General features: G+C 63.4%; 95 protein-coding genes, 5 tRNA genes and 1 riboswitch (2 of these 101 running past the window's edge). Of the genes, 58 read left to right on the top strand and 42 right to left on the bottom strand.

Annotation, left to right across the window (positions count from 1 at the left end; all coding sequences use genetic code 11):
• Window positions 1-402: the 3' portion of an alkyl hydroperoxide reductase subunit F gene (gene ahpF, locus G486_RS0101170; protein WP_027013878.1), read on the top strand. 1,155 nt of this gene lie to the left of the window's left edge; 402 of the gene's 1,557 nt are visible here — the last part of the coding sequence; its start codon lies off the left edge, out of view; it ends in the stop codon at window positions 400-402.
• A 247-nt stretch (window positions 403-649) separates the two neighbouring features.
• On the opposite strand, the gene G486_RS0101165 is transcribed toward ahpF, so the two are convergent.
• The 3 genes from G486_RS0101165 to G486_RS0101155 form a co-directional block, all read right to left on the bottom strand.
• Window positions 650-2,164, bottom strand: coding sequence for a tripartite tricarboxylate transporter permease (locus G486_RS0101165; RefSeq protein WP_027013877.1), 1,515 nt, complete (start codon window positions 2,162-2,164; stop codon window positions 650-652).
• Entirely contained in the window at window positions 2,164-2,730 is a 567-nt protein-coding gene (locus G486_RS0101160) for a tripartite tricarboxylate transporter TctB family protein (RefSeq protein WP_034386230.1), read from the bottom strand. Before G486_RS0101160 ends, G486_RS0101165 begins: the two co-directional genes overlap by 1 nt.
• A gap of 188 nt (window positions 2,731-2,918) precedes the next feature.
• The gene (locus G486_RS0101155; protein ID WP_027013875.1) at window positions 2,919-3,878 is read right to left on the bottom strand and encodes a Bug family tripartite tricarboxylate transporter substrate binding protein; all 960 of its coding nucleotides are present in this window, start codon (window positions 3,876-3,878) and stop codon (window positions 2,919-2,921) included.
• Between the two features lie 136 nt (window positions 3,879-4,014).
• Here G486_RS0101155 and G486_RS0101150 point away from each other — a divergent pair, with 136 nt between their 5' ends.
• The 3 genes from G486_RS0101150 to G486_RS0101140 are packed head-to-tail and all read left to right on the top strand — an operon-like array spanning window position 4,015 to window position 6,663.
• Window positions 4,015-4,701 carry a response regulator transcription factor gene (locus tag G486_RS0101150; RefSeq protein ID WP_027013874.1) on the top strand — a complete coding sequence of 229 codons (687 nt, stop codon included), beginning with the start codon at window positions 4,015-4,017 and terminating at the stop codon, window positions 4,699-4,701.
• A gap of 7 nt (window positions 4,702-4,708) precedes the next feature.
• Window positions 4,709-6,178, top strand: a complete 1,470-nt coding sequence (locus G486_RS0101145; protein WP_027013873.1) for a sensor histidine kinase — start codon at window positions 4,709-4,711, stop codon at window positions 6,176-6,178.
• Window positions 6,179-6,216: 38 nt separating this feature from the next.
• Entirely contained in the window at window positions 6,217-6,663 is a 447-nt protein-coding gene (locus G486_RS0101140) for an RNA-binding S4 domain-containing protein (protein WP_027013872.1), read from the top strand.
• A gap of 98 nt (window positions 6,664-6,761) precedes the next feature.
• Here the strand turns inward: G486_RS0101140 and G486_RS0101135 are convergent, their stop codons facing one another.
• The 7 genes from G486_RS0101135 to G486_RS0101105 all read right to left on the bottom strand — a co-directional run bounded on the left by G486_RS0101135 (window position 6,762) and on the right by G486_RS0101105 (window position 10,770).
• The gene (locus tag G486_RS0101135; protein WP_027013871.1) at window positions 6,762-7,508 is read right to left on the bottom strand and encodes a 16S rRNA pseudouridine(516) synthase; all 747 of its coding nucleotides are present in this window, start codon (window positions 7,506-7,508) and stop codon (window positions 6,762-6,764) included.
• 132 nt (window positions 7,509-7,640) lie between these two features.
• Complete coding sequence (locus tag G486_RS0101130) at window positions 7,641-8,402, bottom strand: ABC transporter ATP-binding protein (RefSeq protein WP_407059778.1); 762 nt, start codon at window positions 8,400-8,402, stop codon at window positions 7,641-7,643.
• Window positions 8,399-9,178: an ABC transporter ATP-binding protein gene (locus G486_RS0101125; RefSeq protein WP_027013869.1), complete on the bottom strand. Its 780-nt coding sequence runs from the start codon at window positions 9,176-9,178 to the stop codon at window positions 8,399-8,401. The genes G486_RS0101130 and G486_RS0101125 overlap by 4 nt, the downstream gene beginning before the upstream one ends.
• A 268-nt stretch (window positions 9,179-9,446) precedes the next feature.
• Window positions 9,447-9,632 (bottom strand): hypothetical protein, encoded by a 186-nt coding sequence (locus tag G486_RS0101120; RefSeq protein ID WP_027013868.1) that lies wholly within the window; start codon window positions 9,630-9,632, stop codon window positions 9,447-9,449.
• A 299-nt stretch (window positions 9,633-9,931) separates the two neighbouring features.
• On the bottom strand, window positions 9,932-10,183 hold the full coding sequence (locus G486_RS0101115; RefSeq protein WP_027013867.1) for an RNA recognition motif domain-containing protein: 252 nt from the start codon (window positions 10,181-10,183) through the stop codon (window positions 9,932-9,934).
• A gap of 60 nt (window positions 10,184-10,243) precedes the next feature.
• Window positions 10,244-10,513 (bottom strand): translation initiation factor IF-1, encoded by a 270-nt coding sequence (gene infA / locus G486_RS0101110; RefSeq protein WP_027013866.1) that lies wholly within the window; start codon window positions 10,511-10,513, stop codon window positions 10,244-10,246.
• A 38-nt stretch (window positions 10,514-10,551) separates the two neighbouring features.
• Window positions 10,552-10,770, bottom strand: coding sequence for a hypothetical protein (locus G486_RS0101105; protein WP_027013865.1), 219 nt, complete (start codon window positions 10,768-10,770; stop codon window positions 10,552-10,554).
• A gap of 742 nt (window positions 10,771-11,512) precedes the next feature.
• Here G486_RS0101105 and mutS point away from each other — a divergent pair.
• Both mutS and G486_RS0101095 read left to right on the top strand, forming a co-directional pair.
• Window positions 11,513-14,104 carry a DNA mismatch repair protein MutS gene (mutS, locus tag G486_RS0101100; protein WP_027013864.1) on the top strand — a complete coding sequence of 864 codons (2,592 nt, stop codon included), beginning with the start codon at window positions 11,513-11,515 and terminating at the stop codon, window positions 14,102-14,104.
• A gap of 54 nt (window positions 14,105-14,158) precedes the next feature.
• Entirely contained in the window at window positions 14,159-14,989 is an 831-nt protein-coding gene (locus G486_RS0101095; protein WP_027013863.1) for a proteasome-type protease, read from the top strand.
• Window positions 14,990-15,205: 216 nt separating this feature from the next.
• Here the strand turns inward: G486_RS0101095 and G486_RS0101090 are convergent, their stop codons facing one another.
• On the bottom strand, window positions 15,206-17,098 hold the full coding sequence (locus G486_RS0101090; RefSeq protein ID WP_027013862.1) for a methyl-accepting chemotaxis protein: 1,893 nt from the start codon (window positions 17,096-17,098) through the stop codon (window positions 15,206-15,208).
• Between the two features lie 650 nt (window positions 17,099-17,748).
• On the opposite strand from G486_RS0101090, the gene G486_RS21265 reads away from it, so the two are divergent.
• Window positions 17,749-18,642 (top strand): alpha/beta fold hydrolase, encoded by an 894-nt coding sequence (locus tag G486_RS21265; RefSeq protein WP_084454949.1) that lies wholly within the window; start codon window positions 17,749-17,751, stop codon window positions 18,640-18,642.
• Entirely contained in the window at window positions 18,642-19,229 is a 588-nt protein-coding gene (locus tag G486_RS0101080) for a P-loop NTPase family protein (RefSeq protein WP_027013861.1), read from the top strand. Before G486_RS21265 ends, G486_RS0101080 begins: the two co-directional genes overlap by 1 nt.
• A gap of 102 nt (window positions 19,230-19,331) precedes the next feature.
• Here G486_RS0101080 and G486_RS0101075 read toward each other — a convergent pair whose 3' ends face one another.
• Window positions 19,332-20,159: an undecaprenyl-diphosphate phosphatase gene (locus tag G486_RS0101075; RefSeq protein ID WP_027013860.1), complete on the bottom strand. Its 828-nt coding sequence runs from the start codon at window positions 20,157-20,159 to the stop codon at window positions 19,332-19,334.
• A gap of 161 nt (window positions 20,160-20,320) precedes the next feature.
• Here G486_RS0101075 and G486_RS0101070 point away from each other — a divergent pair, with 161 nt between their 5' ends.
• The 3 genes from G486_RS0101070 (at window position 20,321) to G486_RS0101060 (ending at window position 23,940) form a co-directional block, all read left to right on the top strand.
• Complete coding sequence (locus tag G486_RS0101070) at window positions 20,321-20,611, top strand: PsiF family protein (protein ID WP_027013859.1); 291 nt, start codon at window positions 20,321-20,323, stop codon at window positions 20,609-20,611.
• A gap of 530 nt (window positions 20,612-21,141) precedes the next feature.
• The gene (locus G486_RS0101065) at window positions 21,142-23,304 is read left to right on the top strand and encodes a c-type cytochrome (protein ID WP_027013858.1); all 2,163 of its coding nucleotides are present in this window, start codon (window positions 21,142-21,144) and stop codon (window positions 23,302-23,304) included.
• A 315-nt stretch (window positions 23,305-23,619) separates the two neighbouring features.
• Window positions 23,620-23,940, top strand: coding sequence for an ArsR/SmtB family transcription factor (locus G486_RS0101060; protein ID WP_034386225.1), 321 nt, complete (start codon window positions 23,620-23,622; stop codon window positions 23,938-23,940).
• A 160-nt stretch (window positions 23,941-24,100) separates the two neighbouring features.
• Here the strand turns inward: G486_RS0101060 and G486_RS0101055 are convergent, their stop codons facing one another.
• From G486_RS0101055 to G486_RS0101045, 3 genes are read right to left on the bottom strand one after another with little or no spacing between them, the layout of a single operon-like run.
• Window positions 24,101-24,742: a HupE/UreJ family protein gene (locus G486_RS0101055; protein WP_027013856.1), complete on the bottom strand. Its 642-nt coding sequence runs from the start codon at window positions 24,740-24,742 to the stop codon at window positions 24,101-24,103.
• A 47-nt stretch (window positions 24,743-24,789) separates the two neighbouring features.
• Window positions 24,790-26,877, bottom strand: a complete 2,088-nt coding sequence (locus G486_RS0101050) for a TonB-dependent siderophore receptor (protein ID WP_027013855.1) — start codon at window positions 26,875-26,877, stop codon at window positions 24,790-24,792.
• Window positions 26,878-26,893: 16 nt separating this feature from the next.
• The gene (locus G486_RS0101045) at window positions 26,894-28,462 is read right to left on the bottom strand and encodes a PepSY-associated TM helix domain-containing protein (RefSeq protein WP_027013854.1); all 1,569 of its coding nucleotides are present in this window, start codon (window positions 28,460-28,462) and stop codon (window positions 26,894-26,896) included.
• Between the two features lie 118 nt (window positions 28,463-28,580).
• Window positions 28,581-28,821: riboswitch (cobalamin riboswitch) on the bottom strand.
• Window positions 28,822-29,440: 619 nt separating this feature from the next.
• Here G486_RS0101045 and G486_RS21260 point away from each other — a divergent pair.
• Window positions 29,441-30,196: an acyl-CoA desaturase gene (locus tag G486_RS21260; protein WP_211233740.1), complete on the top strand. Its 756-nt coding sequence runs from the start codon at window positions 29,441-29,443 to the stop codon at window positions 30,194-30,196.
• Window positions 30,197-30,277: 81 nt separating this feature from the next.
• Here G486_RS21260 and G486_RS0101035 read toward each other — a convergent pair whose 3' ends face one another.
• Both G486_RS0101035 and G486_RS0101030 read right to left on the bottom strand, forming a co-directional pair.
• Window positions 30,278-31,069, bottom strand: coding sequence for an alpha/beta fold hydrolase (locus G486_RS0101035; RefSeq protein ID WP_027013853.1), 792 nt, complete (start codon window positions 31,067-31,069; stop codon window positions 30,278-30,280).
• 125 nt (window positions 31,070-31,194) lie between these two features.
• Window positions 31,195-32,385 carry an isochorismate synthase gene (locus G486_RS0101030; RefSeq protein WP_027013852.1) on the bottom strand — a complete coding sequence of 397 codons (1,191 nt, stop codon included), beginning with the start codon at window positions 32,383-32,385 and terminating at the stop codon, window positions 31,195-31,197.
• A gap of 364 nt (window positions 32,386-32,749) precedes the next feature.
• Here G486_RS0101030 and G486_RS0101025 point away from each other — a divergent pair, with 364 nt between their 5' ends.
• From G486_RS0101025 to G486_RS0101015, 3 genes are all read left to right on the top strand, one after another.
• Window positions 32,750-33,733, top strand: a complete 984-nt coding sequence (locus tag G486_RS0101025) for a Bug family tripartite tricarboxylate transporter substrate binding protein (protein ID WP_027013851.1) — start codon at window positions 32,750-32,752, stop codon at window positions 33,731-33,733.
• A gap of 121 nt (window positions 33,734-33,854) precedes the next feature.
• Window positions 33,855-35,705 carry an acyl-CoA dehydrogenase gene (locus G486_RS0101020; protein WP_027013850.1) on the top strand — a complete coding sequence of 617 codons (1,851 nt, stop codon included), beginning with the start codon at window positions 33,855-33,857 and terminating at the stop codon, window positions 35,703-35,705.
• A gap of 115 nt (window positions 35,706-35,820) precedes the next feature.
• Window positions 35,821-38,304, top strand: coding sequence for a YgiQ family radical SAM protein (locus G486_RS0101015; RefSeq protein WP_027013849.1), 2,484 nt, complete (start codon window positions 35,821-35,823; stop codon window positions 38,302-38,304).
• Window positions 38,305-38,322: 18 nt separating this feature from the next.
• Here the strand turns inward: G486_RS0101015 and G486_RS21255 are convergent, their stop codons facing one another.
• The 3 genes from G486_RS21255 to G486_RS0101000 all read right to left on the bottom strand — a co-directional run bounded on the left by G486_RS21255 (window position 38,323) and on the right by G486_RS0101000 (window position 41,436).
• Window positions 38,323-39,048, bottom strand: a complete 726-nt coding sequence (locus G486_RS21255; protein ID WP_034386221.1) for a cold shock and DUF1294 domain-containing protein — start codon at window positions 39,046-39,048, stop codon at window positions 38,323-38,325.
• Window positions 39,049-39,050: 2 nt separating this feature from the next.
• Window positions 39,051-39,944 (bottom strand): CoA transferase, encoded by an 894-nt coding sequence (locus G486_RS0101005; protein WP_027013848.1) that lies wholly within the window; start codon window positions 39,942-39,944, stop codon window positions 39,051-39,053.
• 295 nt (window positions 39,945-40,239) lie between these two features.
• Window positions 40,240-41,436: an amino acid aminotransferase gene (locus tag G486_RS0101000; protein WP_027013847.1), complete on the bottom strand. Its 1,197-nt coding sequence runs from the start codon at window positions 41,434-41,436 to the stop codon at window positions 40,240-40,242.
• Window positions 41,437-41,552: 116 nt separating this feature from the next.
• Here G486_RS0101000 and uvrB point away from each other — a divergent pair, with 116 nt between their 5' ends.
• The 11 genes from uvrB to G486_RS0100945 all read left to right on the top strand — a co-directional run bounded on the left by uvrB (window position 41,553) and on the right by G486_RS0100945 (window position 50,406).
• Window positions 41,553-43,610, top strand: a complete 2,058-nt coding sequence (gene uvrB / locus G486_RS0100995; protein WP_027013846.1) for an excinuclease ABC subunit UvrB — start codon at window positions 41,553-41,555, stop codon at window positions 43,608-43,610.
• 235 nt (window positions 43,611-43,845) lie between these two features.
• Complete coding sequence (gene iscR / locus G486_RS0100990; protein WP_027013845.1) at window positions 43,846-44,382, top strand: Fe-S cluster assembly transcriptional regulator IscR; 537 nt, start codon at window positions 43,846-43,848, stop codon at window positions 44,380-44,382.
• 124 nt (window positions 44,383-44,506) lie between these two features.
• Entirely contained in the window at window positions 44,507-45,727 is a 1,221-nt protein-coding gene (locus tag G486_RS0100985; protein WP_027013844.1) for an IscS subfamily cysteine desulfurase, read from the top strand.
• 50 nt (window positions 45,728-45,777) lie between these two features.
• Window positions 45,778-46,176, top strand: coding sequence for a Fe-S cluster assembly scaffold IscU (iscU, locus tag G486_RS0100980; RefSeq protein ID WP_027013843.1), 399 nt, complete (start codon window positions 45,778-45,780; stop codon window positions 46,174-46,176).
• 1 nt (window position 46,177) lies between these two features.
• Window positions 46,178-46,501, top strand: a complete 324-nt coding sequence (gene iscA, locus G486_RS0100975; RefSeq protein ID WP_027013842.1) for an iron-sulfur cluster assembly protein IscA — start codon at window positions 46,178-46,180, stop codon at window positions 46,499-46,501.
• Window positions 46,502-46,624: 123 nt separating this feature from the next.
• Complete coding sequence (gene hscB / locus G486_RS0100970; RefSeq protein WP_027013841.1) at window positions 46,625-47,143, top strand: Fe-S protein assembly co-chaperone HscB; 519 nt, start codon at window positions 46,625-46,627, stop codon at window positions 47,141-47,143.
• Window positions 47,144-47,222: 79 nt separating this feature from the next.
• Window positions 47,223-49,091 carry a Fe-S protein assembly chaperone HscA gene (hscA, locus tag G486_RS0100965; protein ID WP_027013840.1) on the top strand — a complete coding sequence of 623 codons (1,869 nt, stop codon included), beginning with the start codon at window positions 47,223-47,225 and terminating at the stop codon, window positions 49,089-49,091.
• A 23-nt stretch (window positions 49,092-49,114) separates the two neighbouring features.
• Window positions 49,115-49,453, top strand: a complete 339-nt coding sequence (gene fdx, locus G486_RS0100960; RefSeq protein ID WP_027013839.1) for an ISC system 2Fe-2S type ferredoxin — start codon at window positions 49,115-49,117, stop codon at window positions 49,451-49,453.
• A gap of 10 nt (window positions 49,454-49,463) precedes the next feature.
• Window positions 49,464-50,192, top strand: coding sequence for a DNA polymerase III subunit epsilon (gene dnaQ / locus G486_RS0100955; RefSeq protein ID WP_027013838.1), 729 nt, complete (start codon window positions 49,464-49,466; stop codon window positions 50,190-50,192).
• 33 nt (window positions 50,193-50,225) lie between these two features.
• Window positions 50,226-50,300 (top strand) — tRNA-Val (locus G486_RS0100950).
• 31 nt (window positions 50,301-50,331) lie between these two features.
• A tRNA-Val gene (locus G486_RS0100945) sits at window positions 50,332-50,406 on the top strand.
• 43 nt (window positions 50,407-50,449) lie between these two features.
• Here G486_RS0100945 and G486_RS0100940 read toward each other — a convergent pair.
• Window positions 50,450-51,472, bottom strand: a complete 1,023-nt coding sequence (locus G486_RS0100940; RefSeq protein WP_027013837.1) for a P1 family peptidase — start codon at window positions 51,470-51,472, stop codon at window positions 50,450-50,452.
• Between the two features lie 161 nt (window positions 51,473-51,633).
• Here G486_RS0100940 and G486_RS0100935 point away from each other — a divergent pair, with 161 nt between their 5' ends.
• Window positions 51,634-52,470, top strand: a complete 837-nt coding sequence (locus tag G486_RS0100935) for a MetQ/NlpA family ABC transporter substrate-binding protein (RefSeq protein WP_027013836.1) — start codon at window positions 51,634-51,636, stop codon at window positions 52,468-52,470.
• A gap of 521 nt (window positions 52,471-52,991) precedes the next feature.
• Here G486_RS0100935 and G486_RS0100925 read toward each other — a convergent pair.
• Window positions 52,992-53,825, bottom strand: coding sequence for an META and DUF4377 domain-containing protein (locus G486_RS0100925; RefSeq protein ID WP_027013835.1), 834 nt, complete (start codon window positions 53,823-53,825; stop codon window positions 52,992-52,994).
• 320 nt (window positions 53,826-54,145) lie between these two features.
• Here G486_RS0100925 and G486_RS0100920 point away from each other — a divergent pair, with 320 nt between their 5' ends.
• Window positions 54,146-54,643: a DUF2242 domain-containing protein gene (locus G486_RS0100920; protein WP_051303004.1), complete on the top strand. Its 498-nt coding sequence runs from the start codon at window positions 54,146-54,148 to the stop codon at window positions 54,641-54,643.
• 11 nt (window positions 54,644-54,654) lie between these two features.
• Here the strand turns inward: G486_RS0100920 and G486_RS0100915 are convergent, their stop codons facing one another.
• The 4 genes from G486_RS0100915 to G486_RS0100900 all read right to left on the bottom strand — a co-directional run bounded on the left by G486_RS0100915 (window position 54,655) and on the right by G486_RS0100900 (window position 60,145).
• Entirely contained in the window at window positions 54,655-55,533 is an 879-nt protein-coding gene (locus tag G486_RS0100915; protein ID WP_027013833.1) for a peptidoglycan DD-metalloendopeptidase family protein, read from the bottom strand.
• Window positions 55,534-55,607: 74 nt separating this feature from the next.
• On the bottom strand, window positions 55,608-57,113 hold the full coding sequence (locus G486_RS0100910; RefSeq protein ID WP_027013832.1) for a DASS family sodium-coupled anion symporter: 1,506 nt from the start codon (window positions 57,111-57,113) through the stop codon (window positions 55,608-55,610).
• A 387-nt stretch (window positions 57,114-57,500) separates the two neighbouring features.
• Window positions 57,501-58,136 (bottom strand): FMN-binding negative transcriptional regulator, encoded by a 636-nt coding sequence (locus G486_RS0100905; RefSeq protein ID WP_027013831.1) that lies wholly within the window; start codon window positions 58,134-58,136, stop codon window positions 57,501-57,503.
• 203 nt (window positions 58,137-58,339) lie between these two features.
• Window positions 58,340-60,145 (bottom strand): glutamine--tRNA ligase/YqeY domain fusion protein, encoded by a 1,806-nt coding sequence (locus G486_RS0100900; RefSeq protein WP_027013830.1) that lies wholly within the window; start codon window positions 60,143-60,145, stop codon window positions 58,340-58,342.
• Window positions 60,146-60,313: 168 nt separating this feature from the next.
• Here G486_RS0100900 and G486_RS23300 point away from each other — a divergent pair, with 168 nt between their 5' ends.
• The 6 genes from G486_RS23300 to G486_RS0100870 all read left to right on the top strand — a co-directional run bounded on the left by G486_RS23300 (window position 60,314) and on the right by G486_RS0100870 (window position 64,270).
• Window positions 60,314-60,658 carry a hypothetical protein gene (locus tag G486_RS23300; RefSeq protein ID WP_084454947.1) on the top strand — a complete coding sequence of 115 codons (345 nt, stop codon included), beginning with the start codon at window positions 60,314-60,316 and terminating at the stop codon, window positions 60,656-60,658.
• Between the two features lie 137 nt (window positions 60,659-60,795).
• A complete protein-coding gene (gene aroQ / locus G486_RS0100890) occupies window positions 60,796-61,239 on the top strand; it encodes a type II 3-dehydroquinate dehydratase (RefSeq protein WP_027013829.1) in 444 nt (147 codons plus the stop codon).
• Entirely contained in the window at window positions 61,233-62,150 is a 918-nt protein-coding gene (locus G486_RS0100885; protein ID WP_407059777.1) for an alpha/beta fold hydrolase, read from the top strand. Before aroQ ends, G486_RS0100885 begins: the two co-directional genes overlap by 7 nt.
• The gene (gene arfB / locus G486_RS0100880) at window positions 62,147-62,560 is read left to right on the top strand and encodes an alternative ribosome rescue aminoacyl-tRNA hydrolase ArfB (protein ID WP_034386217.1); all 414 of its coding nucleotides are present in this window, start codon (window positions 62,147-62,149) and stop codon (window positions 62,558-62,560) included. The genes G486_RS0100885 and arfB overlap by 4 nt, the downstream gene beginning before the upstream one ends.
• Before the next feature lie 97 nt (window positions 62,561-62,657).
• Window positions 62,658-63,587, top strand: a complete 930-nt coding sequence (locus tag G486_RS0100875) for a dioxygenase family protein (RefSeq protein WP_027013826.1) — start codon at window positions 62,658-62,660, stop codon at window positions 63,585-63,587.
• A gap of 17 nt (window positions 63,588-63,604) precedes the next feature.
• On the top strand, window positions 63,605-64,270 hold the full coding sequence (locus tag G486_RS0100870; protein ID WP_027013825.1) for an alpha/beta hydrolase: 666 nt from the start codon (window positions 63,605-63,607) through the stop codon (window positions 64,268-64,270).
• Between the two features lie 95 nt (window positions 64,271-64,365).
• On the opposite strand, the gene G486_RS0100865 is transcribed toward G486_RS0100870, so the two are convergent.
• The 3 genes from G486_RS0100865 to aat form a co-directional block, all read right to left on the bottom strand.
• The gene (locus G486_RS0100865) at window positions 64,366-65,172 is read right to left on the bottom strand and encodes an IclR family transcriptional regulator (RefSeq protein ID WP_027013824.1); all 807 of its coding nucleotides are present in this window, start codon (window positions 65,170-65,172) and stop codon (window positions 64,366-64,368) included.
• Between the two features lie 105 nt (window positions 65,173-65,277).
• Entirely contained in the window at window positions 65,278-66,021 is a 744-nt protein-coding gene (locus tag G486_RS0100860) for an arginyltransferase (protein ID WP_027013823.1), read from the bottom strand.
• A 63-nt stretch (window positions 66,022-66,084) separates the two neighbouring features.
• The gene (gene aat, locus G486_RS0100855) at window positions 66,085-66,828 is read right to left on the bottom strand and encodes a leucyl/phenylalanyl-tRNA--protein transferase (protein ID WP_027013822.1); all 744 of its coding nucleotides are present in this window, start codon (window positions 66,826-66,828) and stop codon (window positions 66,085-66,087) included.
• A 217-nt stretch (window positions 66,829-67,045) separates the two neighbouring features.
• Between aat and G486_RS0100850 the strand changes: the two genes are divergently transcribed.
• Window positions 67,046-67,360, top strand: coding sequence for a hypothetical protein (locus G486_RS0100850; protein WP_027013821.1), 315 nt, complete (start codon window positions 67,046-67,048; stop codon window positions 67,358-67,360).
• Between the two features lie 108 nt (window positions 67,361-67,468).
• Here the strand turns inward: G486_RS0100850 and G486_RS0100845 are convergent, their stop codons facing one another.
• The 5 genes from G486_RS0100845 to purL form a co-directional block, all read right to left on the bottom strand.
• Window positions 67,469-68,467, bottom strand: a complete 999-nt coding sequence (locus G486_RS0100845; RefSeq protein ID WP_027013820.1) for a DUF5655 domain-containing protein — start codon at window positions 68,465-68,467, stop codon at window positions 67,469-67,471.
• The gene (locus G486_RS21250) at window positions 68,464-69,855 is read right to left on the bottom strand and encodes a restriction endonuclease subunit S (protein ID WP_084454946.1); all 1,392 of its coding nucleotides are present in this window, start codon (window positions 69,853-69,855) and stop codon (window positions 68,464-68,466) included. Before G486_RS21250 ends, G486_RS0100845 begins: the two co-directional genes overlap by 4 nt.
• Window positions 69,852-71,294, bottom strand: a complete 1,443-nt coding sequence (locus G486_RS0100835; protein WP_027013819.1) for a class I SAM-dependent DNA methyltransferase — start codon at window positions 71,292-71,294, stop codon at window positions 69,852-69,854. The genes G486_RS21250 and G486_RS0100835 overlap by 4 nt, the downstream gene beginning before the upstream one ends.
• A gap of 164 nt (window positions 71,295-71,458) precedes the next feature.
• Window positions 71,459-74,947 carry a type I restriction-modification system endonuclease gene (gene hsdR / locus G486_RS0100830; protein WP_027013818.1) on the bottom strand — a complete coding sequence of 1,163 codons (3,489 nt, stop codon included), beginning with the start codon at window positions 74,945-74,947 and terminating at the stop codon, window positions 71,459-71,461.
• A gap of 198 nt (window positions 74,948-75,145) precedes the next feature.
• The gene (purL, locus tag G486_RS0100825; protein WP_027013817.1) at window positions 75,146-79,159 is read right to left on the bottom strand and encodes a phosphoribosylformylglycinamidine synthase; all 4,014 of its coding nucleotides are present in this window, start codon (window positions 79,157-79,159) and stop codon (window positions 75,146-75,148) included.
• A 172-nt stretch (window positions 79,160-79,331) separates the two neighbouring features.
• Between purL and map the strand changes: the two genes are divergently transcribed.
• From map to G486_RS0100810, 3 genes are all read left to right on the top strand, one after another.
• Window positions 79,332-80,147: a type I methionyl aminopeptidase gene (map, locus tag G486_RS0100820; RefSeq protein WP_027013816.1), complete on the top strand. Its 816-nt coding sequence runs from the start codon at window positions 79,332-79,334 to the stop codon at window positions 80,145-80,147.
• Between the two features lie 111 nt (window positions 80,148-80,258).
• Entirely contained in the window at window positions 80,259-80,441 is a 183-nt protein-coding gene (locus G486_RS0100815) for a hypothetical protein (RefSeq protein WP_027013815.1), read from the top strand.
• Between the two features lie 18 nt (window positions 80,442-80,459).
• Window positions 80,460-83,084, top strand: coding sequence for a [protein-PII] uridylyltransferase (locus tag G486_RS0100810; RefSeq protein ID WP_027013814.1), 2,625 nt, complete (start codon window positions 80,460-80,462; stop codon window positions 83,082-83,084).
• A gap of 48 nt (window positions 83,085-83,132) precedes the next feature.
• On the opposite strand, the gene def is transcribed toward G486_RS0100810, so the two are convergent.
• A complete protein-coding gene (gene def, locus G486_RS0100805; RefSeq protein WP_027013813.1) occupies window positions 83,133-83,672 on the bottom strand; it encodes a peptide deformylase in 540 nt (179 codons plus the stop codon).
• Window positions 83,673-83,791: 119 nt separating this feature from the next.
• Between def and G486_RS21245 the strand changes: the two genes are divergently transcribed.
• From G486_RS21245 to G486_RS0100785, 4 genes are all read left to right on the top strand, one after another.
• Entirely contained in the window at window positions 83,792-84,265 is a 474-nt protein-coding gene (locus G486_RS21245; protein ID WP_084454962.1) for a YbaN family protein, read from the top strand.
• Window positions 84,266-84,328: 63 nt separating this feature from the next.
• Window positions 84,329-84,404 (top strand) — tRNA-Asn (locus G486_RS0100795).
• A 54-nt stretch (window positions 84,405-84,458) separates the two neighbouring features.
• Window positions 84,459-84,534, top strand: a tRNA-Asn gene (locus G486_RS0100790).
• A gap of 53 nt (window positions 84,535-84,587) precedes the next feature.
• A tRNA-Asn gene (locus G486_RS0100785) sits at window positions 84,588-84,663 on the top strand.
• Between the two features lie 118 nt (window positions 84,664-84,781).
• On the opposite strand, the gene G486_RS0100780 is transcribed toward G486_RS0100785, so the two are convergent.
• Window positions 84,782-86,206, bottom strand: coding sequence for a sigma-54-dependent transcriptional regulator (locus G486_RS0100780; RefSeq protein WP_245587214.1), 1,425 nt, complete (start codon window positions 86,204-86,206; stop codon window positions 84,782-84,784).
• Window positions 86,203-88,020, bottom strand: a complete 1,818-nt coding sequence (locus tag G486_RS0100775) for a sensor histidine kinase (RefSeq protein ID WP_027013810.1) — start codon at window positions 88,018-88,020, stop codon at window positions 86,203-86,205. The genes G486_RS0100780 and G486_RS0100775 overlap by 4 nt, the downstream gene beginning before the upstream one ends.
• Before the next feature lie 125 nt (window positions 88,021-88,145).
• Between G486_RS0100775 and G486_RS0100770 the strand changes: the two genes are divergently transcribed.
• From G486_RS0100770 to G486_RS0100755, 4 genes are all read left to right on the top strand, one after another.
• A complete protein-coding gene (locus tag G486_RS0100770) occupies window positions 88,146-88,784 on the top strand; it encodes a DUF4166 domain-containing protein (RefSeq protein WP_027013809.1) in 639 nt (212 codons plus the stop codon).
• Between the two features lies 1 nt (window position 88,785).
• On the top strand, window positions 88,786-90,297 hold the full coding sequence (locus G486_RS21240) for a TIGR01777 family oxidoreductase (protein ID WP_051302971.1): 1,512 nt from the start codon (window positions 88,786-88,788) through the stop codon (window positions 90,295-90,297).
• A gap of 185 nt (window positions 90,298-90,482) precedes the next feature.
• Window positions 90,483-90,662 (top strand): CsbD family protein, encoded by a 180-nt coding sequence (locus G486_RS0100760; RefSeq protein WP_027013808.1) that lies wholly within the window; start codon window positions 90,483-90,485, stop codon window positions 90,660-90,662.
• A gap of 356 nt (window positions 90,663-91,018) precedes the next feature.
• Complete coding sequence (locus G486_RS0100755) at window positions 91,019-93,889, top strand: aconitate hydratase (RefSeq protein WP_027013807.1); 2,871 nt, start codon at window positions 91,019-91,021, stop codon at window positions 93,887-93,889.
• Between the two features lie 116 nt (window positions 93,890-94,005).
• Here G486_RS0100755 and G486_RS0100750 read toward each other — a convergent pair whose 3' ends face one another.
• A complete protein-coding gene (locus G486_RS0100750) occupies window positions 94,006-94,923 on the bottom strand; it encodes a LysR family transcriptional regulator (RefSeq protein WP_027013806.1) in 918 nt (305 codons plus the stop codon).
• A 134-nt stretch (window positions 94,924-95,057) separates the two neighbouring features.
• On the opposite strand from G486_RS0100750, the gene G486_RS0100745 reads away from it, so the two are divergent.
• The 6 genes from G486_RS0100745 to G486_RS0100720 all read left to right on the top strand — a co-directional run bounded on the left by G486_RS0100745 (window position 95,058) and on the right by G486_RS0100720 (window position 102,407).
• The gene (locus G486_RS0100745) at window positions 95,058-96,752 is read left to right on the top strand and encodes an acyl-CoA dehydrogenase family protein (protein ID WP_027013805.1); all 1,695 of its coding nucleotides are present in this window, start codon (window positions 95,058-95,060) and stop codon (window positions 96,750-96,752) included.
• A 111-nt stretch (window positions 96,753-96,863) separates the two neighbouring features.
• Window positions 96,864-97,844 (top strand): Bug family tripartite tricarboxylate transporter substrate binding protein, encoded by a 981-nt coding sequence (locus G486_RS0100740; protein WP_027013804.1) that lies wholly within the window; start codon window positions 96,864-96,866, stop codon window positions 97,842-97,844.
• A gap of 151 nt (window positions 97,845-97,995) precedes the next feature.
• Entirely contained in the window at window positions 97,996-99,174 is a 1,179-nt protein-coding gene (locus G486_RS0100735; RefSeq protein WP_027013803.1) for a M20 aminoacylase family protein, read from the top strand.
• Window positions 99,175-99,302: 128 nt separating this feature from the next.
• On the top strand, window positions 99,303-100,235 hold the full coding sequence (locus G486_RS0100730; protein ID WP_245587217.1) for a tripartite tricarboxylate transporter substrate binding protein: 933 nt from the start codon (window positions 99,303-99,305) through the stop codon (window positions 100,233-100,235).
• A 69-nt stretch (window positions 100,236-100,304) separates the two neighbouring features.
• Entirely contained in the window at window positions 100,305-101,441 is a 1,137-nt protein-coding gene (locus G486_RS0100725; RefSeq protein WP_027013801.1) for a CaiB/BaiF CoA transferase family protein, read from the top strand.
• 180 nt (window positions 101,442-101,621) lie between these two features.
• On the top strand, window positions 101,622-102,407 hold the full coding sequence (locus G486_RS0100720; protein WP_245587213.1) for a nucleotidyltransferase domain-containing protein: 786 nt from the start codon (window positions 101,622-101,624) through the stop codon (window positions 102,405-102,407).
• Window positions 102,408-102,449: 42 nt separating this feature from the next.
• On the opposite strand, the gene pmbA is transcribed toward G486_RS0100720, so the two are convergent.
• Entirely contained in the window at window positions 102,450-103,859 is a 1,410-nt protein-coding gene (pmbA, locus tag G486_RS0100715; protein WP_027013799.1) for a metalloprotease PmbA, read from the bottom strand.
• Window positions 103,860-104,064: 205 nt separating this feature from the next.
• On the opposite strand from pmbA, the gene yjgA reads away from it, so the two are divergent.
• The 3 genes from yjgA to G486_RS0100700 all read left to right on the top strand — a co-directional run bounded on the left by yjgA (window position 104,065) and on the right by G486_RS0100700 (window position 107,169).
• The gene (gene yjgA / locus G486_RS0100710; RefSeq protein WP_027013798.1) at window positions 104,065-104,736 is read left to right on the top strand and encodes a ribosome biogenesis factor YjgA; all 672 of its coding nucleotides are present in this window, start codon (window positions 104,065-104,067) and stop codon (window positions 104,734-104,736) included.
• Entirely contained in the window at window positions 104,729-105,331 is a 603-nt protein-coding gene (gene mog / locus G486_RS0100705) for a molybdopterin adenylyltransferase (RefSeq protein WP_027013797.1), read from the top strand. The genes yjgA and mog overlap by 8 nt, the downstream gene beginning before the upstream one ends.
• A 632-nt stretch (window positions 105,332-105,963) precedes the next feature.
• A complete protein-coding gene (locus G486_RS0100700) occupies window positions 105,964-107,169 on the top strand; it encodes an ABC transporter substrate-binding protein (protein WP_027013796.1) in 1,206 nt (401 codons plus the stop codon).
• 111 nt (window positions 107,170-107,280) lie between these two features.
• On the opposite strand, the gene G486_RS0100695 is transcribed toward G486_RS0100700, so the two are convergent.
• Window positions 107,281-108,327, bottom strand: a complete 1,047-nt coding sequence (locus G486_RS0100695) for a porin (RefSeq protein ID WP_027013795.1) — start codon at window positions 108,325-108,327, stop codon at window positions 107,281-107,283.
• A gap of 813 nt (window positions 108,328-109,140) precedes the next feature.
• Here G486_RS0100695 and cobT point away from each other — a divergent pair.
• Together cobT and G486_RS24225 are read left to right on the top strand one after the other, a co-directional pair.
• Complete coding sequence (cobT, locus tag G486_RS0100690; RefSeq protein WP_034386204.1) at window positions 109,141-110,214, top strand: nicotinate-nucleotide--dimethylbenzimidazole phosphoribosyltransferase; 1,074 nt, start codon at window positions 109,141-109,143, stop codon at window positions 110,212-110,214.
• Between the two features lie 111 nt (window positions 110,215-110,325).
• Window positions 110,326-110,487 (top strand): hypothetical protein, encoded by a 162-nt coding sequence (locus G486_RS24225; protein ID WP_169728563.1) that lies wholly within the window; start codon window positions 110,326-110,328, stop codon window positions 110,485-110,487.
• Window positions 110,488-110,613: 126 nt separating this feature from the next.
• Here G486_RS24225 and G486_RS0100680 read toward each other — a convergent pair whose 3' ends face one another.
• Both G486_RS0100680 and G486_RS0100675 read right to left on the bottom strand, forming a co-directional pair.
• Window positions 110,614-111,669 carry a DUF72 domain-containing protein gene (locus G486_RS0100680; protein WP_027013793.1) on the bottom strand — a complete coding sequence of 352 codons (1,056 nt, stop codon included), beginning with the start codon at window positions 111,667-111,669 and terminating at the stop codon, window positions 110,614-110,616.
• A gap of 30 nt (window positions 111,670-111,699) precedes the next feature.
• Complete coding sequence (locus tag G486_RS0100675) at window positions 111,700-112,128, bottom strand: hypothetical protein (protein WP_051302969.1); 429 nt, start codon at window positions 112,126-112,128, stop codon at window positions 111,700-111,702.
• Between the two features lie 137 nt (window positions 112,129-112,265).
• Between G486_RS0100675 and G486_RS0100670 the strand changes: the two genes are divergently transcribed.
• Window positions 112,266-114,528, top strand: the 5' portion of a protein-coding gene (locus G486_RS0100670) for a Tex family protein (RefSeq protein ID WP_027013791.1). It continues 107 nt past the right edge of the window; 2,263 of the gene's 2,370 nt are visible here — the first part of the coding sequence; it begins with the start codon at window positions 112,266-112,268; the stop codon falls past the right edge of the window.

Raw genomic sequence — 114,528 nt, 5'->3', positions numbered from 1 at the left:
TTCGCAGCCGAACTCAAGGCCGATGCCGTGCTGCAGAAAAAGCTGCGCAGCCTGCCGAACGTGAGCGTCATCCTCAATGCCCAGACCACCGAGGTCAACGGCGATGGCAAGAAGGTGACGGGCCTGACCTACAAGGACCGCACGAACGATGAGACCAAGACCGTGGCGCTCGAAGGCATCTTCGTGCAGATCGGCCTGCTGCCCAATACCGACTGGCTCAAGGGCACGGTGGAGCTTTCGCGCTTTGGCGAGATCGTGATCGATGCCAAGGGCCATACCAATGTGCCCGGCGTGTTTGCGGCAGGCGACTGCACGAATGTGCCCTACAAGCAGATCATCATCGCCGCAGGCGCAGGCGCCACGGCTGCGCTGTCGGCGTTCGATCACCTGATCAGGCATTGAGCCAGTCCCCGCAGGGTGGACTATGGATTGGTGTTGTCCGCTTGCGTGTGACTGCTGCCCCCAAAGGGGGCAGTTTTTTGTCTTGGGGTGCAGCCGGGGCAGCAAAAAAGCCCCTGTCTTTCGACAGGGGCCGTAAGAACGTGTTCACGATCTCTACGCTGCCGCGTTGGAGCGCAATCGTGAACACGCTTTAAGCGCCCGGGAACACCATGTTTTGCATCCGTCGGGCAGGCTAGCAAACGTCATATCAGGCAGGGGCCGAGCCGGGTGATGCTTTCGACGACATGCGCTTGAGCACACGCGGCACGATCAGCACCGCCAGCACGATGACGACCAGGGTCAACGACATGGGACGCTGCAAGAAGATCATCCAGCTGCCCTCGCCTATGGCCACGGCATTGCGCATCTGCGCTTCTGCGAGCGGGCCGAGAATCATGCCGACCACCACGGGAGCCGTGGGAAAGTCAAAGCGCCGCATGATCACGCCCAGCACGCCTATGCCATAGAGCAGGAACAGATCGAACGCACTCTGCCGCATTCCGTAAGCGCCCACCGTGGCAAAGATCAAGATACCGGCATAAAGCTGGGGGCGAGGAATCTTGAGCAGCTTGACCCACAGGCCGACCATGGGCAGGTTGAGCACCAGCAGCATGAGATTGCCGATGTAGAGCGAGGCAATCAAGGCCCAGACCAGTGCTGCGGACGAGCTGAACAATTGAGGGCCGGGGTTGATGCCATAGTTTTGAAAAGCCCCGAGCAGCACGGCCGTGGTGTTGCTCGTGGGTATGCCCAGGGTCAGAAGAGGAATCAGCGCAGCCGTCACTGTGGCATTGTTTGCGGCTTCGGGGCCTGCCACGCCTTCGATGGCGCCCCGGGTGCCGAACTCGGCCCTGTCCTCTCCCTTGGCCAGCTTTTTCTCGGTGGCATAGCTCAGAAAGGTCGGGATTTCGGTGCCGCCTGCAGGAATGCAGCCGAACGGTGCACCTATGGCCGTGCCGCGCAACCAGGCTGGCCACGAGCGCCTCCAGTCGCGAGCCGTCATGTGCACGCGGCCCATCCTGTTTTGCGTCTCCGAGACACGGCCTTCATACAGCGCTGCGTGCAACACTTCGGCCACGGCAAACAGGCCCACGGCCACCAGCACGATGTCTATGCCGTCGAGCAATTCCATCCGGCCCATGCTGTAGCGCGCCGCTCCCGAGATCTGGTCCATGCCCACGCAGCCCAGGGCCAGGCCCAGGAACAGCGCCGTCATGCCGCGCAATGCGCTTTGCCCCAGCACCGCGCTCACGGTGGTGAAGGCCAGCACCATGAGCATGAAGTATTCGGGCGGACCGAGCTTGACCGCAAACTCGGCCACCGACGGCGCAAACAGCGTGACCACGACGGTGGCCACGGTGCCGGCGACAAACGAGCCTATGGCCGAGGTGGCCAGCGCCGCGCCGGCCCGGCCGCTCTTGGCCATCTTGTTGCCCTCCATGGCCGTGACCATGGAGGCCGTCTCGCCAGGGGTGTTGAGCAAGATGGAGGTTGTCGATCCGCCATACATGGCGCCGTAATAAATGCCGGCGAAGAAGATCATGGAGGCCGTGACCTCGACCTTGGCCGTGATCGGCAGCAGCATGGCCACGGCCACGGCCGGACCAATACCGGGAAGCACGCCCACGGCGGTTCCCAAAGCGCAGCCGACCAGGGCCCACAGCAGGTTGCTGACGGTCAAGGCCGTCGCAAAGCCCGCGAGCAAGGCGTCAAAGATTTCCATTACAGCCACCCTGTTTCGGTAAGGCCTGGCAGATTGATCGCCAGAAATTGCGTGAAGGTCCAGAACACGGGGGCCGAGATGACGAGGCCGGTGATCACATCCTTGAGCCAGGTGACGGGCGAACCTGCCTGGGGTTGATGGGCCGCGCGGCGCAGTCCTTGCACGGCCAGCACATAGCACAGCGTGCAGCTCAGGATGAAGCCCAGCGTGCCTATGAGGGCGGCATTGCTCAGCAGGCCTGCGGAGACCCAGACACCGGCGCCCAGATCCGCACGTGGCTGGCCGCCCGGGTCGGCCGCTTCGCGAAACCCGCCGGACCTTGCCTCCCATACCAGCCAGGCGCCGCACAGCGCCAGCACCACGGTGCACAGCCAGGGCAGAAAGTTGGGGCCGACACCGCCGTAACCGGCATCGGCCGAGATCTGCAGCGCACCGGCCCCCAGGCCCAGGGCCACGAGCAGCACGCCTGCTCCCACAATGGTCTGGGCGCGCGCCGAAGGCACGCAGCTGGGTATCTGCGAGGCAGCGTCAGCTGCAGGAATGGAAGATGCACAGGGTTCGGGCATAAATGGCTCCTGACGGAATGCCCGGGCTGGACGCCCGGGCCTTTGCAGGCATCAGAAAAGGGAAGGACGGTGCGGCGTAAAAGCCGGGCGGCTCTTGCGCGAAAGCCCTCGCGGGCATCCACCTGAAAGCCGCTGGGAGCGGGGCAAGGCGCGCGCAAGGCCTTCCCCCGCAAGCTCCGGCGACAGAATCAGACCATGCCGGACTTGACCATGGTGGCGCGCAGGCTCGCGAACTCCTGGTCCACAAAGCTCGCAAACGCGTCGCCGGCGAGCCAGGCCGGAGTCCAGCCGTTCTTGTCCAGGGCTTCGGCCCAGGCCTTGCTCTTGGTGGCCTTTTCAATCATGGCAATCAAGGCATCGCGCTGGGGCTTGCTCAGGCCCGGTGCGCCGTACACACCACGCCAGTTGCCGATTTCCACGTTGATGCCCTGCTCCTTGAGCGTGGGCGTGTCCAGGCCCTTGAGGCGCTGGGCCGAAGTCACGCCAATGGGCTTCATCTTGCCGGTGGCGATGTATTCGGCGAACTCGCTATAGCCGCTGCCGCCGATGGTGACATTGCCCCCGAGAATGGCCGAGATCGCCTCTCCGCCCCCCCGGAAGGCCACATAGTTGATCTTGCCGGGGTCGACGCCGACCTCGCGTGCAATCATGGCCGCCGCAATATGCTCGGTGGAGCCGCGCGAGCCGCCACCCCACTTGATCGAGCCCGGATCCTTCTTGAGTTGGGCGATGACCTCGGCCATGTTCTTGTAAGGCGAGTTCGCGGGCAGCACGAAGACGTTGTACTCGCTGGTCAGGCGCGTGAGCGGCGTGGCCTGGCTCAGGCTCACAGGCGGCTTGCCCGTGATGATGCCGCCCAGCATGACGGCCCCCATGACCATCATGGCATTCGCATCGCCCTTGCTGCCGTTGACGAACTGCGCAAGCCCTATGGCGCCGGCCGCGCCGCCCTTGTTCTCGTAGGTCACGGAAGAGGCCTGGGCTGCATCCTGCAAGGCCTTGCCCAGGGCGCGGCCCGTGGTGTCCCAACCGCCGCCGGGGTTGGCCGGCAGCATCATCTTCACAGCGGCGGCGGCCTGGGCCGAGAGCGGCAGCGATCCCGCTGCCGCGAGGGCGGCCAGCGATTTCAAAAAGGTATCACGGCGCATGCTTGTCGTCCTTGTGTTGTTAGGCTTTTGATCATCGACAGCCCAGCTGTCAAACAGCTGTCCAGGAGTCTAGGGATATCCCTAGAGCTTCGCTCCCCGGGCCCGGCCCTGGCTTGCCGGTGATAACGTACGCGCCATGCAATTGCTGCTTGTTGAAGACGACTCTGCGATGCGCACCACCTTGCAGCGCACGCTGATGCGGCGTGGCATACAGGTGAGCACGGCGGCCGACGGCCCCGAGGCCCTGAGCCAGTGGCTGGCGCGCGAGCCCGATGCCGTGGTGCTGGATCTGAGCCTGCCCGGCCTCGACGGCCTGCAGGTGCTGGAGCAGGCGCGCAGCCACGGCCTGCGCACCCCGGTGCTGATCCTCACGGCGCGCGGCACCGTGGGCGACCGCGTGCTCGGCCTGAACGCGGGCGCGGATGACTATCTGGCCAAGCCCTTTGACCTTGACGAGCTCGAAGCCCGGCTGCGTGCCCTGCAGCGCAGAAGCCTGGACAGCTTCACCACCAGGCCCGATGCCGAGAGCATGAGCCTGGGCCCTTTGCGACTGGACAAGCAAAGCGGCGCCTTTTATCTGCACGACAGCGTGCTGGAGCTGACTCCGCGCGAGCAGGCCTTGCTGCGCGCTCTTCTGGCCCGCCCCGGACATGCGGTGGCCAAGGAAAGGCTGTTTTCGCTGGTCTTTCCCGGCGAATCCGATGTGCAGTACGAGGCCGTGGAGGTCGTGGTCTACCGCCTGCGCAAAAAGCTCGCAGGCACGGGCGTGGAGCTGGTCACGCTGCGCGGCCTCGGCTATCTGATCAAGACCGCAAGCGCATGACGAGTGCATGAAGCCACGCACCGCTTCGCCCCGACGCAAGCCCTGGTCTTTGCGACGCCAGTTGCTGCTGGGCATTTTGCTGCCCGTGATGCTCTTCATCGGCTTCAATACCTGGAGCCAGCACCAGCAAACCCTGGCATCGCTGCACACGGCTTATGACCGCACGCTGCTGGCCTCGGCCAAGAGCATCAGCGAGCAGCTCGATGTGCAGGGCTTCGATGAAGCGGCCAAGCTGCGTGCCATCGTTCCTTATTCGGCGCTGGAAATCTTCGAGGCCGACAACCAAAGCCGCATGTACTACCGCGTCTCCGCGATGAGCGGAGCGCTGATCTCGGGCTTTGCCGAGCTGCCCATGTGGCATGGCCGCATTCCCCAGCGCCCACCCTACGCCGCCCTGGTGGATTTCTATGATGACGAGTTTCGCGGCCTGCCGGTGCGTGTGGCCGTGCTGCTGCAGCCGGTGTCCAGCGCCCATGGGCGGGGCATGGCCGTGATCCAGGTCGCGGAGACCCTGGAGCTGCGCGAGACCCTGGCCCTGCAGATTCTGCGCAATACGCTGGCACGCCAGGCCTTGCTGCTGGCGGCCATCGCCCTCATCGTGGTTGCGGCCGTGCAGCGCTCCACCCAGCCCGTGCGCCAGCTCAGCGCCGATTTGCGCGCACGCCCCCAAGGCGATCTCAATCCCTTGTCTGCACCGGCTGCGCCCAGCGAAATTCAGCCCCTGCTCGAGGCCACCAATCAGCACATGCAGCGCCTGCGCCAGTTGCTGTCCGACCAGAAGCGCTTTGTGCGTGACGCTTCGCATCAACTGCGCACACCGCTGGCCGTGCTCAAGGCCCAGCTGCAATCGGCCCAGCGCGGCGACCTGCCGCCCCAGCAGGCGTTCGAGGAGATCGGCAGCACCGTCGAGAGGGCTGCGCGCCTGGCCAACCAGATGCTGGCCCTGGCCAAGGTCGAGCAGTTGCGCCAGGAGGGCAGTGTCCAGAGCGCGCCTGCGGCACTCAACGCCCTTGACGACATCGTGCGCGACATTGCCATCGAGCTCTCTCCCCTGATCGGCGAACGCGGCATGGATTTTTCCATCAGCACCGACCCCTGTCTCGTTCCTGCCCATGAGTGGATGCTGCGAGAGCTGGCGCGCAATCTGCTGCACAACGCCATACGCCACACGCCCAGGGGAGGGCGCTTGCACATAGGCGTGCACCGCGCAGGCAGCCAGGCCCTGCTCAGCATTCAGGACAGCGGCCCGGGCATCGATGGCGAGCTCGCCCAGCGGCTGTTCCAGCCGTTTTCGGCCGGCAACGAGCGCAGCGGCTCCGGCCTGGGTCTGGCCATCTGTCAGGAGATCGTGCAGGCCCTGGGCGGCAGCATCGAGCTGCGCAACCTCCACGAGCAAGGCCAGATCTGCGGGCTGGACGCCCAGGTCATCCTGCCCCTGCCGTCCGCGCACGGCGGGGCGCATGACCAACCCTCGTGACGATCTCCACCCCTTGCGCCCAGGAGCACAATCTACCCATGAGCGAAATCGAATCCATGCGACTGGACAAATGGCTGTGGTGCGCACGCTTTTACAAGACGCGCAGCCTGGCCGTGGAGGAAATCGGCAAGGGCCGCGTGAGCGTCAATGGCCAGCCCGTCAAGCCTGCGCGCGAGGTGCGCTGCGGCGACACCGTGGCGCTGCGCCAGGGCCAGATGCCGCGCACCGTGGTCATACGCGGCCTTTGCGGCATGCGCGGCCCCGCACCCATGGCCCAGGCGCTGTATGAGGAAACCGCCGAGAGCCTGGCCCAGCGCGCCCTGCTCAGCGAGCAGCGCCGCCTGGCCCCCGAGCCCGCCCAGACGATTGCGCGTGCGCACGAAGGCCGGCCCACCAAGCGCGACCGTCGCCAGATCGACGAGGCGCGCCAAAGCGGCTGGGGCGATCGCTGGAGCGCCTCCATCGACAAGCCCGGCAAACGCTGAGATCATATTTTGATAGCTGCTAGCACTTGCCAGTAGCCAATTTCAGCACTGAATCCAGCTGAAATGCAGGAGCAGCAAGCGCTACCAGCTCCTATATTTCATTTCGAAGGCTTGAGCTTGAGCAAGTCCCCGGCCGAAAGCCAGCGCCATTCACCGGGGGCGAGATCGGCGGGTAGCTCCAGCTCCCCGATCTTCCAGCGGTGCAGGCCCTCGACGCGATTGCTCACCGCTGCCAGCATGCGCTTGACCTGGTGGTACTTGCCCTCGGTCAGCGTCAGATCCAGCACATGGCTGTCCACGATCTCGCAGGCCGCAGCCTTGACCGGCTTGGGGTCATCATCGAGGACCACGCCAGCCAGCAGGCGCTGGAGCTGCTTTTCGTCCAGCGCGTGCTTGGTCGTCACGCGGTAGACCTTGGCCACATGCTTCTTGGGCGAGGTCATGCGGTGTATGAACTGGCCGTCGTCGCTGAGCAGCAGCAGGCCCGTCGTATCCTGGTCCAGCCGGCCCACGGCCTGCAGCCCCTGGATCGCGCCCTTGTTGGGCCGCTGACGCAGCGGTGCGGGCAGCAAGGTGTAGATGCTGGGATGGGCGGACGGCTTTTGCGAGCATTCCGTGCCCGCCGGCTTGTGCAGCATCACATAGCCCAGGGCCTGGTATTGCCACTCCTGGCCCTGCACGCGAAAACGCAGCCCCTCGGGCTGGACATCCAGCATCGAGTCCTGCACCTTGTCCCAGTCCTGGGCCTCTTCATTCCACAGTTCCACCCAGCCCTGCTGGACCAGGCCCGAGCAGACCCGGCGAATCCCGAAGCCCTGGGAGAACAACATATCCTGTAATTGCATAAGCCGCTTCAACGTATCCTGCCCGCGCGGCCACAGCGCGCGGCGCGTCTGCAATGTAGCCCAGAACCATTGCCTTCATGCCCAGGCCAGGAATCCTGCCAGCGCCCATGAGGCGGTGGCCGCGCTTGCGGCTCAGACGCTCAGATAGGCCCGGCGCACGGCTTCGTCGGCGGCCAGCCCGGCCATGCTCCCTGCAAAGCGGATCTGGCCCTTTTCCAGTACATAGGCGCGGTCCGACACCAGCTCGGCAAAGTGCATGTTCTGCTCGGACAGCAAAATGCTCACGCCCTGGGTCTTGAGCTCCAGGATCATCTGGGCCATCTGCTCCACGATCACCGGCGCCACGCCTTCGGAGGGCTCGTCCAGCAGCACCAGATAGGGATTGCCCATGAGGGTTCTGGCCACGCTCAGCATCTGCTGCTCGCCGCCGCTCATGGCCCCGCCCCGGCGGTCGGGCATTTCGCCGAGGTTGGGAAACAGCCGGTACAGGCGCTCGGGCGTCCAGCAGGGCGCAGCGCTGCCGTCCGGCCATTGGCGCGCAGCCTGGCGCCCGACCTCGAGGTTCTCGGCCACGCTCAGATCGGTGAACACGCGCCTGTCCTCGGGCACAAAGCCCAGGCCCAGGGCGGCGATCTCATGCGGTGCGCGCCGCGACAGATCGCGTCCCATGAAGTCCAGGCCTGCGCTGCGCCGCTGCAGCAAACCCATGATGGCCTTGAGGGTCGTCGATTTGCCTGCGCCATTGCGCCCCATGAGGGCCACGACCTCGCCGCGCCCCACATGCAGATCGACCTCGTAGAGAATCTGGGCCGCGCCATACCAGGCGCACAGCCCGCGCACATCCAGCAGCCGCGTCCCGGCTGCGCTGTCTGCCTTTGCTGCCGATGGGCTCACAGGGTCTCCTCTGCCGGTTTGCGGACCCCGAAGGTCTTGCCGCTGCCGAAATACACCTGCTGTACCTGGGGATGCTCGCGGATCATCTCGGGGCTGCCGCCGGCGATCAGGCGCCCGCGCGCGAGCACGATGATGCGATCGGCATAGGCAAAGACCACGTCCATGCTGTGCTCGGTGAACAGCACGGCCATGCGGCGCTCGACGACCAGCCTCTTGGTCAGCGCCATGAGCTCGTGGCGCTCGCCCGGGGCCATGCCGGCCGTGGGCTCATCCATGAGCAGCAGCCTGGGCTGGTTGGCCATGGCGACGGCCAGCTCCACGCGCTTGACGTCCCCATAGGCAAGCTCGCTGCAGGGCCGGCCGGCCTGGGCGGCCATGCCCACGCTGTCCAGCAGACCCAGCGCCTCGTCGCGCCTGTAGTCTGCGGCCCGGCGAGCAAAGCTGAAGGCGCGGCCATCCGCAGACAGCAAGGCCATTTGCACGTTCTCCAGCACCGACAGCGAGGCAAAGGTCTGGGCGATCTGGAAGGTGCGGCCCACGCCCAGCCTCCAGATCTCGCGCGGCTGCAGCCCCACGAGCTCCACACCGCCAAGCCGGATCGAGCCCGCATCGGCCTTGAGCTGGCCGTTGAGCATGTTGAAGGTCGTGGACTTGCCCGCGCCATTCGGGCCGATCAAGGCCAGCAACTCCCCCGCCTCAAGCTCGAAGTCGATGCCATCCACGGCCCTGACCCCGCCAAAGGACTTGCCCAGCCCCGACACCTTCAAAAGACCCACGCCCGACCTCCCGCCAACTGCGACCCGCCCTCAGCCCGGCTGACACTTGGGACGGATTGAACATCCGGGAGCAACCCGGTCGAAGATGCCCGAGGCACTGCATCGGGCGCCTGCATTTTCGGCGATGCCGCAGGCGGCACGATCCTGCCCCGGAAAAAACAGTGCTTGTGCGGTGCTTCAGCTTCAATTCAATACACGTGAGTCAGGCGCAGCTGAAGAGGAGCGCGCGGTCGTACCGCATGCGTTTGCCGAGCGCGGCAGGGGCGGTTCACCCGAGCTTGGCGCGCCCCCGGTAATCCAGGTCTTTGCCGCAATAGGTCTCCCGGGCTCGCCAGTCCATCTGAATCGGACCCGCATGCTCCGGCGGGTAGGTGATGCGTTCTTGCGCACGTTTGAGCTCCCACTGCTTCGGTGCCACGATGCGATGGACGGTGCTTTCTTTGGTTTTACTCATGAAGGTGTCACTTTCGATCAGGATTAGAGGCCGCTCCAGACGGTACCCTCATACAGCCGGACAGTCCAGGCATATGCTTTGCGGAGCAGTGCTTGCCTGTGGCACAGCCGCCGAAGCGCGCTGGGCTGCTGCGCCCGATGCCCCAGTTTCCTGGAGTCCGCACGTGCCTTGTCCGATCCTCAAATCAAAAAGGCTCCCATTGCTTGCGCGATGCGAACCTTTGGTGCGTGCTGACGATCTCTGCACTGGCGCAGCGCGCCGAACAGATCACCTACACGTTCTTGAAAAAGGGAGCCGAATTACTTGCGGGCGCGGGCAAATGCCACACCCAGCGAGCGGCCATCCAATGGCTGGTCATGGAGCTTCTGGATTGCCTCTTGGGCTGCCGATTCGGAGCCCATTTCAACGAAGCCGAAGCCGCGCGAACGGCCGGTGTCACGCTCCAGGATGACCTGTGCAGAGGTGACATGTCCGCAGCTCTCGAAGTGATTGCGCAGCGAGTCGTCGGTGACGGAATAGCCAAGATTGGTGATGTAGAGATTGGTTTGCATATTGCTCTTTCAATGTGAGGCCTGCCAGAAAGGGCAGGCCAGTGGAGGTTCGACAGGAATCTATCGACGGCGTCTTTGGGGAGGACGAGGGCCTGTGGAGCCTGAGCGTGTCTCGATATGGCGAAACGTCACCCGGCCCTTGTTCAGGTCATAGGGAGACATTTCCAGCGTTACCTTGTCGCCGGCCAGGACACGGATGCGGAACTTGCGCATCTTCCCGCCGCTGTAGGCAATGAGTTGATGACCGTTTTCCAACGTGACACGGAAGCGCGCGTCGGGTAGCACTTCTTCTACCCGGCCCTGCATTTCGATCAGTTCTTCCTTGGCCATGCGTCTCCTTTGAGTGTGATGTGGCGGACAGTCCAGCCCTAGCTCAACTGCTGGCTCAGCACCATGCTCCGGCCTTCGGACAGCGCATAGTTGGAGGCCAGCAATTCAGTGGCGAACCTGGGGATGAAGCGGAAAACACGGTCGTATTTACCGCGGCGTATGGAAACAGCGGCGACAAATCCACCGCAGTCGTTGGCAAAGGGGAGAGGGGTGACCAGGTAGCGGCCAATCTGCTCTTTGGTATTTTTTTGCAGCATGTAGGTGATGGCGCGCGAACGAGCGCATGCCATCGATCAGAAAGGGAAGCGGCCCAGAGTAGGGCGAGAGAGACAAACCCCAAACAAGGGGCGGAATCTGCCAGGGATTCGCCAGGGGGAGAGTGACAACCGCAGGGCTTCGTCAGGGAAGGTGCGGATACCGGCGGCCAATGGGCGGCGTGGGTGTCAGACAAGCGCTGTCGGGGCGAACGACGGAACAGCGAGTCCGGCTAATGTACATGGGTGCGGAATAACCTTTGTTTGGCACTGTTATCGAGCCCTGCATGGCAAGCTCGCTCGCACTGAGATGGCCCCTTGCCTTCCCGGATGCGCTCCATGGCTTATCTTTCACCTGGGCGTGGGCATTTGACGGGACGTGCAAGATCATCGACGTCGTCATTGCCCGAGACCCGTGCGGGCGGCGCTGGCATGCCGCTCCATCGACAATAATGTGCGTCCCGGCAAGTGCCAGCGATTGCCTGGCCTGCCGTGCATTGAAGCCCATATCGCCTCCCGGACGGCGCAGGTTTCTGATCGCCGGCCAGAAGGCCGGCATAGATTTTTCTTTCAAGCCACTCGATCTCCTGCGTCAACACCGCCAGCGCTGCTGGAGCGGGATGCGCAGGGGCAGAAAGCAGAGGCGGGCGACAGCGCCCCCAATACATTGATTTCAAACGATATGGGTCAGGCAACTCCAAGCAATCTCCAACCTGAACAAGCACCGTTGGCTGCACACACACCGATGATGCAGCAGTACCTGGGCGTCAAGGCGGACTACCCGGACACCCTGGTCTTCTACCGCATGGGCGACTTTTACGAGCTGTTCTTCGGCGATGCCGAGAAGGTCTCCCATCTGCTCGACATCACGCTGACCACGCGCGGGCAGTCGGCCGGGATTCCGATTCCCATGGCAGGCGTGCCTTTCCATGCGCTGGAGAACTACCTGGGCCGGCTCATCAAGCTCGGCGAGTCGGTGGCGATCTGCGAGCAGGTGGGCGAGGTCGGTGCCTCCAAGGGCCCGGTGGAGCGCAAGGTGGTGCGCGTGGTCACGCCAGGCACGCTGACCGACAGCGAACTGCTGTCCGACAAGAGCGAGGCCATCTTGCTGTCCCTGCATACGGCCGGGCGCCAGCGCTGCGGCCTGGCCTGGATGAGCGTGACCCAGGGCCGCATTCACATGGCCGAATGCGCGCAGGACGAGCTCTCGGGCTGGATCTCGCGCATCGCGCCCAGTGAGCTCATCTACAGCGCAGGCGTGACCGAGCGTTTCGAGCAGGCCTTGTTCGATCTCAAAAGCGGCGGCTCCATTGCCTGTCCCTTGTCGCCGCGCCCCGACTGGCAGTTCGACTCCGGCCTGGGCGAGCGCAAGCTGCTTGAGCTTTTGGGCGCGGCCAGCCTCAAGGCCTGGGAGGCCGAGGACCTGGCCCTGGCCCATGCGGCCGGCGCGGCCCTGCTGTCCTATGCCGAGCACACGCAAGGGCGCAGCCTCTCGCACATCCACGCCGTGCAGGTGCAGCGCGACGATGAGCTGATCGCCCTGCCGCTGACCACGCGCCGCAATCTGGAGCTGGTCAAGACCCTGCGCGGCGAGGATTCGCCCACGCTGTTCTCGTTGCTCGACACCTGCATGACGGGCATGGGCAGCCGCCTGCTCAAGACCTGGCTGCTGGAGCCGCGCCGCGACCGCAGCCAGGCCCGGGCCCGGCTGGAGGCGACCCAGGTCCTGCGCGGCGCCGAGGGCCGGGGCGGCATGGCCGCGCCCTGGCAACAGTTGCGCGAGCAGCTCAAGGGCGTGAGCGATGTGGAGCGCATCACCGCACGCACGGCCTTGCGCCAGGTGCGCCCGCGTGAGCTTGTGGGCCTGGGCAAGACGCTACAAAAAGCGCAGCTGCTGGCGCAATCCGGGCAAGCGCCTGCGGCCTATCTGAACCAGATCTTCAGCGACCTGCAGCCACCCCAGGGCTGTGCCGAGCTGCTGATGGCGGCGATTCTGGAGGAGCCTGCGGCCCTGGTGCGCGATGGCGGCGTGATCGCCAATGGCTTCGATGCCGAGCTCGACGAGCTGCGCGCCATCCAGAACAACTGCGACGACTTTCTGCTGGAGCTGGAAGCCAAGGAAAAGCTGCTCACCGGCATTCCCAATCTGCGCGTGCAGTTCAACAAGGTCCACGGCTTCTACATCGAGATCACCAACAGCTACAAGGACGCCGTGCCCGAGCGCTACCGCCGGCGCCAGACGCTCAAGAATGCCGAGCGCTACATCACACCCGAGCTCAAGGCCTTCGAGGACAAGGCCTTGTCGGCCCAGGAGCGCGCGCTGCAGCGCGAAAAATTCCTCTACGAGCAGCTGCTCGACCAACTGCAGCCGCATGTGCCCGCGCTCACGCGTGTGGCCCAGGCGATTGCGTCTCTGGACGTGCTGTGCACGCTGGCCGAGCGCTCGCTCACGCTCAACTGGTGCGCGCCCGAATTCGTGGGCCAGCCTTGCATAGAGATCGAGGCCGGCCGCCACCCCGTGGTCGAGGCGCGCATGGCCGAGACCTCCAGCGGCAGCTTCATCGCCAACCACACGCGCATGAACGCCAACACGCGCATGCAAATCATCACCGGCCCCAACATGGGCGGCAAATCGACCTATATGCGCCAGGTGGCCTTGATCGTCCTGCTGGCCAGCATGGGTGCGCATGTGCCGGCCGCCAGCTGCCGCCTCGGCCCCATAGATGCCATCCACACGCGCATCGGTGCGGCCGACGACCTGGCCAATGCCCAGTCCACCTTCATGATGGAGATGACCGAGGCCGCGCAGATCCTGCACTCGGCCACGCCGCATTCGCTCGTGCTCATGGACGAGATTGGCCGGGGTACCAGCACCTTCGACGGCCTGGCCCTGGCCAGCGGCATTGCCAGCCAGTTGCATGACAAGACCCGCGCCTTCACGCTGTTCGCCACGCACTACTTCGAACTCACCGAGCTGCCGGCCAAGGCTCGCGCCGCCGTCAACATGCATGTGAGCGCGGCCGAGTCGGGCAACGACATCGTGTTCCTGCACGAGATACAGCCCGGCCCCGCAAGCCGCAGCTACGGCATACAGGTGGCCAAGCTCGCGGGCATGCCCGCCGGCGTGCTCCACCATGCGCGCCATGCGCTGGCCGCGCTCGAAGCCCAGGCCGACGAGGGCCGGCTGCAGGTGGACTTGTTCGAGGCACCCGAGATGCCCGAGCCCGCCGCCGCCCACAGCCCGCTGGCCGAGGCCCTGGCCGCGCTCAACCCCGATGCGCTGAGCCCGCGCGAGGCGCTGGAGGAACTCTACCGGCTCAAGCGGCTTGCGGCCTGAGCCCGGCAAAAGCCTGGAACTACACTTGCAGCTTCGCTGTCCTCAAGGCGCTCCATGACTTATTGCGTAGCCATCAAACTCCATGCGGGCCTGGTCTTTCTGTCGGACTCGCGCACCAATGCGGGGCTCGACCAGATCGGCTCCTCTCGCAAGATGATGGTCTATGAGAACCCTGGCGAGCGTTTCATGGTGCTGCTGTCGGCGGGCAATCTGTCCATCACCCAGTCGGTGCGCGAGCTGCTGGAGAGCCAGCAGCTGCGCGACGAGGCCACGGGCGAGCTGCTGACCATCTGGAATGTGCGCAGCATGTTCGATGCGGCCCGTGTGCTGGGCGCGGCCGTGCGCCATGTGTACGAGCGCGACGGCGCGGCCCTGTCGCGCTCGGGCGTGGACTTCAACATCTCGCTGCTGCTGGGCGGCCAGATCCAGGGCGAGAGCATGCGCTTGTTCCAGGTCTATTCAGCCGGCAATTTCATAGAGGCAACCAATGAGACGCCTTATTTCCAAATCGGCGAACTCAAATACGGCAAGCCCGTGCTGGACCGCGTGATCACGCCTTGCACACCGTTGGGTGAGGCCACCAAGTGCGCGCTGCTCTCCATGGACAGCACGCTCAAGTCCAACCTGTCCGTCGGCCTGCCCCTGGATCTGGCAGTCTATGAAAACAACAGCTTCACCTCCGACAAGGTGATCTGCATAGACACGAGCAATCCCTATTTCCGCATGCTGCACGATAGCTGGGACGAAAAGCTGCGCCAGGTATTCGACAGCATAGAAGACCCCGACTGGAGCGGCGCTAACTCCATGGCCTCCATCCTGGTCCAGCCGGGCCAGGCCCAGGCATTAAGAGTGTGTTCACGACCTCCTCGCGGCACGCCTGTGTAGAGATCGTGAACACGTTCTAAGCAAGGTCGGCGCTCCCGAGAGCGCATCCCATGCTGGCCAGGCAATGGGCCAGCGGCCGCCCGTAGCCAGCACTGCCCCTGAAAAGCACTGATCATGAGTGCCGTTGGCACGGTTCTTGGCGCTCTTTCACGCCAGCAGCCTGGCCTTGCGCCCCGCGTGGGGGCCTCTGCGACCCATGTCTGATGTACGGCTGGCTTAAACCGACAGGTGCAAGGACTTGTCCCCGAGCTTGAAGGCCGCCACCTCGCTGATCAGGCGCTCGGCCTGTTCACGCAAGCTGGCGGCGGCGGCGGCCGACTGCTCGACCAGGGCCGAGTTTTGCTGGGTGGCGGCGTCCAGCCCAGCGACCGATTGATTGATGCCCGAAATGCCGTGCCCCTGGGTCTGGGAGGAATCTCTGATCTCCTCGATGATCTGAGCCACCTTGGCCACGGCGTCCAGCAACTCCTGCATGGTGGCGCCTGCGTGCTCTACCTGCTGCGAGCCGCTACCCACCTGAGCCACGGAGTCGGTGATCAGCAGGCGGACCTCCTTGGCGGCCTCGGCCGAGCGCTGCGCGAGACTGCGTACCTCGGCGGCCACCACGGCAAAGCCACGCCCTTGCTCACCCGCGCGCGCGGCCTCCACGGCTGCGTTGAGCGCCAGGATATTGGTCTGGAATGCAATGCCATCGATCACGCCAATGATGTCAGCGATCTTGCGCGATGCGCTGTTGATGCCATCCATCGTCACCACGACCTGCTGAAACGCCGTTCCGCCACGCGCGGCCACCCCGCGCGCCGTCTGCGCCAGCTCGCCTGCGCTACTGGTTGCCTGGGTATTGGCCTGCACGCTGTCCGTCAATACGGACAGCGATGAGGCCGTCTGCTGCAACGCGCTGGCCGCTTGCTCGGTGCGCTGGCTCAGGTCCAGATTACCCTGGGCCACTTGGGAGCTCGCAACGGAAATCGAATCGGCCGCCTGACGCACCGCCCCCACCATTCGTTCGAGCGAGGAGACAAAGCGGTTGAACGCCGTGGCCAATGCGCCCACCTCGTCGCCGGTCTCCACGGGCATGCGTCGGCTCAGATCACCATGTCCATCTGCAATCTCCTCCAACATACGCGATGCGCGTCCCACGGGACCTGCGATGGCGCGGCTCACCCACCAGATCACGAGCAGGCCTATGCCTCCACCGATCACGCCTGCCACGATCGAGGTCAAGGCAATGGTTTGCCGCACGCCACCCAGCACCTGGGTCTCGGGCAGCTCCGCGATCACGTACACGTCCAACTCAGGCACATAGGACGATGCAATGATCTGGCGGCCAGACGGTGCGTCATACATCGCGTGGGCGAACCTCTCACTACCCAGCAAGGAGGCGCTCAGCTCGGCATTAAAGCCCGGGCGATCCTTGAGCAAGTGCTTTCCGTCCACCAGGCTCGGATCGCGGTGCACAAGAATGCTGCCGTTGCCCCGCACCAGATAGACCGAGCCGGACTGCCCGATCTTGTGCGAGCGCACGGTCTCCGCCAAATCATCCACCGAAAGGCCCAGGCCGGCCACGCCCAGCTTGCCCTGACCCGCGTCGAACCTGGCGTTGATATACAGCATATAAACGCTTGAGCTCGGATCCTTGTCGATCACCACGACTTGCGACTGCCCGCTGGCCAGCAGGTCATAAAACCACTTATCGCCCTGGCTGTCGGCGGCCAGCCTGCGAACCAGGCCCTGTTCGCCAAAATACTGCCCGGTCGTGCCGGACACCCAAAATACGGAAGAAGCCCCCGCCTGCTGCTTGACTGCCTGGGCATATTTAATCCAGGCGTCATTGCCCTCCTGCGGCTCTCCGGCGGCTTCCCAGTCCAGTAGAAAGCTATTGCCAGCCACGGACTTCGCCATGGCCAAAGGCCTGCCTATCTGGCGCAGGATATCGTTGCGAATCTCGCCCACCACGGCAGGAAGCTCCTGCCCAACCACGCGCTCACGCAGGCTGGCGCCCGTCAACACAAAGCCCAATACAGTGGAAATAGCCACAAACAGCAACAAGCACGCCATCATGCTGGACATGAGCTTGTGCCGTATTGACAAATTGCGAAACACGTGCATGAAGGCTCCCGATTGTTAATAAGCGTGTCTCATACAAGACACAAGATGCAAAACACACAGATAAAAACATATTCGCACGCCTGCGAGAAGCCAATCTCTCGAAATACACCAAAGCAAGCGCTTTTCTGTGCCTTTTCGAAGGAAGACTTCGTCAAGACAGTCAAAAAATATCCAGCGAAGAAATAAGCCTCAAGGAAAAATAATCACTGCATTTCATCAAAATCAATTCATGCTGCTTGGGTATTTTTAGCAACCAATATAAAGACCATCATCCAAAATATAAGAATCCATAAAAGCCCATATACAGCATGCATTTATCCAGATAATTGATTGGAAAATCATTTATTTTTATTTATAAAATATAAATTTCTCATGCTGGCACCATGAATTACCTCACTGCTTCCCTCCTCAAGCCATCGGCCCTCTTTACCGGCTTGGTAAACGACTTGCGGCAAGGGTCATCGCAGCTCTCATAGCAGTGCGAATATTTATCAACAACAATCACCGGCTCACGGCATGCCCACCATCCGTCCGGTACACATACTTGCCCAAGAGTTACCGCTACTGCATGACAGCGCCCGGCGACAGCTTCTCACTGTCGCCATGCTGGCGGCAGCGTCTCTTACAAGTCTCGCGAAACCTTCACCACCATGACCATTTCCCACGCCAGCGCGCTACCCCGCCGTACTCAGGCACCCGGCCCACACCAGCAAGACGGACCTCTGTCCCTGGTGTTTTCCCATGCCAACAGCTTTGCCTTGCCCACCTACAAGCTGTTGATGGAGCTTCTCGATCAGCGCGGCATAGAGGCGCGGGGCGTGGAGCGCTTTGGCCACGATCCGCGCTTTCCCGTGACCAATAACTGGCCACATCTGGTGGAGCAGCTCGCCGAGTTCACGCGGGCCGAGGTCGCACGCCAAGGCATGCCGGTCTTTCTGGTCGGCCACTCACTGGGGGGCCTGCTGAGCATCATGGTCGCCTCCCAGCACCCCGAGCTTGCGCGCGGCGTGCTGCTCATCGACTCGCCCCTGGTCAGCGGCTGGCGTGCCAACGCCTTGCACGTGGCCAAGCGCACCCAGCTCGTGGGCTCGGTCTCGCCGGGCAAGATCAGCCAGCGCCGGCGCAACCACTGGCCCAGCAATGCAGAGGCCCTGGCTCACTTCAGTGCCAAGAAGGCCTTTGCCCAGTGGCATCCGCAGGTGCTGAGCGACTACGTGCAAAGCGGCCTGGTCGATGCCAACGGCCGGCGTGAGCTGTTCTTCACGCGTGAGGTGGAGACCGCCATCTACAACAGCCTGCCCCACAACCTGCAGACCATGCTGCGCCGTCAGCCGCTGCGCTGCCCTGCGGCCTTCATCGGCGGACGCGCTTCGGTGGAGATGCGCCAGGTCGGCATGGACTTCACCCAGCACCTCACGCGCGGGCGCGTGACCATGCTGGACGGCGGCCACCTGTTTCCCATGGAGCGCCCCCATGCGACGGCTGCGGCCATCGAGGCCAGCCTGCTGAACCTGCTGGCCACGGAAAGCAGCCAGGCCCGCTGATGGCGAGTGCGCCGCCCGCCACCACACCGGCTGTACGCGCCCTGGTCATAGGCACCAGCGGATCCGGAAAGACCCGCCTGGCGCAAGATCTGGCCGCTGGCCTGGGCTGCACGCACATCGAGCTTGATGCACACCACTGGGGGCCCGATTGGGCGATGGTGCCGACCGAGCAGTTTCGCGCTTCGGTGGCCCGGGCCCTGGAAGAAGAGGGCGGCAAGAGCTGGGTGGCCGATGGCAATTACAGCGCCGTGCGCGATCTGCTGTGGCCCCAGGCCAGCCACGTCATCTGGCTCAACTACGGCCGCGCCACCATCTTCCCGCGCGTGCTGTGGCGCACCGTGAGCCGGGCCTTTCTGGACACCACACTCTGGCATGGCAACCGCGAATCGCTGCGCATGGCCTTTTTCTCCAGGGACTCGATACTCCTGTGGTCCTGGAACAGCTTTCAACGCAACCGCAGCCGCTATGCGGCCCTGCGCGAATCAGGCGAATACCCCCATCTGCAGTGGCTGGAGCTCACGCATCCAAGCCAGGCCAAGGCTTTGATCCAGGCCCTGACCACGGGCTCAAGCATTCAAAAAATATAGCTGCAAGCACTTGCCAGAAGGCGATTTCAATCAAAAAACCATTTGAAACCGCCACCTGGCAAGCGCTAGGCGCTATGAACATTTATTCAGAATCTGCAGGGCTCATGCCTCGTTCCAGCTCACGATCCCGGTGCCGGCCGTGACCAGCACCACGATGCCAAAGGCAATGCGATACCAGGCAAAAGGCACGAAGCTGTTGCTGGAGATATAGCGCAGCAGCCAGCGCACGCAGAACCAGGCGCTGATGAAGGAAAACAGCAGGCCCACGGCAAACAGCGGAATATCGGCGGCCGACAGCAGGGCGCGTTCCTTATAGAGGCTGTAGACGCCCGCACCTATGAGCGTGGGAATCGCAAGAAAGAACGAAAAATCCGTGGCCGCCTTGCGCGACAGGCCCATGAGCATGCCGCCGATGATGGTCGAGCCGCTGCGGCTGGTGCCCGGCACCATGGCCAGGCATTGCACCAGGCCGACCTTGAGCGCGTCCATGGGCGTCATCTCGTCCACGGTCTGCACGCGCGTGGCCGCAGCGGGCCGGCGCTCGGCCCACAAAATGATGAAGCCGCCCAGGATGAAGGTCGTGGCGACCACGGTGGGCGTGAACAAATGCGCCTTGATGAGCTTGCCGAAGATCAGCGCCAGCACCACGGCCGGCAGAAAGCCGATGATCACGTTGAGCGCGAACTTCTGTGCCTGACGGCTGGACGGCAGCTCCACCAGGGTGCTGCGGATCTTTTGCCAGTAGACCAGTACCACTGCAAAGATGGCTCCGGTCTGGATGGCGATATCGAAGACCTTGGCCTTTTCATCATGAAAGCCCAGCAGAGAGCCCGCGAGGATCAAATGGCCCGTGGAGGAAATGGGCAAGAACTCGGTAAGTCCTTCGACAATGCCCATGATGGCAGCCTTGAGCAGCAAAAGAGTGTCCACGCGAATGTCCTGTTGAGTCCCAAAACCGTCCATTATCGACCCGGGCCGAGCCTGCCCGGACGAGAAATCCTGCGTTGCCAGCCTGGGACATTGCGTGTGCTGCGGCACTGTGCTGCAATCCGCTGGCGCTGGCTATCGGCGTGCTCTCCATCAATAGCATCATGAAAAAACTCATTGTTCTGGCGGCTGCTTCCCTGGCTTGCAGCATGGCCTTCGCTGCCGAAGGCCAGAAAGAAGGCAAAGCCCCCACGGCCCAGCAAAAGCTCATGGGCACCTGCAATACAGAAGCCACAGGCAAGAAAGGCGATGAGCGCAAGGAGTTCATGAAGGCCTGCCTGTCCGATGGCAAAAAGCGCCAGCAGGAACGCATGAAGAGCTGCAACGCCGAAGCCACGGGCAAAAAGGGCGATGAGCGCAAGGCCTTCATGAGCGAATGCCTGCGAAAGAACTAACGATCTAAGCCCTGGACCGTCCTGTGCGGGCCGCGCATTGCAAGACGCGGCCTGCTGCCCCTGCGCAACCGCTGCACCAGCTGCCAGGGAGCCGGCCCATGCCGGACAGAAAATCCCGTGGGAGCTGGTGAAAATCAGTCATTCATGCATGCATCACAATAATTAAGCTCGCATTAAATAAAAAATTAATACACCAAATCCATCGGAAAAGTATTCATCCGGTTTTTGAAAAAATCTAGAATTTTTCGCGTCCCATTTCAGACCTGCCGAAATCATGCATTTCACGGTTCGGAATTACATGGGTGAAAATCATGAAAATATTTAAAAACAACAGCTTGCATGAAAAATACCCCGGGCTTGTCTCCGGCCGGTACGCTCTCGGGCCATCTCCCGTATACATCGTCTGGTGGTAAATAAACCCGGCGGCATGATTGCTGATGAATATCAAAATCGATATGCATATCAGAATATAGCGAAGTAAAAAACGTATTATTGGGCACCCTACATAACAAGCATTTGGGGGAAAGCCCATGAAAACCATTTGGAAATACAGCGTCCTGCCTTTGGCGGCAGCGGCGCTGGCCGCTGGCTGGCACCTGGCCGGCGCAACCGACAACATTCCCCAGGTCATTGACGACCTGCCCGCCAACTACGCCGCCGATCTGCCGGCCGATCAGCGCGCCCTGATCGAGCGCGGCCGCTATGTGGCCCGTCTGGGCGACTGCGTGGCCTGCCATACCGGCACCAAGAGCCAGCCCATGGCCGGCGGCCTGGCGCTGGAGACACCTTTCGGCAAGCTCTACTCCACCAACATCACGCCCGACAAGGGCACCGGCATGGGTGGCTACAGCTTCGAGCAATTCGACCGCGCCATGCGCAAGGGCGTGGCCGCAGACGGCCGCAACCTCTACCCGGCCATGCCCTATCCGTCCTACGCCAAGATGACCGAGGACGATATGCAGGCGCTGTACGCCTATCTGATGCAGGGCGTGGAGCCGGTGCAGGCCGACAACAAGCCCTCGGAGATGGGCTTTCCCTTCAACCAGCGCTGGGGCCTGTCGCTGTGGAACTGGATGTTCCTGGACAGCACCCCCTTCCAGCCCCAGGCCAGCCAAAGTGCCGAATGGAACCGCGGCGCCTACCTGGTGCAAGGCCTGGGTCACTGCGGCGCTTGCCACACCCCGCGTGGCGTGGCTTTCCAGGAAAAGACCATGACCGGCGAAGGCAAGAATGGCGTGCACTTCCTGGCCGGCGAAATCGTCGAAGGCTGGCGCGCCCTGAGCCTGCGCAATCTGTGGACCCCCGAGGAAACCGCCGAGCTGCTGAAGACCGGGCGCAACCGCCACGGCACCGTCTCCGGCAATATGGTGGACGTGGTGCAGCACAGCACCCAGTACATGACGGACAGCGATCTGCTGGCCATTGGCACCTACCTCAAGGCCCTGCCGGCCGGCAAGGCCGACCTGCCCATGCAAGTGGCCCAAGGCCCTGCACCGCAAATCGCCATTCCGGCACGCGCCGTGGGCAGCACCGAGGCCCTGGTGGCCGCCAATGCCGCCCACTACAACGTGCCTGCCGACCTCTACACCACCCGTGGCGGCCTGGGCTATCTGCAGTTCTGCGCCGACTGCCACCGTGCAGATGGCGGCGGCGTGAAGGACGTGTTCCCGCCCCTGCAAGGCAATCGCTCGCTGCGCGGCGGTGACCCCAGCACCCTGGTGCACATCATGCTGACCGGCTGGACCACACCCGTGACCCAGACCCACTCGCACCCGCTGACCATGCCCTCCTTCGCCCAATTGGGTGACCAGGAAATTGCCGACATCCTGAACTTTGCGCGCCGCAGCTGGGGCAGCAAGGAAGCCGCCGAAATCAAGGCCAAGGACATTGCCAGCCAGCGCAAGCAACTCAATGCCCAGCCCGACAACTCGCGCCCCTTCGAGACGCCTCGCCTGGCCAACATGCTCAAGGAAGAGAATGCCGAGCAACTGGTCTACGGTGCACGTCTGAACATCGAAACCCGTGACCTGCTACCCAAGAACGTGGGCAATGCGCTGAACTGCGCCAGCTGCCACTTGAACGCAGGTACCGTGGCCGATGGCTCGCCCTATATCGGCGTCTCGGCTTTCTTCCCCAGCTACGCGCCGCGCGCCGGCCGCACCATCACGCTGGAAGACCGCATCAACGGCTGCTTCCTGCGTTCCATGAACGGCAAGCCCCTGCCGCTGGATTCGGAAGAGATGAAGTCCATGGTCGCGCTGTTCGACTGGATGCGCAACGAAACCAAGCCCGAAGACAAGGTCGAGGGCCGTGGCGTGGGCAAGATCAGCCAGGACATCATCCCCAACCCCGAAAACGGCCAGAAGATCTACACCGCCCAATGCGCCATCTGCCACGGCAGCGACGGCGAAGGCATCAAGAATGCCAAGGGCCAGTGGGTCTACCCACCGCTGTGGGGCGATGAGTCCTTCAACCTGGGCGCAGGCCTGGCCCGTACCTACACGGCTGCGGCCTTCGTCAAGCGCAATATGCCGATTGCCATGCACAACAAGTTCCCGCTGGGACAAGGTGGCCTCAGCGACCAGGAAGCCGTGGACGTGGCCGAATACTTCAGCCACAAGCCGCGTCCGGACTTTGCCAACAAGCACAAGGACTGGCCGAATGGCAAGAAGCCTGCCGATGCGAGGTATTGACCCCGCCTGAGGCGCTCACGCACCTGCGTAGAGATCGTGAACACGTTCTTATGGGGTTCGTGTGGCTCGCAAAAAAGGGGATTGCAGATGCCGTCCCCTTTTTCGCGTCCGGGCCACCCCAAGGGAAAAGCGGCTCCCTTGGGGAGCGTGGGGGCCTCGTTTATTTTTCGCAGCCAAAGACCTGATGCATGTTCTTTGCAATACGCCCAGTCGGGGATTGGCCCGAACGTTAAGGGACGGTTATAAACTATCGGTTTCGACGTATGAAGCTGTTTGCGATTTAAAATCGTCGTATACGAAGGTGAATAACGTACTATGAGTAGCAGCATTGATGATCTGGAACTCGGCGATGACAGCGTTTTCGAGAGCGCCGCTGAGCTGTTCCGTGCCATGGCAGCGCCCATGCGTCTCAAGATCATCAGTGCGTTATGCAATGGGGAGAAGAACGTATCGGAGTTGCTGGGAACGATTGTGACCACCCAGCCGAATATGTCCCAGCACCTCAACACCTTGTATCAGGCCGGTGTTCTCGGCCGCAGGCGTGAAGGTGTGAGCATTTATTACTTCATCGCCAACGACAAGGTCGTGCAAATGTGCCGCAGCATCTGCACGCAAATCGCCATAGAGCAGGGCTAGTAATTCACCCTGGGGCTGAGGCAGTCCGGCCATGGCATTTGGCTTCATCTGCAGTCAGTCCGGACGGGGCCTCCGATGCATTCGGCAGCGAGTGCGCCAGGCCAGTGCCCTGGCGTTTCGCGCGGACCCGCTTGGCGGGTCCCCGAAATGGCTTCTCGCCTCAAGCCAGCAGGCCCATGGTCTGGTCGATGCTGAACCACAGGCCCACGATCGTGATCAGTGCCCCCGACAGCAGGGCCGCTCGCGCGAAGCGCGGGGCTTCGAGCTTGTTCAGCATGCAGGCAATGCCGAACATCACACCCCACTGGATGAGTACAAAGCCCAGCAGGTAGGCGGTGAGCACCGAGGTCTGTGCGCCCACAATGGACTCCCCATAGGCATAGCCATGGAGCAGGCCGGCAATGGGCAGGGCCACCCAGAGCAACTGGCTGGGCGCGAGTCTGCGCGACCATACCAGGGCGCCGGCCGCGAGCACGGACAGGGCGATCAGCAGCTCCGATCCGGGCAAGTCCACGCTTTGAAGATGCACCACGGTGCCGAGCACCGAGGCCAGCACGAATGCGGCGCACAGGCCGGCGCGCAAAGTGGCTCCAAACCTTGCAATCAGGCAGGCTGCCGCGACGATGAAGGCCAGATGATCGAGGCCGATGACGGGATGAGCGAGTCCCGAGATCAGGCCTTGGGCAAAGGTGTTGGGCAACTGTCCCTCCATGCCGTGATGGGCATGGGCGCTGATCGAGGACGTGGCCAGGACAAGAGCAGTGATCGAGGTGAGCGCGCGTTGCGCATGGGGGTAGGCCATGAGGACTCCTTGGGGTGATGAAACGGGTGGGCGACCGGGGCGCTCCATTACAGGCGCAGCTCCAGCCCCATGAACAGCTGCCTGGGCGCGCCCACGCCAATCGTGGTGGCGTTGATGGCTCCGGTGTAGTAGCGGCGGTCCAGGGCGTTGCGCAGGCTGGCGGAGACGATCAGGCTGTCTGTGGCACGGTAGCGCAGACCGAGATCGACCAGCGTATAGGCTGGTAACTGAAAGCTGTTGTTGTCCGTACCCTGGCGCTCGCCCACATGGCTGGCGCCTGCGCTGGCGCTCCAGCGCGACCACTCGCCGGGGAAGTTGTAGTCGGCAAACAGGCCCAGCGCATGCTTGGGTGCATTTGGAATGCTGTTGCCGCTGTACTTGTTGTCGATCACGAACTTGGCCTCGGCCAGATAGGCGTAGTTCAGGGCCAGGTTCAGGCCCTTGAGCGGGCGGCTGTGGATGGCCAGCTCCAGACCCTTGCTGCGCTGCAGGCCCGACAGGCGCGAGTAGGAGGGATCCTCCGAATCGATGACTTTGAGGTTTTGCTTGTCCAGCTTGAAGGCGGCGGCCGTCACAAAGCTCTTGGCCTCGGGCAGGTCGATCTTGATGCCGGCCTCCCATTGCCTGGATTTTTGAGGGTCGAAGCGGTTGCCGAAGCGGTCGGTGCCGTCCTGGGGCATGAAGCTGCGGCTGTGGCTGAGGTAGGGCGACAGCCATGGCGTGGGGTGGAACACGATGCCCAGTTGCGGGGTCATGCCGCTGGCATGGTCTCCGGGCTTGCCGGAGTCGGGATTCTTGGAGTCCACCTTGTCCCAGCGCAGGCCTGCGAGCAGCGTCAGGCTGTCGCGCCACTTGATCATGTCCTGCAGGTAAAAGCCCTGGCTGTCATCGCGGTTCGCGTAAAGGGAGTTGAGTGTCTGCTTGCCGTTGGCCGGGCGCGTCGGCGCGTAGACGGGCTGGTAGATGTTGATCGGGTCTGCGGCCCAGCGCAGATTGGTGCGCCGATTGGTGAACCTCTCGAACTCGGCTCCCATGAGCAGGCGGTGGCTGAGATCCCAGGTCCTGAAGCTGCCTACGGCCTCGATCCGTCCGAGGTTGCCGTTCAGGCTGGCATCCCAGTCCCCGACCTGGCGGTTGAGCAGGCCATCGAGTCCCACGGGCGAGTTGTCCGCGAGGAACCACATATAGGTGCGCTCTTCCTTCTGCTTGGAGTGCACCAGGTCGGCGCGCACCTGCCAATTCGCATTCAACTGATGGCGCAGGCCGATGGACATCTGCGTGTCGCGGAAATTGAACTCGGCCCAGGGCTCGCCCAGAAAGCGCGAGCGCGGCACATCGGCAAAGCCGATCTCGCCGTCGGGCCGCTTTGCGAGTACGGTGCCGCGGTCGCCCGTGCGCCGGTCCGAGTAGGTGCTGGCCCGCAGCGTGAGCAAGGTATCGCGGCCGGCATCGACCTCAAGCTGGGCCGACAGGCCTTTGGAGCGCCCGGAGACCTGGTCGCGAAAGCTGTTGCCCTCGCCGTGCAAGGCCTGTACGCGATAGCGCACGCTGTCGCTGATGGGGCCGGTGATGTCCAGCGTGGCCTGGCGCTGCTGGTTTTCGCCGAGCCTGAGCTTGGCCGAGGCTCCGAAGCTGGCCTGGGGCTTGCGGCTCACGATGTTGACCACGCCGCCTGGCTGCAGCGCGCCATACAGCACGGATGCGGGGCCGCGCAGAAACTCTATGCGCTCAATGTCGTACAGCGGGACCTGGCCGTATTTGCGGTAGCGCAGGCCATCCCGAAAGTAGTTGCTGCCAGCCGCCAGCTGAAAGCCCCGCGAGCTGAAGAACTCGCCCGAGTTGCCGAAGTTGTCCGTGCCGCCCACGGTGGCTGCATAGCGCAGAACGTCCGACAGGCTGGTGGCGCTGCTGTGTTCGATCACCGATTCATCCACCGAGGTCACGGTGAACGGGGTTTCCATGGCGCTGGCCGGTAGGCGCGTGGCCACGCTGCTGGAGATCGCATCGGCCGTTGCACGGACCGTCACATCCTCCATGACGGGCTGGGCATCCGTTGCCGGCTGGGCCTGTGCCCAGGCCGTCTGGCCCAGGGTCCACAAAGCGGCCGCAGCCAGGGGGTGGCGGCAAGATTTCATTGATGGGTCCTTGAAATTAATGGAAGTTGCGTTTTTTGTGCTGCTGCCAGGCAGCCATGAAGCAGGTTGCGGCCAGTGCCCAGCAGGACAGGGCGATCCACCGGGCCTGCTGCTGCCCGCGCTGCCAGTCCGGCGCAAAGCCGCCGCTGGCGGCCGCCGAAGTCAGGGGCAGGGCCAGCAGGAGCAGGGCCGTGAGGGCCCAGCCTGCGGACCAGGCCCGGCGTGTGGACTTGTCCAGGCTCAGGCACAGCGCCACAAGACCCCAGATCAGCAGAAAGGCGATCAGCTCCACCGCCACAGGGGCGCTCCCCAGCAGATCGTGCGAACCCACGAAGCGCAGCCAGTCGAGGCCGTGCGGCAAAGCGCTGCCCCAGGCGGTCCAGCGCAACTGGCTGGCGTGTGCGGACAGCAGCAGGGTGATGAAAAGGCCCAGGCTCATGCCGGCGTTGACACGCGCCATCCAGGGCGCTGCGGTTTGGGCGGGCGTGCGCCTGGCTTGCGCATCGGCCTTGCGAAAGCTCCAGACCGCGAGGCCCGAGAAAACCAGGGCGCTACAGACAGCACCCATGAGGAAATAGGCCAGCAGCATCCATTTGCCGCCAAAGTAGCCGTAGTGCAGCGGCCGCATCATGGCCAGAAGCCGGGCGCCCAGGCCTTGCTCGCGCCGGTCGACGACATCGATGGCGAGTGCGTCCTCGGCCTGCATCACGACCATGCTTTGCCCGCGCTGCACCAGCGCCAGGCCCGGCAGGTCGCCTTGCACGCGCACCGAGGATGCGGCTTGTCCATAGGCGGAAAAGTTCATGTGCGTGGGCCGCAATTGCGCAAAGCTCGCCCGGGCCTGCTCCAGAAAAGCGCTCGGTGGCAGTGGTTGTGCCAGGGCCTGCAAAGTGCCGGGCATCAGCGTCCTGGGAGGCGGGTTGCGCAGCCCGAACAAGGACTCCAGCCCCAGCCAGGCCCCGGTGAGCGCAATCAGCAAATGAAACCAGAGCAGCCACACCGCCCCGGCCTTGTGCAGGTCGGCCCAGGCCTTGCGCGGGCTTGCACGCAGGCGCAGCTTGAAGAGATCGCGGCCCAGGCGCCGCCAGTGAAAGATGAGGCCGGAGAGCAGCGAGATCAGCATCAGCAGGCCGAGTGCACCCACGATCCAGCGTCCGACGCCTCCCATCCACAGGCCTGCATGCAGGCGCTGCACGAAATCGGCAAAGTCCGAGGGCAGGCCTGCATGCACCTCGCCGGTATGCGGGTTCAGCCAGGCCCGGCCCGAGGCCAGGCCTTGTCCGGGAAGACTGAACGAGTAACTGTGGATGGAGTAGGCGTCGGCAGGAAATGCCAGAAGCCTGGGAGTCGCTCCGGGATAGTGCTGCTGGAAATGCGCGAGGGCTTGATCGGGTGACAGGCCGGGCAGGCTTGCGGGGTGGCTGACCAGGGTGGGGTTGGCCCAGGCCTTGATCGCATGCTTGTAGACGACCAGGGTGCCGGTCAGGCAGATGACGAGCAGCAGCCAGCCGGCCACTGCTCCAGCCCATCGGTGGGCCGCGTAGACCCAGACCATGGGCGATACCACGCCATGCGTGCGCGCCATGCAATACCCAGTTTCCAATAATGGCCTGCAACCCGAGACCGTTTGTACAAACAGAGGGCGCAAAGCCTGCCGGGCACGCGCTGCGCAGCCCCGCCAGACCCAGCCTTCCCGCTGAACCTTCGTGGAGTGTTCGCAGGCCGGTATCCGGGCTTACAGATTTCCGGCGCCGTGCGCCAGAGGCTTGACACACCTTCCCGCTTGCGCAGTGGTTGCTCCGGCCCCGGGCCGAAAGCGCGTGTCTTGCATGTCTGTTGACCGTTGCGGGAGCAGCACAGGCTTTGTGAGGTCGTCACGTACCTGTTTCCCGTTTAACTGCTGATCCATATCAATCAGCCAGCACCTGAGGACGCGCGATTGTAACTACTTGTGCATGCTTTGCCGGCGCCCGAGCCAGAACATATCGAGTGCTGAGCTCAAAGGTTTGTGAGGCCCGGGCGGCCGCTGCGCCTGTGGCCACATAAATGGCTGGTTGCTCCTTATTCGATAGCTTGTGGCGCTTGTTGGTCAAGCGCTTGAGGCTGATTTTGCTCGAAGGTTAAAGACCGTGAGCCGGGGCGATGAAGCATGGTGTAGCGCATGTTCTATTGCTAAGCTGCGCCGCAGTCGTAGTTCCTGCCCTTTGAGTTGCGGTCGCAGGCGGGCTCATATGCCGGCTTCCAGTGAAAGCCCTGGCCAGGCCTCTTGCTGCGATCAACCGATTTCATGGATTTTGCGTGTGGCATGCACTCAGCCGGCCCGTGCGTTGTCGTATCCAGGGAGCGCCATGCAGACGAAGACGGAACTGGCCCGCATTCGGGCGGTGAATTCAAAGACGAATCCGGTCAAGGGGCGGGTTCATTGGTCGCCTGTGAAGTCACTGTGGTTGCTGGCTCACTTCGCAGTGGCAAGCGTTGGGGGCGTGCTGACAGTCTCCGTTGATGTGGTCGCAGTGTTTCTGGTTACAACGGCCCTTACGCTTTGCCTCGGACACTCCCTGGAATGCATAGGAAGCTCATTCACAACAGCTATGCATGTCCTAAATGGCTTGAGTATTTCTTGATTCACCTGGGGGTCTTGGTTGGCATGGCTGGCCCCTTGGGAATGGTGCGAACGCACGACCTGCGAGACTGGGCGCAGCGTCAACCGGACTGCCACTCTTACCTGCGCCATGGGCGGGGGCTGTGGGTTGACGGCTGGTGGCAGTTGCACTGTGAGCTGCGCTTGGAGCATCCGCCCGTGTTTCGCCTGGAGCCCGGCTTGCTCCATGATCGGGTGCTGCTTTTCATGGAGCGGACATGGATGCTTCAGCAACTTCCCCTGGCCGTCGTGCTTGCGGCCTTGGGCGGGTGGCCATGGGTGATATGGGGTATTTCGGTGCGTGTGCTCGTCTCTGTGGTTGGGCATTGGCTGATTGGCTATTTCGCACACAACCGGGGCGCCATGGAGCATGAGGTCGTCGCTGCGGTGGTCCAGGGGCGGAATGTGAAGTGGATGTCCTACATCACCATGGGCGAGTCCTGGCACAACAACCATCATGCGTTTCCAGGCTCGGCGATCCTGGGCATCTATGACGATCAGCCTGATCCGGGGTGGTGGGTGCTGAACGCCTTGCACCGTCTTGGGTTGGCCTGGGACATTGTCTTGCCGGGCGATCTTTCGCCACGAAAAAACCTGCGGCCGCTGACATCGCGGGCCAGTTTGGGCACTGGTGGGAAAAGACCTGGCAACTGCCCTGTTCCGAGATCGCGAAGATGAGGTCGTACTTGCCTGGTCGAGTAGCGCTTGCAGGGCGCAGCGCGGCCCTGCAAGCGATCGCAGGTCGTTGCAGGCAGATCGTCAATCCGGCAGTTGCGCAAGAAACTGCCGCAGGGCAGCGTTCACGGGCTCCGGGTGCGTGAGGTTGGCCGCATGGCCTGCGCCGGGTATGGTCACCATCTGCGCCTGGGGCAGTGTTCGGGCCATGGCCTGGGCGCGGGGCAGGTCTATGGCCTGGTCCTGGTCGCCATGAAGGACCAGGGCGGGAACCTTGATGCCTGCGATGTCGGCGCTGATGTCGTCGCGCGTGCCGAGTGTGGTGAAGCAGGCCAGCAGGTCGCCCGGCTGCATGCTCTTCCATTTGGCGCGCCATGCGGCAGCGCCTTCCCATCCCTGGCCGAGGATGATGTGCTCAATGGTGTGCGCTCGCTCGTCGCTGAGGCCGCTCTCCATCCATTCCTGCACGATGAGCTGATGGCCGGCCATCTGGGCCGGATCTTCGGGCAGGGCCTGCGTGTCGATCAGCACCAGCGCGCGCACGGCCTGTGGGTGGCGCAGTGCGGCGCGCAGCGATAGATAGCCGCCCTGGGACATGCCGGCAAACACGGCCCGCTGCACGCCCAGGTGGGCGAGCAGTGCCACCACATCGTCGGCCGAGTCGTAGTAGCTGAAGGGCGCGCAATGGCCTGTGGCCGTCTTTCCATGGCCGCGCTCGTCCCAGGTGATGCAGCGCCAGTGGCTGCGCAGCGCCTGCACCTGGGGCGCGAACATGCTGCCGTCCATGAGCAGGCCGTGGGAGAAAACGATGACCGGGCCGTCGCCGCCCGTGTCTTCGTAGTGCAGAGCTTGTCCGTTCACATGTGCCACTGGCATGGTGCTGTCTCCTGTTATCTGTGCAATGGAGTGCACATGCTCGATCCCATGCGTGGGGTGCTGCAGTCGCATGGGGGACATGAAGGCGGCGTGGCAGGGGGCAGCCCCGCAACGTGTTCAGGCTTTCAGGCAATGGCCCGCATAAAGGTTTCCATCTTGGTTGCGGTTTCGCGGATTTCGCTGTCCGGATCCGACCCTGCCACCGTGCCCGCGCCCGCATAAAGGCGCAGGCGGCGATCGCCGTCGTATTTGGCGCAGCGCAGCGTCAGCGCCCATTCGCCGTCGCCGTTCTCGCGCTGCCAGCCCACGAGGCCGGCGAAGTATTCGCGATCGAAGGGCTCCAGCTCCTGGATATGGCCAAAGGCCGTGGCCGTGGGAAAGCCGCAGATGGCCGGCGTGGGGTGCAGGGCGCAGGACAGCTCCAGCGCCGACATCTCGAGGTGCCTGATGCGTCCCGTGATGAAGGTCGACAGATGCCACAGCGCATCGGTGCCGATCACGCTCGGGCCGTCGGGCACTTCGAGATCCTCGCAATGCTCGCGCAGTATGCGCACGATGTCGCTGACCACATAGCTGTGCTCGCGCAGGTCTTTTTCCGAGACCTGCAGGCCTTCGCGCCGGGCCTGATCGATGGCGGGATCGGCATGGCGCGGAATGGAGCCGGCCAGAGGGTTGATGAAGACGCGGTCGCCTTCGCGTCGCACCAGCAGCTCGGGGCTGGCGCCCAGCATGATGGCTGGCGGGCTTGGGTCATCCTCGCCGGACCAGGCGGGTATGGCAAAGGTATAGCCGTGGCGGTTGCGGCGCAGCAGGTCCTGCAGCACGGTGGCGTAGTCGATGGGGGCGTCGAGCTCCACATCCATGGCGCGCGAGAGCACGATCTTGCTGACACCGCCTTCGGCATACAGGTCCAGGGCCTTGCGCACCATGTCGCCATAGACCTCGGGGGCTGGCACGGGCTGGCGGGCCTGCACGGCAGGGCGGTGGGTGGATGCGCTCTGGGCCTGGTTTTCGGGGATGGCCGCCTGGACCAGCCGTGCGGGAATGGTCAGGCTTGCGGGCCGGCGTGTGTCGAACGGGATGAGGCCGAACATCACGGCGTCTTCCTGGCCCTGGCTGCGTGCCTTGGCAAACATGCGCTGCACGCTGGCGGCGCTCACAGCTTCGTGCATGCGCACGGCGCCGGCTGTTCCGTAGGAGCGCTGCTGCAGGCTGGGCGAGGCAAAGAAGATCTCGCCATTGCTCATGCCTTCCACCATCCACTCATTGCCGCCTGCTGCGCTGGCGCTGTTGGCCGCGCTTTGCTGGTCACTCATCTGCATTGTCATCCCGACGTTCACTTTTCTTTCTGTGGCCTGGGCAAACAAGGGGGCGGGACTGGCCTCGCAGGGCTGTCCGGCCTCGGCCGCATTTGCTCCAGTCGTTCTTTCCTGTGCGGGCTGCACCCTGCAGTCCGCCACGGCCCGGTGATGGCCTGTCTTTCGCCAGGCTCCGGGCCGGGCGCAAAAGTAACAGAAATCAGGCACTGCCGCTGCCTGCATGCCCATTCGCGGGCTTGTCAGGGGTGCTCTCAATCCCGGAATGACGCAGGAATATTGCGAATCCATGCTCTGAAGGGGGTTTGCACGCAGGCTAGAATCGAAATTTACATATCGTGACCAGAGTGTTGGGAGACTTTTGATGAAGAAGATAGCGCGGCTGGCCTTGGCAGCGGTTGTTTCTGCAGCGTTGATGCCGCTGTCGTTTGCTGCACCGGGTGCGGCCTGGCCTGCCAAGCAGCCCATCACCTTGCTGGTGCCGTCCGGCGCGGGGTCGAGTCCGGACACCATGGCGCGCGTGATCGCCGAGGAGGCCGGCCGGCTGCTGCAGCAGACCATCGTGGTGCAGAACCGCCCGGGTGCCAGCGGCAACCTGGGCACGAACCTGGTGGCCAAGGCGGCAGCCGATGGCTATACCTTTGGCGTGTCGTTCACGGGGCCGCTGGTGAACAACCACGTGATCGCCAAGAACCTGCCCTACAACCCCTTCGAAGACCTGACGCCGCTGACCCTGGCCGTGCACCAGTACAACGTGCTGGTGGTGCCGGCCTCGTCGCCCATCAAGTCGCTGGCCGATCTGGTGGCCGCCGCCAAGCGGCCGGATGCCAAGCTCAATTACCCGACCACGGGTGCGGGCACGGTGTCCCACCTGGCCGTGGAGCTGCTGCTGGACCGCGTGGGCGGCAAGGCCTTGCATGTGCCTTATCAGTCCTCGCCGGCGGCCGTGACCTCGCTGGTCAGCGGCGATACCAATTTCGCGGCCCTGCCGCCGGTGGCCGTCATGCCCATGATCCAGGATGGCAGGCTGCGCCCGATCGCGGCGGTCTCGGCCAAGCGCCTGAGTTTTCTGCCCGATCTGCCGACGGCGGCCGAGCTCGGCTACCCCGGCGTCGAGGGTTCGGGCTGGATCGGCTTCATCGCCCCGGTCGGCCTGCCTGCCGACGTTCAGGCCCGGCTGCATGCGGCGCTGGTGCAGGCGCTCAAATCCCCGCAGGTGGATCAGCGTCTCAAGACCATGTACATGGAGGCCGCGCCGCAAAGCTCCAAGGCCTTTGCCCAGTACATGCAGGAAGAGCTGCAGCGCTGGGCGCCGCTGATCAAGCGCCTGGATCTGGTGGAGAAATAAGCGCCGGTCCGCGCCCGGTCGCGAGCCGGCAGGTGCGCGGCAGGACAGGCCCTGGCGCAAGCCCGGGGCCTGGTCACAAACCGGACAAGTGTCAGGCCCGTGGCCGCCCATAATTTGCGGCATGACCACCTTGCGCTCCACCCTCGAATTCCTGCTCTACGACTGGCTGCAAGCCGATGCGCTGACCACGCGCGAGCGCTTTGCCGACCACTCGCGCGAAACCTTTGATGCCGTGCTCGATACCAGCGAGCGCATTGCACGCGAGAAATACGCGCCCTTCAACCGGCTGGTGGATATCGAGGAGCCGCGCACGCAGATAGCGCCCGATGGCTCGCTGCGCGTGATCCTGCCCCAGGCCACGCATGAGGCGCGCGATGCCTATGCGCAATCGGGTCTGCTGTCGGCCGCCCAGGATTACGACATCGGCGGCATGCAGCTGCCCTATACGCTGGAGGCCGCAGCCAACAGCTTTTTTGCCGCAGCCTCGATCAGCATAGGCTCGAACATGCTCACCTCGGGCAATGCCAACGCCATCATGGCCCATGGCTCGCCGATGCAAAAACAGGTGTTCGCAGCCAACGAGTTCAACGGCCGCTGGGCCGGCACCATGTGCCTGTCCGAGCCCCAGGCCGGCTCCAGCCTCAGCGACATCGCCACGCGTGCCGAGCCCGATGGTGAGGGATTTGACGGCGATGCGCTGGGGCCGCGCTACCGGCTCAAGGGCAACAAGATGTGGATCAGCGCGGGCGAGCACGACCTCACGGAGAACATCGTCCACCTGGTGCTGGCCAAGATTCCCGGGCCCGATGGCAAGACCGTGGCCGGAGTCAGGGGCATCTCGCTGTTCATCGTGCCCAAGCAACTCGTGGACGAGCAGGGTCAGCTGACCGGCGAGCGCAATGACGTGGCCCTGGCGGGCCTCAATCACAAGCTCGGCTGGCGTGGCACCACGAACACCTTGCTCAATTTTGGCGAAGGCAAGTTCCCCGTGCGCGGCGGCTCCGGCGCGATCGGCTATCTCGTGGGCAAGCCTGGCGAAGGCCTCAAGTGCATGTTCCACATGATGAACGAGGCCCGCATCAGCATCGGCATGGCCGCGACCATGCTGGGTCTGGCCGGTTATTACGCCAGCCTCGAATATGCGCAAAACAGGCCCCAGGGCAGGGCTGTGGGCGTGGGTGGCAAGGATGCGAGCAAGCCCCAGGCGCTGATCATCGAGCATGCGGACATCAAGCGCATGCTGCTGGCGCAGAAGTCCTATGGCGAGGGCGCGCTGGCGCTGAACCTGTTCTGCGCGCGTCTGGTGGACGAGCAGTACACGGCCGAGCCCGAGGCCGCTGCGCGCGCCAAGCTGCTGCTGGAAGTGCTCACGCCGATTGCCAAGAGCTGGCCCAGCGAGTTCTGCCTGGAAGCAAATTCGCTGGCGATCCAGATCCACGGCGGCTATGGCTATACGCGCGACTTCGCGGTGGAGCAGTACTGGCGCGACAACCGCCTGAACATGATCCATGAGGGCACGCACGGCATACAGGCCATGGACCTGCTGGGCCGCAAGGTGCTCATGGAGGACGGGCGTGGCCTGCAACTGCTGGCCGAGCGCATCAATGCCACGATCCAGAAGGCCATTGCCCAGCCGCAGCTGGCCGGCTATGCAAACCAGCTGGCCGCGGCCCTGCAGGAAATAGGCGCGGCCACCAAGGCAGCCTGGGCCACGGGCAATCCGCAGGAGGCTCTGGCCAATGCCGTGCCCTACATGCAGGCCTTTGGCCATACGGTGCTGGCCTGGACCTGGCTGGATCTGGCCCTGACCGTGCTTGCCAGCGACCCGGAGGCAGCAGCACCTGCGCACCAGGGGCGCATGGCGGCCATGCGCTACTTCTTCCACTACGAGCTGCCCAAGATCGGTGCCTGGCTCAACGTGGTCAGGCAGCGCGACATGACCTGCGCGGATTTGCCGGCCGAGGCGTTCTGAGAGCGTAGGCACGTCTTGAATCCAAAGTCCCCAGGCCTGCAACGAGTGCAGGCCGGGCGTACACTAGCCGGCCACTGATGCCCAGGCCCACCATGATGCGGCCGCCCAGCCCGCCATGAATGCCCCGATCGATGTTTCCTTCTTTGACCGTGCGGCCAAGCCGCTGACCAGCTACAGGCCCTACTGGGCCAAGCGCTTTGGCGTGGCGCCGTTCCTGCCCATGAGCCGGGCCGAGATGGAGCAGCTGGGCTGGGACAGTTGCGACATCATCCTGGTCACAGGCGATGCCTATGTGGACCACCCGAGCTTCGGCATGGCCGTGATCGGCCGTGTGCTCGAAGCTCAGGGCTTTCGCGTGGGCATCATCGCCCAGCCCGACTGGCACAGCGCCGAGGCTTTCAAGGCCCTGGGCCGGCCGAACCTGTTCTGGGGCGTGACTGCGGGCAACATGGACTCCATGATCAACCGCTATACGGCCGATCGCAAGATTCGCACCGATGACGCCTATACGCCCGGCGACGTGGGCGGCAAGCGCCCCGACCGCGCGGCCATCGTCTACAGCCAGCGCTGCCGCGAGGCCTACAAGGATGTGCCCATCGTGCTCGGCGGCATCGAGGGCAGCCTGCGCCGCATTGCGCATTACGACTACTGGAGCGACAAGGTGCGCCGCTCCATCGTGGTGGACAGCAAGTGCGACATCCTGCTCTACGGCAATGCAGAGCGCGCGCTGATCGAGGTTGCCCACCGCATCGCCGCACGCGAGGCCGTCGAGGACATCACCGATGTGCGCGGCACGGCATTCTTTCGCCGTCATTCGGACGAGGGCTGGTTCGAGATCGATTCGACCTCGGTGGACGAGCCCGGCCTGGTCGAGCCCCAGATCAATCCCTATATGACGACCAGCGAGCAGGCCCAGGCTCAGGGCCAGAGCTGCTCCAAGGAAGATGCTGCGGATTCAGGAGCTGCAAGCGCAATGCAGGCGGGCGCTACAGCCCAAAAAGAGCAGAAAATCGAATTCATGCCTAACCTGTCGCTGCGCGCCAAGAGCAAGCTGCCGCCGCGCGACAAGAGCGTGATCCGCCTGCCCAGCTACGAGCAGGTCAAGAGCGACCCCGTGCTCTACGCGCATGCGAACCGCGTGCTCCACCTGGAGACCAATCCCGGCAATGCACGCGCCCTGGTCCAGGCCCATGGCGAGGGCGCAACTGCGCGCGACGTGTGGATGAACCCGCCGCCGATTCCGCTGACCACGGCCGAGATGGACTGGGTGTTCGGCCTGCCCTATGCGCGCAACCCCCATCCCAGCTACGCCGATGCCAGTGGCAGCCATGACGGCGAGACCAAGATTCCGGCCTGGGAGATGATCCGCACCTCGGTGAACATCATGCGCGGCTGCTTTGGCGGCTGCACCTTTTGCTCCATCACCGAGCACGAGGGACGCATCATCCAGAGCCGCTCCGAAGACTCCATCATCCAGGAGGTCGAGGACATCCGCGACAAGGTCCAGGGCTTCACGGGCACGATCTCCGACCTGGGCGGGCCCACGGCCAACATGTATCGCCTGGGCTGCAAGAGCCCCGAGGTCGAGGCTGCCTGCCGCAAGCCCAGCTGCGTGTTCCCCGGCATCTGCCCGAACCTGCATACCGACCACGGACCACTGATCAAGATCTACCGCCGCGCGCGTGCGCTGAAGGGCATCAAGAAGATTCTGATCGGCTCGGGCCTGCGCTACGACCTGGCCGTGAAGTCGCCAGAGTACGTGAAGGAGCTGGTCCAGCACCATGTGGGCGGCTACCTCAAGATCGCACCCGAGCATACCGAGGCCGGGCCGCTGAACAAGATGATGAAGCCCGGTATTGGCAGCTATGACCGCTTCAAGCAGATGTTCGAGCAGTTCAGCGAAGAGGCCGGCAAGAAGCAGTTCCTGATTCCCTACTTCATCGCCGCCCACCCGGGCACCAGCGATGAGGACATGATGAATCTGGCGGTCTGGCTCAAGAAGCACGGCTTTCGCGCCGACCAGGTACAGACCTTCTACCCCAGCCCCATGGCCACGGCCACGGCCATGTACCACAGCGGCCGCAACACCCTCACCAAGGTGCGCCGCAAGATGCGCGATGAGGCCGAGGAGCGCGTGGACATCGTGCGCGGCGAAAAGCGCCGCCGCCTGCACAAGGCCTTTTTGCGCTACCACGACCCGAACAACTGGCCGCTGCTGCGCGAGGCGCTCAAGTCCATGGGGCGTGCCGATCTGATCGGCAATGGCAAGCACCATTTGATACCCACCTTCCAGCCTCTGGTGGACGGGGGCTACCAGAGCGCGCGCAAGAAGAACAGCACCTCCTCCTCGGGCAGCTCCGGTCCCGGCTATGCGATCAACAAGGACGGCAAGGCCGTGGCCCTGCGCCGCCGTCCCCAGGAGCTGCAGGAGCCCAAGGGTGATGTGCGCTTTCGCAATGCCCAGCCTCAGCCCGGCCGCATTCTGACCCAGCACACGGGCCTGCCGCCGCGCGCGGGTGTGACGGGCAAGCCTGGAAAGAAGCCGGGCAAGCCCGGTGGCCCTGGTGCTGCAGGCGGCAAGCCCCAGGGACGCCGGTAAAGCGCTTGCAGCCTGCGCTCAGGCGAAGTGGATCAGGTCCGGACGCAGCACCGCCAGCCCCAGGCCTGCGCAGTTGAGCAGCACCGTGGCCCAGTAGGTCACGCGAAACGCGTGCTTGCTGGACTTGTGGCGCAGCCACTGCTGGGCCCACCAGGCGGCGGGCCAGCCACCGGCCAGGGACAGCAGGTGCAGATGTTTTTCGCTGATGCGCCAGGCGCCACGCTGTGCGGCGCTCTTGTCCAGGGCATAGGCCGCAAAGCTCAGCAGGTTCAGTCCCAGGGCAGCGGCCCAGATCCAGCCGGGCAGGCTGTGTGCCAAGACGCCCCAGACCAGAAAAACCAGCCAGACCAGCATCAGGGCATAGGCCAGTGCGGCACCGGCCGGGGCAGGGTGGTGGTTGCGGGCGCGGGCGGCTTCACCTTGTCGTGGTGAGGGGGCTTCCCGTCTGGCGGGCGAGTGGTTGTGGTTCGTTCTGCGCCCGGCCTGCGGGCCGGCCTTTGTGCGGGGGGGCGCAGAAGCTGCGGCGGACGCTGGCGTGGAACTGTGCAGCGGGCGCACGGCCATGGCGCGCGGGCCTTTGCCGCCCACATGTATTTCCTCGTATGCGACAGTCATGCCCGGCGATGGCGGGTGTGTGCCCTGGTAGTCGCGGATGTGAAAGAAGACATTGCTGTTGTCCTGGCTCTGAATGAAGCCGAAGCCCTTGTCCGCGTTCCAGCGCAGCACCTTGCCTTGGGTGTGCATACTCAGTTGCCACTCAGGGTGTGCAGCGGAATATCGCGGGCCAGCGCCAGGTCCTGCAGTTGGGCCCGGTTCTGGCCGCCGATGAAGGCGGCAATCGCCTGATGCGTGGCTGTCGAGCGTGGGTCGGCATCGGAGGCTAGGCCTGCGGCCTCGCTGAGCCTGGTCATGAAGTGCGGCTCCAGCGCGGCCACGGCCACGCGTCCGTCGGCGCAGGCATAGACACGGTAGCCTGCATGGGCGCCGCCCACATCGCCTGTGGGCCGGGTCAGCCCCCACTGCAGGGGCTGGGCCAGCCAGGCCGCGCCATCGGCAAGCGCAATCTCAAGGCATTGCCCCCGGCCGCTTGCCGCACGCAGCAACTGCGCCTGGAGCACGGCTTCGCTGGCCATGAGTGCGCCGGCCATGTCGGCATAGAGGCTGGGCGGCAGGTCCGTGCCCTGGATCAGGCCGGCCTCGGCCTGATAGGTGAGATCGTGTCCGGGCAGCTCGGCCTGCTCGCCCGCTGCGCCAACGATGCGCACCAGGGACAGCTGTGGATGGCGGCCATGCAGGCCTGGCCAGTCGAGCCCGAGCTTGGCCAGGGCCGAGGGGCGAAACGAGGTCAGCAGTACATCGGTCTGCGCAAGCTCCTGCTCCAGCAGCTCGCGGCCCGCTTGGGCCTTCAGATCGGCCTGCAGCAGGCGCACATCCTGGTGCATGACGGCATAGCTTGCGGGGCTGTAGATGGCCATGGGGTCGGCGCTGTCATGGCCTGAGCGTGGCGGAGGTTCGAGCTTCACGCACTGCGCGCCCATGGCGGCGCAGCGCATGAGGGCCGCTGGCCCGGGCAGGTTGAGTGCGAGGCTGAGTACGCGGGTGCCGTGCAAGGCGAGGGGAGTGACGCTGGACTGAGGCATGGAGCTGGGCAAGGTGGTAAATCAGGATGCCAGGCCCGTCGCAGGCCCGGAATGCTTGAGTATCCCTGCTCCAGAGGCAGGAACTTTGTCGCCCTGGCGCGCATGCTATGAAAACGAAAGCTGCTACCGCTTACCCCATCTCAAAATATGATGGTTTTAGCAAGAATTTGAGGCGGGATGTGCGCATGCAGCTATGAAAATGCCGTCAGCGCATGGCGCGCGGACGGCATCGAGGGACTTGCCGGTCCAGGCTCTCTCGCCTGGGTCCGGCCTGTGGAAGGCTTAGAACACGTTCTTAGATGACCTTGGCTATGGCCTGGCAGACGTAGTCGATGTTCTTGCTGTTGAGCGCGGCCACGCACATGCGGCCCGTGTCCGTGCCGTAGATGCCGAACTCGCTGCGCAGGCGCACCATCTGCTCCTTGGACAGGCCCGAGTAGCTGAACATGCCGATCTGGGTGGTGATGAAGCCCATGTCCTGCTGGACGCCGGCAGCCTTGAGGCCGTCGACCAGCTTCTGGCGCATGGCCTTGATGCGCACGCGCATCTCGCCCAGCTCCTTCTCCCACAGCGCACGCAGCTCGGGGTTGCCCAGTACGGCAGCGACCACGGCGCCGCCATGGATGGGCGGGTTGGAGTAGTTGGTGCGGATCGCGATCTTGAGCTGGGAGAGCACGCGGGCGGCCTCTTCCTGGTCATTGGCGACCACGGACAGCGCACCCACGCGCTCGCCGTAGAGGCTGAAGCTCTTGGAGAACGAGGTCGACACAAAGATGTTCAGGCCGGCGGCCACGAATTTGCCGATCACGGCGCCATCTTCGGCGATGCCGTGGCCAAAGCCCTGGTAGGCCATGTCGAGAAAGGCCACCAGCCCCTTGGCCTTGACGGCGGCAATGACCTGATCCCACTGTGCGGGCGTGATGTCATAGCCCGTGGGGTTGTGGCAGCAGGCGTGCAGCACGACGACGGTGCCGGGCGCGGCCGCATTCAGGTCGGCCAGCATGCCCTCGAAGTTGACCTTGCGGTTGGCTGCGTCGTAGTAGGTATAGGTGCCGACTTCAAAGCCTGCATTGGTGAAGATGGCGCGGTGGTTTTCCCAGCTGGGGTCGGAGATCAGGATTTTGGCGCCGGGGTTGAGTTTCTTGAGAAAGTCCGCACCGATCTTGAGGCCGCCCGTGCCGCCGATGGCCTGCACCGTGGCCACGCGGCCGCTCTTGACCACATCGGAGTCGGCGCCGAAGACCAGGCCCTTGACGGCGCTGTCATAGGCGGCAATGCCATCTATGGGCAGATAGCCGCGTGCCGTCGGCTTGTCCATCATGGCCTTCTCCGCTGCCTGGACGCAGGCGAGCAGGGGGAGTTTGCCGTTGTCGTCGAAATAAACACCTACACCCAGGTTGACCTTGCTGGGATTGCTGTCGGCAGCAAATTGTTCGTTCAAACCCAGGATGGGATCGCGGGGAGCCATTTCGACGGCGGTAAACAGAGACATGAAACGTCCTTGATGGATGGAATTTAAGCGGGAGCACCCTCAGTTGTTGCGTTAGTCTTGAGAGTTGCCGCGGCATTCTACCCCTGAGCAGGGTCATGCGTTAAAAACATAGGTCTATGCAAGAAATAAATGTGAATGCGCCCCAGGGCGAGTTCGTGCACTTCCCCGATTCGCCATTCGAGCTGTTTCAGCCCTACCCGCCTGCAGGGGACCAGCCTGCAGCCATTGATGCTCTTGTGGAGGGAGTGAACGATGGGGAGGCGTTTCAGACCCTGCTGGGCGTCACGGGCTCGGGCAAGACCTTCACCATGGCCAATGTGATTGCGCGCCTGGGCCGGCCGGCCATCGTGTTCGCGCCCAACAAGACGCTGGCTGCCCAGCTCTACAGCGAGTTTCGCGAGTTCTTCCCGAAGAATGCCGTCGAATACTTCGTGAGCTATTACGACTACTACCAGCCCGAGGCCTATGTGCCGCAGCGTGACCTGTTCATCGAAAAGGACAGCGCCATCAACGAGCACATAGAGCAGATGCGTCTGTCGTGCACCAAGAGCCTGATGGAGCGGCGTGACGTGGTCATCGTCGCCACGGTCTCCGCGATCTACGGCATCGGCGAGCCCGAGAGCTATCACCGCATGATCATGACGCTGCGCACGGGCGACCGCATCAACCAGCGCGATGTCATTGCCCAGCTCATACGCATGCAGTACCAGCGCAACGACCAGGACTTCAGCCGTGGCAAGTTCCGCGTGCGCGGCGACACCATTGACGTGTTCCCGGCCGAGCACTCGGAGCTCGCGATCCGCATCGAATTGTTCGACGACGAGGTCGAGAGTCTGCAACTGTTCGATCCGCTCACGGGCCGTGTGCGCCAGAGCATTCCGCGCTTCACGGTCTACCCCAGCAGCCACTATGTGACGCCGCGCGACAAGGTGCTGGCAGCCGTGGAGACCATCAAGCTCGAACTCGGCGAGCGTCTCAAGCAGCTCGTGGCCGACGGCAAGCTGGTCGAAGCCCAGCGCCTGGAGCAGCGCACACGCTTCGATCTGGAAATGCTCAGCGAAGTCGGGCACTGCAAGGGCATTGAGAACTACACGCGCCATCTGTCGGGATCGGCACCGGGGGAGCCACCCAGCACGCTGACCGACTATCTGCCCGGAGACTCCATCATGTTTCTTGACGAGAGTCATCAGATGATCGGCCAGCTCAACGCCATGTACAGCGGTGACCGTTCGCGCAAGACCACGCTGGTCGAGTATGGGTTTCGCCTGCCCTCGGCGCTCGACAACCGGCCGCTCAAGTTCGAGGAGTTCGAGCAGCGCATGCGTCAGGTGGTATTTGTCTCGGCCACACCCGCCGACTATGAGAAGCAGCATGCAGGCCAGGTCGTGGAGCAGGTCGTGCGGCCCACAGGCCTGGTCGATCCCGAGATCGAAGTGCGGCCGGCCATCCACCAGGTGGACGACGTATTGCAGGAAATACGGCTGCGCGTGGAGCTGCAAGAGCGCGTGCTCATCACCACGCTGACCAAGCGCATGGCCGAGCAGCTGACCGAATACCTGGCCGACAACGGCGTCAAGGTGCGCTATCTGCACTCCGATGTGGACACCGTGGAGCGCGTGGAAATCATCCGCGATCTGCGCCTTGGTGCCTTCGACGTGCTCGTGGGGATTAATTTGTTGCGTGAAGGGCTGGACATCCCCGAGGTGTCGCTGGTAGCCATTCTCGATGCGGACAAGGAGGGTTTTTTGCGTGCCGAGCGCAGCCTGATCCAGACCATAGGCCGGGCGGCGCGCAACCTGCATGGCAAGGCGATCTTGTATGCGGACCGCATTACAGACTCCATGCGCAAGGCCATGGATGAGACCGAAAGGCGCAGGGCCAAACAAGTTCGTTTCAATCAGGAAAACGGAATTGAGCCAAAGCAAATTGTCAAGAGGGTGAAAGACCTGATTGATGGCGTCTATAGCGAAAAAAGTGGTCAAGAAGCCAAGCGTATCGAAGCCCAGGCGCTGGAGCGCGCACGTGTCGAAGACCTTTCGGAAAAGGATGTGGCCAAAGAGATCAAGCGCCTGGAAAAGCAGATGCTGGAACACGCTCGCAGTCTGGAGTTCGAGCAGGCGGCGCGCGTGCGGGACCAGTTGGCCTTGCTCAGGCAGCAGTTGTTCGGCGCATGAAACTAAAGAAGGATTGCGTGGCCGCTGCAGGCGAGTGAAGGGCGAAAACAGTAGTTACCCGACCAAATTGATGGGGAATGTGTTATACTTGCTCGGAACACTCAACAAAAAAACCTCGATGAAGAAGGGCTCTGAACCTGAGAAGGGCGGAGTAAGGGCGGAGACTGTGCCCGGCTAGGCCGCAAGCCTGAACGGGTGTTTCTGTAACGTACAAGCCTGACTGAAGGAGCTCGTAATGCGTCTCACCACGAAAGGCCGCTTTGCGGTCACCGCCATGATCGACCTGGCACTGCGCCAGAACAATGGCCCCGTCACGCTGGCAGCCATCAGCCAGCGGCAACAAATTTCCCTGTCATATCTTGAGCAGCTGTTCGGCAAGCTGCGTCGCCATGAACTGGTTGAGTCCACGCGTGGACCTGGTGGCGGCTATACCCTTGCTCGCAAGGCTGCTGATATTACCGTAGCCGACATCATCGTCTCGGTAGATGAACCCATTGACGCCACCCAGTGTGGTGGCAAGGAAAACTGCCTCGGTGAGGCCGGCCGCTGTATGACCCACGAGCTGTGGTCTGCGCTCAATCAACGCATGGTCGAGTTTCTTGACTCCGTGACGTTGCAGAAGCTGGTCGATGAGCAACTTGCCAAGGGTATACAGATTGAAGACAAGCCTGTGGTTCGCCGTGCGATTTCCACAGCGCCCGTGGTCAAGCCCATACGCGTGAATGCACCGAACTCGGTGTTTGCGTTGGGCAACGCGTTTGCCAAGTCGTAATTGCCGTGATCGCGGCAGAGCCTGCTGTGCTCTGTCCAGGTGTATGGAGTGACTGAGCCTCAGGGCGCAGCGCTGCTGATCGCCCAAGATGTTTTGCAAGCCATAAAACCGAGATAAGCCAGTCATGGACATGACCCCACACTTCCCCATTTATCTAGACTACGGCGCAACCACCCCTGTCGACCCACGTGTCGTGGATGCCATGATCCCCTGGTTGCGCGAGCACTTTGGCAATGCGGCCTCACGCAGCCATGCCTGGGGCTGGGAGGCCGAAGAAGCTATTGAGAATGCACGCAAGCAGGTGGCCGATCTGATCGGCGCGGATTCGCGTGAAATCGTCTGGACCAGCGGTGCGACCGAGTCCATCAACCTAGCCATCAAGGGTGCAGCTCACTTCTATCAAGGCAAGGGCAAGCACCTGATCACGCTCAAGACCGAGCACAAGGCTGTGCTGGACACCATGCGTGAGCTGGAGCGTCAAGGCTTTGAGGTCACCTATATGGATGTCAAGGAAGACGGCTTGCTGGACCTTGATGCATTCAAGGCTGCTCTGCGTTCGGACACGATCTTGGTGAGCGTGCTGTTCGTGAACAACGAGATCGGCGTGATTCAGGATATTCCTGCCATTGGTGCCATTTGCCGCGAAAAGGGCATCTTGTTCCATGTGGATGCAGCTCAGGCTACAGGCCGTGTCGAGATCGATATGGAGAGCATGCCTGTTGACTTGATGAGCATGACGGCACACAAGACCTACGGCCCCAAAGGGGTCGGTGCCTTGTACGTGCGCAGAAAGCCGCGTGTCCGTCTGGAAGCACAGATGCATGGCGGTGGTCATGAGCGTGGCATGCGTTCCGGCACGTTGCCTACGCACCAGATCGTTGGTATGGGTGAGGCTTTTCGCATTGCCAAAGAAGACATGGGCAAGGATCTGGCGCATGCCAAGCACCTGCAGCAGCGCTTGCTGGACGGCCTCAAGGACATTGAACAGGTGTTTGTGAACGGCAGCCTGGAGCGTCGCGTGCCTCAGAACCTGAACATGAGCTTCAACTTCGTTGAGGGCGAGTCTCTGATCATGGGCATCAAGGGGCTAGCGGTTTCTTCGGGATCGGCGTGTACTTCGGCCAGCCTGGAGCCCAGCTATGTGCTGCGAGCTCTGGGGCGCAGCGACGAGTTGGCTCACAGCAGTCTGCGCATGACCATAGGTCGTTTCACGACAGAGGAAGAGATTGACTACGCGATCAGCACCATACGTGTGAATGTGGCCAAGCTACGTGAGCTCAGTCCCCTGTGGGAGATGTATCAGGACGGGATAGATCTGAGCACCATCCAATGGGCCGCGCATTAAAGACTGCGCATTGAAGTTCGCACGAATCGAGAATTGAAGAGGTAGACACCATGGCTTATTCTGACAAAGTGGTTGACCACTACGAGAACCCCCGCAACGTAGGCTCCTTCGACAAGAATGACGCGTTCGTTGGTACGGGCATGGTCGGCGCGCCAGCCTGTGGCGACGTGATGAAGCTTCAAATCAAGGTCAATCCAGAAACTGGAGTGATCGAGGATGCGCGTTTCAAGACTTACGGCTGTGGTTCGGCCATCGCTTCATCTTCTTTGGTGACCGAATGGGTCAAGGGCAAGACACTGGATGAAGCTGCTGCACTTAAGAATAGTGAAATCGCTGAGGAACTGGCACTGCCTCCGGTGAAGGTGCATTGTTCCATCTTGGCTGAAGATGCCATCAAGGCTGCTGTCAATGACTATCGCGCCAAGCGCGAACCCGGCGCGGCTGCCTGATATGTCTATTTCCCTGACCGAAGCTGCTGCCCGCCATGTGAGTCGTTACCTCACGCGTCGTGGTCATGGCATAGGCGTGCGTTTGGGGGTTAAGACCACAGGTTGTTCGGGCCTGGCTTACAAGCTTGAATATGTGGATGAGCTTGCGCCCGAGGATGTGGTGTTCGAAGACCGTGGCGTGAAGGTCATGGTCGACCCCAAGAGTCTTGCTTATATAGATGGCACGCAACTGGACTTTGTGCGTGAGGGCTTGAATGAAGGCTTCAAGTTTCTGAATCCTAACGAGCGCGATCGCTGCGGCTGCGGCGAGAGCTTTCGCATCTGACAACTGGCGTTGTACCGTGAGGCTCAGGCTTGGCGCGTGAAAGCGCTTTGCGGGGCTTGCGCGGGTTATGACTTTCTTTTGAGAAAACCGCCAGCGCTTCGGTGCTGGCGGTTTTTTGTTCCTATGAACTTGCAAGCTGACGATTTCGAATTGTTTGGGCTACCGCGCCAATTCACCCAGGAGCGCAATGTCCTGGATGCGCGCTGGAAGCAGTTGCAGCGTGAGGCCCATCCCGACCGCTTTGCCTCCCAGGGCGCTGCGGCACAGCGTGTTGCCATGCAATGGTCAGTGCGTATCAATGAGGCCTATCAACGGCTTAAAAATCCGCTCAAACGCGCAGCCTATTTGTGTGAGCTTATGGGGGCTCCCGTCCAGGCTGAAGACAACACCGCCATGCCTGCAGCCTTTTTGATGCAGCAGATGCAATGGCGTGAAGCGCTGGAGGAAGTTGTTGAAGAGCGCGATCTGGACAAGATCGAAGCTGAGGTCGGACAGGAGCAAAAGCGCTTGCTGACTGAATGTGCTCATTTACTGGATGAGACTCAGAATGCAACGGCTGCCGTGCAGAACGTGAGAGCCCTCATGTTTGTTGAGCGCTTTGTCCAGGACCTAGAGCGGCAGCGCGACCAACTGGGACAATAAGCCAAACCCTGGTACATCTTTTCCATGACTTTACAAGGCTGTTTATGCGATCAGTCTTGCGCATTTTTTGAATATTTCCATGGCGCTATTGCAGATTTCCGAGCCTGGTCAGTCGCCGGATCCCCATCAGCGAAGAATCGCCGTTGGCATAGATCTGGGTACTACCCATTCCCTGGTTGCGGCCGTGCGTAACGGCGTGGCCGAGTGCCTTCCTGACGAGGATGGTGCTGTGCTTTTGCCCTCCGTGGTTCACTACCTGCCTGGTGGGCGGCGTGAGATCGGGCGGGCTGCTCTGGCCGCTCAGACTCAGGATGCGGCCAACACCCTGGTTTCGGCCAAGCGCTTCATGGGGCGGACCCTGGCCGATTTGGCGGCGCCCGGGCATCTTCCCTATCGCTTCGTGCATCAGCAGGAACAGGGCGGCTCTATCGCCATCGAGACCGTGGATGGAGTCAAAACCCCGGTGGAGGTCAGTGCTGAAATCCTGGCCACGCTGCGCTTTCGCGCCGAGGATAGTTTTGATGAGGACCTTTATGGTGCAGTCATTACCGTGCCGGCCTACTTCGATGATGCTCAGCGTCAGGCGACCAAGGATGCGGCCAAGCTGGCTGGTATCCATTTGCTGCGTTTGATCAACGAGCCTACGGCAGCAGCCATTGCCTACGGACTGGACAATGCCGCTGAAGGCGTTTATGCGGTGTATGACCTTGGGGGCGGTACTTTTGACATCTCCATATTGCGCTTGACCCAAGGTGTCTTCGAGGTTGTAGCCACAGGCGGTGATTCAGCTCTGGGTGGCGATGATTACGATGCTGCTCTCGGACTGTGGGTTGCACGCAGAACGGAAATTACGCCTCAGACGGCTGAAGACAAGGCCCGCTGGCGCTTGGCTGCGCGGGCCTGCAAGCAGGCCTTGACGGATATGCCTAACGCGTTGTTCGAGGCCGAACTCGGTGGTGGGAAGGTGGTCCTGGACATTACAAGGACGGATTTTGATGCTGCCAGTGAGCACCTGACGACTCGTTCGCTGGCTGCTGTGCGTCGGGTGCTCAAGGACGCGGGCCTGGGTCGTGATGAGGTTCAGGGCGTGGTTTTGGTTGGTGGCTCCACGCGCATGCCTCAGGTACGCGAGGCCGTGGCAAGGTTCTTCGGGCGTGAGCCTTTGATCAACCTTAACCCCGATGAGGTCGTAGCCTTGGGTGCTGCTGTTCAGGCCAACCAATTGGCCGGCAACAGCACCAGTGGCGACATGCTGCTGCTGGATGTCATTCCCCTGTCCTTGGGGGTGGAAACCATGGGTGGCTTGGTGGAACGCATCATCACACGCAACGAAACCATACCTACAGCCAAAGCCCAGGACTTCACCACCTACAAGGATGGTCAGACAGCGCTGGCCATTCATGTGCTTCAGGGCGAGCGCGACCTCGTAGCTGACTGCCGCAGTTTGGCTCGCTTCGAGTTACGTGGCATTCCGCCCATGGCTGCAGGTGCGGCGCGCATACGCGTGACCTTTACGGTTGATGCGGACGGCCTGCTTTCGGTCAGTGCGCAGGAGCAGCTAAGCGGGGTCGAGGCTCATATCGATGTCAAGCCTTCCTATGGCCTGTCTGATGACGAGGTTGCGCGCATGCTGCAAGAAGGCTTTGCCACGGCCCAGCAGGATATGCAGGCCAGGGCCCTGGTCGAAGCGCGCGTCGATGCCGATCGCATGCTGCTTGCCACGCAAAGCGCACTGGAGGCCGATGGCGATGTGCTGGAGCCCGGACCGCGTGTGGCAATCGATGCTCTTATGCAGGGCCTGCGTGCCAGCATGGGGGCTGAGGATGCCGCCGTGATTGAGGCCGCGACCCAGGCATTGGCCAAAGGCACGGAGGCCTTTGCTGCCGAACGTATGAATCGCAGCATACAGCGGGCCCTGGCCGGCAAAAATGTGCAATCCCTTTCTTGAATCTAGGTTTGAACGCAGAAGTCATGCCCGTCATCAAAATTCTCCCCCACGCCGAATATTGTCCAGAGGGCGCAGAAATCCAGGCCCCAGTTGGTACCTCGATCTGCGAGGCCTTGCTGGACAACAATATCAAGATAGAGCACGCCTGTGACATGAGCCGGGCCTGCACGACTTGCCACGTTGTCGTGAGAAAAGGCTTTGGCTCGCTCAACGAGGCCGAGGAGGAAGAGGAGGATCTGCTAGACCGTGCCTGGGGGCTGGAGCCTCAGTCCCGCCTGTCCTGCCAGGCCATTTTGGCGCGCGAGGACGTGACGGTGGAGATTCCCAAGTACTCCATCAATCACGCCAAGGAAAATCACTGAAAGGCAGAGCATGTCGCGTCAAATCGTTCTCGATACTGAAACCACAGGCCTGTCCGCCGAGAACGGCGATCGCTTGATCGAGCTGGGCTGCGTGGAGATGATCAACCGCAAGCTCACGGGGAACAATCTGCATCTGTACTTCAATGCAGGGCGCGACAGCCACCCCGATGCCTTGCGTGTTCACGGCATCACCACTGAGTTTCTTAGGGACAAGCCGCGCTTTGAAGAGAAAGTGGATGAAATCTGGACTTATCTACAAGGTGCCGAGCTCATCATCCACAACGCACCTTTTGACATAGGCTTTCTCAACAAGGAGCTGGAGAGATCCAGTCGGCCACCTCTGCTCCAGTGTGTAAGCAGTGTCATCGATACCTTGGTCATGGCCAAGGAGATGTATCCCGGCAAGCGAAACTCGCTGGACTCTCTGTGTGACCGCCTGGGCGTGGATAACTCGGGGCGAACACTGCATGGCGCCTTGCTGGACTCGGAGTTGCTGGCCGATGTCTATATCAACCTCACGCGTGGTCAGGAGGCTCTGATCATGGCTGATGAGCCTGCTGAAGAGGTTAGTAGTGACTTACTGCTGCCGCAGGTCGACCTCAGCGGAATCAGGCTGCATGTGCTGAAAGCCAATGCCGAAGAGCTGGCAGCCCATGAAGAGGTGTTGGTACAACTGGATAAATCCAGTGGCGGCAAGACAATGTGGCGCAATTTTGAGAAGCAGGGCTCAAACTTGTGACATAATCTATGTCTTGCCGCAATGCGGTGAATTGGGTGATTAGCTCAGCGGTAGAGCACTGCCTTCACACGGCAGGGGTCACATGTTCGATCCATGTATCACCCACCAGATTTTTTGGATAGGTTACGCGCCTTTCTTAGGGTGATTAGCTCAGCGGTAGAGCACTGCCTTCACACGGCAGGGGTCACATGTTCGATCCATGTATCACCCACCATACTTAAACCCTCTTGGATTAGTTCCAAGAGGGTTTTTTATGTTCAGACGGTCTGAAAATCCTCCCAGCTCGGCAGCCTTGGCTGATTTTCCGTGTTCACTGAAGTGGCAAGCAGGATTGCGCGCGCTGTGGCCACGGCCACGGCTTCGGCGGCGAGGGTGAACAGTGTCATGAGGCCCAGACTCTTGCCTGCTTGACCTGTACCCAGTGCGAACATGGTGTCGCCATCGCTCATGGTGTGCACGGGGTTGATGCTGCGTGCCAGGCCGTCATGGGCAATCACGGCCAGACGCTGTGCCTGGGCTTTGGTGATCTGGGCGTCGGTGGCAACAATGCCGATCGTGGTGTTGCTACCGGCAAGAACAGGATGTGGGGATTCGCCGCTTAGCAAGGCATTGCGCGCGTTGAACAAATGCCCGCCATCCGCCGTGCGTGCACCAGCCAGCAGTGTGCCGTCATAGGGGTTGTAGACATCGCCAAGTGCATTGCAAGCCACGATGGCTCCGACAGTCACACCCTCGACCGTAAAGCTGGCTGTACCCAGGCCGCCTTTCATGGCGCGCTCATGCCCGAAGATTTTTCCGACCACAGCACCCGCGCCAGCGCCTACGGAACCTTCGGCAGGTCTTTGGGTACTCGCGGCCTTGCAAGCGGCATGGCCGGCCGCTGCGTCAGGGCGTATGCGCATATCGCCCATCATCACGTCAAACAACACGGCTGCGGGCACCAGCGGGATTCTGCCCACGCCTATATCCAGGCCATGGCCTTGCTCCTCAAGCCAGCGCACGACACCCGTGGCGGCATCCAGGCCCCAGGCGCTGCCACCCGAAAGCACGACACCATGAACCTGCTGCACGAGATTGCTGGGGTGCAGCAAATCGGTTTCACGAGTGCCAGGAGCGGCGCCGCGTACATCGACACCGCCCACGGAGCCCTGAGGCGTGAGTACGGCCGTACAGCCTGTTGGGCGGCGGCTGTCGGTGTAGTGGCCGACAAGCAGGCCCTGAACTCGGGCGATATGGCCGCTGTGAGCTAGAAGAGCTGAAAGAGACGTTGGAGTGATCAAGGCAATGCTCCTTGGAGTTTCTTATATTAAATATGAATAAATAGATATTTTTTTATTCTTAAGAGTCAAGTTTTAGAGCATGCATACTCGTTGCATTCCGTCAGTTTTGTGAGCATGTGAATCACGATGGCGGCACGATACTTAATTGAAAGGAGTTCCTCATGTTTGCACGCATCTCTTTTGTCTCGGGCCGTCGCACATTGCTGGCCACAGTTGCCCTGGCTGCAGCCGCCACACTGGGTACATCGGCCATGGCGCAGGATGGCGGCAAGAAGAGTCTGCTTATCGGGGCTACTGCAGGCTCCAACTATGACCTGCTGCAAAAAGGCATAGTGCCCCAGTTACAGAAAAAGGGCTACAAGGTCAAGCTTGTGGAGTTCAATGACTATGTGCAGCCGAACCTGGCGCTCAGCGATGGCTCGCTGGATGCCAACTTCTTTCAGCACCGCGCCTATTTCGACCAGTTCACCGCAGATCGCAAGCTGGCATTGGCTGCCATTGTGCAAGGGCCCGTCGCACCCATGGGCATATACAGCAAAAAGCACAAGACGCTCACAGGTGTGAAGACCGGAGCCAAGGTGGCCTTGCCTAATGACCCCAGCAATCTTGCGCGTGCTCTGCTGGTGCTTGAGCAGGCTGGCCTAGTCAAGGTTCGGCCGGGCGTGAATCCGGCCCGTATCTCGGAGTTGGACCTGGCTGAAAATCAGCACAAGCTCAAATTCCTGGCTTTGGATGCGGCTCAACTGCCGCGCGTGCTCGAAGATGCTGACTATGTGGTCGTCAACGGCAACTTCGCAGTCTCTTCAGGTCTCAGGCTCAACGAGGCCGTAGTCCTCGAGAAGACTCCCGATCAGTATCTGAATGTGGTCGCAGTCAAGAGTGGAAATGACGCTACTCAATGGGCCAAGGACTTGGCTGCAGCCTATCGCTCGGCTGAATTCAAGGCCGTGGTGGATAGCCAGTTTCCTGGCTACGCCAAACCAGGATTCCTGCAGTGAGTGGTCAGTAATGCGGGCCAATGCACGCTTCGCGCCCACGGGGAAAGCATTGGTGTTTTTTCTGTGCGCGTCAAGGATTGGGCAATGGCAAACAGCTGATCCTTTCTTGTGGACGCGTGAAATATCAGTCTGAGCCAGGCGTTGCCTGTTTTTTGAGCGCGTTGCGCAAACCCAGGTCTGGCGCGGCTTGGCCCTAGTTATCCTGAGCGTTGTCCACAGGTGCGCCCACAGTCGCTGGGCATAAGCTGAGACGCTTGAAAAGAGCTTGCAGAAAGTCTTTGACCGGCGGCCCGATGCTTTTGAGGCCTGTTATTGCCACCCCAAGCTATTGGGGATTCGGTGGAGCCTGAGTTGCGCGATCTGCTCGAGGGGCGTGAAACGTCTGAAGAGCGGCAGATGATTCATGCACCTTTGTCCAGGTGCTGCAAATGCATGGGCGTGCATGGTCGCAAGCAAAAAGGCCTGCATTGCAGGCCTTGGCGGGTCAGGTCTTGCTTGTGCAAGACTTGTTGGGTATCGGGTTAACGCTTTTCCTGATACGACTCGACCACCATGTCCAGCACGTAGGCTAGGCTGGAGGCATCCGCAGGCGGGTTCTTCACCTTATAGCGCATGATGCGCAGCACCTTGCCCGTGCCTGCCTGGTGCTCATAGCCCTGGATCTGCTGATAGAAGTTTTCCCATTCGCCCGTGTAGTTCTTAACGCCATTGTCTGCATAGCGAATTTCGCGCACGCGCATGCACTTGAAATTGGGCATCAGGGGGTGGCTGCAGGCCTCAAGCTGAGGGGCAACTTCAAGAAAAATGCGTTCACCCGCATTGCCGTATTTGGTTTGGGCCGTCGGCTCGCCCTGGAGTTGCCAGCGTGTACCGTCTATGAATTGCAGGCTCAGGGTGGCTGGCTTTTCTCCTTGTTCCTGGCCCAGGAGAACCGACCATTGCTTTGCCTGGGGAAGGATGCGGGCGACGCGCTGCTCAAGCGCCATGAGCTCGCTGTCTGGGCAGGCCATCAAGGTGCTGGCTGCACGCTGCACGGCAATGCGCTGGCCGTTGATGCTATAGCCTGCGGTAACAACATTGCAGAGGTTTTTGACAACCAGGCGTTGTTCGGCAAAGTCCAGTTGTATGGGCTGGCGGCTGGGGCTCAGAAACCAGCTTTGATCTTCATTCCCCTGAGGGGTAAAGGCTTGGCGCAATTGCCAGTGATAGGCGGCCAGGGATTGGGCATCGCCGGCGATGCCGGTTGAAGCCGCTTGAGTGCCGGTCTTGTTGCCGCCAGCGCTGCTTGTAGTGTCGCAGGCGCTCAGTCCCATAGTCGCTATCAGGGGCAGACACCAGATCCAATTGGGTTTCATAGATTTCCTCGGGTTGCAGGGGTAGGGGGCAAGTCTTTGACCCAAGGACTGGGCCAGACAGTCTTGTGCGCCACTCGTGAATGTGTGCACCGTAACTTACTGTGGCGGCTTTTTATGTCAGTGGAGGGCGCAATTTATACATGTATTTACTTGCTCGTGCTGAAATTCATGGCGGCCTTTTGAGTGAGACTGGCACAAGCGAAAATATGAGCCCAACAAGATGTCTTGCAAGAGCATTCACCCAAGGAGTTTTTTCTGTGAATAGGCATGGGAACGCACAATTCGGAACACGCCATCTGCGGGCTTTGTCGGTTCTGCTCATGGTCGCTATGGCTGGTTGCAGCTCTATTCCAAGAGAGGTTCCGGTGCAGGAGAGCTTTGGGTCCATGGAGACTTTCTCACGCATGTTCGATGCCACCCCGGCTCAGACCTGTGAAGCCGCGCGACGAGCCTTGTTGAGCCAGGGTTATGTGGCCATGGCGCGCTCCAATGAGCTCATAGAAGGCAGCAAGAGCTTTCAGCCCGACCCCGAACTCAATCTGCAAATGAACATACGCGTGGTCTGTGTACCTGAAACCAGCGATGGCAGCGTGAGCATAGGCTTTGTGACGGCCCAGCAGGACCGCTACATGCTCAAGAAAAGCGCAAACTCTGCGAGCTTGGGCGTGGGGGCGCTGGGCTCGGTCTCACTGCCTTTCTCTTCCAACAACGACTCCTTGGTCAAGGTTGGTGGAGAAACCATTGCCACCAGCGGCTTTTATGACAGCTTTTTTGACCTAGTGAACCGCTACCTGAACATGGAGCGTGAGTTGCCCTGAGGGCGGGCAATTCAGCGTACGAGAAACAGAGCCGGGTCGACCATGGACCGGTTGAGCATCACACCCCAATGCAGATGCGGCCCGGTAACACGGCCTGTCGCGCCGACCTTGCAAAATGCATCCCCTGTGCCCAGTACATCGCCGACCTTGCACTGCATGGAGCTCAAGTGGCAGTACATGGAAAGCAAGCCACCTCCATGGTCCAGCCAGACCGTGCCGCCGTTGAAGAAATAGTCGCCCACATCGACAACCTTGCCAGGCAGGGGGGCTTTCACGGCTGTGCCCGTTGGGGCTGCAATGTCCATGCCGCTATGCGGATTGCGCGGTTGGCCATTGAAGACGCGGCGCAGGCCAAAACTGCTGCTGCGCCGGCCGTTCACCGGCGCCTGCATGGGCAGGTTCGATGCCTTGGGAAGAGGCTGGGTGAACAGCTCGATGATGCTCTGCTGATGCGCGCGCTCGCGCTCGTAGCGTGCCTGATCCTCGGCGGAAAGATCCACCGTCTTGGGCGAGACCTTGAGGCGCTGCTCGGTGTATTTCTTGTCGATGACTTGATAGGCCAGTGTCTTGCGGCCGGATTCGGTGTGGATCAAGGCCTCGTGCTGTCCCACCGTGGCTGACAAGGGGATGCCGATCAAGGCCGTCCACTCGATCATGTCCCCCAGCACCAGAGACGGTATGCCGTCTGCAGACACCTGAGGGCGCTGAGGTGCAGGGCCCAGGGAAAGCCTGGCTACGCCACCGGGCACGCGGCTGTCGCGTGGCCAGACGGTGTCAGCAGAGTCTGGCGCGGCAAAAGAGCTTTGAGGCAGAGTCAGACCTGCACCCAGAGCGAGAAGGGAGTGAACCAGTTGGCGGCGCGAAGGCGGGGCGGTGGCGGGGATAGGCATGCAGGCAATGGAGCGGTGATGAAGCAAACCACCCCATTGTCGGCCAGAGCCGAAGCTGCATGGGATGACTGGGTTCACCACAAGCCCAGGAACTTCCACCACATGCTGCCCAGCACCGCAAAGATCGCAAGCTCCAGCACGCACATCACAAAGCCGACTTGCCACCATTTGCCAAGGCTGACGTAGCCGCTGCCAAAGATGATGGGCGAGGTGCCCGTGGCGTAATGGGTCAGCGTCATCATGATGGCCGAGCCTGCAGTCATCATCAGCATGAAAGGAACTACGTATTCGGCTGGAATGAGCAGGGCGCCCACGCCCAGGAAGGCCAGCATCATGGCGCTGATATGGGCCGTGGTACTGGCAAACAGATAGTGCGAGAAAACGAAGACCAGTACGAGGACCACGGCCACGGCTTCCCAGCCCATGCCGCTGCTGGCGATGGCGGTTTTCATGGCATCGGAAAACCAGGTGATCACGCCCAGCTTGTTGAGCTGCTCGGCCATCATCACCAGAGCTCCGAACCAGACCAAGGTGTCCCAGGCGCTTTTCTCGGACAGCACATCGTCCCAGTCCAGCGTGCCTGTGATGATGAGCACGAACAGGCCCACAAAGGCCACGACCGTGGGGTCGAGAGTCAGGGCCGGCCCGAAGATCATGGCCGGCACATTGGCCCAGAGCAGCAAAAGCAAAGCGAACGTGCCCATCATGATTTTTTCGCGAATGTTCAGGCGGCCCATTCTTGCAAGTTCGGTGCGCGCGTAGTCCACGGCATTGGGTGTGACCTTGAGCTCGGGCGGCGCCATCAGATAGATCACCAGCGGCATCAGGGCAAGGCATATTAGGCCGGGCAGCAGCATGCATAAAGCCCAGGTAGTCCAGCTCAGGTGCAGGCTCTGGTTTGTGGCCTTGGCCACATAGTCCACGACCAGGGGGTTGGGGGCGGTGGCTGTGAGAAACATCGCCGAGGTGATGGGGTTGGCGTGGTAGTTAACCAGGGCCAGGTAGGTGCCAACCTTGCCTTGCGTGCCTTTCTTGGGGTCTGAGTCGAATGCGCCTGCAATGGAGCGCATCACGGGATGGACGATGCCACCGCCGCGCGCAGTGTTGCTGGGGGTGAAAGGTGCCAGCAGCAACTCGCAGGCGGCCAGGCCGTAGCCAATACCCACGGTCTTCTTGCCGAGCAAGGCGATAAACAGCAGGCCTATGCGGTTGCCCAGGCCGGTCTTCTTGAGGCCGCGCGAGATGAAGATGGCCACAACGATGAGCCAGATCAGCGGATTGGAAAAACTGCCCAGCGCATCGGCGATGGCTGCCTTGGATGAGCCTGCAGTCACCTGGGACAGCGAGACGATGACGATAGCCATCATGGCCATCACGCCTATGGGCATGACCTTGAGGATGATGGCCACGATGGTGGTCAGAAAGATGCCCACCAGTCCCCAGGCCTTGGGTGTAAGTCCTTCGGGGCAGGGTATGAGCAGCAGGGCAAACAACACTGCCGTGGTGATCACGGCAGGAATCATGCGAAATGGCACGGCGCCATCCAGGCGCTCGACCAGAGTCTTTATCGCTTTAAACATGAACACTCCCTTCCCTGCCGGGGGAGTGTGGAGCCTGACGGTCTAGGCCGTGAGTAGGAAACAAATGCTTTGCCATGTGAGCTATGAGGCCGTGTTGCGCGCGCGCACGCAGGGCGTGAGGATTGGAGCAATTGCGCAAAACCGGGCGATCCGGGGCATTCTCTGCTGCAAGCTTCTGTACCTGCCATGCAGTGCACGGGCTGTAGTGAACGAACAAGTGCCCATCTTCCGGCCAAGGCTTCATGGGGTTTTGACTTGTCTCAAGTGGCAAAAAAACGCAGGCCTTCCATTGAAACAATCAATCAGGCAAAGGGGGAGGTGCTATTTTTTTGATAACGGCGCATGCGCTCCGCCGCATAGCTTGAGGGACATGGCGGCTTGCGAGGATCAGGCTTTGGGCGACATGCGCATTTTCTGCGCCAACCCATGCTCGCCCATGGCTTGCAGCGCATCGGCGGCCGAAAGCCGGTCATCCTGTAGTTTGTTCTGGCTGAGCTTGAACTTGGCCTCCAGCCCGGTGATCTCGATCTCTATGCCGACGATAGCCGCGAGCATCTGCTGAAGATAGTCGGCCGGGGCATCGGCCATCTTCCAGGGCGTATCGGGATTCACGCTTTGCTCATGCGTCTTGGTCAGTCTGCCCACCACTCCCAGCACAAACCTCGCGTTATCACGCACATGCACCCGGCCATGGGCATGGACCACGCGGTAGTTCCAGGTAGGCACCTGGCGATGGGTTGCCTGCTTGCTTGGATACCAGTTGGGCGAAACATAGGCCTGCTCGGCGCGAAACACCGCCATAACCTGCTGCCCATCGGCAAGCTGCTGCCATACGGGATTGGCCCTGGCCACATGGCCTGCAAGGCTTAGCCGCCCGCTCGCGTCCTCGCGCAGTTCCAGGGGCAGGTGGTTGGCGTCCAGCCCCCGGGCCGTGTGGGTGACCAGCATGGCCAGGGGATGCTCGCGCATCAGCGCCTTGATGGCATCCGAGTCGTTGACAGAGAAATGTTTGGGCAGGTACATGAAAGCTGCGGCACGGGCCGCTGACTGGGGAAAAAACCGAACCTGAGCCGGGGCTAGTCATGATTGAGCCACAGATCTGGTCTCGGCCTGCAGCCAGTCCCATGAATGCCTTGCCAGGCATCGGAAAAGCAGTTCGGAAAACGAGCAGAGCGAAAAAAAGGCTGCCCGCAGGCAGCCTTTTGCTTTTCCATCCAGACCAGGGCTTATTTACTCCAGGAGTCCTTGAGGCCCGTGATGCGGTTGAACACAGGCTTGGTCGGTGTGTGGTCCTTGCGGTCGGCCACGAAGTAGCCAAAGCGCTCGAACTGGAACTTGTCGTCTGCCTGGGCCTGGGCCAGCGAAGGCTCGACATAGGCTGTGACCACCTTGAGGCTGTCGGGGTTGAGCAGGGTGAGAAAGTCCTTGCCACCAGCATCGGGCTGGGCATCGGTGAACAGGCGGTCGTACAGGCGCACTTCGGCCTGCAGGCCGTCGGCCACGCCGACCCAGGTGATGGCGGCCTTGACCTTGACGCTGTCTGCGCCCGACGTGCCGCTCTTGGTGTCGGGCACGACCGTGGCCAGCACCTTGACCACATGGCCGTCGGCATCTTTTTCACAGCCCGTGCACTCGATCACATAGCCGCCCTTGAGGCGCACCTTGTTGCCCGGGAACAGGCGCTTGTACCCCTTGGGCGGGACTTCGGCAAAGTCCTCACGCTCTATCCAGACCTCGCGACCCAGCGTGAAGCGGCGCGGTGTCAGCTCTTCGGCTGCGTGGGGCAGGGCCGGCAGTTCGCAGGCCTCGAGGTGCTGGTCGGAGCCGAAGACTTCGGCCCAGTTGCTCAACTCCAGCTTGAGAGGATCCAGTACCATCATGGCGCGGTGCGCCTTGGCTTCGAGATCCTCGCGCAGGCAGCCTTCGAGCAGCGAATAGTCTATCCAGGCATAGTCCTTGGTCACGCCTATGCGCTCGCAGAACATCTGAATCGCGGCCGGCGTATAGCCGCGGCGGCGCAGGCCGACGATGGTGGGCATGCGCGGATCGTCCCAGCCGCTGACGATGGCGTTGTCCACCAGGTGCTTGAGCTTGCGCTTGCTGGTGATCACATAGGTCAGGTTCAGGCGCGAGAACTCGTACTGGCGCGGCTGGGGCGCGGCGATCAGGCCACCTTCACGCAGATGGTCGAGCAGCCAGTCATAGAACGGGCGCTGATCCTCGAACTCCAGCGTGCAAATGCTGTGGGTGATGTGCTCCAGCGCATCCTCGATCGGATGGGCGAAGGTGTACATCGGATAGATGCACCACTGGTTTCCGGTGTTGTGGTGTTCAGCATGGCGTACGCGGTAGATGGCCGGGTCGCGCATGTTGATGTTGGGCGAGGCCATGTCGATCCTGGCGCGCAGCACGGCAGCGCCGTCGGCGAGCTTGCCATCACGCATTTCGCGAAAGCGGGCCAGGTTCTCGGCCACGCTGCGGTCGCGGAACGGGCTGTTCACACCGGGGCGGCCAAAGTCGCCACGGTTGGCGCGCATCTCTTCGGGCGTCTGCTCGTCCACATAGGCCAGGCCCTGCTCGATCAGGTACTCGGCCGCGCGGTACATGAAGTCGAAGTAGTTGCTCGCGTAGTAGAGGTTCTCGTGACCGTCGGCATCCTGCCAGCCGAAGCCCAGCCAGTGGACGGCATCGATGATGCTGTCCACATATTCCTGGTCTTCCTTCTCGGGATTGGTATCGTCAAAGCGCAGGTGGCAGACGCCTGCATAGTCGCGCGCCAGGCCGAAGTTCAGGCAGATGGATTTGGCATGGCCCACGTGCAGATAGCCGTTGGGCTCGGGCGGAAAGCGCGTGCGTATCCTGGCCTCGTCCACCTGGCCCTGGCCATGGTGGGCGGCATCGCCGGGGCCGCCGCCCCAGCGGCGCTGGGCGTGGGTGCCGGCGGCCAGGTCGGCCTCGATGATCTGGCGCAAAAAGTTACTCGGCTTGGCCGGTTCTGGGGTCGAAGAGGGGGCATCAACAGAGGAGCTCATCACGGCATTGTAGGCTGGCGAAGCCTGTCTCCTGGGCCCCAGGTGCTTGCGTATACAGGCAATTGGACACAAAACCGATGACATTGCCTGACAACCCACAGCGGGCCTCGCACGTTAGGGGAATCAGAAGCAGGACTTGCATGCCTGCTGTTTCTTGAGGAGCAACCTATGACAACAAAGCTTGGGATGGCAAAAATGGTGGCCGCAGGCCTGGCCCTGGCCGCCTGCGGGTTTGCGGGCACGGCCCAGGCGCGCAGCGATGTGCATTTTTCTATCGGCGTAGGCGTGCCCGCTGCGGTTTACCTGCCTGCCCCGGTCTATGTGGCGCCCCCGCCCCCGGTGTATTACGCGCCGCCGCCGCCCCCCGTGTATTACGTGCCGCGTCCGGTCTACCGGCCCGCGCCTGTGGTCGTGGTGCCTGGCCATGGCTACGGGCCGCACCCGCATTGGCATGGGCATCGCGGAAAGCATGGGCACCGGCATGGTCACGCAGGCAGGCATGGCCACCATTGAGCCCTGAGATCGTGAACACGCTCTGCGCACGCGCGGCCAGTGCCTGGCCGCCCTGCTTCCCATGGGGTGGCCGCAGCCTGGAAGCGCCTGCCCCGGCCCGCATAATGCTCCCGATCTGATCTCTGGAGCGCCCTGCCGTGAAAACCGTCTACGTACTCAACGGACCCAATCTGAACCTGCTGGGTCTGCGCGAGCCCGCCATCTATGGCTCACAAACCCTGGAGGATGTGCGCCTGCTGTGCGAGCAGGCCTGCGCCCGCCACGGGCTGGGCCTGGAGTTTCGCCAGAGCAATCATGAAGGCGAATTGGTGGACTGGATTCATGAAGCCGGGGGCGTCCATGCGCGGGGCGAACTCGCGGCCCTGATCTTCAATGCCGCCGCCTATACCCATACCAGCGTGGCCTTGCTTGATGCGGTCAAGGGCACGGGTGTGCCGATGATCGAGCTGCACATCAGCAACGTGCATGCGCGCGAGAGCTTTCGCCACCACTCCTATCTGTCGGCGGCAGCACGTGCGGTGATCTGCGGCCTGGGTGTCGCAGGCTATGGCCTGGCCATAGACGCCGTGGCCCAGTGGTGAGCCAGACACAGTCAGGCCTGCCTTCAGAGCCCGTTTCGATCACGGGTTTGCGGGCACGGGCCCAGTGTCTGAAGACGCCCCTCGATCCCGCCCGGCCCGAGTCAGGGCACATGGTCTGGCATGTCTGGGGCGAGCGCCGCGAGGGCGAGCTGCCCCTGGTGCTGCTGCATGGCGGCAGCGGCAGCTGGACCCACTGGCTGCGCTGCATAGAGGGCCTGAGCCGCAAGCGCCAGCTTTGGCTGCCCGATCTGCCGGGTTTTGGCGATTCCGATGGCGTGCCCGGCAGTGGCGATGTGGACGGCATGCTGGCTCCGCTGCACCATGGGTTGCAGCGCTTGCTGGGCCAGGCGGGCGGGACTGCCGGGGCTCCGCTATGCGAGCTGGTCGGCTTTTCCTTTGGCGGCATGGCGGCCGGCCTGCTGGCTGCAGCCTATCCGGGGCTGGCGCGCAGCCTGACCGTGGTGGGTGCGCCCGGCATGGGGCTGGGCCAGAGGGTAAGGCTCAAGGGCTGGCGCCATCTGCCGGACTGGACAGACCAGGCCCGGGTGCACAGTCACAATCTTGCGGCCCTGATGCTGCACGATGCCGCGCGCATAGACGCTGAGACGCTGGCTCTGCATGCGCTCAATGTGCAGCGCGACCGCCTGCCGCGCCGACGCCTGTCGGAAACCCCGGTGCTGGCCCAGGCCCTGTCCTCCATGGCCTGCCCTGTGGCTGCCATCTATGGCGAACACGATGCGCTCTACGCGGGGCGCATGCAGGAGCTGGCCCAGGCGTTTGCCCGGCAGGCCGCGCATTTCAGGCGTTTTGCCACGGTGGCCGATGCGGGCCACTGGGTCATGCACGAGCAGCCGCAAGCCTTCATGCAGGTGCTGGACGAGATGCTGCTCGCGCCATCCGCCGCGTCATGAAGACCCAGCAGCAGGGCTTCATCGGTCTGCACGAGGTGCAGTGGACGGCCGTGCGTGCGCAGGGCGCCGGCGGGCAGAACGTGAACAAGCTGGCCAGCGCCGTGCACCTGCGCTTCGATGTGCGGGCCTCGCGCCTGCCCCAGGCCTGGCAGCAGCGCCTGCTGGATCTGGGCGACAGGCGCATCAGCAGCCAGGGCGTGGTCGTCATCAAGGCCCAGCAGCACAGAACCCAGGAGCTCAATCTGCGCGCGGCGCTGCAGCGGCTCAATGAACTCGTGGCCTCCGTGGCCCATGAGCCCCGTGTGCGGCGCGCGACCCGGCCCACGCGCGGCTCCGAACTGCGGCGGTTGGAGGGCAAGAGCCGCCGCAGCCGGATCAAGTCCCTGCGCTCGCGCAATGCGGAGTTTTGATCGGGATCTTCGGTGGGCTGATTGAAGCCATGGGCGAAACAGTCCGTACCGGCCGGCAGAGCTGGATGGGCGGGCTTTCGCCTCTATATTCATGAGCATGCAAGATCAAGTTCTCAGCTCTGTGCACCAGGGCGCTGCCATGCCCGTGCTCTATGTTTCCCATGGCTCGCCCATGTTTGCGCTCGAGCCCGGTCAGACCGGGCCTGCGCTGGGCCGCTGGGGCCAGGCCCTGGTCCAGGCATATGGCCGCCCGCGTGCGGTTGTGCTGCTGTCGCCGCACTGGATGACTCAGGGCCTGGAGGTGATGACGGCCGCCAGACCCGCAACCTGGCATGACTTTGGCGGCTTTCCCGAGGCCTTGTATGCCTTGCAATATCCCGCGCCCGGAGCGCCTCAGCTGGCCCATGAGCTGCTGCAGCGTCTGCTGGCCGCAGGCCTGCCGGCCCATGCCAACCCCGAGCGCCCCATGGACCACGGGGCCTGGGTGCCGCTCAGGCATTTGTTTCCCGAGGCCGATGTGCCTGTGCTGCAGATCAGCCTGCCGGCCGGTTTCGACACGCCCCAGGTGTATGCGCTGGGGCAGGCCGTGGCCGGACTGCGCGAGCAGGGCGTGCTCATCGTGGGCTCGGGCAGCATGACGCACAATCTCGCGGAGTTTCGCCAGCTGCGCCCGGCAGGGCAGTTGCTGCTGAAGTCCGGCCAGGCCATGAACGCGAACCCGAACCCGGGTGCAGACGATCAGGCCGTGGGCGGGGACAGCGACTGCCTGCCCTATGTCCGGGAGTTCTCGCGCTGGATCGAGCAGCATCTGAGGCAGGCCGATGTGTCGGCCCTGCTGGACTACCGGGCCCGCGCTCCGCATGCGCACCGCGCCCACCCCACGCAAGAGCATTTTCTGCCCCTGTTCTTTGCGCTGGGCGCTGCCGCAGACCAGGCCGGTGTGCGCTACCTGAGCCGCGAAGTCATGTACCAGACGCTGGCCATGGATGCCATGGTTTTTGGTGAACAGGCCCAGGTGGCCGGATGAGGAATCAAGAGATGGAGATCAAGGATTTGCCCCTGCTGGCGCTGCAGCGCGCGGCCAGCCCCGGGCCCGGAGAGCAGCCCTGGCTGCTGCTGCTCATGCATGGCGTGGGCAGCAATGAAAAGGATTTGTTCGGGCTTGCGCCCTACGTGCCGCCCCGGTTTCATGTGCTGAGCCTGCGCGCGCCCTATGCCATGCCCATGGCGGGGCCGGACTCCCATGGCTGGTTTGCGTTCAGCGTGGACGCACAGGGGCGGCGCCACATCGACGAAGCCCAGGCGCGGCAGGCGCGCGCCTTGCTGCTGACAACGCTGCAGGAGGCCCAGACGCGCCTGGGCGTAGGTCCTGCGCGCAGCGTGCTGGGCGGATTCAGCCAGGGCGGCATCATGGCGCTGACCACGCTGCTGACCCAGCCCGCTCTTGCGCGTGCGGCCATGGTCTGGCACGGGCGATTGCTGCCCGAGGCCTTGCACGAGCAGGCCGCACAGGCGCAGTTCACGGGCAAGTCGCTATGGGTCAGCCATGGGGTGGATGACAACGTCATTCCCTTGTCCAGCGCGCAGGCGATTCGCACCCATGTGCAAGAGCTGCCGCTGGAGCTCAGCTATCACGAATACCCGGGCTACCACGAACTGCGGCCCGAGGAGCTGGCGGCCAGCATGCAGTGGCTGCAGGCCTTGGAGTGACATTAAAAATAAGAGCTGCTAGCGCTTGCTGATCAAGGATTTCAGATGGAAAACCATCTGAAACTCAGGCAGGTCAAGCGCTGGCAGCTCCTGTTTTAGCGGGTGGCGCGTGCGGGGGCGGTGCGCATGCCGTGGAAGCCCATGGCCTCGGAGATCTCCTGGGCCGTGGCCTGCAGCCTGGACAGCCAGCCCTCGTCGAGCCGGTCGGCCGGTGCCGAGATCGACAGGCCCGCGACCAGCTTGCCCTGGTCGTCGTAAATGCCTGCAGCCATGCAGCGCACGCCCAGCTCCAGCTCCTCGTTGTCGCGCGCCACGCCGTACTGGCGGGCCTTTTCGAGCTCGCTTTCCAGGTCGATGAGTCGGGTAATGCTGTAGTGGGTCTTGCCCGCCAGCCCGGTGCGCGTGGCATAGGCGCGCACCTGCTGGGCATCATCGGCGGCCAGGAACAGCTTGCCGTTGGATGTCAGGTGCAGCGGCGCATGGCCGCCGATGGCGCGCACCACCTGCATGCCCGAGCGCTCGCTGTAGGCGCGCTCCACATAGACGATCTCATCGCCCTGGCGCACCGAGAGACTGACCGGCTGCTGTATCTGCTTGTGCAAAAGGCGCATCGGGCCCAGTGCGGCCTCGCGCACGCTGAGCCTGGCCTTGACCAGATTGCCCAGCTCCAGAAAGCGCATGCCCAGGCGGTAGCTGCCGGACTCGGGCCGGTCCACGAACCGGCCCAGGGCCAGGTCGTTGAGAATGCGGTGCGTGGTCGAAGGGTGCAGGCCGGTGCGTTCGCTGATCTCCTTGAGGGATACCGCTTCCTCGCGCGAGGCCAGAACGTCGATCAGGGTGAACATGCGTTCCAGAACCTGCACGCTGGGCTTGTTGGAGGCCGCGTTATCTTCTTTTTTCATAGGGCACGAAGGGGGCACAGAGGCATTTGGGGAATCCGGGCATTCTAGCGGTGGCAGGCGGCGCCTGGGCATGCTCAAGCGACATGGGCGCCTGCGCCCGCAGCATCAGGCCTTGTCCACGCGCTGCCAGCGATCGTTCACCCGGATTTCATGCGGCAGAAAGCGCGCCTTGTAGTTCATCTTGGGGCTTTGCTCTATCCAGTAGCCCAGATACGCATAAGGCAGGCCCATGGCGCGCGCCTGGTCGATCTGCCACAGCACGTTGAAGGTGCCGTAGCTGGCCTGATCATCGGGCTCGTAGAAGGTGTAGACCGCAGACAGGCCGTCTTCAAGCACGTCGAGGATGGAGACCATCTTCAGCGGCCCCTGGCTGCCGTCGGGCATGGCCTGGCGGAACTCCACCAGGCGCGAGTTGACCCGGCTTTGCAGCAGAAACTGCGTGTACTGGTCCACGCTGTCCTGGTCCATGCCGCCGCCGCTGTGGCGTTTTTGCTGGTAGCGCAGATACAGCGCGTAATGCTCGTTGGAGTAATGCAGCCGCTGGATGGAGGCGTTCAGATCCGCATGGCGCGTGGCCGCGCGGCGCTGGCTGCGGTCGGGCTGGAAGTCCTGCACCACGATGCGCAGCGCAATGCAGGCGCGGCAGCCATCGCAGTACGGGCGGTAGGTGAACATGCCGCTGCGCCTGAAGCCCAGGCCCACGAGCTCGGAGTAGGCGCTGTTCTGTATCAGATGACTGGGCGTGGCCACCTGGGAGCGCGCCATGCGGTCGGGCAGATAGCTGCAGGGATAGGCTGCGGTTGCGTAGAACTGCAGCGCTTGCAAGGGCAGGTCGTTCGGATGCGTCATGGTGTGCTGGTGACGGCTATGCCTGAAGACGGGCCGGCTGCCTGAAGAATGCGGCTGCGCACTTCAGGGCCGGGACAGCAGCTCGTCCCAGTATACGGGGTCGAACTGCCACTGCATTGCAGGCCTGCGGCTTTGCTGCTTCATTCGGCGCAGGAACTCGGCCCTGGGCATTTCGCGTGCACCCAGCGAGGCCAGATGGGGCGTGGCCTGCTGGCAGTCGATCTGTGGTGCATCCTGGGCCCGGCACAGCGCCACCAGGGCCGCCAGCGCAATCTTGGAGGCATCGCTCGCATGGGCGAACATGGACTCGCCGAACACTGCCCGCCCCAGGGCCACGCAGTACAGGCCGCCGACCAGCCGGCCCCCGACCCAGGTCTCCACGCTGTGCGCCAGACCTTGCTCATGCAGTTGCACATAGGCATCGATGATGGCCTGCACGATCCAGGTTCCGTCCTGGCCCTGGCGCGGCGTCCGGGCGCAATGCCCGATGACGGAAGTAAAAGCACTGTCTATACGTATCTCGCACTCGGGGTCTTGGCGAAAGCGCACAAGGCTTTTGCGTAGACTGCGATGCAGGCGCAGCTCGCGCGTCTGCAGCACCATGCGCGGGTCGGGCGACCACCACAGCGTCGGCTGCCCCTCGCTGAACCAGGGGAAGATTCCCTGGCTGTAGGCCGCGCGCAGATGCTCGGCATCAAGCTGGCCGCCTGCGGCCAGCAGCCCGGGAATCGGATCGTCCGCGCCCCAGGTCGCCTCAACCGGGGGAAAGGGCTGTTGCGGAGCAAGCCAGGGAAGGGGGTGGGACATGGAGCTTGAAAACAGTTACACCAAGATGCAGTGAGTTTTGCACAAACTCGGGGGAGCGTCGTTCACGGGCCTGGCCCTGACTGATCTGGGCGGCTGCCGACCGGCCGGGCCGGACAGCGCAGCAGCCGCCAGCAGGCCAGGGCCAGGCAGGGCAGTTGGGGTGTGGCCTTCCAAACTGCTCCATGTTCCCCTTGAGGCCATGGAAGAAGGATGAGCCATGTTCTGGAGAAAATTTCTCACGGCAGGAGGCCTGGTCGAACCTCGTCATATCCGGCGCGCACGCAGCTATCTGGAGGAAGCACGCCTGGCCATGCTGGAGCACTCGATAGCCGCCGAACACTACAAATCCTGCGCCGACATGTATGCCGAGCGCGTCATTCGCCTTGAAGAAGAGCTGCGCCACTGGGAAGAGGCCCAGAGGCAGCCCCGCTCCACGAACGAGGCCCGCCCTGCAGAGCGCCAGCTCAAGTCCATGAACCCCGAGGCGGCCCAACCCTCCAACCCCACGCCCGCCGTGGTGCGCGCGGCTTGACGGTTTGCGCGATACGCACATGGCCTACCCGGGCCGCGGGCGAAAGCTCTCCGCGTGCAGTTTTTCACTGGTCTGCGGGTGGGCTGCGTAGAGGCCGAAAACGCGCTCTTAGCGCAGATAGGCCTGTTCAATGAACGGCTTAGCGGCTTCCAGGTCGGCCAGCGACGTCAGCGGTACTTCGATATCGCCCGTGCCCCAGTGGCCTTTGACTGATACGTCGCGTACCTGGGGCAGCACGGCCCGGATGGCGGGCAGGTGCTGCTGCGGGTCCAGGTGCAGGTATAGCAGCAGCCGGGACTTTTGCGCCACCACCGAGGCAAAGTTGCGAATGCGCTTAAAGGCCGCGTAAAGCCTGAGCTCCTTGCGCTGCACATCGTCGCCCAGGGACAGCGTGTACTCCTCCAGCGAGGCCAGCATGTCCAGTAGATCCTGCGGCAGGGCTTGCACGATGTCTGCATAGCTTTTGTCCGGCCCTGCAGGCTTGCCAGCATCCGCAAGGCTGGAAGCTGGCGCCACACCGCCGGTCATGCCGGCCAGCCCATCGGCTGCAGCCGCGACGACACCATCGGCCTGCGTCTTCTTGCCAGAGGGCGCCACGGGCGCATAGGCATGGGCCAGCTCCAGCAGCAGCAAGTCGCCGCCAAAGCGGCGGTAGCGCATGAGCTCGATATTGCGCTGAATCTGCTGTACCGCGTGCCCGTCGTACTTGGTGAAATCCGCCGCGATGCACACCAGGCGTGGCGCGCTCCAGTCAATGGCTTCGGCTGCGGTGGCGCCCAGTTTCTTGAGCACCAACAGCTCGAACTCGGCCTTATGGTCCAGCAACCAGTCCAGGTAGTACAGGCCCTGGTTGATCACGTTCTCGCCCACCGAGCGCTTGTATTCGATGATCACCGGGCAATGATTTTCGTCGATGCCCAGCGTGTCCATGCGCCCGCCATGCGTCTTGCCTGTGCCGTACTCGGTGGCCAGAAAGCGTATGCCCAGCATGACTTCGAGGTTGGCCTCGATCAGGTTCTGCAGAGGCTTTTCCAGCCCCGATGCCAGGCCTTGCAGCTCGCTGGCGCCGCCTGCAGCGTCCAGTCTGAAGAGTTGAATATCGCTCACAGCGGCTTCTCCTGAGCGCTCTGTGGCGCGGGGTTTTGGGTGTTCTTATATGCAGTGTTACGGGGTTTGCGGGGCTTGGCTGCAAGGCTGGAGCGGCTTTCGGCCAGGCGCCGCAGCAGCTCGGCCGCGGGCTCGTCATCGGGGTCCTGCGGCACCAGCTCGCCACGAAAGGCCTTGGCCAGCAGCGCAGGCGTGAGGCGGTTGGCGGCAGTCTGGGCGGATTGCAGGCGGGCTTCGAGGCGGTCGGCGTAGGCGAATAAAAGCTCTACTCGGCGGACGATTTCGGTTTGTTCTTCGGTTGAAGGAACTGGAAAATCAAAAGCTCTGCATTGAGACAATGAAATGTTTACCTGTCCCACAGAGCCTTTCGTGCTGCTTAGGACAGCTCGGATAGGAGCTCCTTCGCATAACACGGCGTAAATCCATTGTGCAGATATAGCTTCTGAAGGCCTAAATAACGTAATTGCTTGGTTAATGTTCCAGGCGTCATAAGTGCTTGGGACGATTGCAACCTTTCCTAGCGGAGGACCAACAATGTTCATCAGTACATCGCCGGGTTTTACTTGTGACTTGCGAAGCTCGCTGGAATTAACGACGTCTGCGACATACTGAGGTCGGTAATGGAAATCAACCTTTTGGTCCACGATGTTGTAAACCTTGAGGAATGGCACACCATTTTCAGAAAAACCAGCTTTTGGAGTGCCACCACTTTGTACCTTCTCGCATATCTCATCAGCACGTAAGATTTTCCAGTCTGGCGCTCCTTCCCGCCAATCCTCCGTCAACCGTCCCGAGGTAGCGGCAGCCAACACGGACTGGCGCAGGCGCTTGAGCAAGGGCGCCACGCGGGCCAGGCGCTCGTTGACCGCATCCACGTGGGCCAGCACGGTGTCGAGTTTGTCGGCTATGCGGCGTTGCTCCTGCTTTGGGGCCAGCGGAATTTCCTCGGTCAGAAACACCTCCTTAGGCACTCGCTTCAGTCCTACAGACCCTGTCATTGCGACCGTGGCACGCCGTCGAAAATCCTCTGTGCTTAGCCAAGCTAGCAAGTAGCGCCCATCAATGCCCTGGAAAGGCCTGAACACACAGAATTCAGAACTTCCAGCCCCAATGTTGTTGGGAAGCGGTGGTGCAACCCCTGCTTTGCCATTCTCAAAGCAGGGAGTGACTTTGGCGACGATCACATCGCGTGGCTGAAAGTGAACGTAGGCTTTCTTGATTTCACCCCAAGGCTTTTGCTCAAAAGCCATACGATGGCGATAACGGGTGCCGAGATACTGCATTGGCGCGAATGCAGCATTTAATGAATCTTCAGCGAGCGTTTTGGGATTGAAAGTTGCAACATCTGCAATGGCAGCAGTGGCCCATCCACAAGGCAACGCACTCATTCCCCCAACTCCCTCAGAATCCCCTCCAGCTCCGCCACCGCCGCATTGAGTTCCTCCACGGCCTCGCGCGCCAGCACGGCGGGCTCGGGCAGGTCGGCTGCATCTTCCACGCCATCGTCCTTGAGCCAGGCTATGTCCAGGCTGTCGGCCTTTTCTTTGGCGATCCATTCGCGGCCAAAGCAGCGAAAGCGGCCTTGTTCGCCGGTGTCGGTGCGTGGGCTGCGGCCGTTGTGGTCTTCGCCATAGGCGGAGATGAATTCCGCAAAATGCGCGGCGGTCAGCGGGGTGCGCTTGCCGAACTTGGGCGCATTGGTGCGCATGTCGTAGACCCAGACTTCTTGCGTGCTGTCGGTGGCGGCCTTGCCCACTTTTTCGAAGAACAGCACATTGGTCTTCACGCCCTGGGCGTAGAAGATGCCCGTGGGCAGTCGGAGGATGGTGTGCAGCCGGCACTTGTGCATGAGGTCGCGGCGGATCTCGGTGCCCACGCCGCTTTCGAACAGCACGTTGTCGGGCAGGACCACGGCCGCGCGGCCGCCGTCCTTGAGGTGGGCGACGATGTGCTGCACAAAGGCCAGTTGCTTGTTGCTGGTCTCGAAGGTGAAGTCATCGCGCGTGGGCCCGCCGCCGCCCTTGGCCGTGCCAAAGGGCGGGTTGCTGAGCATGAGGTCGCTGAGCGGCAGGCGCTTGCCGGCCTCGGCCAGGGTGTTGCCCAGGCGCACGGCGCCTTCGCCTTCGCCCTCCATGCCGTGCAGCAGGCAGTTCATGAGCGCCAGGCGCCGCGTGTTGGCCACGAGCTCCATGCCCACAAAGGCCTTGCTGCGCTGGAACTGTCGGTCGGCGTCGGGCAGCTCGTACAGGTTATCGGTGCGGTTGCGGATGTAGCGGTCGGCGGCGATCAGAAAGCCTGCCGTGCCTGCGGCCGGGTCCTGTACGGTTTCGCCTTTTTCAGGCTGCATGACGGCGACCATGGCATCGATGAGCGGGCGCGGCGTGAAGTACTGGCCTGCGCCGCTCTTGGTCTCGCCGGCGTTTTTCTCCAGCAGTCCTTCGTAGAGATCGCCCAGGCCGTCCTTGTCGGCGCTGAACCAGTCGATGGCGTCCAGACTGGCGATGAGCTGGGCCAGGTGCCGGGGCTCCTTGAGGCGGGTCTGCGCGCCCGCGTAGATGGCGGCAATGCGCGGGTCGCTGCTGCGCGAGAGCATGGTCAGCACGTCCTGGTAGTGGGTGAGCAAGACCATGCCGCTGCGCTGGGTAAGCTCGGGCCAGCGCGCTTCTTCGGGCAGGCGGTGGCGCTCGCGCACATGCACGCTTTCATGCTCCATCTTGATGTAGAGCAGCAGCACCAGCTCGGTCACGTAGTCGCTGTAGTTGATGCCGTCGTCGCGCAGCACATCGCAAAGGCCCCAGAGTTTCTGGACGATGTCGGAAGGTGTCATGCCAAAAGAAGAAATGAATAAGATAGCTGGTAGCGCTTGCCAGCAGCCAGTTTCAGCATGTTTTATGCCTGAAATGGCCGTGTGATGCGCGCTACCAGCTCATGTATTGATAGGGGTGCGCTTGTGTCCGGGGCCGGGTGAGGTGGCCCGGGGCGGGCAGAGCCTTAGGCCGCCCGCGACCATAGCGATTCTGCCAGCGTGTTGACCACGTTCTGCAATTGTCCGCCCAGCAGCTTGTCCACACGCGGCGTGCCGCCGTCGGGGGCGAAGACGGTGTTGAGAAAGCTTTCGTCGATCACGGTTTCGTGCTTGAGCTGGCGCGCAATGCGGTCCAGCCATTGGCGCTGCACGCTGGTCCAGGCCTGCAGGGCGTAGATGCGCTGCATGGCGCGGTTGACGCGTTCCTCGAAGGACAGCAGGGGCTCGCCCAGCGCGGCGCGGCGAATGTAGGCGACGATGCCGGCCGTGATGTCCTGGTTGCTCTGGTTGCGCCAGGCGGCCTTGAGGCTGGCTTCGCCATAGCCTGCGCCGTCGAGCAGCAGGCGCACTTCGCGCAGCTGCTCGCGCGTGAGTTCTCTGGGGCGGTTGACGACCACGGACAGGGCCACGCTCTGGTTGAGCTGCTCCTGCACGAAGCGGGTAAAGCTGTCCAGGTAATCTTCGGGCTTTGGATAGCTGCCCCAGCTTTGCTCGCGCACCAGCAGCCGGTCCTCGTGGCCGGCGATCACGGGGCGCCAGCCGGTGCCCATGAGTTCTTGCACCTCGCCGATCTGCTGCAGCAGCCTGGGCTGGGCCTGCAGGAACTGCACGGCGGCCTGCGTGCCCTGTTGTGTCTTGAGCGCATGCAGGTGGCGGTGCAACTCGGCAGGCGCAACGCCCCATTGCTCTTGCAGCTGCGAGAGCTTGGTCTTGAGCGCGGGCTTTTTCTGGGCAGCGTGCTCGGCGCGGCGCAGCACGCGCATGAGGCGCTGGCCCAACTGGGTGAGCAGGTCGTCGGCGTGGCTGGTATCGGCTTTGCCGGCCGCGCCCGGCAGCTCGCGGGAGCGCGGATTGGCAAGCTCGTCCAGCAACTGGTCCAGCCCGATCTGGGGGTTCTTGACCGAGGCCTGCATGGTGTTGACCCGCTGCAGTGTGGCAAAGAGCTTGACGGGGTCGTAGATCTTGAACACGGTCTTGCCGATGGGGTCACAGCGGCGTGTGGCCCGGCCCATCATCTGCTCGAACAGAATGCGTGACTTCACGCGGCGCAGAAATACCAGGTGGCAGATGGCGGGCACATCGATGCCTGTGGACAGCAGATCGACCGTGATGGCGATGCTGGGCAGGGCTTCATTCTTGTAGCGGCGTATCAGCTGCGAGGCGTTGTCCACGGAGCCCGTGATCTTGGCCACGGCGGCCTGGTTGTACTGCTCGCCATATTGGGCCTTGAAGGCCTCGTCCAGCAGGCGCTTGACCATGTCGGCATGGGCGTCGGTGGCGCAGAAGATCAGCGTTTTCTCTTCGCCGAAAGGCGTGATCTCGGCCTGGGCCAGTTGCTCGCAGATCACGCGGTTGAAGGATTCGGTGATGACGCTGCGGTTGAAGCTCTCCAGATCGAAGTGCAGCTCGTCATCGAGCTCGGCCACGTCGATCTCGCCGCTGGACAGGTCCACGCTTTCGACCTGCTCGCCCTTGTCGAAGTGAATGCCATGCCTGGAGAGCTGGGTCTCCATGGTGATGGGCGGCTCGTAGTCGATGAGCCAGTCGTCGGCCACGGCTTCGCGATAGCTGTAGGTGTAGACGGGTTTGCCAAAGATGTCGCTGGTGTGCTTGGCGGGCGTGGCCGTGAGGCCGATCTTCACGGCGTCGAAGTAGTCGAGCACGCGCCGGTAGGTGGAGAGATATTGGGCCTGGTCGCGCAGTTCGGCTTCGGCTTCGCTCATTTCCTGGTCCAGCGTGTAGCCGCGGTGGGCCTCGTCCACGATGATGCAGTCGAAGGTGTCGATGCCGGGCGGTGCATCGCTGGCGAACACGCGCTTGACCATAGCCTGCACGGTGGCCACCTGCACGCGGGTGGCGGCCTGGGGCGCCATGTCGCCAAGCTCGGCGATGTTGTAGATGCTGGACAGCGGCTGGTTCTGCTCCAGCAGCATGTCGTCAAAGCTGTCCTGGGTCTGCTCGCCCAAAGCCGTGCGGTCCACGAGAAACAGAATGCGCCTGAAGCGCTCTGTCTTGAGCAGGCGGTAGATCAGGCCGATCACGGTGCGCGTCTTGCCCGTGCCCGTGGCCATGGCCAGCAGGCATTGCGTGCGGCCCTGGGCCAGCGCCTGCTCCACGGCGGCAATCGCCTTGAGCTGGTAGTCGCGCAGCTGCAGATAGGCCGTGGCCTCTTGCGTGAGCAACTGCTGGGCCTTGGCCACATCGCGGCGCAGCAGGTCTTGCAGCCCTTCGGCCGAGTGAAAGCCCGGCAAGGGCCTGGCGAGGTTGGAGGGCTGGCGCAGATCGCGAAACCAGGTGCCGCTGGATTCGGCCCACTGCCGCACAAAAGGGCGGCCATTGCAGGCGTAGGCAAAGGGCAGAAAGAACTGCGCGCCCTGGCCGTCGCTCCAGGGCTGCTGCCAGGCGGGCTGAAGCTCGCCGTTGACGGACATGCCGCGCGCATAGCGTTCGGCCTGGGCCAGGCTGCTGGCAATGGGGGCGCTTTGGCGCTTGGCCTCGATCACGGCCAGCGGCATGAGGCCGGCGAACAGCACATAGTCGGCTCTCTGGCTGCGGCCGCCGGCACCGGAAACAGGCCATTCGGCAATCGCGAGGTTCTGCCCGCGCTGCGGGCGCGCGCCCTTGGCATGGCTGAGCTGCTCGCTGTCGGTCTGCCAGCCGGCATCGCGCAGCATCTGGTCGATCAGCAGGCGGGTGCTGCGCTCGTCCATATGCACTTGGCTGGCCGCGCGGTTGCTGCGTTCGGTCCAGGTGCGCAGTTGCTGGCTGCTGGGGGCCTGGGTACTGGCCTGGGCCTGGGCCTGCTCCAGCTCGGTCTTGAGTCGGGCGTAGTTGTCGCTGGCTTCCTGGGCCAGTTGCGCATAGATGTCGCGCTCGTGCTGGGCCTGGGCGGCCAGCGCACGCTCTTGTTCGGCCTGCGCCTGCAGTTGCGCCTGCAGCGCCTCCATGGTGCTCGGATCGGGCTGCTGCGCCTGCTCGACCTGGGCCTGCAGCTCGGCAATCTGCTTTTGCAGTGCCAGCAGCTTCTGGCTGGGGTCGTCGGGCAGGGTGAAGGGGCCGGGACGGAAGTCGGGATTGCTGCCAAAGCTGCGGTGAAACCACAGGGCCACTTCGCGGGCGATCCTGATGGAGTCCAGCGCTTCCTTGTAGCCGATGGAGGGCTGGACCTCATGCGCCACTTCATTGCCGCGCCGGCGCAGCACATGCAGCATCTGTTTGAGCTGTGGCTCCAGCCCCAGGCGAGCATCCACGGTGCGCAGCAACTCGGCCTGGGTCTGCTCCAGCGTGCTCACGCCGATGCGCAGCGCAACCTCCTTGGTAATGGCCTCGGCCAGCAGGCGCAACTTGAAGACGCAGCTGGTGGGGTCCAGAGGAAAGATTTTTTCCGCCGTTGCGCCCAGGTCGGCCAAGGGCTGGGAATGTTCTGCCAGAAAGCTGAAATTGCTGCTCCCCACGCGGCTTGCCTCTCTGTTGTTGGAAGTGGATCTGCGAATGGTAACAATCTGCAGAGCGATCCGGCGGCAAAACACCAGGGCAGGCCATGCAACAAGCCCCGCAGCGTTGCCACTGCGGGGCTTGTTGCGGTGTCGCGCCTCAGCAAAGGCTGTCGTCCCCCTGGGGGGAAGGCGCCGCAGGCGACTCAGGGGGGCTGCTTACCCGATCCACTTGCGCGCATTGCGCCACACGCGCATCCAGGGGCTGAATTCGGACTTGTCGCCAGAGGTCCAGCTCATTTGCACATTGCGGAACACGCGCTCCGGGTGGGGCATCATGGCCGTGAAGCGGCCGTCGGCCGTGGTCACCGCCGTCAAACCACCGGCCGAGCCGTTGGGGTTGAAGGGGTACTGCTCGGTGGCCTGGCCCAGATTGTCCACATAGCGCATGGAGCCAATCACCTGGTCCGCATTACCGCGGAACTTGAAATTGGCATAGCCCTCGCCGTGCGCCACGGCGATGGGCAGGCGCGAGCCGGCCATGCCTTGCAGGAAGATGCTGGGCGAATCCAGCACTTCCACCATGGACAGGCGTGCCTCAAAGCGGTTGCTCTGGTTTTGCGTAAAGCGCGGCCAGTCTTGTGCACCGGGAATGATGTCGGCCAGTTCGGCAAACATCTGGCAGCCGTTGCACACGCCCAGGCCGAAGGTGTCGCTGCGGCCAAAGAACTGCTGGAACTCGGCCGAGAGGCGGTCGTTGAAGGTAATGGAGCGCGCCCAGCCAATGCCGGCACCCAGGGTGTCGCCATAGCTGAAACCACCGCAGGCCACCACGCCCGCAAAGTCCTTGAGCTGGGCACGGCCGGTTTGCAAGTCGGTCATGTGCACGTCCACAGCCTCAAAACCTGCCTCGGTAAAGGCATAGGCCATTTCGACGTGGGAGTTCACGCCCTGCTCCCGCAGCACGGCCACGCGAGGCTTGGCGGCCACATTGATAAAGGGCGCAGCCACATTCTCTTGCGGGTCGAACGTCAGCTGCACATGCATGCCGGGGTCGTTCGGCACGCCCGCAGCGGCGTGCTCGCTGTCGGCGCACACGGGGTTGTCGCGCTGCTGGGCAATCTTCCAGCTCACGGCATCCCAGACCTGGTGCAGATCGCTCAATGTGGCGCCGAACACTTTTTTCGCATCACGCCAGACCTGCAGCTCGCCCTTGCCCATGTCCACGGGCGAGGATGCGGGGCGGGTCTTGCCGATGATGTGGCTGCAGGTGGCCAGGCCATGCTCGCGCAGGGTTTGCAGCACTTCGGCGCGGTCGGCCGTCTTGATCTGCAGCACGGCGCCCAGCTCTTCGTTGAAGAGCGCGCGCAGCGTCAGGTCTTCGCGACGGCCGCTGACCTGGCCGCCCCAGTTCTTGCCCTCGCCACTGTCCATGCGGCTGTCGCTGATGCCATCACCCTCGGTGATCAGCATGTCCACATTCAGGGCCACGCCCACATGGCCGGCAAAGGCCATTTCGGCCACCGTGGCCAGCAGGCCGCCGTCGCCCTTATCGTGATAAGCCAGGATCTGGCCCTTGGCGCGCAGCGCGTTCACGGCGTCGACCAGGGCGATCAAGTCCTTGGCATCGTCCAGGTCCGGGGTTTCGTTGCCGCTTTGGTTCAGCACCTGGCCCAGGATGGAGCCGCCCATACGCATCTTGCCCCGCGACAGGTCGATCAGCAGCAGCGAGCTGTCTTCTTCCTCGGCATCGAGTTGAGGCGTCAGCGTGCTGCGCACATCGTCGATGGAGGCAAAGCCGGTGATGATCAGGCTGACGGGGGATGTGACCTTTTTGACCGCACCGCCTTCACTCCACTGGGTGCGCATGGACAGCGAATCCTTGCCCACAGGAATGGAGATGTTCAAAGCCGGGCACAGCTCCATGCCCACGGCCTTGACGGTGGCGTACAGGTCGGCGTCTTCACCGGGCTCGCCGCAGGCGGCCATCCAGTTGGCCGACATCTTGACCTTGGACAGCGCTATGGGCGCAGCCAGCATATTCGTGATGGCCTCGGCCACGGCCATGCGGCCCGAGGCGGGGGCATTGATGGCGGCCAGCGGCGTGCGCTCGCCCATGGCCATGGCTTCGCCCTTGAAGCCACGATAGTCGGCCAGGGTCACGGCCACGTCGGCCACGGGTACCTGCCAGGGGCCCACCATCTGGTCGCGGTGGGTCAGGCCACCCACGGCGCGGTCGCCGATGGTGATCAGAAAGCGCTTGGAAGCCACCGTGGGATGGGCCAAGACTTCAATGACTGCCTTTTCCAGCGGCACGCCGGTCAGGTCGATAGCGGGCAGCGCACGCTCCACCGTCTTCACGTCCTTGACCATCTTGGGCGGCTTGCCCAGGAGCACGTCCATGGGCATGTTCACCGGCAGCTTCTGGTCACCGGACTCCACAGCGGTGTCGTCCAGCACCAGTTGGCGCTCTTCGGTGGCCGTGCCGATGACGGCAAACGGGCAGCGCTCGCGCTCGCAGAAAGCGGTGAACTCCGCCAGCGATTCGGGGGCGATCGCCAGCACATAGCGCTCTTGCGATTCGTTGGACCAGATTTCCTTGGGCGCCAGGCCGGATTCCTCCAGCTTCACGGCGCGCAGGTCAAAGCGGGCACCACGGCCGGCATCATTGGTCAGCTCGGGGAAGGCGTTGGACAGGCCGCCGGCACCTACGTCGTGGATGGCCAGAATCGGGTTTTTGTCACCCTGCTGCCAGCAGTGGTTGATGACCTCTTGCGCACGGCGCTCGATCTCGGGGTTGCCGCGCTGCACCGAGTCAAAGTCCAGCTCGGCCGCATTCGTGCCGCTGGCCATGGAGCTGGCTGCGCCGCCGCCCATGCCGATGCGCATGCCCGGGCCGCCCAGCTGGATCAGCAGCGTGCCTGCGGGGAACAGAATCTTTTGGGTTTGCTGGGCATCGATCACGCCCAGGCCACCGGCAATCATGATGGGCTTGTGGTAGCCACGGGTGATGTCACCGACTTGCTGCTCGTACTCGCGGAAGTAGCCGGTCAGGTTGGGGCGGCCAAACTCGTTGTTGAAGGCCGCGCCCCCCAGGGGGCCCTCGATCATGATTTGCAGCGGGCTGGCAATGTGCTCGGGCTTGCCCACTTCGCTGCCCCAGAGCTTGGAGACGGTGAAACCCGTCAGCCCGGCCTTGGGCTTGGAGCCACGGCCGGTGGCGCCTTCATCGCGGATTTCACCGCCGGCGCCGGTGGATGCACCGGGGAAAGGCGAGATTGCCGTGGGGTGGTTGTGCGTTTCCACCTTCATCAGCACATGGCTGGTAGCGCTTTGCTTTTGATAGCTGGGAGCGCTGGATTGATCAGCGCTGCCGTCGAATTTGGCCGCAAAACGCTCGACCTGGTGGCCTTCCATGATGGAGGCATTGTCCGAATACGCCACCACGGTGTGCTGGGGCGAAACGGCCTCGGTGTTGCGGATCATGCCGAACAGCGATTTGTCTTGCGCCACGCCATCGATGGTGAAATGGGCGTTGAAGATCTTGTGGCGGCAATGCTCGGAGTTCGCCTGGGCGAACATCATCAGCTCCACGTCCGTGGGGTTGCGTTTGAGACCCTTGAAGGCGTTTTCGAGGTACTCGATCTCGTCTTCGGCCAGGGCCAGGCCCCATTGCTTGTTGGCGGTTTCCAGCGCGGCGCGGCCACCACCCAGAACGTCCACAAACTCCATGGGCTGGGCTTGCAGGGTGGAGAACAGGGTCTCGGCTTCGGCACGGGTGGCAAACACCGACTCGGTCATGCGGTCGTGCAGCAGCGCGGCGATTTGCGCAGTCTGTTCGGCGCTCAATTCGGTAGCCCCACCCAGCAGGCCGGACTTCAGCTGCACGCGGTACTCGGTGATGCGCTCCACGCGAAACACGGCCAGGCCGCAGTTGCGAGCAATGTCCGTGGCCTTGGAGGCCCAGGGCGAGATGGTGCCCATGCGGGGCGTGACGACAAAGGCCTGGCCTTCGCTGCTCCCTTCATAGGGGTCACCATAGGTCAAGAGCGCCGACAGGCGCTCTTGCAATGCGGGCACAGGAACCCCTTCTTCGGTGGCCACCAAGTGGACAAACCGCGCAGCAATGCCGCAGATCTTGGGGTGGATGGCGACCAAGTCGGTCAAAAGCTGTTGGGCGCGGAACGAGCTCAGGGCGTTTCCACCCTCAAACTGTGTCAAATGCAAGGTCACGTGGCGGCCTGTTTATGTGAAGGCTGGTCGGAAAAGCGCCAGGGCCCTGTCCTGCAGAGCATGAGGACGGGGCCAGGGCGCTGAATCGGTGAGCCCGCCATTTTACCGGGCTGCACGCGTAAGCGCCCATGCCGGCAGTATTCTCAAAGCCGCAATGGGATAATTGCGCGCCATGAGCATCAATATCAAGAGCGCGCAGGACCTGGAAGCCATGCGCCTGGCCTGCCGCCTGGCCTCGCAAGTGCTGGACTACATTGCCCCGCATATCAAACCTGGAATCACCACCGCCGAGATCGACCGGCTCGGCGCCGAATGCATGGCCCAGCAGGGCACGGTGTCGGCCACGATAGGCTATCAGCCGCCCGGCTATCCGCCTTATCCCGGCCATTTGTGCACCTCGGTCAACCATGTGGTCTGCCACGGCATCCCCAACGACAAGCCGCTGAAAAAAGGCGACATCGTGAACGTGGACGTGACCGTGATCACCAAGGATGGCTGGTATGGCGACAACAGCCGCATGTATCTGATAGGCGAGTGTTCGATTGCGGCCAAGCGCCTGTCGGCCCTGACCTTCGACGCCATGTGGCTGGGCATTCAGCAGGTCAGGCCCGGCGCCACGCTGGGCGACATCGGCCATGCGATCCAGAGCTTTGCCGAAGGCCATGGCCTGTCCGTGGTGCGCGAGTTCTGCGGCCACGGCATAGGCCAGAAGTTCCACGAGGAGCCCCAGGTGCTGCATTACGGCCTCCCGGGCACGGGAGTCATGCTCGAAGAGGGCATGGTCTTCACCATCGAGCCCATGCTCAATCTGGGCCGGCGCGAGGTCAAGGAGCTTGGCAAGGACGGCTGGACCATCGTGACCAAGGATCACAGCCTCTCGGCCCAGTGGGAGCACACGGTGGTCGTGACCCGCACGGGCTACGAGGTCATGACGCTGTCCGCAGGCTCGCCGCCTCTGCCCGCATTCGTGACGACGACAAGCTGCTGAAAAGATAGCTGTTAGCACTTGTGTTCTGGTGATTTCAGATGGTTTTGTATCTGAGATCGAGTGATAGCAGGTGCTGGCAGCTCTTATTTCAGGAGTGATAAACAGGGAGACGTGATTTTTTTTCTTCCCCTGTCGATCCTGGGTGTTGCGGCTTTGGCCTATTCTTGGCGCACCGGGATGCTTCTTGCAGGCCAGGGCCGCGTCACCGATTTTTTCGGTCTGCGCAGGCCGTCGAGTCGCATCGCTGCGCTGCAGGCTGATGGCAGCGCGCAGTCTTCGGCATCCGATCAGTGACGCGTCACCAGGCACCGTATGAAGTCCTTACCCGCTACCCGCACCGTTGAAGACGATGCCCCGCTGCAAGCCCTGCGCACCCATTACGAGCAAAGCCGCAAGCGGCTCATAGATACGCTGCGGGCGCCCACCATGGGGCGGCGCAGCGTGCGTGCGCTGACCCAGCAATTGAGCGATCTGGCCGATGGCCTGCTTGTTGTCCTCTGGGCGCGTGCGGACCTGCCGTCCGGGGCCTGTCTGGTCGCCGTGGGCGGCTATGGCCGGGCCCAGCTGTTTCCCTGTTCGGATGTGGACGTGCAGGTGCTGCTGCCCGACGGGCCGGGCGATGCGGCGCTGGCTGCGCGCCTGGAGCGCTTCATCGGCAGTTGCTGGGATGCGGGCCTGGAGATAGGCTCCAGCGTGCGCAGCCTCTCGGAATGCCTGCAGGAGTCGGCGCGCGATCTGACCGTGCAGACCGCGCTGCTGGAGGCGCGCCTGGTGTGCGGCGATGCCCAGTTGTTTGCGCGCTTTGAGGCGCGCTACCAGGAGCAGATGGATGCGCGCGCCTTTCTGTCGGGCAAGCTCCTGGAGATGCGCCAGCGCCATGGCAAGTACGAGAACACGCCTTATGCGCTGGAGCCCAATTGCAAGGAGTCGCCGGGCGGGCTGCGCGATCTGCAGACCATGATCTGGCTGGCGCGCGCCGCAGGCCTGGGCCGCAGCTGGCGCGATCTCTGCGCCCAGGGCCTGATCACCGAGTTCGAGTGCGGGCAGCTCGAGGACAACGAGGCCATGCTGGGCCTGATCCGCGCGCGCCTGCATGCGCTTGCGGGCCGGCATGAGGACAGGCTGGTGTTCGATCTGCAGACCGCCGTGGCCGAGGCCTTTGGCTACCGCTCCACCTTGCCGTCGCCCGACGGCAAGCGCCTGGCCATGCGCGCCAGCGAGACGCTGATGCGCCACTACTACTGGGCGGCCAAGGCCGTGAGCCAGCTGTGCCAGATCCTGCGGCTGAACATCCAGGAGCGGCTGAGCCCGGGCTCGCAAAAGCTGATTGCGCTCAACGAGCGCTTTTTCGAGAAGGCCGGCACCATCGAGGTGGCCAGCGACGATCTCTACGAGCGCGAGCCGCATGCAATCCTAGAAACCTTTCTGATGTACGAGACCCACGTGGGCCTGACCGATCTGTCGGCGCGCACGCTGCGCGCGCTCTATGGCGCGCGCGATCTCATGGACAGCAGCTTCAGGCGCGATCCGGTCAACCGCGCGACCTTCATGAAGATACTGCAGCAGCCCAGCGGCATCACGCATGCAATACGGCTCATGAACCAGACCTCGGTGCTGGGCCGCTATCTGTGGCCGTTTCGGCGCATCGTGGGCCAGATGCAGCACGACCTGTTCCATGTCTACACCGTGGACCAGCACATTCTCATGGTGCTGCGCAACGTGCGCCGCTTCTTCATGGCCGAGCATGCGCACGAATATCCGTTTTGCTCGCAGCTGGCCAGCGGCTGGGACAAGCCCTGGATGCTTTATGTGGCCGCGCTGTTCCACGACATCGGCAAGGGCCGGGGAGGGGACCACTCCATCGTGGGCGCGGTCGAGGTAAGGCGCTTTTGCCGCGCCCACGGCATTGCGCGCGCCGATGCCGATTCCATCGAGTTCCTGGTGCGCGAGCACCTGACGCTGAGCCAGGTGGCGCAAAAGCAGGATCTGTCCGATCCCGAGGTGATTCGCGCCTTTGCCGAACGCGTGGGCAGCGAGCGCCGGCTCACGGCGCTGTACCTGCTCACCGTGGCCGACATCCGCGGCACCAGCCCCAAGGTCTGGAGCGCCTGGAAGGGCAAGCTGCTTGAGGACACCTACCGGCTGACCCTGCGCGTGCTCGGCGGCGGTGCGCCCGATGCGGCCGCCGAGGTCGAGGCGCGCAAGCGCGACGCCAAGGTGGCGCTGGCGCTCACGGCCCAGCCCTTCGAGTCGCACAAAAAGCTCTGGGATACGCTGGGCGTGGATTACTTCATGCGCCACGAGGCGGCCGACATCGCCTGGCATACGCGCCATCTTTCGCGCCATGTGGGGGCCGAGCGGCCCGTGGTGCGCGCGCGCCGCTCGCTGGCTGGCGAAGGCCTGCAGGTGCTGGTCTATGCGCCCGACCGGGCCGATCTGTTCGCGCGCATCTGTGGCTACTTCGACCGCGCAGGCTTTTCCATTCTGGATGCGCGCGTGCACACGGCCAACAACCGCTTTGCGCTCGACACCTTCCAGGTCGTGGCACCGGCCATGCAGGAGCAATACCGCGAGCTCATGCACATGGTGGAAAACGATCTGACCCTGGCCCTGGTTGCCGAGGCGCCCCTGCCCGAGCCCTCGCGCCGCCGCGTCTCGCGCCGCGTGAAGAACTTTCCCTTCGAGCCGCGCGTCAGCCTGCAGCCCGATGAAAAGGCCCAGCGCTGGCTGCTGTCGATCTCGGCCACGGACCGCGCAGGCCTGCTCTACACGGTGGCGCGCATCCTGGCCAGGCACCATCTGAGCGTGCAGCTGGCCAAGGTCAGCACCCTGGGTGAGCGTGTGGAGGACAGCTTTCTGATCGAAGGCGCTGAGCTGCAGGATGCACAGCGGCAGTTGCGCATAGAGGCCGAGCTGCTGCAGGCCCTGGCGCTTTGAGCGGCTGGTTTGAGGTGCTGCCTTGAACTGGCGGGCAGAGCCCCGGGCCTAGTCGTCCTCGGCCGGATCGAGCTCGGGGAACAGCACCTCGGTAAAGCCGAACTGTGTGAAGTCGCGCATGCGCATCGGGTAGAGCTTGCCCCACAGGTGATCGCATTCGTGCTGTACCACGCGGGCGTGAAAGCCTTCCACCGTGCGCTCCAGGGGCTGGCCGTTCTGATCCCGGCCGCTATAGCGTATGCGGTTCAGGCGCGGCACCAGGCCGCGCATGCCGGGCACGGAAAGACAGCCTTCCCAGCCCAGTTGCTCCTCGTCGCCCAGGGCCGTGATCACGGGGTTGATGAGCACGGTGCGCGGCACCTGCGGGGCATCGGGGTAGCGCGGGTTGGGCTGGTCGGAGCCGAAGATCACCACCTGCCAGTCCTCGCCGATCTGGGGCGCGGCCAGACCTGCGCCGTTGGCCGCGCGCATGGTGTCCTGCAAATCCTCCAGCAGTCGGGCAAGAGCCGGGGTGCCGAACTCGGTGACGGGCCGGGCCTGGCGCAGCAGGCGCGCATCGCCCATCTTCAATATCGTGCGAACAGTCATGGGTGTGAAAAGCAAACGTAGGGCTTGAACAGTGGCCAAGCATAGCGCGCACCCGGGCCATGGTCTTGCCGGGCTCAAGGCCGGGCCGGGCCCGAATGCGCTGGCACAATGGCTCGGCCATGCACAGTCCACGCCCAGAGTCCAGCCGCCCGGTTTCCTCGCAGGAAGGGCCGGACTGTGGCCATGCGTGCGAGCCTGCGCCCAGGCCTTTGCCGCCAGCGCCCGTGCGCTGGGCCTTGCAGCTGTTTGCGCTGCTGAGCCTGGCCACGGGGATTGCAGGCATCTTCATCCCCGGCCTGCCGACCACGGTCTTTGTGCTGATGGCCGGGTGGGCTGCGGCGCGCAGCTCACCCAGGCTGCATGCCTGGCTGTGGCACCACCGGCTGTTCGGCCCCATGCTGCAGAACTGGGCGCGCGGAGGCTTCATGAGTCGCAAGGCCAAGTGGAGCGCCACGGCCATGATGAGTCTTTGCGCCCTGATCCTGCTGTGGACCATGCCGCCGCTGTGGGTGCGTGTCGTGGCCCTGGGCTGCATGGGCAGCGTGCTGATCTGGCTCTGGCTACGGCCGGAGCCGTCACCAGATTCTGCGTAAATTTCGGAAAATTATCGGGTTTGTCCGAGAGGGTGAAATTCCAGGCTACAATCTCGGTCTTCTTCCTCAATAGCTCAGTCGGTAGAGCGCCGGACTGTTAATCCGTAGGTCCCTGGTTCGAGCCCAGGTTGAGGAGCCAAGATTTTTTGTCCTGCAATCGCACAGGGCAAGTGTTTGAAGATTTGACCGACATTCCTCAATAGCTCAGTCGGTAGAGCGCCGGACTGTTAATCCGTAGGTCCCTGGTTCGAGCCCAGGTTGAGGAGCCAGGATTCTTGCCCTGCAATCGCACAGGGCAAACATTTGAAAATTTGACCGATATTCCTCAATAGCTCAGTCGGTAGAGCGCCGGACTGTTAATCCGTAGGTCCCTGGTTCGAGCCCAGGTTGAGGAGCCAATCAAGCCCGTATGCATGTGCATGCGGGCTTTTTCTTTTGCCCGGTCGCGCAGCCATGCTCTTGCGCCAACTGCACAAGGGCCGCTGGCTCAGACCGTGAACAGGTTTTCCCAGAGGGCTACTTCAACCCCAGCCGGGCCAGTTTCTTGATCAGCCCCACGCGCGAAATGCCCAGGCGGCGTGCGGCTTCGGACTGGTTGCCGCCGGCTTGCGCCATGGCTTCGCCGAGCATGCGGGTCTCCAGCTCCTGGATGGCTCCATCCAATGCGCCCAGGCCCGGGGCGGGAGTTCTGCCGGCAGCGTCAGGAGATGACGCAGAGGGCGGCTCGGGCAGGTGCGTGCTCTCTCCATTCGCAAACCTGAGCAGCTCGGCATCGACGAGTTCGCTGCCCTGCAGGATCAGGGCGCCGGCCGACTCCACCACGGCACGCAGCTGGCGCACGTTGCCGGGCCAGTCGCGCTGCTGCAGCCAGGCGGTGGCATCGGCGCTGAGCCTGGCTGCGGGCGCCACGTTCTTCAGAAAGCGAGCAGCGAGCAGCGGCACATCGGCGCCCCGCTCGGCCAGGGCCGGCGTGCGCAGCACCATGCCCTTGAGGCGGTAGTACAGGTCTTCGCGAAAGCTGCCGGCCTGGACCATGGCCTCCAGATCGCGGTGGGTGGCGGCGATCACGCGCACCTCGGCGCTCTTCATCTCGCGCCCGCCCACGGGCATGAAGCTGCCTTCCTGAAGAAAGCGCAGCAGCTTGACCTGCATGGGCGGCGGCATCTCGCCCACTTCATCGAGAAATAGAGTGCCGCCGTGCGCACTCTCCAGCAGGCCGGTCTGATCGCGGTGGGCGCCCGTGAAGCTGCCCTTGAGGTGGCCGAAGAGCTCGCTTTCCAGCAGCTCGGCCGACAGTGCGCCGCAGTGGATGACCGCAAACGGTCCGCGCGCGTGCGGACTGCACTGGTGCAGGGCGCGCGCCACCAGTTCCTTGCCCGTACCCGTGGGCCCGAGCACGATGAGGTTGACCGAGGTTGCGCCCACGCGCCGCACCAGGGCGCGCAACTGCTGCATGGGCGCGCTCTGGCCTATGAGACCCATCTCGTCGGGGTCCTGGGCCAGTTGGGCGGCGCGCAGGGTGCGCAACTGCTCGTCCAGCCTGGCCTTGTGCATGGCGCGGGCCAGCACCATGCGCAGCACATCGGGGTCTATGGGCTTGGTCAGAAAATCCCATGCGCCCAGGTCCACGGCCTGCAAGGCTGTAGCGCGCTCGCCGTGGCCGCTGAGCACCACGACCACGGCCTCGCAAAAGCGGGGGATCAGCGACAGCCCGGCCTGCGGGTCCATGCTGGGCGGCATGGCCAGGTCCAGCAGCACCACATGCGGGCGATCCTGGGCGAAGGCCTGCAGCGCGCCGTCCACATCGCCGGCCAGCGAGACCCGGTAGCCGAGCTGGCGCAGAAAAGCGCTGCTCAGGCGCTGGTAGGCAGGTTCGTCATCGACCAGCAGCACATGGCCTGTGGCTGGCATCGGAGAGTCTGGTGCGTGGTGAAGTGTCATGCGGCTGGGGTGAGGGGAAAGCTCAGGGTGAAACAGGTGCGCCAGGGCGCGCGCTCGCCTGCGCTGACGCTGCCGCCATGGGCGGCCATGATGCGCGCCACGATGGCCAGGCCCAGGCCCGTGCCGCCGGGGCTGCGCGAGGCAAAGGGCTCGAACAGCCGCTCGCGCAGATCGGCGGGAATGCCGGGGCCGTCATCGCAGACATGGACCAGCACGGCACCGTCCAGCACCTCGGTATCGACGAGCACGCGCTGATGGCCTGCGGCCGTGCAGGCATTGGACAGCAGATTGCCCAGGGCCTGGTCGAAGCGCATCGGGTCGACGCGAACATGCAGCGGGCGGGACAGCTGCGTGCCGGCCTCCAGCCCCGGGCGGTGGCGCAGCAGGGCGGCCAGGCGCTCATGGATGTCGGTGGAGACGGGCGCAACCTGCCAGGGCTTGGCGTAGTCGAGCAAGTCTTCGGTCAGGCGCGAGATGCGTGCAATCTGCTCGCCGACTTCCTGGCGGGTCTCCTGCGGGGCCAGGGCCACGGCCATGGCAATGATGTTCAGCGGGTTGCGCACATCGTGGGCCACGGTTGCGGCCAGCGAGCCGAGCTCGGCAAGCCGCGATTGCTGCTGGCGCTCGCGCTCGCGCTGCAGGGCCTGTGCGGCATGCTCTACCTGGGCCGCTGCATCGGCCAGGCTGTTGCCGAACAGCGCGGCCAGGTGCTGCTGGCCGGGCGGGGCCTCGTCAAAGCCCGTGAGAGTGGTGTGCCAGGTGTCGCCGCTCTTGCTGCAGACCAGGCCCGGCAGGGCCGCCGCCGTGCGGGCCGGCGAGCTCGATAAGCCCTTGTCCGCCCGGACCAGCACCTGGGTGCCCATGCGCGCAGACAGCAGCCGGCTGGCAATGTCTGCGAGCTGCTCCATGGAGTCGGCCTGGGCCATGGCGCTGCGCCAATGGCGCAGATCCTCGGCCGATGGCGTGCCGCCCGGATAGACCAGGCGTGACGCAAAGCGCCACACCGGCCCGCTGAGCACCAGGCAGGTGATGGCCACGGCCATGGCGTTCAGCCATTTCGACTCCACGGGCAGCAAAACGGTCAGCGACGCCACCAGCAGGCCCAGCACGATGAGCATGGCCGAGGCCAGCGCACGCCTGGCCCAGACGTTGACGACGAACACGCGCCAGCGCAGCACGCCATAGACCAGCACCAGCGGGAACAAGGGCTCCAGCAGCACCTGCCATGGATACTGGCGAATGCCCAGGGCTGCAAAGGAAAAGCCCGACATGGCCAGCAGCCCCCAGGCGCAGGAGATGGCGATCGCGGCCATCTGTTTGCGCCGCAGCGGCACGGACGTGTGCACAAAGCCCCAGCCCAGAACGGCCAGACCGGCGGCCGCGAGAAAAGCCCAGATCAGGCTGGTGGTCCAGCCCACGGCACTGGGCACGACCACCCACTCCAGCCCGGTGAAGGGCTCGAAATGCACAAACTCGCCGGGCGAGTACAGCAGGGACAGCAAGGCAGCCAGGGCGGCCAGCGCATAGGCCGCGATCAGCCAGCGCCGCTGCAGCGCGACCTCGCAAAAGATCACGCAAAAGTGCAGAAAGGCGGCCGAGGTCAGCGGCAGCGAGGACAGCAAGGCCATGGAGACGGGCACGCTGGCCAGGCCCAGCCAGTTGGGCAGCTCGTTGCCCACGATCCAGGTCGCCACCCCCAGAAGAAATACCACCAGCAGGCGCGAGCCCGCGACCTGCCTGGCCCACAGCAGCAGCACGCCGCTGAGCGCAAGGGTTTCGAACAAGGTGAGCAGCAGGGCGAGGTGTATGGCCATGGCAGGACTGTAAACGCCGTGAGCAGGGCCTGCCGAAGGTCTGTATCCGTTGTTGACAGGTCATGGAAATTCATCAATGAAATCAAAGATCTGCTGGCTGGCATGGAAGCTGCGTCAACTGGTGCATGAACCGCTTGCATCACGCCACCGCCTCCTGCCATGCCCGTGCTGAACTGGAGATCAGCACGCTGCTCGGCCCTGCTGCCTGGCAGCAGTTGTCGCCCGCCATACAGCGCAGGTTCGGCAGCCATCGCCAAACGGCTTGCTATGCAGGGCATATGCAGCTGCGGGCATCGCCGCTCGGACAGGTGTTCGCCATCCTGGCCCGGCTGCTGGGCAGCCCGCTGGCCGGGCGCCGTGCAGGCAGCGTGCCCGCCTGGGTCCAGGTGTACGGCGATGGCCGGGGCGGCGTGGTCTGGGCCAGGCAGCTTGGCACGCCGGGCAGCAGAGGCAGCCAGCGTGTGCGCTCCACCAAGCGCCTGGGGCCTGGTGGCAGCCTCGAGGAGTGCACGGAGGGCGGGCTGTCCATGGATCTGCGGGTCTGCGTGGAGGACGGCGCCCTGGTGTTCTACAGCTGCCGCTATTTTTTTCTGCTGGGTCGCTGGCGCATGCCGGTGCCGGCCTGGCTGACTCCCGGCGTCTGCCGCGTCGAGCACCGCGACGAAGGTCCGGAGCGCTTTCGCTTCACGCTCGACATGCAGCACCCGCTATGGGGCCATACCTTTCATCAAACCGGTGTCTTCACCGACCCTCTGGAGTTCTGACATGACCATGATCTTCATCCTGCTCACGGTGCAATCGCTGCTGGGCGCATTCGACAATTTCTGGCACCACGAGCGCGAGGCCCGTCTGCCGCAGCGCACCTCGGCCCGGTACGAGCTGCGCCTGCATGCGGCGCGCGAAGCCATTTATGGCCTGTTGTTCGCAAGCTTTGCCTGGCTGCAGTGGAGCGGCTGGTGGGTCGTGCTGCCTGCGGGCCTGCTCGTCACCGAGCTGTTCATCACGATTGCCGATTTCCTGGAGGAGGACCGCAGCCGCAAGCTGCCGCCGCTGGAGCGCGCCCTGCACACCGTGCTGGCCGTGAGCTATGGCCTGCTCGTGGGTCTGGTGGGGCCGCTGTTCTGGCAGGCGGCTCAGGACGCGCCCGGGGTGGTGGTCGTCACCCATGGCTGGTGGACGGTGCTGTTCAGCCTGGCTTCTGCGGGGGTGCTGCTGTGGAGCCTGCGCAATGCGCTGGCCGTGCACAAGCTCGGCGCCATGCTGGAGGAGCTGCAGGCGGCTCCAGCCGCGCATGGCGCGCTGCGGCAAGGTCTGGGGCAGTCCACGGTGCTGGTGACCGGCGGCACCGGCTTTGTGGGCCAGGCCCTGGTGCAGCGTCTGCTGCATGAAGGCCGCCGCGTGCTGGTGCTCAGCCGCGACCCGCTGCAGGCGCGTGCCGCACTGGGTCAGCATGTCTGGGTGATGGAGCGGCTGGACGACATCCCCTGCGAGACGCGCATCGATGCCGTGGTGAATCTGGCGGGTGCGGCCATCCTGGGCGCTCCCTGGACCCGGGGCCGGCGCCTGGTGTTGCTGCAAAGTCGCCTGCAGGTGGCCGACCAGGTGCAGGCGCTGATTCAGCGCTTGCAGCACAGGCCCGAGGTCCTGGTCTGCGCCTCTGCCGTGGGGTATTACGGCCTGCCCGCGCACCATCTGCCGCTGGACGAGGCGGCGCCCGCCGAGCCCGGGCGCTTTCAGTCCGAGCTGTGCGCGCAGATCGAGGCCGCAGCGCAGCGCAATCAGGCGCTGGGTCTGCGCGTGGTCTGCCTGCGCCCCGGCATTGTTCTGGGCCATGGCGATGGAGCGTTTCCGGCATTGGCGTTTGCGGCGCGCATGGGGCTGAGCGCCGTGCTCGCAGGCGGGCGCCAGCCCATGCCCTGGATTCATCTGGACGATGCCGTGGGCCTGATCTGCCATGCGCTGACCGAGTCCGCGCTGCACGGCCCGCTGAATGCCGTGGCGCCTCAGGCCGTCACGCAGCAGCAGTTTGCGCGTGCACTGGCCACTGCCGTGCAGCGCCCGCAGTGGCTGAGCCTGCCGGCCTGGCCCTTGAAGCTGGCTCTGGGCGAGATGTCCGAGCTGCTGCTCAGCGGCCAGAACGTGGTGCCGGCTGCGGCCCTGCGGAGCGGGTATCGCTTTCGCCATCCGTTTCTCGCACCAGCGCTGGTGAGGCTGAGTGCGCCACTTCGCCATGCCGGTCCGCAGCCCGAGACCGGCAATAGCGCCGCCAGCTGCTGACGGCAAAGCCACTGCTGCAAGGGGGGCAGCCCTTGCCGTGGGTTCTGGTCTGACACGGAATTTCTGCTGTGACCACGGGCAAATGCCCTCGCGACTGGCATGGGAGGCCGTGCCGCGAGGGCTAACCTGAACACAGGTCAACCAGGGCCGTACTCGTTTGAGACTTACAACGAAAGGATGAAGTTATGAACAAGGATCAAGTCACAGGAGCGCTCAAGGATGCTGCCGGCAAGGTGCAGCAAAAAACGGGCGAGCTCATCAACAGCCCCGAGCAGCAGGCCAAGGGCATTGCCAAGCAGGTTGAAGGCACGGCCCAGAAGAAGGTGGGTGATGTGAAGCAGGCGCTCAAGGACGCGGCCAAGTAAGCCCATGTCCAGATCAGGCAGCTGCATGCAGGCCGATCGCTTGATCCGGCTTTGACAAAGCTGCTGACCCATCATCCGCAAAAGGCCCGCCAGGCATGTGCCAGCGGGCTTTTTTCATGGCTTTGATTCTTCTCGCCGCGCGCCTGCAGGGCTTTGCAACTGGATTGGTGCAGCGGAGCGCTCGGGAATGATCGGCATGCGGCGGCGCAAAAGTCCGGGCCCTCCCCGGTCAGGGCGGTCGCAGATGCCGGCAGGTGAGGCTTATTTCTGTGCCAGTCATGGCCATGTGCGAGGTTGTGGGCAAAATGTCAGAAGAGAAGAGTTTTGTTTTCCGCGTTTCACTCAGGAGCCCCACGATGCCTCATGTCTTCGCCAACACACTCAAATCATTTGAAACTGCCAGCGGAAAGAAAGGCAAGTTTTATTCGCTGCCAGCCCTGGCCAAGCTTCACCCCCAGATCAAGCGCCTGCCCGTGTCGCTGCGCATCGTGCTGGAGTCCGTGCTGCGCAACTGCGACGGCAACAAGGTCACCGAAGAGCATGTGAAGCAGCTCGCCAACTGGGCGCCCAAGGCGGTGCGCAGCGAGGAGATCCCGTTCGTGGTCTCGCGCGTGGTGCTGCAGGACTTCACGGGCGTGCCCCTGCTGGCCGACCTGGCCGCGATGCGCAGCACGGCCGCCAAGCTGGGCAAGAAGCCCAAGTCCATCGAGCCCCTGGTGCCCGTCGATCTGGTCGTGGACCACTCCATCATGGTCGACTACTTCGGCAGCAAGAAGGCGCTGGATCTGAACATGAAGCTGGAGTTCTCGCGCAACAAGGAGCGCTACCAGTTCATGAAATGGGGCATGCAGGCCTTTGACACCTTCGGCGTCGTGCCCCCGGGCTTCGGCATCGTCCACCAGGTCAATCTCGAATACCTGGCGCGCGGCGTGCACAAGGCCAAGAAGGACATCTACTACCCCGACACCCTGGTCGGCACCGACAGCCACACGACCATGATCAACGGCATCGGCGTGGTCGGCTGGGGCGTGGGCGGCATCGAGGCCGAGGCTGCGATGCTGGGCCAGCCCGTGTACTTTCTGACGCCCGACGTCGTGGGCTTCGAGCTCACGGGCGAGCTGCGCGAGGGCGTGACCGCCACCGACCTGGTGCTCACCGTGACCGAGATCCTGCGGCGCGAGAAAGTCGTGGGCAAGTTCGTGGAGTTCTTCGGCCAGGGCACGCGCAGCCTGTCCCTGCCGGACCGCGCAACCATAGGCAATATGGCGCCCGAGTACGGCGCCACCATGGGCTTTTTCCCCGTGGACGAAAAAACCATCGACTACTTCAAGGGCACGGGCCGCAGCAAGGCCGAGATCGAGGCCTTCGAGGCCTACTTTCGCGCCCAGGGCCTGTTCGGCGTGCCCGAGGCCGGCGAGATCGACTACTCGCAGGTGGTCAAGCTCGATCTGGGCAAGGTCGCCCCGAGCCTGGCCGGCCCCAAGCGTCCCCAGGACCGCATGGAGATCGGCGATGTGGCCAGGACCTTCGATCAGCTGTTCTCCGCGCCCATGGCCGACAACGGCTTCAACCAGCCCGCCGAGCGGCTCGCGCAGAGCTTCGATGTCAGCTGCGGCCAGGGCACGCCTGCGCAGGATGCGGTGGCGCCGCAGCCGGGCTCGCAGCGCTCCGTGGTCGAGATGGTGGGCAACCGTCCCACGCTGGAGTCGGCCCAGGATGCGGGTCAGCCTGCGCAATGCACGCTCGATGCCGGGCCTGCGCTCAAGATCAGCGATGGCGATGTGCTGATCGCGGCCATCACCAGCTGCACCAACACCTCCAACCCCAGCGTGCTGCTGGCCGCAGGCCTGCTGGCCAAGAAGGCGGTCAAGGCCGGGCTCAAGGTCCAGCCCCATATCAAGACCTCGCTGGCACCGGGCTCGCGCGTGGTCACCGAGTACCTCACGGAAACCGGCCTGCTGCCTTACTTGGAGAAGCTGGGCTTTGCGCTGGCCGGCTACGGCTGCACCACCTGCATCGGCAATGCCGGCGATCTCACGCCCGAGCTCAACCAGACCATCACCAGCAACAACCTGGTGTGCGCGGCCGTGCTCTCGGGCAACCGCAACTTCGAGGCGCGCATTCACCCCAACCTCAAGGCCAACTTCCTGGCCAGCCCGCCGCTGGTCGTGGCCTATGCGATTGCGGGCACCATGCGCCGCGACCTCATGACCGAGCCCGTGGGCCAGGGCAAGAACGGCAAGAACGTCTATCTGGGCGACATCTGGCCCACGACCGAGGAAATCCAGGCGCTGATGAAGTACGCCATGAACGGCAAGGCTTTCCGCGCCAACTACGCCAAGGTCAAGACCGAGCCCGGCAAGCTCTGGGAAAAGATCCAGGGCGTCTCCGGTGCCACCTATACCTGGCCCGAGAGCACCTACATCGCCGAGCCGCCGTTCTTCGAGAACTTCGCGCTGGAGCCCGCTGCCGACAAGGGCGAGGCCGTGGGCGTGCAGGGCGCGCGCATCATGGCGCTGTTTGGCGACTCCATCACCACCGACCATATCTCGCCGGCCGGCTCCATCAAGGAAAGCTCGCCCGCAGGCCAGTGGCTGCTGGCCCACGGCGTGCAAAAGGCCGACTTCAACAGCTATGGCTCGCGCCGCGGCAACCACGAGGTCATGATGCGCGGCACCTTTGCCAACGTGCGCATCAAGAACCTCATGCTCCCGGCCCTGGCCGGCGGCTCGCGCGAGGAGGGAGGCCTCACGCTGTTCCAGGGCGAGGACGGCCAGACCGAGAAGATGTACATCTATGACGCGGCCATGAAATACCAGGCCCAGGGCCTGTCCACGGTGATCTTTGCCGGCGAGGAGTACGGCACGGGCTCCAGTCGTGACTGGGCCGCCAAGGGCACGCAGCTGCTGGGCATCAAGGCCGTGGTGGCCAAGAGCTTCGAGCGCATCCACCGCTCCAACCTTGTGGGCATGGGCGTGCTGCCGCTGCAGTTCAAGGGCGGCGACAGCTGGGAGTCGCTGGGGCTCACGGGCAATGAGCGCATAGACATCATTCCGGCGGCCGATCTCGCGCCCCAGAGCGATGCCCGGCTCGTGATCCACCGCGCCGATGGCAGCCAGCAGGAGCTGACGCTCAAGCTGCGCATCGATACGGCCATCGAGGTCGATTACTACCGCGCGGGCGGCATCCTGCCCTATGTGCTGCGGCAACTGCTGACCGCGTCCTGAGCGCACACGGAGCTAGCGGTTTTGATAGCGGCTAGCGCTTGTCAGTCATGACTTTCAGTACTGAAACTATCTGAAAGTGACAACTGGAAAGCGCTACCAGCTATCAAAACAATGATTCAAGTCGTCTTGCCAGGACGGCTTTTTCTTTGCAGCTGGCTGATGCTGGCGCGTATGTGGGTCAGCAGCGACTCCAGCAGCGGCTGGGCCGGGCCCGGCAGCCACATGGCCTGCATTTGCGACAGAGGATGGTCGCCGGCAATCGGGATGAAGACCAGGCCGGGGAAGTTCACGCGCTGCAGGCAGGCGGGCACCAGGGATACGCCCTGGCCCAGCGAGACCAGGGACAGCACGGACAGCCAGTGCCTGACCTCGTGGCGCAGATCGGGCGCAAAGCCTGCGCTGTGGCAGATCTGCCAGATCTGCTCGTGGTAGTCGGGCGAGACCTCGCGCGAGAACAGCACCAGGCGCTCATGCGCGAGCTGCGCGACCTGCAGCCTGTCCTGTCCGGCCAGCGCATGCTCTGCGGGCAGGCAGGCCAGAAAAGGCTCGATCACCAGGGTATGCGCCTGCAGCCCCGCAGGCGCGCGCGTGGCATGCAGCAGGCCCAGGTCGAGCCGGCCCTGCTGCAGCGCCAGGGCCTGCTCGGCGCTGTTGAGCTCCAGCATGTCGATGCGCACCAGTGGATGCTCGACAGCAAAGCTTTTCAGCGCCTCGGGCAGGCCCCGGTAGACGCTGGAGCCCACAAAGCCCAGGCGTATGCGCCCGCGCAGGCCCTGGCCCATGGCGCGCATGTCCTGCTTCACGCGCTGGGTCTGGTCCATGATGGACTGCGCCTGTTCGCGCAGATGCGCGCCTGCGGCCGTGAGCCGCACTTCCTTGCTGCTGCGCTCGAACAACTGGGCGCCGAGCTCGTCTTCGAGCTGGCGTATGGCCACGCTCAGCGGCGGCTGGGAGATGGCCAGTCGCTGCGCGGCGCGGCTGAAGTGCAGCTCCTCGGCCAGCACCAGGAAATATCGGAGTTGTCTGAGCTCCATGGCTTGTCTATCCGTTTTAAATATTGATCAATAGGTTATCAATATTTGACGCGAATGATTCTGCTCCCAAGAATGGGCTCATGAATCGATGAGTTGCCTTGGCGCAATGCAAGGCGGATTTTCAGGAGACAAGCATGAAATCGGATCAGCAGGCGCTGCAGGCCATGACGGCTGCGCTACACGCCCCCGTGCCCGACCGCAGGGACGGCAACTTCTACACCACGGACGCCGAGCTGGAGAGACTGCTGGCGCTGTACCTGCCTGCCGATGTCAACGCCCACCTGCAGCCCTATCTGCAGCGCATGGGCGAGCTGGCCGCAGGCAAGCTTGACGAATGGGCGCTTACGGCCGACAAGAACCCGCCCGTGCTCGAGCACCGCAGCCGCTCGGGCCAGGACCGCCAGCGCATCATCAAGCACCCGGCCTATGTCGAGCTGGAGCGCGTGGCCTATGGCGAGTTCGGCCTGGCCATCATGTCCCACCGTGGCGGCGTGCTGGGCTGGGAGGGCAAGCTGCCGCCCCTGGTCAAGTACGCGCTGACCTATCTGTTCGTGCAGTCCGAGTTTGGCCTGTGCTGCCCGCTGTCCATGACGGACTCGCTGGCGCGCACGCTGCGCAAGTTCGGCGAGCCCAGGCTCGTGGAGAAGTACTGGAGCCGGCTCACGGCACTGAAGTTCGAGGACCAGGCCCAGGGCGCGATGTTCATGACCGAGCAGGGCGCGGGCTCGGACATTGCGGGCACCGAAACCCTGGCCCGCCAGGACGAGGACGGCAACTGGCGCATCAGCGGCGAGAAATGGTTTTGCTCCAACCCCGATGCGGACTTTGCCATGGTGCTGGCGCGCGTCGAGGGCGATCCCGCAGGCATGAAGGGCATCTCGCTGTTCCTGCTGCCGCGCTGGCTGGATGACGGCACGCACAACCACTACCGCATCGTGCGCCTCAAGGAAAAGCTGGGCACGCGCTCCATGGCCAGCGGCGAGATCAACCTGCATGGCGCCGTGGCCTACCTGGTGGGCGAGCGCGGCCGGGGCTTTGTGCAGATTGCGGACATGGTCAACAACTCGCGCCTGTCCAACGGCGTGCGTGCGGCCGGGCTCATGCGCCGGGCGGTCTCCGAGGCCGAGTTCGTGGCCCGCGAGCGCCGCGCCTTCGGCAAGGCCTTGCAGGACATGCCGCTGATGCAGCGCCAGCTCGACAAGCTGCGCATCTACGCCGAGCAGGCGCGCACCATGGTGCTGCAGACGGCCACGGCCCTGCAGCGCTCGGACGCGCGTGAGGAGAATGCCTACGCGCTGCTGCGCATCCTCACGCCCATGATCAAGTTCCGTGCCTGCCGCGATGCGCGCAAGGTCACGGGCGACGCCATGGAGGTGCGCGGCGGCTGCGGCTACATCGAAGAGTGGAGCGATCCGCGCCTGGTGCGCGACGCCCACCTGGGCTCGATCTGGGAAGGCACGAGCAACATCGTGGCCCTGGACGTGATCCGCGCGATCAAGCGCGAGGGCTCGCTGCCCGTGCTGCAGGCGCATGCGGCGCAACTGCTGGCCGAGACCGAGGCCAGTGCCGACTTCAAGGCCGCGCTCTCGGCCTGCATGGACAAGGCCGCCGCCCTGGGCTTGCGCGCAGCCCAGGAGGGCGGCGACAAGCTCGCGCGCGCAGCTGCTTCAGGGCTCTACAACTGCTTCACGGCCATTGCCATGGCCTGGGAGGCGACCAAGACCGCCAGCCCCGAGCGCATGCGCTGGGCGCAGCTGGTGCTGCTGCACCGTGTGCTGCCGCGCGATCCCCTGGGCGATGGCGAGCTGCCTGCCGACTGGACGAGCTAGGAGCCAGAAGCATTCCGGAGAGCGCCTGTCTGCATGGCAAGCGCGGCTCCGCCCCTGCTGGCGACCGTCCACAAGAGACGGCGGCGGCGACCACAACAAAGGAGACAACTCATGCAAAAACGCACTTTTGCGCTGCATTGCGCGCTGCTGGCAGGTGCCATGCTTTCTTCCACGGCCGCCTGGTCCGAGCACTTTCCCGATCGTCCCGTGACCTTTGTCGTGCCCTTTCCACCAGGTGGCCCCACCGATGCCATGGCCCGCACCCTGGCCGTGGCCCTGACCGAAAGCCTGGGTCAGAGCGTGATCGTGGAAAACCGTGCCGGGGCTGGCGGCAACATCGGTGCCGATGCCGTGGCCCGCAGCAAGCCCGATGGCTACACCATCATGTTCGGCACCTCGGGCCCGCTGGCCATCAACAAAAGCCTTTACAGCAAGATCAGCTATGACCCAGCCACCAGCTTTGCGCCCGTCATCCGCGTGGGCTATCTGCCCAATGTGCTGGTGGTGCATCCCCGCATCCAGGCCAATACCGTGCAGGAGCTGATTGCGCTGGACAAGGCCCAGCCGCGCAAGCTGAATTACGCCTCGTCGGGCAATGGCGCTTCCTCGCACCTGGCCGGTGTGCTGTTCAATGAAAAAGCCGGCACCACGCTGCAGCATGTGCCCTACAAGGGCACGGGGCCGGCGCTCAACGACCTGCTGGGCGGCCAGGTGGACATGACCTTCACCGACATCCTCACGGCCCTGCCCTATATCAAGACCGGCAAGGTCAAGCTCATCGGTGTGGCCACCGAAAAGCGCTCCCAGGCTCTGCCGCAGGCACCCACGATTGCCGAGCAAGGCCTGCCCGGCTATGACGTGAGCGTGTTCTTTGGCGTGGTGGCCCCGGCGGGCACGCCGGCCGAGCGCATTGCGGTGCTGAACAAGGGCTTTCGCCAGGCGCTGGAAAGCGACAAGGTGCGCACGCTGTTTGCCTCCCAGGGGCTGGAAGCCTCGCCCGATCTGACGGCCGAAGGTCTGGCGCGCTTCATTCCTGCCGAGGTCACGAAGTGGCAGCGCGTGGTGCAGGTCTCGGGCGCGCGCCTGGACTAGTCCAGGGAAATCCAATGCAGCCCGGATGCGGCACAGGCGAGAGCGGCCACCACCGGGCGAGGCTGCCGGCACGGAAGCCGGCCCTTCGCCCAGGCCCGCCGTGGTGCAGCATCATCCGGGCTTTTGAAACACTTCAATCATGGAAAAAACTGTGGCATCCGAACCTCATGAGCTGCTGGGGCAGCTGCATTCCACTGCCGATGAATTCATCGCCATCCGGCGCGCCATCCACGCGCACCCGGAGCTGGCGTTCGAGGAGCAACGCACCAGCGATCTGGTCGCCGAATGCCTGCGCAACTGGGGGTACCAGGTGCACCGGGGGCTGGGTGGGACCGGCGTGGTCGGCGTGCTGCAGAAAGGGGAGGGCACCAAATCGATAGGCATTCGTGCCGATATGGATGCCTTGCCGATTCTCGAGCGTACCGGGCTGGACTATGCCAGCCGGCTGCCCGGGAAAATGCATGCCTGCGGCCATGACGGGCACACGGCCATGCTGCTGTGCGCGGCCCGGTATCTGGCGCAATCCCAGGATTTCAATGGCCGGTTGCATCTGATTTTTCAGCCGGCCGAAGAAAACGAGGGTGGGGCGTTGCGCATGGTGGAGGAAGGGCTGTTCGAGCAGTTTCCCTGCGACGAAATCTATGCCCTGCACAATGCGCCCGGTCTGCCCGTGGGCCAGATGGCCATCAGCTCGGGGCCGGCCATGGCCTCGTTCGACCGCGTGACTGTCACCCTGCGCGGGCGCAGCGCACACGGCGCCATGCCGCACCATGGCATTGACAGCATGCAGTGTGCTGCCAGCATCGTTCTGGGGTTGCAATCCATCATCACGCGCGAGATCGACGCACAGCAGGCGGTGGTGATCACCGTAGGCTCTATTCAGGCCGGCGAGGTCTACAACATCGTCCCCGAAAGCGCGGTACTGAAGATCGGGGTCAGGGCGCTGGACCCCGATGTGCGGCGCAAGGTCGAGCAGCGGCTTCAAGCGTTCGTGCAGGCCCAGGCCAGCAGCTATCAGCTGGAGTGCGAGATCGAATATCTGCACAAATACCCTGTGCTGGTGAACCGCCCGGAACAAACCGAATACGCACGCCAGGCCGCCATCCGCCTTCTGGGGGCTGACATGGTGGGCGAACGCCCGCCGACCATGGGCAGCGAAGATTTCGCCTACATGCTGCAGCATCGGCCGGGCGCCTACATCCGCCTTGGCAATGGCGTGGGGGAGGACGGTGGCTGCATGGTCCACAACCCGCTTTACGACTTCAATGACAAGGCTCTGCACATCGGCGCCGCGTTCTGGGTCCACCTGGCCAGCAGCTATCTGGTCTGAGAGACAGCATTCATCGCATATCCACCCCTGACAAAAGAGGAGACAAACCCATGAAAGCCAATATCCAGCGCCGTCACCTGATTCGAGGCGCAGCCGCACTGGCTGCCGCTGCCAGCGTGCCAGCCCGCATGAGCTGGGCCGTCGAGCAATATCCCACCAAGCCGCTGACCTTGATGGTGCCCTATCCCGCAGGCGGGGCCAGCGATGTCGCGGCCCGGATCTTTGGGGAGTCCATCAGCCGCTCCATCAAGCAGCAGGTGATTGTGGAAAACGTCGGCGGCGGTACCGGGCTGATCGGAGCCGGCAGGGTGTTGAGTGCCCCGGCCGACGGATACATGTTTTTCCACGGCTCGGCCAACGAGATCTTTCTGGCGCCCATGCTCAATCCTGCTGCGCGCTACAAGCCGGGCGATTTCACCTTGGCTGCCCCCACCACGGATGCCGCCATCGTCCTGCTGGCCAAGAACGAGCTGCCGGTGAGCAGCTATGACGAGTTCATCACCTACGCCCGCCAGCACAAGGACAAGCCGCTGACCTATGGGACGGTGGGGGTGGACTCCATGTACAACCTCATGGGCGATGCGCTGGCCGCACAGCTGCAGCTCTCGTTCTTGCATGTGCCCTACAAGGGCGCGGCACCGGCCTTGCAGGATGTGGCAGGGGGGCAGGTGGACTTCGCCATCCTGCCTTACCAGGCCAGTTTTGACGGCATGGCCAAACAGGGGCGGCTGAAGATCCTGACCAGCTTCTCCAAGGCCTTGCCCAAAGAGCTGGCGCACATCCCGTTGATCTCGCAAAGCCGCTACAGCCCGGATTTCGAATACGCGATCGGCGCGGGCTACTTCGTCAGAAAAGGCACGCCCGAGGCGCGGGTTGCGGTGCTGCGCTCCGCGGTTGCCGAGGCCTTGATGAAGCCCGAGGTGCGCGCCAAGCTGGAGAGCGAAGGCAAGAACATCCGTCCTCCGGCCCAAACCCAGGCCGAGTCGGATGCGCGCTTTCAGGAACAGTACCGGCGCCTGTCGCAACTCATCCAGAGCGTGGGGCGCAAGCCCCTGGCCTGATGTCGTGGCATGGGTGCATGCCGCTATCCGGGCGCAGTAGCCGCCCGCATGTATTTGGAGGAGAGGTCAATGCAAGCTCCCGCTGCAGCACGTACAGGTGCTCTCGCAGGCATCAAGGTGCTGGATTTGTCGCGCATTCTGGGCGGGCCGCTGTGCGGCCAGATCCTGGGTGACCACGGGGCCGATGTGCTCAAGGTAGAGCCGCCCCAGGGCGACGACACACGCAGCTGGGGCCCGCCGTTCCAGGACGGCGTGGCCTCGTATTACCGGGGACTCAACCGCAACAAGCGCACCCAGTTCCTGGATCTCGCGAGTGACCCGGGTCAGCAGGCGGTGCTGGCCCTCATGGCCCAGGCCGATGTGGTCCTGGAGAACTTCAAGATAGGCACCATGGAGCGCTGGGGCATAGGCTGGGAGCAGATGCGCGAGCGCTTTCCGTCCCTGGTCTGGTGCCGGGTCAGCGGCTTTGGCGCCGACGGCCCGCTGGGCGCCTGGCCCGGCTATGACGCGGCCGTGCAGGCCATGACGGGGCTCATGAGCGTCAACGGCCAGGCCGATGGCCCGGCCCTGCGTGTAGGTCTGCCTGTGGTGGACATGGTCACGGGGCTCAACGCCGTCATCGGCGTGCTGCTGGCGCTGCAGGAGCGTCAGCGCAGCGGCCTGGGCCAGCTGGTCGATGCCTCGCTCTACGACAGCGGCATTTCCCTGCTGCATCCGCATGCGGCCAACTGGTTCATGAGCGGCAAGACCCCGCAGCGCACGGGCAATGCCCATCCCAACATCTATCCTTACGACAGTTTTGCCACGGGGGGCTCGCCGGTGTTTCTGGCGGTGGGCAACGACCGGCAGTTTGGCCTGCTGTGCGCTCATCTGGACTGCCAGGCCCTGGCCGTTGATGTGCGCTTTGCGACCGCAGGCCAGCGATCGAGTCACAGACATGAGCTCAAGCCCTTGCTCGAAGAGGTCCTGCAGGCCCATGATGGCCCGGTCCTGGCCGAGCAGCTCATGGCGCTGGGCGTGCCCGCAGCTCCCGTGCTCGATGTGGAGGCCGCCCTCGAGCATCCGCATACCCTGCATCGTGAAATGGTGGTCGAAATGGACGACGACTATCGGGGCCTGGGAGCTCCTGTGAAGCTCAGCCGCACGCCGGCCAGCTACCGCTACAAGCCTTTGACGCCGGGCCATGCGTTCGAGGACGACTGCTGAGAGCGTGAGCACGCTCTGAAGGGGCGAGCTGCGGCTTCTCGCGGGTCTGGCAAGAGGTTGAGAGGCCGTGATGATGCATGACCAGCGTACCCGGCAAGACGGGTATTGGCTCGATCGCAGATTCCTTTGCCGGGGGCGTGTATAAAGCCCGCCATGGCTGCTTCGCCGCCCACCCCAGTCATGTACAACAACTCCAGCGCCGCCATGGCGCTCCCCACTTTGGCAGCCACGCCGCTGCAGCCCGAGTTCCTGCCCCTGGTGCACGATGTGCGAGCCAGCCTGGTCAGCACGCTGGGCGCACGACTGCACAGCCTTTATCTGTACGGCAGCGTGGCCCGCGCCACGGCTCAGGCTGGTTGCTCCGACCTGGATCTGAGCCTGGTGCTCACAGGCCCGCTGGAGCCCGAGGAGCAGCAGGTTCTTGAGCAGTTGCGGCTGCAGCTGCAGGAGCGTCACCCCGTGGTCAGCAAGATCGACTTCGACCTGGGCGAGCTGGCCCAGGTGCTGGCGCCGGCCCAGCGCGACAGCTGGGGCTACTGGCTCAAGCACGAATGCCGTTGCCTTTATGGCGAGGATCTGGCTGCAGGCTTTGCGGTATTCGCCCCGTCGCCCGCGATTGCCCGGGCCCTCAATGGCGACTATGCGCAAACCCTTGCTGACTATGGCCGGCGCATTGCCCGGGCCGGCATGCCCGAACAGCGGCTGCGCCTGCAGAAAGAGGCGGCACGCAAGCTGATACGCGCCACGAATGTGCTGCGCACCGAGGGTGAAAGCCACTGGCCTGGCAGTCTGGAAGACTATGTCGCGAGCCTGGCCCGCCGTCATCCAGAGATGGCGGCGCAGATGGAATTTTTTCTGTGCGAGGCGCGCACGCCTGATGTCGAGGGCCGCATCTTCCTCGAGCGGCTGGCCGCCTTCACGCAGTGGCTGCAGCAATGCGAGCGGGCAGGCCAGGCCGCGCAATGAGCGCTGCCCGGCACTCGGGCTGGCGCGGGGTGACAGGCAGGCTCAGCTTCCTGCGACCTTCATGCGGTTGATGAGGATGGAGCCCACGGTCTTGGCACCGTAGTTGTAGGCATCGGCGCCCACGGCCTCTATGCCTTTGAGCATGGTCTTGAGGTTGCCTGCAATCGTGATCTCGTGCACGGGGAAGGCGATCTCGCCGTTCTCCACCCAGAAGCCGCTGGCGCCGCGCGAATAATCGCCGGTCACATAGTTCACGCCCTGGCCCATGAGCTCGATCACGAACAGGCCCGTGCCCAGTTTCCTGAGCATGGCATCCAGGTCGTCGCCAGGCCTGGTGCGGCGCGAGCGCAGCGTGAGGTTGTGCGATCCGCCCGCATTGCCCGTGGTCTTCATGCCCAGCTTGCGCGCCGAGTAGCTGGACAGGAAGTAGCCCTCCACACGGCCGGCGTCCACGACCTTGCGCGCCTGCACGCGCACGCCTTCCTCGTCGAACGGCGAGCTGCCCTTGCCGCCGAGCACGAACGGGTCCTCGTCGATGTCGATGTGCTTGGGGAAAACGCTTTTGCCCAGGCTGTCGAGCAAGAACGTGCTCTTGCGATACAGCGCACCGCCGCTGACGGCCTGCACAAAACCGCCCAGCAGGCCTGCAGCCAGGGGGGACTCGAACAGCACCGGGCATTCGGTGGTCGGGATCTTGCGGCTGCCCAGGCGGCTCAGGGCACGCTGGGCTGCGTAGCGGCCGACCTCGGCCGGCGAGGCCAGCTCGATGGCATTGCGCTGCGAGCTATACCAGTAGTCGCGCTGCATCTCAGCGTTCTTGCCGGGCATGGAGGCGATGGGCGCGACCGAGAGGCTGTGGCGCGAGCTTGCATAGCCGCCGCGAAAGCCGTTGGTATGGGCGCTGAAGAAATGGCTTTGCTGGGCCGAGACGCCTGCGCCCTCGCTGTTGGTGATGCGCTTGTGCGTCTTGAGCGCCGCCTCCTCGCATTCCAGCGCCAGCTGTGCGGCCTCTTCGCTGTTGATGGACCAGGGGTGGAACAGCTGCAGGTCGCGGTGCGAATCCGGCAGCGCGATATCGGCCGCGTCGGGCAGACCGGCCATGGGGTCCTCGGCCGTGAAGCGTGCAATGTCGTAGGCGGCCTGCACGGTCTGCTCGATGGCGGCTTCGGAGAAGTCGGAGGTGCTGGCATTGCCTCGACGATGGCCCAGATAGACCGTCACGCCCAGGGACTTGTCGCGGTTGCGCTCCACGGTCTCCAGCGCGCCCTTGCGCACGCTCACGCTCAGGCCACAGCCTTCGGAGACTTCGGCTCCGGCATCGCTTGCGCCCAGTTTTTTCGCGTGGGCCAGGGCCTGGTCCACCAGGCCCTCGAAAAACGGTTGGCTGTAACTAAAGCCGGAATCGGCCTGCTGATGGGCATGACTTGCCATGCTGGATCGGGGTTTTTTCATAGCGGCGGATATGATAGCCGCCACTGCGGTGCCTGCAGCGCCCTGAGAACGAAGTTCGCCGAACAAATCACCCGAATGTCCGCACCATGGCCTGGGCCATGGCTGCAGTTGCCGCCTTGCCTGGCTGTGCTCCCGGGCGATTTGCCTTTCAAAAGACCTCCGGCTCAGGGCATGTGCGCCGCCCCTTCTGATTGCCCCGAAAACCATGTCACGCAAACCCAAAAAAGGCTATTTTGTGAAAGGCCAGTTTGTTGCCGAAGGCAGCGATCTGGACCTGGAGCTCAAGGCCGAACTCAAAGGCACGAGCGAATCGAGCAAAACCGACCTCAAGCGCGAGATGGACGCGCTGCAGGAGCTGGGCAAGGAGCTCATGAGCCTGCGCGCCGACCTGTTCAAGCGCCTGGACCTTTCCGAGCAACTCGTGGAAGCCCTTGCAGAAGCCAGGCGCATCACCAACTTCGAAGGCAAGCGCCGCCAGATGCAGTATGTGGGCAAGCTCATGCGCAAGCTCGACGAGACCCAGATCGAAGCCATCAACCAGGCGCTGGACGAGCAGCGCAACGGGTCTGCGGCCGAGAAGATGGCCTTGCACGCGGCCGAGCAGTGGCGCGACCGGCTGATCGCCGAGGAGTCGGCCCTGTCCATCTGGCTGGAGCATTTCCCGGATACCGACATACAGCAATTGCGCGCCCTGATACGCCAGGCCCGCAAGGATCTGCCCCAGGGTCATGAGGCCAGGGTGCAGGAGTCCACGGGTCAGGCCCAGCGCAAGAGTCGTGCCTACCGCGAGCTGTTCCAGCTGGTGCGCGAGCAGCTGGGCAGCACGGGGCAGGGCGGCCAGGATGGCGGCGAGGCAGAGGATGAGAGCCATGACTGAGGCCGAGGCACTGGACGCCGTCAAAATCGGCATCGTCTCCATCAGCGACCGTGCCAGCAGTGGCGTCTATGAGGACCGGGGCCTGCCCGCACTCAAGGCGTGGCTGGGCAGCGCTCTCAAGAACCCTCTGGAGTTCGAGGCCCGGCTGATTGCCGACGAGCAGGCGGCCATCAGCCAGACCTTGATCGAGCTGGTGGATGCCGGCTGCGCCCTGGTGCTGACCACGGGCGGCACGGGCCCGGCCCGGCGCGATGTGACGCCCGAGGCGACGCTGGCCGTGGCCCACAGGGAAATGCCCGGCTTTGGGGAGCAGATGCGCCAGATCAGCCTGGCCTTTGTGCCCACGGCCATACTCTCGCGCCAGGTGGCCGTGATCCGCGCCAGCAGCCTCATCATCAACCTGCCCGGTCAGCCCAAGGCGATTGCCGAAACGCTGGAAGGCCTGAAGAACGCCGACGGCACGCAAAGAGTCAACGGCATCTTCGCGGCCGTGCCCTATTGCATAGACCTCATAGGCGGCCCCTACCTGGAAACCCACGATCAGGTCTGCAAGGCCTTTCGCCCCAAGAACGCCCAGCGCCCGGCCCGGGGTTGAACGTTTTCTATTCTTTTGATAGCTGTAAGAACGTGTTTGCGATCTCTACGCTGCCGCGTTGGAGCGCAATCGGGATGAGTTCGAGTCGATGGGCCGCAGCTTGCACCGGGGTGCAAGCAAGGGCCAGCGCGAAGAAATCGCCCGATTTCGCTCCAACCCTTGGGGCCAGTGGCTTTGCGGGCGGTCTGCAGCGTTGCGAATCCTCGCAATAGCACGGCTATTGCTGCGGTGTCGCGCCTTGCATCCCATCCCGCAAAGACACTGGCGCGGCACCGAGGAGATCGTAAACACGTTCTAAGCGCCCGTCTGCAGGGCGCTTGCAGCTGTTTTTGTTTGAATTTCTGATCTCGGTCCTCTGTCCGGTCGGAAGATGATTACAAAACATCACTATTTTTCCTGCGCTCCCCAGGCCTGATGTCATTGGCCTGTCATGCGGCGCACAGGTGCCACACATGTGCGCCAAATGCGGCCTGGAGGAGGGCCGCTGCGACGATCCAGAAGATCCGGCCACAAGCTGTCCCCTGGCCTGTTATTGCGGCGACATTTGCCCGTGCTAGCCCTATGTGCGATGCAGCATGGCACGCATAGCATGAAACGCTTCAGCCACAGACCCCGGCAGCAAAGGAGATTTCATGCAGCAAAGCTTCAAGACATCGATCACGGCCATGGCCTGCGCACTGTGCGCAGCAGGACTCGCAAGCGCAGCCCAGGCCCAGGACAAGATGCGCATAGGCTTTATCACCGACATGTCCAGCCTCTATGCCGATGTGGAGGGCAAGAACGGTGCCGTGGCCATACAGATGGCCATCGACGACTTTGGTGGCAAGGTGCTGGGCAAACCCATAGAACTGCTCACGGCCGACCATCAGAACAAGGCCGACATCGCGGCCAGCAAGGCCCGTGAATGGATAGATACCCAGGGCATCAGCCTGGTGTTTGGTGGCACCAATTCGGCCACGGCCCTGGCCATGGCCAAGGTGGCACAGGAGAAAAAGCGCGTCTTCATCGACAACGGCGCGGGCAGCTCGGCGCTGACCAACGAGCAGTGCAGCCCCTATACCGTGCACTATGCGTTCGACACCGTGGCCCTGGCCAAGGGCACGGGCGCAGCCGTGGTCGAGCATGGCGGCAAGAGCTGGTTCTTTCTGACGGCCGACTATGCGTTCGGCCATGCACTGGAGGCCGACACCACGAAGATTGTCGAATCCAAGGGCGGCAAGGTGCTGGGCGCGGTCAGGACGCCGCTGAACGCGAGCGACTTCTCCAGCTTCATGCTGCAGGCCCAGAGCAGCAAGGCGCAGATTCTGGGCCTTGCGAATGCGGGCGGGGACACGATCAACTCCATCAAGGCCGCGCGCGAGTTCGGCGTGACCAAGAAAATGAAGCTCGCAGGCCTGCTGGTGTTCTTCTCGGACATCCACAGCCTGGGCCTCAAGAACACCGAGGGCATGCAGTTCACCGCACCCTGGTATTGGGACATGAACGATGCCTCGCGCCAGTTTGCCGATGCCTTCATGGCCAAGACCCAGCGCCGCCCCAGCGAAATCCAGGCCGCCGACTACTCGGCCACCATGAACTATCTGAAGGCCGTGGAAAAGGCCGGTACCCTGGATGCCGACAAGGTCATGGCAGCCTGGAAGAGCACCAAGATGGACGATTTCTTCGGCAGCGGCTACATACGCGACGATGGCCGCTACGCCCATGACATGTATCTCATGCAGGTCAAGTCGCCTGCCGAGTCCAAGGGCACGTGGGACTACTACAAGATCATCAAGAAGCTGCCTGCCGACCAGGTCTGGACCACCAAGGCCGAGAGCAAGTGCCAGTACTGGAGGTGAAAAAGGTGAGTGCAGAGCCTTGCATGATGCAGGCTCTGATTGACAGCGGGGCGGCCTGCCAAGACCGCCCCGCTGCACTACCGCCGTTCTGAAAGAGAGAGCTGTGTCTTTTTAGAACGAATGCGCCACGCCTGCGTAGAAGCCGTTTTGCGCTCCGCCCGCAAGCGGTCCCTTGCCTTCGGCAACAATGCCGAAGGCCGCGTTGCCACTGTTCATCACCCGGCCCACGCTTGCATAAAGCACGGTGCGCTTGGACAGGCTGTACTCGGAGCCCAGCAGGAACAGATTGGCCGATCCGCCATCGTTGTTCAGCGTCGTGCGGTATGCGGCCGCAACCAGGGTCAGCGGACTTGTGGGCTGGTAGCGTGCACCCAGCCAGTATTGCGTGGCCTTTGTCGGGCCGCTCTGGGCTTCTGAGGCAGAAAGCGTCTCATAGGCTGCAAACAGCTTGGCCGGCCCGAGCTGCGCGGAGCCGCCAAGTGCCAGATGCTTGGATGCGGTGTAGAGCGTGCTATAGCCTCCATTGGCATCGCGCACCGAGTCGTAGATCACCCGAAATTCCATGGAGGGTGAGGTATAGGCCAGCACCACTGCATCCTTGCGCAAGGCGCTGAAAGAGCCCGCCTGCTCGCCCAGGCTGGTCAATGCAAACCCGCTAAAGCCGCCGAAGCTAGGGGTTTCGTAATAAATCATATTGCTGTGGCCCTGCCAGTTGCGGCCATTGACCAGCGTCGCCGAGCCCATCGTCTGCTGGCCCGATGGATCGAGAGCCCATATCGCATCGGAGACCGGGATCTCGCGGCCCAGCTTGATGGTTCCGAATCCTCCTTTGAACCCCACGGTGGCCCGGCGGCCAAAGCTCAGCCCGCTGCTTGCACCATCAGGCAGCGCAAAGCCACCTTCAAGCTGAAACAGGGCCGAAAGACCGCCGCCCAGGTCTTCGTTTCCCTTGAACCCCCAGAAGCTGGTTCCCCATTCATTGCCAGCAGTCCTCCAGGCATTGCCGGAAGTCTGTGTCGTAAGGTCGTAGATATTCGACTGATAGGCCACACCCGAGACCACACGCCCGTAGACTGTGACCGAGTTTTGCGCATGGCCCAGGCCTGCGGCACCAGCCAGCGCTGCCACGGGAAGCCACTTGAGTACTTGCCACTTCATAGTCATCTCCTTGTTTGGAATACGTTGGAAAGGCCTTCTTGCAGCGTCTTCGCGCCAGGGCAAGAGCTTGCAGCGCAGGTCTGCACACGCAAGCACTCATGAATGACAGCGTTGTCATATCCGGGCGATGTCGACGACTTCAAAGGCCTGCATTGAGTCCGCTGGCTCCCGGTCTCCCGTCCGGTCACAGCCATTAATAGCGCACTACAAGAATGCGCATCGTGATGTCTGGTAGCACCATGTCCGAACAGCAGTAGGCTCTGCCGTCCCTCTCTGCCGTCCCTCTCTGCCGTCCCTCTCTGCCGTCCCTCTCTGCCGTCCCTCTCTGCCCATCGCCGGACAGCCGGCCATGGCGACCCCGGACATGGTGCGCAAATCCTAGCCTTGCCCCATGCTCTGCATGACATCTCCCTGTAAGCACTCAGGCGATAAACACCTTGTAACCGCGTGCCGCTGAGTACGCTGCTCTGCCTCTCTGGGCGCAGTCATCAGCTCTGAGGCAGCGCAGCATCTGGGTCTGCGCTGCACAGTCGGCCTGGCGCAATAAAGTTCCGCTCTGGTTTGCATCCATCAGTGCCGTTGCAGGCCCCGGGAGGGCTTGCGTAAAACCAACAGTCGCTGGCCCAAGATGGGTCAGCAGAATGAGTGTGAACATGCTCTTGGCGTATGAGCCGTGTTGTTTCAGTCCAGAATCTGCGCTTTGCACTTGTCGGGGCGCACTCGGGCCCTTCATCGGCAGGTGTGCAGTTGGTGTATCCGCTTATGACAATGAACCTGACGCAAACGTCGTCCGTCTCCAGCCCTGCCTCGTCAATGCAGGCCTTGCCGCCCATCGCATCCATGCAAGACCCGGGCCTGGCTGCACAGCTACAGCATCTGCTGGACCGCAAGACCAAGCCTGTGGGCTCTCTGGGGCGGCTGGAGTCTCTGGCCTTGCGCCTGGGCTGCATTCTCGGCAGCCAGACGCCCAGGCTGCAAGCGCCGCAGATGCTGGTGTTTGCAGGCGATCATGGGCTCGCGGCCCAGGGCGTGTCCGCCTATCCCGCCGATGTGACCTGGCAAATGGTGGAGAACTTTCTGTCTGGCGGGGCGGCGGTCAGTGTTCTAGCGCGCCAGCATGGCCTGGCATTGAATGTGGTGGACTGCGGTGTGGCCAAGGATTTCGCGCTGCGCGAGCAGGATCCCGACAACAAACTCCCCCAGCCTGGACAGCCCAGGCTGTGGCGACGCAAGCTCGGCTACGGGACACGCGACTGCAGCCAGGGCCCGGCCATGAGCCAGGCCGAGTGCGAGCTGGCCTTGCGCAACGGCATGAACCTGATGCAGAGATTGCCAGGCAATGCCTTGCTGCTGGGGGAGATGGGCATTGGCAATACCTCTTGCGCCTCGCTGCTGCTGGCCAAGCTTTGTGGCGAGCCTCTGGAGGAAGTCACAGGCGCAGGAACCGGCCTGGATGCCCAGGGCCTGGCACGCAAGACGGCAGTTTTGCATCAGGTGCTTGCGCTGCATGCCCGGCTTCACGACCCTCTGGAGGTGCTCGCAGCCATGGGCGGCTACGAGGTGGCCACCATGGTGGGCGCGGTATTGCAGGCTGCAGCCGAGCGCCGGGTGATCGTGGTGGATGGCTTCATTGCCACGGCCGCTGTGCTTGTGGCCAGCAGACTGCGGCCTTTTGTGCTTGAGCGCTGCGTGTTCTCGCACCGCTCGGGCGAGCCGGGTCATGCGCGCATGCTGGCCCATCTTGAAGCCGAACCTTTGCTGGACTGGCAACTGCGTTTGGGCGAGGGCTCGGGTGCGGCCCTGGTCTGGCCCTTGCTGGTTTCTGCCTGCGCGATTCTCAACGAGATGGCCAGTTTCGAGGCCGCCGGTGTGAGTACGGCCGGCTGAAAGACCAGGTGGGAGAGCAAAACATGGGGCTGTATGCGCTTTTTTCTGCAGCCCGGCGGCAGGCTATGGCCTAATGGAGTGTTGTCATCTCTTTTTAAAAGGAAAAACATCATGGGCAAGAAGATTGTCACTGAAGCCGACCGCAAAGCCACCCCCCAGCCCCCGCTGCCCAACGGCACAAGCCTGCCCACGCATGGCCGTGGCCAGCGCGTGAGCCGCGCTCGCGGTGCAAACACCCATCACAAGAAGAGCCCCGGCAAGCGTCATCGCTAAGCCCTGGCTTGACCGAGCCTGGTGCCGGTCTTCAGCCTGTGGTCAAGACCGGAGGCTGGTGGCTTGTCTCTCCCGGCCATCTCCAAAGCCGCTTGCTGTGTCAGCAAGCGGCTTTGTTTTTGGAGCTCAGCCTGCGTCTGCCACGGCCTGGGCGAGCAGGGCAATCGATCGGGGAGCGCAGCCTTCGGCGTCATTGCTCACGGTCACGAAAGCGGGCTGGCCTGCGCGGGTGATGCCGGCAATGGTTCGCGCCAGGACGGCGCGCGTATGCGGGTCGGGACTGCGGATCTCGGAAAACGGCTCATGCTTTTTCTGGGCATCGGCATAGCCGTAGGCTCCAAAAATACGGTTCAGATTCCAGCGGCAGACCAGAGGGCCAGGCCAGAGCGCGCGCAAGAGCGGCAACTGCTCTTCTATGGGCGGCATCTTGCCGTGAAGACCCAGGCAGTAGGTGCAGCCCGTGCTGCGCAGCATCTGGGCCAGCGCAGGCGTCATGAGCTCGGGGTCGCGCACTTCCAGGGCCACGATCACATGGGAGCTGGCGCTGTTGCCATCGAGGGTCTGGCGTACCGCGGCCAGCATGGTCTGCAGCCGACCCATGAGCTCGCCGAGGCGGCTCAGCAGGCCCCAGGTCAGAGGGCTTAGCTGGAACACCAGTACGCCAAGTTTTGATCCCAGACCCTGGACCGCAGGTTCCACAAAACAGGACAAGGCCAGGTCGGGCTGCAAGAAGGCAGGATTCAGCGCCCGGCCCTGGCCTTGCTCACTGCGTACCTGGGCATCGGTGACGGCGGCCGGGCATTTGATGACAAAGCGAAAGTCTCCGTCCACCTGGGCCGCATAGGCCGCGTACTGGCTGGCCGTCAGCGGCTGCCAGAAGCTGCGGTCCACGCAGATGCTGCGCAGCAGAGGGTGCTGGCAGTAGGCTTCAAGCCCTTTCCTGGAGAGCTGGCTGGCGTCATAGACCCCGTCCCAGACCAGGCCGTCCCAGCCGGGGTAGGACCATGTCGAGGCACCAAAGCGCAGCTCGGCGGGCAGCCGGGCTGCGAGCTCGGCCCATTGGGCGACCGAGGGGGAGGCCAGGACGCCCTGGTTTTTTCGTTGCTGGCCTGGTTTGCCTTGGACGGTGCCTGAAGTCGGCCTGGGCGGCTCGGCGGGTGTGGCGAAAAGATCTTCCTGCATGAGACTGTCTTGCTGTCCGTGGCCGCAATTTCAGGTGCCGGCGAACAGGCTGTTTTCGTTGAGCAGCGCGTGAATGATTTCGGGGTGAGCTTCCATGGCCCTGCGTATGGCTGCAGGAATGTTTCGACGCGTCTTGCGGCAAAGGCCTGGCTGGGGCTCAAGCTCGATGGTCAGGCCGCGTGCGCTGCGCACTTCGTGGTGTCCGGCCGAGATGCGCAACTGGATGCCCAGTTGCTCGGCCATGCGCTGCTGAAAGCGGCGCAGCTCGTCCAGGGTCTGTGCCCGTTCCAGGCGTGCCAGCAGCTGCTTTTCCTCCTCGCGGGTCAAACGCAGTATCCGTTGGTCGCCGTGACCGCTGTCCAGCAATTGCTGGTGCTCGCAAATGCAGGCACCGGCAGGGCAGGGCGTGCGCTGCGCGAAAAGCGGCAGGATCTGGAACTCGGGCCTGAGGTTGGACATGGCACCATTCTCATTCTAGAAATGCAGGAGCAGGGTCTCCTGTCCGGCAAGCTCAGACTTGCCGCCAGGCATGGGCAAAAGCTTGTGGCACACTCGATCGTTTTCCCAAACAACAGCGCCTGCTGGCGCCGGATTGCATGCAGAAAATCATTGGACAGATTGCCGCAGAACTCAAAACCACAGTACAGCAAGTGGCTGCGGCTGTGGAGCTGCTGGATGGGGGGGCGACCGTGCCCTTCATCGCGCGCTACCGCAAGGAAGTGACGGGCGGCCTCGATGATACGCAACTGCGCGAGCTTGACGCCCGCCTGAGTTATCTGCGTGAACTGGAAGACCGCCGCGTGGCCGTGCTCAAAGCCATTGACGAGCAAGGCAAGCTGACCGATCCACTGCGCCTGGCGATCGCCAATGCGCCGACCAAGCAGGAGCTGGAAGACATCTACCTGCCCTTCAAGCAAAAGCGCCGCACCAAGGGCCAGATTGCCAAGGAGTTCGGCATAGAGCCGCTGGCCGACAAGCTGTTTGCCGACCCCACGCTGGACCCGCACAAAGAGGCCGAGGCCTTTTGCCAGCCCGCCACCACCCTGGACGATGGCAAGCCCGGCCCCGATTTCTCCACCACCTTTGCCGTGCTGGACGGCGTGCGCGACATCCTGTCCGAGCGCTGGGCCGAAGATCCGGCCCTGGTGCAAAAGCTGCGCGAATGGCTGTGGGAAGAGGGCTTGCTCAAGTCCAAGAAAGTGGAGAGCAAGAACGAGAACGACCCCGAAGTCGCCAAGTTCCGCGACTATTTTGAATACGACGAACCCATTGGCCGCGTGCCCTCGCACCGGGCGCTGGCCGTGTTCCGTGGGCGGGCGCTGGAGATTCTGGAAGCCAAGCTGGTGCAACCCATTGAGCCCGAACCCGGTCAGCCCAGCCTGGCCGAGGGCAAGATTGCCCTGCACCTGGGCTGGAGCCATGCCAAGCGCGCCAGCGATGATTTGCTGCGCAAATGCGTGGCCTGGACCTGGCGCGTGAAGCTGAGCCTGTCCACCGAGCGCGATCTGTTCTCGCGCCTGCGTGAGGACGCCGACAAGGTGGCCATCAAGGTGTTTGGCGATAATCTGCGTGATTTGCTGCTGGCCGCGCCTGCGGGCCAGCGCACGGTGATTGGCCTGGACCCCGGCATTCGCACCGGCGTCAAGGTGGCCGTGGTGGACCACACCGGCAAGCTGCTGGACACCACCACCATCTACCCCCACGAGCCGCGCCGCGACTGGGATGGCTCCTTGGCCACGCTGGCCAAGTTGGTGGAAAAGCATGGTGTGAATCTGATCGCCATCGGCAATGGCACGGCCAGCCGCGAGACCGACAAGCTGGCGGGTGACCTGATCAAGATTGCCGCCAAGGCGGAGAAGAAAATCGACAAGGTGGTGGTCAGCGAGGCCGGTGCCTCGGTGTATTCGGCCAGCGAATTCGCGGCCCAGGAAATGCCCGACATCGACGTCAGCCTGCGCGGTGCGGCCTCGATTGCCCGCCGTCTGCAAGACCCGCTGGCCGAGCTGGTCAAGATCGACCCCAAGAGCATTGGCGTGGGCCAGTACCAGCACGATGTGAACCAAAGCGAGCTGGCCCGCCAGCTGGACGCCGTGGTCGAGGACTGCGTGAACTCCGTGGGCGTGGACCTGAACACCGCCTCGGCCCCGCTGCTGTCGCGCGTCTCCGGCCTTTCCAGCTCGGTGGCCAAATCGGTGGTGCGCTGGCGCGATGCCAATGGCAGCTTCCAAAGCCGCAAGCAGCTGATGGAAGTGGCCGGCCTGGGCGCCAAGACCTTCGAGCAGGCCGCAGGCTTTTTGCGCATACGCGGTGGCGAGAATCCCCTCGACATGACGGGCGTGCACCCCGAAACCTATCCGGTGGTGGAGCAGATCATCGTCAAGACCGGCAAGCCCATCGAGCAAATCATGGGCCGGGGCGAGCTGCTCAAATCGCTCAAGCCCGAGCAGTTTGCCGACGAAAAGTTCGGCGCCATGACCATCAAGGACATTCTGGGTGAGCTGGAAAAGCCCGGCCGTGACCCGCGCCCGGACTTTGTGGTGGCCCGTTTCAACGACGGTGTGGAAGACATCAAGGACCTGAAGGAAGGCATGACGCTGGAAGGCACGGTGAGCAACGTGGCCCAGTTCGGCGCCTTTGTGGATCTGGGCGTGCACCAGGACGGTCTGGTCCATGTCAGCCAGATGAGCCACAAATTCATCGAAGACGCGCGTGAAGTGGTCAAGACCGGCCAGATCGTCAAGGTGAAGGTGCTGGAGGTGGATGTGGACCGCAAGCGCATCAGCCTGACCATGAAGCTCGACGCCGCTCCGGCCCGCCGCGATGGTCCCCGCGACAACCGCTTTGAAAGCGCAGGCCGTG

Source organism: Comamonas composti DSM 21721, assembly GCF_000429845.1.
Lineage (GTDB): Bacteria > Pseudomonadota > Gammaproteobacteria > Burkholderiales > Burkholderiaceae_C > Comamonas > Comamonas composti.
The sequence above is the reverse complement of the archived record's forward strand: the minus strand, read 5'-3'. Positions and strand labels throughout refer to the sequence as shown.

What these genes read in the sequence shown, in the direction of transcription:
- G486_RS0101165 (WP_027013877.1), bottom strand. Translation starts at nt 2,164, where the DNA reads ATGGAAATCTTTGACGCCTTGCTCGCGGGCTTTGCGACGGCCTTGACC.
- G486_RS0101160 (WP_034386230.1), bottom strand. Translation starts at nt 2,730, where the DNA reads ATGCCCGAACCCTGTGCATCTTCCATTCCTGCAGCTGACGCTGCCTCG.
- G486_RS0101155 (WP_027013875.1), bottom strand. Translation starts at nt 3,878, where the DNA reads ATGCGCCGTGATACCTTTTTGAAATCGCTGGCCGCCCTCGCGGCAGCG.
- G486_RS0101150 (WP_027013874.1), top strand. Translation starts at nt 4,015, where the DNA reads ATGCAATTGCTGCTTGTTGAAGACGACTCTGCGATGCGCACCACCTTG.
- G486_RS0101145 (WP_027013873.1), top strand. Translation starts at nt 4,709, where the DNA reads ATGAAGCCACGCACCGCTTCGCCCCGACGCAAGCCCTGGTCTTTGCGA.
- G486_RS0101140 (WP_027013872.1), top strand. Translation starts at nt 6,217, where the DNA reads ATGAGCGAAATCGAATCCATGCGACTGGACAAATGGCTGTGGTGCGCA.
- G486_RS0101135 (WP_027013871.1), bottom strand. Translation starts at nt 7,508, where the DNA reads ATGCAATTACAGGATATGTTGTTCTCCCAGGGCTTCGGGATTCGCCGG.
- G486_RS0101120 (WP_027013868.1), bottom strand. Translation starts at nt 9,632, where the DNA reads ATGAGTAAAACCAAAGAAAGCACCGTCCATCGCATCGTGGCACCGAAG.
- G486_RS0101115 (WP_027013867.1), bottom strand. Translation starts at nt 10,183, where the DNA reads ATGCAAACCAATCTCTACATCACCAATCTTGGCTATTCCGTCACCGAC.
- infA (WP_027013866.1), bottom strand. Translation starts at nt 10,513, where the DNA reads ATGGCCAAGGAAGAACTGATCGAAATGCAGGGCCGGGTAGAAGAAGTG.
- G486_RS0101105 (WP_027013865.1), bottom strand. Translation starts at nt 10,770, where the DNA reads ATGCTGCAAAAAAATACCAAAGAGCAGATTGGCCGCTACCTGGTCACC.
- mutS (WP_027013864.1), top strand. Translation starts at nt 11,513, where the DNA reads ATGATGCAGCAGTACCTGGGCGTCAAGGCGGACTACCCGGACACCCTG.
- G486_RS0101095 (WP_027013863.1), top strand. Translation starts at nt 14,159, where the DNA reads ATGACTTATTGCGTAGCCATCAAACTCCATGCGGGCCTGGTCTTTCTG.
- G486_RS0101090 (WP_027013862.1), bottom strand. Translation starts at nt 17,098, where the DNA reads ATGCACGTGTTTCGCAATTTGTCAATACGGCACAAGCTCATGTCCAGC.
- G486_RS21265 (WP_084454949.1), top strand. Translation starts at nt 17,749, where the DNA reads ATGACCATTTCCCACGCCAGCGCGCTACCCCGCCGTACTCAGGCACCC.
- G486_RS0101080 (WP_027013861.1), top strand. Translation starts at nt 18,642, where the DNA reads ATGGCGAGTGCGCCGCCCGCCACCACACCGGCTGTACGCGCCCTGGTC.
- G486_RS0101070 (WP_027013859.1), top strand. Translation starts at nt 20,321, where the DNA reads ATGAAAAAACTCATTGTTCTGGCGGCTGCTTCCCTGGCTTGCAGCATG.
- G486_RS0101065 (WP_027013858.1), top strand. Translation starts at nt 21,142, where the DNA reads ATGAAAACCATTTGGAAATACAGCGTCCTGCCTTTGGCGGCAGCGGCG.
- G486_RS0101060 (WP_034386225.1), top strand. Translation starts at nt 23,620, where the DNA reads ATGAGTAGCAGCATTGATGATCTGGAACTCGGCGATGACAGCGTTTTC.
- G486_RS0101055 (WP_027013856.1), bottom strand. Translation starts at nt 24,742, where the DNA reads ATGGCCTACCCCCATGCGCAACGCGCGCTCACCTCGATCACTGCTCTT.
- G486_RS0101050 (WP_027013855.1), bottom strand. Translation starts at nt 26,877, where the DNA reads ATGAAATCTTGCCGCCACCCCCTGGCTGCGGCCGCTTTGTGGACCCTG.
- G486_RS0101045 (WP_027013854.1), bottom strand. Translation starts at nt 28,462, where the DNA reads ATGGCGCGCACGCATGGCGTGGTATCGCCCATGGTCTGGGTCTACGCG.
- G486_RS21260 (WP_211233740.1), top strand. Translation starts at nt 29,441, where the DNA reads ATGCATAGGAAGCTCATTCACAACAGCTATGCATGTCCTAAATGGCTT.
- G486_RS0101035 (WP_027013853.1), bottom strand. Translation starts at nt 31,069, where the DNA reads ATGCCAGTGGCACATGTGAACGGACAAGCTCTGCACTACGAAGACACG.
- G486_RS0101030 (WP_027013852.1), bottom strand. Translation starts at nt 32,385, where the DNA reads ATGAGTGACCAGCAAAGCGCGGCCAACAGCGCCAGCGCAGCAGGCGGC.
- G486_RS0101025 (WP_027013851.1), top strand. Translation starts at nt 32,750, where the DNA reads ATGAAGAAGATAGCGCGGCTGGCCTTGGCAGCGGTTGTTTCTGCAGCG.
- G486_RS0101020 (WP_027013850.1), top strand. Translation starts at nt 33,855, where the DNA reads ATGACCACCTTGCGCTCCACCCTCGAATTCCTGCTCTACGACTGGCTG.
- G486_RS0101015 (WP_027013849.1), top strand. Translation starts at nt 35,821, where the DNA reads ATGAATGCCCCGATCGATGTTTCCTTCTTTGACCGTGCGGCCAAGCCG.
- G486_RS21255 (WP_034386221.1), bottom strand. Translation starts at nt 39,048, where the DNA reads ATGCACACCCAAGGCAAGGTGCTGCGCTGGAACGCGGACAAGGGCTTC.
- G486_RS0101005 (WP_027013848.1), bottom strand. Translation starts at nt 39,944, where the DNA reads ATGCCTCAGTCCAGCGTCACTCCCCTCGCCTTGCACGGCACCCGCGTA.
- G486_RS0101000 (WP_027013847.1), bottom strand. Translation starts at nt 41,436, where the DNA reads ATGTCTCTGTTTACCGCCGTCGAAATGGCTCCCCGCGATCCCATCCTG.
- uvrB (WP_027013846.1), top strand. Translation starts at nt 41,553, where the DNA reads ATGCAAGAAATAAATGTGAATGCGCCCCAGGGCGAGTTCGTGCACTTC.
- iscR (WP_027013845.1), top strand. Translation starts at nt 43,846, where the DNA reads ATGCGTCTCACCACGAAAGGCCGCTTTGCGGTCACCGCCATGATCGAC.
- G486_RS0100985 (WP_027013844.1), top strand. Translation starts at nt 44,507, where the DNA reads ATGGACATGACCCCACACTTCCCCATTTATCTAGACTACGGCGCAACC.
- iscU (WP_027013843.1), top strand. Translation starts at nt 45,778, where the DNA reads ATGGCTTATTCTGACAAAGTGGTTGACCACTACGAGAACCCCCGCAAC.
- iscA (WP_027013842.1), top strand. Translation starts at nt 46,178, where the DNA reads ATGTCTATTTCCCTGACCGAAGCTGCTGCCCGCCATGTGAGTCGTTAC.
- hscB (WP_027013841.1), top strand. Translation starts at nt 46,625, where the DNA reads ATGAACTTGCAAGCTGACGATTTCGAATTGTTTGGGCTACCGCGCCAA.
- hscA (WP_027013840.1), top strand. Translation starts at nt 47,223, where the DNA reads ATGGCGCTATTGCAGATTTCCGAGCCTGGTCAGTCGCCGGATCCCCAT.
- fdx (WP_027013839.1), top strand. Translation starts at nt 49,115, where the DNA reads ATGCCCGTCATCAAAATTCTCCCCCACGCCGAATATTGTCCAGAGGGC.
- dnaQ (WP_027013838.1), top strand. Translation starts at nt 49,464, where the DNA reads ATGTCGCGTCAAATCGTTCTCGATACTGAAACCACAGGCCTGTCCGCC.
- G486_RS0100935 (WP_027013836.1), top strand. Translation starts at nt 51,634, where the DNA reads ATGTTTGCACGCATCTCTTTTGTCTCGGGCCGTCGCACATTGCTGGCC.
- G486_RS0100925 (WP_027013835.1), bottom strand. Translation starts at nt 53,825, where the DNA reads ATGAAACCCAATTGGATCTGGTGTCTGCCCCTGATAGCGACTATGGGA.
- G486_RS0100920 (WP_051303004.1), top strand. Translation starts at nt 54,146, where the DNA reads ATGGTCGCTATGGCTGGTTGCAGCTCTATTCCAAGAGAGGTTCCGGTG.
- G486_RS0100915 (WP_027013833.1), bottom strand. Translation starts at nt 55,533, where the DNA reads ATGCCTATCCCCGCCACCGCCCCGCCTTCGCGCCGCCAACTGGTTCAC.
- G486_RS0100910 (WP_027013832.1), bottom strand. Translation starts at nt 57,113, where the DNA reads ATGTTTAAAGCGATAAAGACTCTGGTCGAGCGCCTGGATGGCGCCGTG.
- G486_RS0100905 (WP_027013831.1), bottom strand. Translation starts at nt 58,136, where the DNA reads ATGTACCTGCCCAAACATTTCTCTGTCAACGACTCGGATGCCATCAAG.
- G486_RS0100900 (WP_027013830.1), bottom strand. Translation starts at nt 60,145, where the DNA reads ATGAGCTCCTCTGTTGATGCCCCCTCTTCGACCCCAGAACCGGCCAAG.
- G486_RS23300 (WP_084454947.1), top strand. Translation starts at nt 60,314, where the DNA reads ATGACAACAAAGCTTGGGATGGCAAAAATGGTGGCCGCAGGCCTGGCC.
- arfB (WP_034386217.1), top strand. Translation starts at nt 62,147, where the DNA reads ATGAAGACCCAGCAGCAGGGCTTCATCGGTCTGCACGAGGTGCAGTGG.
- G486_RS0100875 (WP_027013826.1), top strand. Translation starts at nt 62,658, where the DNA reads ATGCAAGATCAAGTTCTCAGCTCTGTGCACCAGGGCGCTGCCATGCCC.
- G486_RS0100865 (WP_027013824.1), bottom strand. Translation starts at nt 65,172, where the DNA reads ATGAAAAAAGAAGATAACGCGGCCTCCAACAAGCCCAGCGTGCAGGTT.
- G486_RS0100860 (WP_027013823.1), bottom strand. Translation starts at nt 66,021, where the DNA reads ATGACGCATCCGAACGACCTGCCCTTGCAAGCGCTGCAGTTCTACGCA.
- aat (WP_027013822.1), bottom strand. Translation starts at nt 66,828, where the DNA reads ATGTCCCACCCCCTTCCCTGGCTTGCTCCGCAACAGCCCTTTCCCCCG.
- G486_RS0100850 (WP_027013821.1), top strand. Translation starts at nt 67,046, where the DNA reads ATGTTCTGGAGAAAATTTCTCACGGCAGGAGGCCTGGTCGAACCTCGT.
- G486_RS21250 (WP_084454946.1), bottom strand. Translation starts at nt 69,855, where the DNA reads ATGAGTGCGTTGCCTTGTGGATGGGCCACTGCTGCCATTGCAGATGTT.
- G486_RS0100835 (WP_027013819.1), bottom strand. Translation starts at nt 71,294, where the DNA reads ATGACACCTTCCGACATCGTCCAGAAACTCTGGGGCCTTTGCGATGTG.
- map (WP_027013816.1), top strand. Translation starts at nt 79,332, where the DNA reads ATGAGCATCAATATCAAGAGCGCGCAGGACCTGGAAGCCATGCGCCTG.
- G486_RS0100810 (WP_027013814.1), top strand. Translation starts at nt 80,460, where the DNA reads ATGAAGTCCTTACCCGCTACCCGCACCGTTGAAGACGATGCCCCGCTG.
- def (WP_027013813.1), bottom strand. Translation starts at nt 83,672, where the DNA reads ATGACTGTTCGCACGATATTGAAGATGGGCGATGCGCGCCTGCTGCGC.
- G486_RS21245 (WP_084454962.1), top strand. Translation starts at nt 83,792, where the DNA reads ATGCACAGTCCACGCCCAGAGTCCAGCCGCCCGGTTTCCTCGCAGGAA.
- G486_RS0100780 (WP_245587214.1), bottom strand. Translation starts at nt 86,206, where the DNA reads ATGACACTTCACCACGCACCAGACTCTCCGATGCCAGCCACAGGCCAT.
- G486_RS0100775 (WP_027013810.1), bottom strand. Translation starts at nt 88,020, where the DNA reads ATGGCCATACACCTCGCCCTGCTGCTCACCTTGTTCGAAACCCTTGCG.
- G486_RS0100770 (WP_027013809.1), top strand. Translation starts at nt 88,146, where the DNA reads ATGAACCGCTTGCATCACGCCACCGCCTCCTGCCATGCCCGTGCTGAA.
- G486_RS21240 (WP_051302971.1), top strand. Translation starts at nt 88,786, where the DNA reads ATGACCATGATCTTCATCCTGCTCACGGTGCAATCGCTGCTGGGCGCA.
- G486_RS0100760 (WP_027013808.1), top strand. Translation starts at nt 90,483, where the DNA reads ATGAACAAGGATCAAGTCACAGGAGCGCTCAAGGATGCTGCCGGCAAG.
- G486_RS0100755 (WP_027013807.1), top strand. Translation starts at nt 91,019, where the DNA reads ATGCCTCATGTCTTCGCCAACACACTCAAATCATTTGAAACTGCCAGC.
- G486_RS0100750 (WP_027013806.1), bottom strand. Translation starts at nt 94,923, where the DNA reads ATGGAGCTCAGACAACTCCGATATTTCCTGGTGCTGGCCGAGGAGCTG.
- G486_RS0100745 (WP_027013805.1), top strand. Translation starts at nt 95,058, where the DNA reads ATGAAATCGGATCAGCAGGCGCTGCAGGCCATGACGGCTGCGCTACAC.
- G486_RS0100740 (WP_027013804.1), top strand. Translation starts at nt 96,864, where the DNA reads ATGCAAAAACGCACTTTTGCGCTGCATTGCGCGCTGCTGGCAGGTGCC.
- G486_RS0100730 (WP_245587217.1), top strand. Translation starts at nt 99,303, where the DNA reads ATGAGCTGGGCCGTCGAGCAATATCCCACCAAGCCGCTGACCTTGATG.
- G486_RS0100725 (WP_027013801.1), top strand. Translation starts at nt 100,305, where the DNA reads ATGCAAGCTCCCGCTGCAGCACGTACAGGTGCTCTCGCAGGCATCAAG.
- G486_RS0100720 (WP_245587213.1), top strand. Translation starts at nt 101,622, where the DNA reads ATGTACAACAACTCCAGCGCCGCCATGGCGCTCCCCACTTTGGCAGCC.
- pmbA (WP_027013799.1), bottom strand. Translation starts at nt 103,859, where the DNA reads ATGAAAAAACCCCGATCCAGCATGGCAAGTCATGCCCATCAGCAGGCC.
- yjgA (WP_027013798.1), top strand. Translation starts at nt 104,065, where the DNA reads ATGTCACGCAAACCCAAAAAAGGCTATTTTGTGAAAGGCCAGTTTGTT.
- mog (WP_027013797.1), top strand. Translation starts at nt 104,729, where the DNA reads ATGACTGAGGCCGAGGCACTGGACGCCGTCAAAATCGGCATCGTCTCC.
- G486_RS0100700 (WP_027013796.1), top strand. Translation starts at nt 105,964, where the DNA reads ATGCAGCAAAGCTTCAAGACATCGATCACGGCCATGGCCTGCGCACTG.
- G486_RS0100695 (WP_027013795.1), bottom strand. Translation starts at nt 108,327, where the DNA reads ATGAAGTGGCAAGTACTCAAGTGGCTTCCCGTGGCAGCGCTGGCTGGT.
- cobT (WP_034386204.1), top strand. Translation starts at nt 109,141, where the DNA reads ATGCAGGCCTTGCCGCCCATCGCATCCATGCAAGACCCGGGCCTGGCT.
- G486_RS24225 (WP_169728563.1), top strand. Translation starts at nt 110,326, where the DNA reads ATGGGCAAGAAGATTGTCACTGAAGCCGACCGCAAAGCCACCCCCCAG.
- G486_RS0100680 (WP_027013793.1), bottom strand. Translation starts at nt 111,669, where the DNA reads ATGCAGGAAGATCTTTTCGCCACACCCGCCGAGCCGCCCAGGCCGACT.
- G486_RS0100675 (WP_051302969.1), bottom strand. Translation starts at nt 112,128, where the DNA reads ATGTCCAACCTCAGGCCCGAGTTCCAGATCCTGCCGCTTTTCGCGCAG.